The organism is Streptomyces sp. NPDC005533 (assembly GCF_042871845.1).
Lineage (GTDB): Bacteria > Actinomycetota > Actinomycetes > Streptomycetales > Streptomycetaceae > Streptomyces.
The window spans coordinates 56955-169729 of the sequence record NZ_JBIAJH010000010.1; the positions used below are offsets into that span (position 1 = coordinate 56955).

Sequence of the window (112775 nt, forward strand, 5' to 3'; positions counted from 1 at the left end):
CTACGGCGGCTCGGACGAGATCCAGCGGAACATCATCGCCGAGCGCGTGCTCGGCCTGCCTAAGGAGTCCAGGTGAGAGGCGTCGTGTTCGACGGCAAGCAGGCCCAGGTGGTCGACGACCTGGAGATCCGGGACCCGGGGCCGGGGGAGGTGCTCGTCGCGATCGGCGCGGCCGGGCTGTGCCACAGCGACCTGTCGGTCATCGACGGGACGATCCCGTTCCCGCCGCCGGTGGTGCTCGGGCACGAGGGGGCGGGCATCGTGGAGGCCGTGGGCGCGGGGGTCACCCACGTGGTGCCCGGCGATCACGTGTCGCTGTCCACCCTGGCCAACTGCGGGGCGTGCGCGGACTGCGACCGCGGCCGGCCGACGATGTGCCGCAAGGCGATCGGGATGCCCGGGCAGCCGTTCTCGCGGGGCGGGAAGCCGCTGTTCCAGTTCGCCTCCAACTCCGCCTTCGCGGAGCGCACGCTCGTCAAGGCCGTGCAGGCCGTGAAGATCCCCGCCGACATCCCGCTGACCTCGGCGGCGCTCATCGGCTGCGGGGTCCTCACGGGGGTGGGCGCGGTGCTGAACCGGGCCCGCGTCGACCGCGGCGAGTCGGTGGTCGTCATCGGCACCGGCGGCATCGGGCTGAACGTGCTCCAGGGGGCCCGGATAGCGGGGGCCACGACGATCGTCGCGGTGGACGCGAACCCGGCGAAGGAAGCGGTGGCCCGCCGGTTCGGGGCCACGCACTTCGTCGACGCGTCGGCCGTGGCCGACTCCTCGGCGGCCGTGCGGGAGATCCTGCCGACCGGCGCCGACCACGCCTTCGAGTGCGTGGGCAACGTCAAGCTGATCCGGCAGGCCGTGGACCTCCTGGACCGGCACGGTCAGGCGATCCTGCTGGGCGTGCCCGGGTTCACGGAGGAGGCGTCCTTCCTGGTCTCCTCCATGTACCTGGACAAGACGATCATGGGTTGCCGGTACGGGTCCTCGCGCCCGCAGCGCGACATCGCCCTGTACGCCGAGCTCTACCGGCAGGGCAGGCTGCTGCTGGACGAGCTGGTGACGGAGGTCTACCCGGTGGAGGACTTCGCCAAGGCCGTGGACGACGCCCACCACGGGCGGGTGGCGCGCGGGGTGCTCACCTTCTGACCTCGGCGTCCCGACCGCGGGCGCGCACGGCGGGGCGGCCGGGGATCCCCCGGCCGCCCTCCCGCGTGCCCACGTGCCGGGCGCCGCCGGCGCCGCGTGCGGGTCAGTCGCTGAAGCGGCCGAAGCGGCCCTTGTGGAAGAGGAGCGGCTCGCCCTCGCCGGCCGCGCCCATGGCGACGACCCGGCCCACGACGATGAGGTGGTCCCCGCCGGTGTGCACGGCCTGGATCCGGCAGTCGATCCAGGCGGGCACGGCGTCGAGCTGCGGTGAGCCCGTGACGGGGGCGGGGGTGTGGCCCACCCCGGCGAACTTGTCCGCGCCGCTGACGGCGAAGGACCGGCACAGCTCGCCCTGCTCGGCTCCGAGGATGTTCACGCAGAACACCCCGGCGCGGGCGATCCGCGGCCAGGTGGTCGACGTACGGGCCACCATGAAGGTGACCAGGGGCGGGTCGAGGGACAGCGAGGCGAAGGACTGGCAGGCGAAGCCGGCCGGGCCGTCCTCGTCCTCGCCGGGCGGCGCGGTGATGACGGTGACCCCGCTGGCGAAGTTCCCGAGCACGGCCCGGAACTCGGCGGGGCTGACCGGCGCGCGCTCGTCCTCGCCGACGGCGCGCAGATCCGGGCGCGGCAGGGCGTCGACGGGCTCGGGTTCCCGCTCCGCGGCGGCGGAGGTGGGGGAGCCGACTGACCTGAGGTATCGGACGACGGTGGCCGCCATCCCTGCATGTCCCATCACACCGACGATTGAAGCTGACGGTACGTCAGATAGGAAGGGGCGGGCGTGGGCCCGTTGCCGGAACGCGCTGACCTCGGAGCTTCACACCCGGCCCCATCGGCCGTCCGCGATCCGGCCAATGGCTTGAACTCCCTTGTGAGCAAGGCGACATGGGGCACTGAGAGGGGTGGGAGGGCCCCTGTGTATGGTCGTGGCCAACGACAACGACGTCGGGGGCTGGGGTGGTCATGGGCAACGGTTTTCGCTACCGCGCCGAACGGATCTCACTGGGTGCGATGGCGACCGCGGGGATCCTGGTCCTGCTCGCCGACGTCCTCGGATGGCTCGACAAGATGGCTCCCGGGGGCACGCTCCCGAAGATCACGCTGCTCATCCTGAGCACGGTCACCCTCTTCCTCCTGATGGAGTTCGACCGCCTGAAGGTGCTCGACAGCATCAACACGCAGATCTCGGGCCTCACGCTCGACGGGCTCACCGGCGAACTCAGGCGCCGGCACTACCTGGGCGTGACGAAGGTGCACCCGGACTTCCCCATCGCGGAGTTCAAACGGCTCGTGGGCGGCGCCCGGCGCGAGGTGGCCATCCTGCAGACCTGGATACCCAACCTCGAAAGCCTGGAAGAAGAGCTGGAGAAGGCCGTCACCGAGCGGAACGTCGAGGTGCGCATCCTGCTGGTGCACCCGAAGTCCGACGTGGTGTACCTGCGCGACCAGGCGTTGCGCAACACGCGGCGCACGGTGTCGGTGACCGCGAGCCTCGCCCTCCTGCACGGGATGCACGGCCGCCTTCCGGCAGAGCTCCGCAGCAGGCTCAAGGTACGGGTCTACAACTCCCTGCCGTCCATCTCCGTGTACAAGGCCGACGAGCGCTACCTGGTCAGCTCCTTCCTGCACGGGCAGCTCGCCATCGAGTCCACCCAGATCGAGATAGACGGGGGCGACTCCCTGATGGGCCTCGAGGTGCAGAAAGAGCTCAACATCCTGTGGGGCATCGGGAGCGAAGTGGATCTGCGCGACCCGATGAGATCCATCGACGTCATCCAGTGATCCGGAGAAGGGCTACGACCGTGTGGGATCTGGACAGGTTCGAGGACGAACTGATCGAGCAGTACAGGCGGCATCCGGTGCTCGCGAACATCGAGCGGCTCCCGGAGGAGGCGTTCGCCGAGATCCTGCTCCAGCGGCGCTTCCTGTCGCTCGCCTTCACCCCGGCCTACGACCTGGCGATCGACCTCTTGCAGGACGAGGCGGGGCTGCGGATCGCCCGGATGATCCTGCGCGAGGAGTACCCGGACGACGGCGGGAACACCGCCTCGCACCGCGAGGACATGACGGACGACATGCACCGCCTCGGGATCTCGCGGACGGCCCTCGTCCGTTCGCGGCCGACGGCGGCGACGAAGCGGACCATCGAGGACACCTTCGCCCTGATCGCCGAGGAGGGCGACCAGGACCACGCCGACCTCAGGCTGCTGACGGTCCTGCGCTTCTGGGGCGAGATCCTGGTGTCCGTCGAGTACGGGCGGCTGTGGGAGCGCATGGAACCCCTGATGGTGCGCGACGGCGAGAACCACTCGCGCTTCTACTACCCGCACCACCACCACGATGCCAAGAAGGCCCCGCTGGAGACCGTGGACAGACGAGCCACCAGCCACTCCGACCGGCTGGGCAACCGGCTGCGGCAGTTGATCGGTGACGGCGGGGCGACCGCCGACTGCTTCAAGGAGGCGGAGCAGCGCGCGCTGCGGCTCAAGGTGAGCTTCTACGACCAGTTCCTGCCGGCGCTGGAGCGGGTCGGCAGCTGACGCGGAGGGCCGCGGCGGGGCGCCGCCCCGCCGTGCGCCCACACGGGTGAAACCCCCTGCCCGCGCGGGTCCGCACACCGGGCCGGGGGCGGTGGCTCGGCATCGTGGCAGGGACCCCGTACCGCCGCCGTACTCCCGGGAGGACCCCCATGCTCGGCACCGACTTCCGCACCGGATCACCCAACTGGCTCGACCTCGGCAGCCCGGACACGACGGCGGCCGCCGCCTTCTACGGCGCCGTCCTCGGCTGGGACTTCGCCTCCGCCGGGCCCGAGGCGGGGGGCTACGGCTTCTTCCAGGTGAACGGGAAGACCGTCGCCGCGCTCGGACCGCTCACCGAGGAAGGGGCGACGTCCGCCTGGATGATCCACTTCATGACCCCCGACGTCGACGCCACCGCCGCGGCCGTCCGCGACGGCGGCGGCACGGTCCGGATGGAGCCGGGGGACGTCATGGGGGAGGGCCGGCTCGCGCACTTCACCGACCCGCAGGGCGCCGAGTTCGCGTGCTGGCAGCCCGGGAACACCGCCGGGTTCGACGTGGCCTCCGAGGAGAAGGCGCTGGTGTGGGTGGAGCTCCACGTGCCGGACCCGGTCGCGGCCGTCAACTTCTACGCCGGGCTGTTCGGCTGGCGGTACGCCGAGATGGATGTGCCCGGCATGACGTACCGCGTCCTCAGCACCGCCGACGGGGACCAGCAGGACGCCTCCTTCGGCGGGGTCGCACCGCTCGGCGAGGGCGCCGGCGGCGGGCAGGAGGAGGCGCGCTGGGTGCCGTACTTGCACGTGGCGGACGTCGACGACACCCTCGCGAAGGCACAGAAGAACGGCGGGTCCGTGATCATGCCGGCGGCGGACGTACCGGACGTCGGGCGGCTCGCGTGGCTGGCCGACCCCTTCGGCGCCGTGTTCGCGCTGCTCAAGCCGAACCCGCGGACGTAGCTCACCGGCCCAGGTATGTGGGCGTGCGGCGCTCCACGAAGCTCGCCACGCCCTCGTTCGCGTCGGCCGTGGTCATGTTGATCTCCTGAGCGGTGGCCTCGGCGGCCAGGGCCGTCGCCCGGTCACCGTCCAGGGAGGCGTTGACCAGCTGTTTCGTCAGGGCGAGGGCCCGGGTGGGGCCCTGCGCGAGCCGCTCCGCCCACGCGCGGGCGGTCGCCTCCAGCTCCTGGGCCGGCACCACCTTGTTGACCAGCCCCAGGCGCTCGGCGTCCGCCGCCGGGAGCGCGTCGCCGAAGAACATCAACTCCTTGGCCTTCTGCGGGCCGACGAGACGGGGCAGCAGGTACGCGCCGCCGCCGTCGGGGACCAGGCCGCGGCGGACGAACACCTCGATGAACCGGGCCGGTTCGGCGGCGATGACGAGGTCGCAGGCGAGGGCGAGGTGGGCGCCGATGCCGGCGGCCGTGCCGTTGACGGCGGCGAGGACGGGCTTCTCGCAGTCCAGGACGGCGGTGATCAGGCGCTGAGCGCCGAGCCGGATCATGCGGGCCACGTCGCCGGCGACCCGCTCGGCGGCGGAGGCGTCGCCTCGGAGGTCGGCGCCCGCGCAGAAGCCCTTGCCGGTGGCGGTGAGGACGACGGCGCGCACCGCCGGGTCGGCGGAGGCGTCGCCCAGCAGCGCGATGACGCGCTCGCGCTGGTCCCAGGTGACGGCGTTCATCGCCGCGGGGCGGTTGAGGGTGATCCAGGAGACGTTGCTCTCGGTGCGGTGGAGGACTTCGTCCTCGGGGATGCGGCTCATGGGGGACTCCCGTTCGGGGGTGGGTGCGGCGCCGTTGCGGGGGCTCCGCCCCCGAGCCCCCGCGCCTCAAACGCCGGCGGGGCTGGATTCGGGCGGCGTCAGTCTGCACGTGCCCGTGGGGCCGGAGTGCGCGGAGCGCAAGGTCAGCGCCTCCGGCATTTGAGGAGGCGGCGGGTCAGCGGCAGATGGCCAGGGCGTCCAAGGCCACCGCCCCCTGGCCGCGGGGGAGCACCATCAGGGGGTTGATGTCCAGCTCGGAGAGTTCGTCGCCGAGTTCCAGCGCCATCCGCTGGATCCGCAGGACGACCTCCACCAGCGCGTCCACGTCGGCCGGGGGTGCGCCCCGTACGCCTTCCAGCAGCGCGTGCCCGCGCAGTTCCGTGAGCATCGCGCGGGCCTGGTCCTCGCCGAACGGCGGGACGCGGACCGCCGCGTCGTGCAGGACCTCGACCAGGACGCCGCCGAGGCCCACCGTCACCGTCGGGCCGAAGAGGTCGTCCTGGGTGACGCCGACGACCATTTCCACCCCCCGCTCCACCATCTGGCAGACCAGGATCCCGTCGAGCGGCACGTTCTCGTAGCGCGCGATGTCGGTCAGCTCCCGGTACGCGTCGCGGATCTGGCTCGCCGAGGTCAGGCCGATCTTCACCAGGCCGAGTTCCGTCTTGTGGCCCAGCTGCGGGCCCGAGGCCTTCATCACCACCGGGTAGCCGACCAGGCCGGCCGCGCGGACGGCCGCCGCCGCGCTCGTCACGAGCTGCTCGCGGGGGACCCGTATCCCGTAGGCCCGCAGCAGCTGTTTCGCCGCGTGCTCGCTGAGCTGCTGGCCGGGCCGCATGAGGGCCTGCGCCTTGCGGTACGAGGGCGAGGGCGTGCGCGGTGCGTCCTCGAAGGGGGAGCGGTAGCCGGCGGTGAAGCGGTGGTGGCCGAGGTACGCGCGGACGGCGGTGATGCAGTTGCCGAAGGTGCGGAAGGTGGCCACGCGGGAGGAGCCGAGGAGGGTGGTGCGGTAGGCGTCCTCGGTGCCGACGGGGGAGCCCCAGATCACGCAGACGAGCTTGTCCGAGGCCTCGGCCGCGTCGACCAGGTCCTGGGCGAGCTTGTCGCTCATGGGCGGGAAGGGGCCGGTGATCGGACAGATCAGGACGCCGACGGACGGGTCGGCGAGGATCGCGTCGATGATCTTGCGGCCGCGCCAGTCGCCCACCGGGTGGCCGCCGTTGTCGACGGGGTTGGCGACGTTCAGGTACTCCGGGATCCACTGGTGGAGTTCGCTCTGCTTGGCCTCCGAGAGGGTGGGCAGGGTCAGGCCCGCCTCCGTCGCCAGGTCGGAGAAGTGGGCTCCGGTGCCGCCGGAGATGGAGTAGACGACGACGCCGTCGGCCTGCGGCTTGCGGGCCCGGGCGAGCAGCGCGGCGGTGTCCTGGAGCTCGTCCAGGCCGTCGACGCGGATCACGCCGAACTGGCGCATGGCGGCGTCCACGACGGTGTCGGCGCCGGTCAGCTTCCCGGTGTGGGAGGCGGCCATGCGGGCGCCGGTCTCGGTGCGGCCGACCTTGACGGCGACGACCGGGACGCCGTTGCGCGCGGCGCGGTCGGCGGCCAGGAGGAAGGACCGGCCGTCCTTGAGGCCTTCGACGTAGCAGGCGATGGCTCCGACCTCGGGCCGTTCGGCGAAGTAGGAGATGAAGTCGGCCGTTTCGAGGTCCGCTTCGTTGCCCGTGGGGGCCCAGTGGGAGAGCCGTATGCCGAGTTCCTGGAGGGTGTAGACGGGCCGGCCCTGGTGGCCGGACTGGGTGATGAGGGCGATGGCCGGCCCGTCGAGGTCGTCGCGGAACTCCTCGAAGGCGTTGAGGTTGGTGTTGGGGCCGAGCAGGCGCAGGCCCGAGCGCTGGACGGCGGCGCCGAGCCGGGCCTGGGCGGCGGCGCCCGCGTCCCCGGTCTCGGCGAAGCCGGAGGCGAAGGCGACGGCGAACTTCACCTTGGTCTCGGCCAGTTCCTCGATGACGGGGAGCGGGTCGGCGACGAGGAGGACGGCGAGGTCCACCTGTTCGGGCAGCTCGGCCACGGAGGCGTGGCAGGTCAGTCCGAACACGGTGGGGCGGGTGGGGTGCACGGGGTGGATCCGTGCGCCGACGCGTTCCGCCCAGGCGATGAGCTGGCGGGTGATGCCGGTGTTCGCTCTGCCCTCGGTGTCGGAGGCGCCGATGACGGCCACGGACTCGGGCCGGAAGAACCGGTCCAGGTCGGGCACGTCGGCGTGCAGCGGCCGGCCGCTGACGTCCACGGCGACCGCGTCGTCGGCGGAGGGGGCCGCCGACGAGTGGACGGCCGTCCTGGGGGACTCCCCGCAGGCCTCGACACGTGCGCGGAAGTCGGTGGTGAGGGTGCCGTGAGTAGATCCAAGCATCGTTCCGCCCGCTCCTGCTCGATGAACCTTGATGGAACTGGAACTCAATAACTGACGTGTAGTCAGATTACTGAACTGACGTGCCGTCAGGAACAGGGCTGCGCAGGAAAGCTGGTGGAGGTGATGTGGTGAACGGTGTCAGATCCGCGCGGGGTCGGTCCAGAGCGCGGTTCGGCCATGCGCGTCCCCGCCCGCCCGCAGGCCGACGCGGCGGCCGCCGGGCGGGGCGGAGGGGGCGGTCGCGATCCCGGCGGGGCATGCCCGGGTGTGGACGACTCGCTCTACCGGGAGCGGGAGCGGGACCGCTCCTGCCGGGCCACGGCCTTGGCGATCCTCTCCGCGTCCAGGGCCATCTCCCGGAACATCCCGCTGATGGGGTTGGTGAAGCCGGTGAAGTACAGCCCGGGCGCCCGCGCAGCGGTGCGGGCGCCGTGCGTAGAGGGCCGCCCCCGCTCGTCGAGCACCCCGAGGTCGCCGACCAGCCCCTCCAGGGCGCGGTGGTACCCGGTGGCCGCGATCACCGCGTCCGGGCCGATCCGCGAGCCGTCCGCGAGCACCACCTCGGCGCCGTCGAAGGACTCGACGGCGGCCACCGGCTCCACCCGGCCGCTGCGGACCGCGTCGATCAGGCCGACGTCCTGGACCGGGATCGACCCCTCCTTGACCCGGCTGTACAGGCCGGTCGTCGGGCGCGGGAGCCCGTACGCCGACAGGTCCGGGACCGAGGCCCTGGCGACGAGCCGGGACAGCCGGTCCACGAGCCGCACGGGCAGCCGGCGCACGAGGATCCCGCTGCGCTGGGCCGGCCAGCCCGCAGTGGAGCGGCGCATGATGTGCGGGACGGTGCGCACGGCGAGCCGCACCCGGGCCGCGCCGCCCTCGGCGAGGTCGACAGCGATCTCGGCGCCGGTGTTGCCGACGCCGACGACGAGGACGTCCCGGCCGGCGTACGCCTCGGGATTGCGGTAGTCGGCGGCGTGCAGCAGCCGGCCCTCGTACGCGTCCCGGCCCGGCCAGTCGGGGATGACCGGCGTGTGGTTGTAGCCGGTGGCGACGACGACGGCGGCGGCGGCCAGTACCCGCCCGCCGCTGGCGTGCAGGGCCCAGCCGTCCTCGCCCTCCGGGGCCGCCTCGATCCGGGTCACCTCGACGCCGGTCACGAGCTCCAGCTCGTGGAACTCGACGTACTTCTCCAGGTAGCGCACGACGTCGTCACGGGAGACCCAGCGCCCGAAGCGGCGCGGCATCGGCAGCCCGGGGAGGGCGGAGAGCCGCCGGGTGGTGTGCAGGTGCAGCCGGTCGTAGTGCCGCCGCCAGGACGCGCCGACCTCGTCGGACTTCTCGACGACCACCGCGCGGACCCCGCGGGCGCGCAGCGCGGCGGCCACGGCGAGGCCGCCGGGGCCGGCCCCGATGACGTACACGGGGCGGGGCTGGGTGGTCATGTCGGGTGCTGCGGGGACTCCAGGCATGAGGTGTGATCGTATCGCGACGCTGAGTTGATGGGTCTCGGACAAGGAGGGAATCGATTGCGGATCGGTCACGGCCGGGGCCGCGGACCGGGCGGCGCCGCGTGCGCGACCGGCCGGGGCCTTGCGGGATCGCTCCGCATCCGCTGAACTGACGTACCGTCAGATCAAGGATGAGAGGGGTGGGGGCTGCCGATGCAGACCATCTGGCTCAGTGGGGCCGAATGGCTCGCCGTGCTCCGGATAGGCCTCGGGCTGTGGTGGCTGGAGAGCTGGCGGCACAAGGACAAGAAGGGCTGGTTCGAACGCGGCACGGGCATCGCCTGGGCCGCCGACGTCGCGCACAAGCACCGCTGGACCTTCGTCAAGGGCGGCTTCGAACTCGTCGTCGCACCGCGCCCCAAGGCGATGGCCTACCTCGTCGTCTACGCGGAACTGGCGCTCGGGCTGGGTCTGGTACTCGGCTTCCTGACCCCGATCGCCCTGGTCGGCGGGCTGCTGCTGAACCTGCTCTACCTGGTGCTGATGATCCACGACTGGGCCGAACAGGGCCAGAACGCGATGATGGCGCTCATCTCGCTCGTCGCGCTCCTCGCCATGTCCTGGCAGACCTGGTCCCTCGACGCGGCGATCGGACTGTTCCTGTGACCATGCGCTACGACCTCCCCGAGGCCGACGACTTCACCCGCCCCTACTGGGACGCGGCGGCCGAGGGCCGGCTCCTGCTGCGCCGCTGCGGGGACTGCGGGCGGGCGCACCACTACCCGCGCGAGTTCTGCCCGTACTGCTGGGCCGGCGAGGACCGCGTGACGTGGGAGCCGGCGAGCGGCCGGGCGACCCTCTACACGTGGTCGGTGATCCACCGCAACGACCTCCCGCCCTTCGGCACGCGCGTCCCGTACACGGCCGCGGTGGTCCACCTCGCGGAGGGCCCGCGGATGATGACCGAGGTGGTGGCCTGCGAGGCGGCGGACCTGAGCATCGGCATGCCCCTGACGGTCACCTTCCGGGAGGCGGCGGACGGGGTGTGGGTGGCGGTCTTCCGGCCGGATCAGGGCCAGAGCAGCTCACGGACCCAGGAGCCCTCGGTGTCGGCGGTGCGGCGGTAGCGCAGGCGGGTGTGCCGGCGGGTGGGGTCGCCCTGGAAGAACTCCACCTCGTCGGCGTCGAGCACGTACCGGGTCCAGGTCGGAGCCGGTGCGTCCGGCTCGGCCCCGGCCCGCTCCCACGCCCGCTCCGAGGCCCGGAGCAGGACCTCGGCCGACTCCAGCACCTCGCTCTGGTGCCCGGTGAGCGCGGCGGCGAGCGCCCCGCGCGAGCGGACCACCAGGTCGGCGCGGCTCTCCTCGGGCCCGCAGGCGGTGACCCGGCCCCGGATCCGGACCTGCCGGGCCACGGTCGGCCAGTAGAACCCGAGCGCCGCCCACGGCTGCCCGGCCAGCTGCACGCCCTTGGTGCTGGTGGCGTGCGAGGCGAAGTGCCAGCCCCGCGCGTCGGCGTCGTGCAGCATCAGCGTCCGCACGTCGGGCCGCCCCGCGGCGTCCACCGTCGCCAGGCTCATCGTGTGCGGCTCCAGCTGCCCCGCCCGGGCGGCGTGCACGAACCACGCCCGGAACAACGGCAGCGGCTCGGCGGGCGCGGCGCCGGTGTCGAACCCGGGCAGCGGGGAGTCCCACACGCGCAGGGAGTGCAGGGTGGCGTGGAAGTCGTCACTGCCGGTCTCGTCGGTCATGCCCCTCAGACTAGGCCGTCGCGAAATTCTTCCTGCGGGACCGATGAGTTCGGTGTCCGCGCGCGGTCATCACTACGACAGGACCGGAGCGAAGGAGAGAAACCATGGCTGAGCCGGTGAAGGGCCCCGCGAGCTACTTCCCCTCGATCGAGAAGAAGTACGGGCGGCCGATCGCCGAGTGGAAGGACCTCATCAGGTCCTCGCCGCTGACCAGGCACATGGAGCTCGTCGCCTGGCTCAAGACGGAGCACGGGCTGGGCCACGGCCACGCCAACGCCCTTGTCGCACACACCTTGGCCGAACCCGCGTAGCCCCTGCGGTCGCCGCCCGACCCAAAGCCGTGGCCCCGCCCCGCACCCCGCGCCTCAATCGCCGGCGAGGCTGAGTTGGCGCGGCGCACCTGAAGGGTGCGACTCAAAGCCCGGGTCTCCGCCCCGCACCCCGCGCCTCAACCGCCGGCGGGGCTGATTTTGTGCGGCGGAGCCGGATGATGCGGCGAGCCGGAGAGTGCGGCATAAAGATCGGGGCTCCGCCCCGGACCCCGCGCCTCAATCGCCGGCGGGGCTGGGTTTGTGCGGCGGAGCCGGATGGTGCGGCGAGACTTGGTGCGGCTCAAGGATCGGGGCTCCGCCCCGGGCCCCGCGCCTCAAACGCCGGCGGGGCTGGATTTGTGCGGCGGGGCTGGATTTGGGCAGCTGGGGAGCAGGCGGGTCGGGTGGGGTGGGGGTGGGTGTGTGTCGGGGTGATCCCCGCAGGGCGTCGAACGCACTGCTGCCGAGGTGTCCGACCTCTCGTCACGTTCGGCGCCCGAGGAGACGCCCCGGCGCGCGCCCGCCCCCACCCCCAACCGGCCCAAGCGGCGCAGCCAAAGCGCGCCCGCCCCCACCCCAACCGGCCCCCCCGCCGACCCCGCCCAAGCGGCGCAGCCAAGCGCGGCGCAGCCAAGCGCGGCGCAGCCATGCGCGGCGCAGCCAACCTCACCCCCGCCCCAGCAGCACCGTGCCCGAGGAGCAGAACCAGCCGCCCGTGCCCGAGGCCAGGGCGATCTCCGGGAGGCGGCCGTCGCGTTTGGTGACCTGGCCCGGGCCCGCCTCGCCGCGGAGTTGGCGGACGGCCTCGACCAGCAGGAACAGGCCGCGCATGCCCGGGTGGCAGGCGGAGAGGCCGCCGCCGTCGGTGTTGACCGGGAGCTCCCCGTCGCGCAGCAGGCGGCCCTTCTCCACGAAGGCCCCGCCCTCGCCCTTCGCGCAGAAGCCGAGGTCCTCCAGGGTCACCAGGGTCATGTACGTGAAGGCGTCGTAGATCTCCGCGAGGTCGACGTCCGCCGGGGTGAGCCCGGCCCGCTCGAAGGCGACGCGGCCCGAGACCGCCGCCGGGGACACCGTGAAGTCCTCCCACTCGGACATCGTGGTGTGCGAGACGGAGGTCCCCGAGCCCAGGACCCAGACCGGGGCCTTCGCCGTGTCCGGTACGTACTCCTCCGCGGCCAGCAGCACCGCGCAGCCGCCGTCCGAGCGGATGCAGCAGTGGAGTTTGGTGAAGGGGTCGGCGATCATCTCGCCCGCCAGGACCTCGTCGACCGTGATCGGGTCCCGGAACATCGCGTCCGGGTTGGCCGCCGCGTTCGCCCGGGCCTGCACGGCGACCGCGGCGAGCTGCTCCAGCGTGGTCCCGTACTCGTGCATGTGCCGGCGGGCGGCCATCGCGTACTTGGAGATCAGCGTGTGCCCGTACGGGACCTCGAACTGGAGCGGTCCACGGGCCCCGAACGACAGGTTCGAGGTGCGCCGGCGGGCCTTGATGTCGGCGCGCGCGGTGGAACCGTAGACGAGCAGCACGGCGTTGGCGTGGCCGGCGGCGATGGCGTCCGCCGCGTGGGCGGCCATGACCTCCCAGGTCGAGCCGCCCACCGAGGTGGAGTCGACCCAGGTGGGGCGCAGGCCGAGGTACTCGGCCACCTCGACGGGCGCGAGGGTGCCGAGTCCGGCCGAGGCGAGGCCGTCGACGACGGAGCGGTCCAGGCCGGAGTCGGCCAGGGCGCGCCGGGCGGCCTGTGCGTGCAGGGCGTAGGGGGTGGGGCCGTCCACCCGGCCGCAGTCCGAGAGGGCGACGCCGACCACCGCGACCCTCCGGCGGGGCCGGGAGGCGGTTCCAGGTGTGAGTCCAGGCATGGGAAGGACGGTACATCTGACGTACCGTCAGATGCTAGGGGTCCGGGTGGTGGCGCGCCCGCACGCGCGGTCGCAACCCGCCCTCGCCGCCCCCTGTGCATCTGCCGCCGCCGGGCCTAACATGACGCCCCGTCAGATACGCCCCCGGCCGCCGCCGGGAGGTGCCCCCAGGAGGAGCCAGACGATGGATGCCGCCTTCACCGCGGAGCAGGCCGAGATACGCCGTACCCTGCGCGAGATCCTGGGCAAACGCTGCGGCCCCGACGAGGTCAAGGCCGCGGTCCGCACCGCCGCCGGACACGACCGCGAGCTGTGGCAGCAGCTCGCCGAGCGGCTCGGGCTGCCGGGCCTCGCCATCGCCGAGGAGTACGGCGGCGTCGGCTGCACCCCCGCCGACCTGGCCCTGGCCTGCGAGGAGACCGGGCGGGCGCTGCTGCCCTCGCCGCTGCTGGCCACCGCCGCGCTCTGCGCGCCCCTGATCACCGCCCTCGGCACCGACGCCCAGCGCGCCGCGCTGCTCCCGCCGCTCGCGGCCGGCGGGCTGACCGCCGCCCTGGCCGTACCGGGCCCGGCGCTGGCCACCGCACTCGCGCTGACCGGCGACGACAGCGCCGCGCACTGGTCCGGTGGCGGCCGCGCGGGCGGGATCCAGGCCCGCGCCGACGGCGCGGGCGCCGGCTGGCGGTTGTACGGGGAGGCCGCGCAGGTGCTCGACGGGCACAGCGCCCCGCTGCTGCTGGTCGCCGCGCACACCGGGGGCTTCGCCCGCAGCCGCACGCTGCTGTTCCTCGTACGGGAGGACGCGCCCGGGCTCGTACGGTCCCGGCAGACCGTCCTGGACGAGACCCGCCCGCAGGCCCGGATCCAACTGCGCGACGTGCCTGCCGAGTTGCTCGGCGGCGAGGAGGGTGACGTGGTCGGCGCCCTCGCCGCCACCGGGCGCACCGCCTCCGCGGTGCTCGCCGCCGAGGCCGTCGGTGCGGCCGGGCAGGCCCTCGCCCGCACCGTGGAGTACGTCCGTCAGCGCGAGCAGTTCGGCCGGGCGATCGGCTCCTTCCAGGCGGTCAAGCACCGGCTCGCCGACCTGTACGTACAGGTGCAGGCGGCCCGCTCCGCGGCCTACTACGCCGCGTGGGACCCCGACCAGGGAGGGCTCGCCCTCGCCCAGGCGCTGGAGGCCCTGCGGGTGACCGCCGGCGAGGCGATCCAGCTGCACGGCGGCATCGGCTTCACCTGGGAACACGACGCACACCTCTACTTCAAGCGCGCGGCGGCCGACGAGCTGCTCTTCGGTCCGGTCCACCGGCTGCGGGCGCACGCCGCGGACCGGGCGGGCCTGTTCGCCGCCCCGGCCGCGGCCCCGGACCCCGCCGCGCCCCCGGCGGCCGTGTCCACGGCGGCCGCGGCCGTTCCGCACGTCCCGCCCGCCCAGGAGAAGGTGGCCGTCTGATGGCTCGCGTGGCACCCGGCGTCAAGCTGATGCAGAAGGTCTCCTCGACCATGCTCTTCGCCAAGATCGCACCGCACTTCATCCCCGCCCTGGACAAGGCGGTGCACAAGCTCACCCGCGGCAAGGTCATGCTCAGCGCCCGGATGCTGCCGGGGGTGATCCTCACCGCCAAGGGCGCGCGGACGGGCGAGCCGCGTACCACCCCGCTCGCCTGCATGCCGGAGAACGGCGGCACGAGCTGGGTCCTGATCGGCTCCAACTTCGGCCGGCCCGGGCACCCGGCATGGACCGGGAACCTGCTCAAGCACCCGGACGCGGACGTGAGTTGGCAAGGCCGGGACATTCCCGTACGGGCCCGGCTGCTGGCGGGGGAGGAGCGCGCCGCGGCGTGGCAGGCGGTGCTGGGGTTCTGGCCGCCGTACGCGACGTACCAGGCGCGCATCGAGCGCGAGATCCGGTTGTTCCGCCTGGAGCGTCGCTGATCCCGGGCGGTCGTGCACGCGGCGCGGGCCACGGGCACGGGAGGTGCGGGCACAGGGCCACCGGCGGATGCGCGAGGCCGCCCGCGGGGGCGTGAGGTCGCCCAAGGCGGCGGATCCCGGAAGGGATCCGCCGTTACTTGGTCGGCTTCTTGCCCGTGATGCCGAGGTGGACGAGCAGCGCCAGGTTCGGCTTGAGCTCGGCCTGCTTGACACCCCAGGTCTGGAAGCCCTTCTGGTGCGAGGCGACCGCAGCCAGCATCGCGACCAGCGAACCGGCCATCGCGGCGGGGCTGACGTCCTTGTCGACCTTGCCCTTGGCCTGGAGCTCCTTCATCGACTCCGTCAGGGAGTTGGTGACCGAGTTCAGGATCTTCATGCGGATCTTGTAGAAGCGCTTGTCGCCCTCGGCCGCGCCGAGGTCGACGACCCGCAGGATGGCGTCGTTGCGGCGCCAGAAGTCCAGGAACCCCTCGACGAGTTCCTCGGCGGCGGTCCAACCGGCCTTGCCGACCCAGGTCCGGCCCTCGACGAGCGACGTCAACTGCGCGCCCTCGGTGGCCATTTGTTCGGCGATCTCCAGGACGGCGCCCTCGACGTCCGGGAAGTACTGGTAGAAGGTCGCGGGGGAGGTACCGGCCTTGCGGGCGACGTCGATCACTTTGACGTCGCGGTACGGCGAGGAGCTGAGCATCTCGCTGAGGCAGTCGAGCAGCTTCTGCCGCGTCGCCTGGCCGCGCCGGCCGGCGACACGCCCGTCGACGGTGCGTACTTGTCCTGTCATGCCGTCAGCTTACCGAGGGGTGATCGGCGCGCTATTCGGCCGCCTGCAAATGGGGTTACGGGGTCCCCGGCCTGGGCGGGAGGCGGTCCGGAGCCCCTCGGCGGCCGATTTCCGGACGGCCCGGCCCCGGGCGCGCCCCGACCGCGCCCCGTGGTCGCGGCCCGGGCGTGTCGCCCGGTTCCGCGAGGTTTCCCCCGAATAGTCTTATCAACAGGCTGTGGACAAGTTTTCGGACGGATCATGGCTGAGAGAGGTGAGAGGGTGCAGACCCCCGCACAACGGAAGGAACCGGGCCCATGGCCGCATTCGCGGAAGGCGAACCCTGCTGGGTGGACGCCTCGCTTCCGGACGTCGAGGCGGGCAAGCGCTTCTACGGCGAGCTCTTCGGGTGGACCTTCGCGGACGGCGCGGGCGCCGAGTACGGCCACTACACGCAGGCCTACAGCCGCGGCCGCAACGTCGCCGCCCTCGCCCCCAAACCCGACGGCCGGATGCCCACCGTCTGGGGGGTCTACCTCTACACGACCGACGCCTACGCCTGCGCCCAGCGCATCCGCGCCGCCGGCGGCCAGATGGTGATGGACCCGATGCCGGTGGGCCCGTACGGCACCGCCGCGATGGCGGCCGATCCGGGCGGGGCCGTCTTCGGCCTGTGGCAGCCCGGCACCCACCACGGCTTCGAGGCCCAGGGGGAGCCGTACACCTACTGCTGGAGCGAGGTCTACACGCGGGCCCGCGACGCCGTCGACGTCTTCTACGCCAAGGTCTTCGGCTACGTCCCGCAGGACCAGGACGACGCCGGCGTCGAATACCGCATCTGGTCCCCGCCCGGCAGGGCGCCCGGCACCGACACCGCGGTCCTGGGGCGCAGCCTGATCACCGACGCCTTCCCGGAGATCATGCCCGCGCACTTCCTCGTCTACTTCGCCGTGCCGGACTGCGACCAGTCCGCCGCGACGGTGCGGCGGCTCGGCGGCCGGATCACCGCCGACCCCTTCGACACCCCGTACGGGCGGATCGCGGTCGTCGCCGACAACCAGGGGGCCGTCTTCGGGCTGCTCTCGGAGCCCCGGACGAAGCCGGACGCCTAGGACCCGCGGCCCCCTCGCCGAGCAGATCACACCGCGTGGCCCGACGTGCCGGGGCCGGACCCGGCCCGGGCCTGACAGAATCGGGGTTGCGCGACCCGGGCGGCGCCCGGAGTGAGACGCTGCACGGGGCCCAGGGCCCCGTGTCGGTGGAAGCGGGCCCGGTGAGGGCCCGTACGGGGAGGTGTGGAGGCGAGTGGTGGAGCAGCTGACGCAGCACGACCCGAGACGGATCGGCCCCTTCGAGGTGCTGGGACGGCTCGGCGCCGGCGGCATGGGGCTGGTCTATCTCGCGCGGTCCGCGTCCGGACGGCGGGTCGCGATCAAGACGGTGCGCACCGAGCTCGCCGAGGACCAGCTGTTCCGGGTCCGCTTCACCCGCGAGGTGGAGGCGGCCCGCGCCGTGTCCGGCTTCTACACCGCGGCCGTGGTCGACGCCGACCCGCGCGCCGCCGTGCCGTGGCTGGCCACCGCGTACGTTCCGGCGCCCTCCCTGGAGGAGATCGTCAACGAGTGCGGGCCCATGCCCGCCCAGGCCGTACGGTGGCTCGCGGCCGGCATCGCCGAGGCCCTGCAGTCCATCCACGGCGCCGGCCTCGTCCACCGCGACCTGAAGCCGTCCAACGTGCTCGTCGTCGAGGACGGCCCGCGCGTGATCGACTTCGGCATCGCCAGCGGCGTCTCCAACACCCGCCTGACCATGACGAACGTCGCCGTCGGCACCCCCGCCTACATGTCGCCCGAGCAGGCGAAGGACTCGCGCAGCGTCAAGGGCGCCAGCGACGTCTTCTCGCTCGGCTCCACCCTCGTCTTCGCCGCGACCGGACACCCGCCGTACCACGGGGCGAACCCGGTGGAGACGGTCTTCATGCTGCTGCGCGAGGGACCCAACCTGGAGGGTCTCCCCGACGAGCTGCGGCCGCTGATCGACTCCTGCATGCAGATGGACGCCACGCAGCGGCCGACCCCGGCCGACCTGCAGGCGCAGCTCGCCCCGCACCTGTTCGACGGCGGTGACGACAGCGGCACCGCCTCGGCGTGGCTGCCCGGGCGGGCCGTCGCGATGATCGAGGCCCGGCGCGCGGGAAACCGTACGCCCGCCGCCGCCGTGGTGCCCGCGCCCGCTCCCGGCCGGGACGCCGGCTCCGGCGGTCCCGCCTCCGCGGGCGCCACGCACCGCCGCCCGCGCGGTGGCGCCGACCCGTGGGTGGACCCGCGGACCGGCCAGGCCGTACCGCAGCGCCCGCACCGCCCGCCGATGTCCCCGGTGCCCTCCGGCGAGCCGGTGCGCCTGGGCGGCTCGCCGGTGCCGATCGGGCCCGGGCCGCGCGCGAGCGCCGCCGCCGCGCACGTCCCCGTAGCGGACTCGGCGACCGGCTGGGTCCGCCCGCCCGGCGGGGTGGCGGCCGTCACCCCCTCCGCGGTGGCGGTACCGAACCCGGGCCCGGCTCCGGACAGCGGCCGCTGGCGCCCGTGGCGCTTCCGCATGTCCAACGAGGTGTGGGGCACCCCGACCGTCGCCGGCAACCTGCTCTACGTGACCTCCTTCGAGGTCCACGCGCTGGACGTGGCGAGCGGCCGCCGTCAGTTCAAGACCCGCGACGTGGCCTGGTCCATGGCGGTCTCCGACGGCCGGATCCACGCCTCCGACGGCCCCTCCCTCTACGCGCTCGACGCCTCCGACGGCTCCGAGCGGTGGCGGCTGTCCGCCGACGCCTGGGTGTACGCGCTGCGCGCCGACCGCGGCACGGTCGTCACCGCCACCCGCGGCGGCGGCGTACAGGGCTGGGAGGCCTCCAACGGCCAGAAGCTGTGGGAGCTGACCGGCGCGCAGAGCGACTTCGAGACCCCGGAGGCGGCCCCCGTCCTCCACGACGGCACCGTGTACGTGTGGCAGGACGCCCGGCTGCGCGCGCTCGACGCCCGCAGCGGCCGCGAGTCCTGGTCGTACCCGGTCGGCGACGCGGCCTCCTGCGGGAACGTGCCCGTGCGGGTCACCCCCGGCCCCGACGGCAACGTCTACATCGCGGCCGGCACCCGGGTGCTGTCCGTGGACCGGGCCTCGGGCCGGGTCCGCTGGCACTTCGAGGCCCCCGCGGTCTTCCTGGCCGCGCCGGCCTTCGCGCCGGGTGCGGCCGTCACCGGCGGCGGGGTCTACCTGGTGGACTACCTGGGCACCGTCTACGCCCTCGACGCGGCCACCGGCCACGACCGCTGGCGGATCGCGACCGAGTCCCGGCAGTCCTCGGATCCGGTGGTCGTCGCGAACGGCAACGTGCACCTGGGCGCGGGCAGCGCGCTCTACACGCTCGACGCGGTCACCGGCACCCCGAAGTGGCGGTTCGCGGCGGGTGGCGAGATCACCGGCCTGCCGGCGGTCGCGGACGGCCGCGTGCACTTCGGTTCGGCCGACCACTGCCTCTACACGCTGGACGCGGCGGGCGGCCAGCTGCGCTGGAAGCTGGCCACGGGCGGCGAGATCACCGGCGCCCCGGTGGCGGACGCCGGCGTGGTGTACGCGTGCAGCAAGGACCGCTGCGTGTACGCCCTGGACGCGGCGAAGGGGACGGGCACCCGGACGAGCGGTTGACCTGCGCAGAGGGCGGGGCTCCGGCCCCGCCGGGTAGCGCACGGCACCGGGAGTGACAGGATGGACCCCATGAGCAACGTTTTCTTCGACATCACCATCAACGGCGCCCCGGCCGGCCGCATCGTCTTCAACCTCTTCGACGATGTGGTCCCCGAGACCGCGCGCAACTTCCGTGAGCTGGCCACCGGCCAGAACGGCTACGGCTACGCCGGCTCCGGCTTCCACCGCATCATCCCGCAGTTCATGCTCCAGGGCGGTGACTTCACCAACCACAACGGCACCGGCGGCAAGTCCATCTACGGCGAGAAGTTCGCCGACGAGAACTTCAAGCTGAAGCACGACCGCCCGTACCTGCTGTCGATGGCGAACGCGGGCAAGAACACCAACGGCTCGCAGTTCTTCATCACCACCGTCGTCACCCCGTGGCTCGACGGCAAGCACGTCGTCTTCGGCGAGGTCGTCGAGGGCCAGCAGCTCGTGGACCAGATCGAGGGCCTGGGCTCCCAGTCCGGCGCCCCCAAGGGCAAGGTCGAGATCGCGTCCTCGGGCGTCGTCGAGGCCTGATCCCCACCCGCCAGTCCGGCCGGCCGGCCCCGCCCCCACCCGGGGGCCGGGGCCGCCGCCGTGTGGGCCTCCCGCATCCCGGCGGCGGTGCGGAGCTCCCGGACGCGGTGGTCGCGTCCGTGACGGCCGTCGCACCGGGCACGGAAGGGGCTCCGGACGGCGGCCGCCGCTCCGAGGGGACCCGTCGGCGAGCCGATTACGCCCCGGATCGGGCCGGGTCCTTCGCGCCGGGGGTCTTGATCCCGACGCTACGCCCGGCGCCTGCGGCGCGCACGTGGGGCGGTCGGCCGGGGTCCGGCTCGGCCGCGGAGGCGATCCGTTCCGGGCGGTTACCGGCGCGGCGGTGCACTGATAGCGTGGCCCGCCGTTGTCCAGGGGAGGGGTTCTGGCCATGGTGGCTGGGCGTCGCATCAGGTTCACGGCGGTGCTGGTGGCCGTCGTGTTCGCGCTGACCGGGTTCTCGTCGCACGGCGGAAGCAGCGGGAGCAGCGGCAAGAGCAAGAGCAGCAGCAGCAGCGGGGGCGGCTGCTCCAGCTCCAAGAGCAAGAACAAGAACAAGAAGAAGAGCCACGGCAGCGGGAGCAGCAGCAGCCCGACGCCCTCGGCGAGCGCGACGTCGGCGCCCGCGCGGGCCGTGCTCGTCAGCTGTGTCGGCGCGGACGCCAAGGGGGCCACCGTCCAGGTCACCTCCACCGTGGACGCCGAGCGCACCGTGCGGGTGCCGGTGACCTTCAGCGGTGCCAACGGCGCGACCCTCGACGCCGGCTCCGTGAAGGTCACCCTCAAGGCGCGCGAGAGCCGGACCGTGGTGGTGCCGATGACGGTCCCGGGCAAGGCCGCGGACGTGAAGAACTGCCTGGTGGGGGCGGTCGACAGGGCGTAGCCCCGGCCTCACCGCACTCGCGGCTGCGGCCCTCCGCGCCGCCCCGTGAACAGCTCCGCCTGCCGCTCCGGTGCGAGGTTGCCCAGCGCGATCAGCGCCGGGGCCTGGGCCAGGGCCTGCTGGAGCGCGGCCTGCTTCGCCGACCACAGGGCCCGTACGGTGCCCTGCACGGCCCCGGTCGGGAAGCCGGCCAGGGTTTCCGCCGCCCGCAGGGCCGCCGGGAGCAGCCCGTCCGGGGCGGTCAGCTCCGAGACGAGCCCGATCTCGTGGGCCCGGCGTGCCGAGAGCCGCTCGGCCGCGCCCATCAGGGACATCCGGGCGGCCTCGCCGAAGGGCATGCGCTGCGCCATGTAGACGGCCTCGTAGGCGCTGACCATGCCGTACGTCGTGTGCGGGTCGAAGAAGGTCGCCGTGTCGGAGGCGATCAGGAACTCCGCCTCGCCCAGCAGGTAGAAGGCCCCGCCGCAGGCCATGCCGTTGACGGCGGCGACGACGGGCTTCCACAGGTCGCAGGCCTTGGGGCCGATCGCGATCAGCGGGTCGTCGACCGAGTACGGGGAGCCGGGCTGCGGCACCTCCACGCCGCGGTCGACGCCGGTGCAGAAGGCGGCCGTCCCGGCGCCCGTGAGCACCACCGCCCGCACCTCCTCGGCGTACCGGAACTCCCGCCACACCGCGCTCAGTTCGTCCGCCGTCTCCAGGTCGATCGCATTGTGCCGGCGCTCCCGGTCCAGGGTGACGACCGCGACCCCGGTCGCTTTGTCCCGTTCCACCCGTACGGTCATGACTTCTCCAACAGCCAGCGCGGCACGGCCATATCGCCGATCTGGGTGAAGGCCACCTGGACGCGGGCGCCGATGCGCAGCCGGGCCGGGTCCATCGAGTCCAGCGGGGCGTCGGGCGAGGTCACCAGGTTCCCGGCGAGCCGGATGTGCGGGGCGTCGGCGAGCTCCACGAGGACCACGTTGTACGGGGCCTGCGCGGCGTAGGCGGGCAGCAGCGGCGGATGCGGCCGGACGTAGGACCAGATCCGGCCGCGGCCGCTCATCCGGCGCCACTCGCTGTCGAAGGACCTGCAGTGCGGGCAGCAGGGGCGGGGCGGGAAGCGCAGCCGGCCGCACGCGGCGCAGGCCTGGACGCGGAGCTCGCCCCGGGCGGTGTACTCCCAGAAGGGGGCGCCGTCCTCGTCGGGGACGGGCAGGAGCAGTTCGGCCGCGGCCTCGGCGGCGGCTTCGGATGCGGTGGTCATCGGTCGGTCAGCTCCTCAGCAGGATCGCGGACGTCGGGACACCCTCGCCCGCCGTCACCAGGCAGGTCGCGGCGTCCGGCACCTGGGCGGTGGAGGTGCCGCGCAGTTGTTTGACGCCCTCGTTGATCAGGTTGAAGCCGTGCACGTAGGCCTCGGACAGGCCACCGCCCCCGGTGTTGATGGGGAGCCGGCCGCCCATCTCCAGGGCCCCGCCCTCGGTGAAGGCGGCGCCCTCGCCGCGCCCGCAGAAGCCGTAGCCCTCCAGCGAGAGCGGGATCAGCGGGGTGAAGGCGTCGTAGATCTGGGCCACGTCCACGTCCTGCGGCCCGAAGTCGGCCTGCTTCCACAGGTGGCGGGCGGCGGTCCAGGCGGGCCCGGAGAGCGGGTCGTCGTTCCAGTAGTTGACCATGCCGTGGTGCTGGGAGGGCAGGCCCTGGGCGACGGAGTGCACGTAGACGGGCTTGTGCCGGCAGTCCCGGGCGCGCTCGGCGGAGACGATCACGCAGGCCAGTGCCCCGTCGGTCTCCAGGCAGTTGTCGAAGAGGCAGAGCGGCTCGCTGATCATGCGGGAGGTCATGTACATCTCGCGGGTCAGCGGGCGTTCGTACATCATCGCGGCCGGGTTGGCGTTGGCCCGGTTGCGACAGGCCATGGCCACGTTGAAGAGGTGGTCGCGGGTGGCGCCGTACTCGTGCATGTAGCGGCGGGCCAGCATGCCGATCTCGTCGGCGGGGCGCAGCAGCCCGAAGGGGCGGGTCCACTGGCCGGGGGTGGGCAGCTGGACGGCGGTGTTCTTCCAGGGGCGCGGGCCGGAGCCGCGTTTGCGGGAGCGCCAGGCGACGCCGACGGTGGCCTGGCCGGTGGCGACGGCGGAGGCGAGGTGGCCGACGGTGGCGCAGGAACCGCCGCCCCCGTAGCCGATCTTGGAGAAGAAGGTGACGTCGCCGGCGCCGATGGCCTTGGCGACCTCGACCTCGTCGGTCTCCTCCATGGTGTAGGAGGAGAAGGCGTCGACCTCGGAGGGCTCGATGCCGGCGTCGGCGAGGGCGGCCAGGATCGCCCGGCAGGCCAGTTCCTTCTCGGACTGCGGCAGTCGTTTGGCAAAGGCGGTCTGCCCGATGCCCACTATCGCCGTAGCGTCCTTGAGCGTTGCCGCCATCGCCACCTCCGGGGTGCGCCAGTACTGACAGCCGCGAAGGCTACAGCTAATCTGACGGATAGTCAGCTACTGGGTTCGCGGGAGGATGACACGCATGGGCGAGGACGCACGCGCAGACCTGCGCTGGGGCAGCATCGCAGGGCTCGTCCGGGCGGCAGCGGAACGGTACGCCGACCAGGAGGCCGTCGTCGACGGCCGCGTCCGTATCGGTTACGCGCAGCTCGGCGAGCGCGTCGAACGCGCCGCGGCCGCCTGCATGGCCGCCGGCGTCGAGCCCGGCGACCGGGTCGGCGTCTGGGCCCCCAACACCCTGGAGTGGATCGTCTCCGCGCTCGGGGCCGTCTCGGCGGGCGCGGTGCTCGTGCCCCTCAACACCCGGTTCAAGGGCGCGGAAGCGGCGTACGTCCTGCGGCGCAGTCGGGCCCGGCTGCTCTTCGTCACCGGCACCTTCCTCGGCGCCTCCTACGTCGCCTCGCTGCGCCGGGCCGCCGGCGAGGGCCCCGGCTCCGGGCCGCTGGCCGGACTGCCGCACCTGGAACAGGTCGTCGTCCTCGCCGAGGACGCCCCCGAGTCCTTCCGCACCTGGAAGGACTTCCTGGCGGGCGGGGACCGCGTACCGGCCGGAGCCGTCCGCGAACGCGCCGCGGCCATCCCCTCCGACGCCCCCTCCGACATCATCTTCACCTCCGGCACCACCGGCAGTCCCAAGGGCGCCGTCATCACGCACGCCCAGTCCCTGCGCTGCTACGACGTCTGGTGCGAGCTCGCCGGACTGCGCGAGGGCGACCGGTACCTGATCGTGAACCCCTTCTTCCACACCTTCGGCTACAAGGCCGGGATCATCGCCTGCCTGATGCGCGGGGCCACGATGGTCCCGCAGCCCGTGTTCAACGTGGACACCGTCCTCGCCAACGTCGCCGCCGAGCGGATCTCCGTGCTCCCCGGGCCGCCCACCCTCCACCAGTCCCTCCTCGACCACCCCCAGCGCCACCACCACGACCTGTCGGCCCTGCGCCTGGTCGTCACCGGCGCCGCCGTGGTCCCGCTGCGGCTCGTCGAACGGCTGCGCGGCGAGCTGCACATCGCCACCGTCCTCACCGCGTACGGGCTCTCCGAGGCCAGCGGCATCGTCACCATGTGCCGGCGGGGCGACCCCGCGGAGATCATCTCCGAGACCTCCGGACGGGCCATCCCGGACACCGAGGTGATGATCCTCGGCACGGACGGGACGGAGCGGCCGACCGGCGAGGCCGGCGAGATCGTGGTCCGCGGCTACCACGTCATGCAGGGCTACTTCGAGGACCCCGACGAGACCGCCCGGGCGATCACCGCGGACGGCTGGCTGCACACCGGCGACGTCGGGTTCAAGGACGCGCACGGCAACCTGCGCATCACCGACCGGATCAAGGACATGTTCATCGTCGGCGGCTTCAACGCCTACCCCGCCGAGATCGAGCAACTCCTCGGCCTGCACCCGGACATCGCCGACATCGCGGTGGTCGGGATCCCCGATCCGCGGCTGGGCGAGGTGGGCAAGGCGTACGCGGTCCGCCGGCCCGGCTCCACGCTCACCGCCGACGACCTGATCGCCTGGTCCCGGCGGGAGATGGCGAACTACAAGGTGCCGCGCGCGGTGGAGTTCGTCGCCGAGCTGCCGCGCAACGCGAGCGGCAAGGTGCTCAAGCGCGAGCTGCGGGCCCGCTAGCGACGCCGTCCCGGGCGGCGCCCGGCGGGCGGCTCCTGGTGTGCGGGGCTCGGCGGGCTCCGCTCAGCGGGCGTACGAGCCGAGGCCGATCAGGCAGTACACGTACTGGTTGAGGACGGTCCCGCCCCGCGTGTACCGGTAGGAGAACGCGTACTGGGTCTTGGAGTTGGAGTTGCAGCGGTCCATGTCCGAGGTGCCGGGGATGCTCTCGATCACCTTGTAGTGCGCGTCGGACGCCGAGCAGGAGACCTCGTCCACGCCGCTGACGGTCGTCGGGGTCGTCGAGTCCGGCAACTGTCCGTTGAGACAGGTACCCCGGTCGAACGGACTCGGCTCCGGAGTGGGCACCGGCGCGGGGGCCGCGCTGTACGCGGTGGGCGCCGGGTCCGGGGCGGCGGTCCGGGGCGGGTACGAGGGCGTGTACGGCGGGGTGTAGGAGGGGGTGTACGACGGAGTGGCCCACGCGCTCGACGAAGAGGTCGGGGTGGGGGAGGCGGCGTTCTTGCCGTCGCCGTCGCCCCCGCTGTTCACCGCGATGAAGACGACGACGATCACGGCGGCGACCAGCAACGCCGCCAGGCACCCGCGGCCGTTCGCCGTCGAGGCCGGGGCGGACTGCGGGGTGCTGCCCGCACCGCCGCCCGCGGTCGCGCCCAGCCTGCCGGTCGCGAACGCCGCCCCGATCCCGGCCCCCGCGCCGGCCCCTGCCCCCGCGCCGGCCCCTGCTCCCGCGCCGGCTCCTGCTCCCGCTCCCGCTCCGCCCCCGGACACGCGGATGCGCAGCAGTAACTCCTGCTCCCCGACGCGGGCCCGGACGAGATCGCCGTTCCGGCAGGCCGGGATGCGCAGCCGGGCCGGCCCGTTCGCCAGCTGAACGGGGAGGATGACCCCGTGGGCGGCCTGCTGAGGGGTGATCGTTATGGGCATTTCCTGCGACGACACCGGCTGCTCCAAGGGGTGAGGGTGGTGCGGTACGCGCTGCCTGACGAACCCTCGTCGATTGTGTCGCGTACGCCGGTGGTGACGCAGTGATTCCGCTAGGTAGGGCGACGGGCCAGCACCAGCCGCCAGCGCGGAGCGCCTCCGCTCTGCCGCCCGAAGTGCTCCAGCGGCACGGTCTCCACGGCGAAACCGGCGGCCTCCAGGTCGCGGCGGACCCCGCTGAGCGGGAAGGTCCGGTAGTACATGACGAAGGACGGCCGCCACACCGCGTTGCGCACCCGCATCGCCGCGTCGAAGCCCGCCGCCGCCCACCACACCGGGGAGCTCGCCGGGATCGGGGCGCCGATGGGGAAGGCGAAGACCCCGCCGGGGCGCAGGGCACGGTGCACGCCGGAGAAGAGGCCGGGCCGCTCCGACGGGAGGAAGTGACCGAAGGCGCCGAAGCTGACCGCCAGGTCGTACGCGTCCTCGAGCGCGGGCGGCAGGGCCCGCGCGTCGGCCCGTACGAAGTCCACGCGGTCGTCCGGGTGGGCGCGCTCGGCCTCGGCCAGCATGCCGGCGCTGAGGTCCACCCCGGTCACGCGGTCCCGGCACAGCCTCCGCAGCATGCCGATCGCGGCGCCGGTGCCGCAGCAGACGTCGAGCCCGGCGCCGAAGGACCCCTCCCGCTGGGCGAGGGCCTCCTCCACGGCGTCGAGCATCCGGTCGGGGGTGCGGAAGGGCGTGTGGTCGAACTTCGGCGCCAGCAGGTCGTAGCCGCGCTCGATCGAGGAGAGGCCCTGCACGGCGAGTTCGCGGACGCTCGGTCCGTGGGAGGAGAACACACCCCCAGCCTATGCCGGAGCCCGGCGCGGATCCGGACGCACGCGTGCGGCGGTCGCGGTGGCTCCCCCTCCGGGCCACCGCGACCGCCGTTCCCCCGTCGAATCCCCCGTACGTCGTGCGTTCTTGCGATCCCGGCCCTTGTTACGGGCGCGGGCCGGACGCGTGGTTGTCCAGCGTCTGGATCTCCTCGGCCGGCGTCGGCGGAGCGGGAACCGGAGCAGGACCGGGCGTCGGTTCGAGCGGCTTGATCTCGATGCCCGAGGCGTGGTTGTCCAGGGTCTCGACGTCGACGCCCGGGGCGTGGTTGTCGAGCGACTTGCCGTCGCCGTCGGTCGGCAGGATGTTCTCGTTCGTCGTCATCGGTTCTCCTGGTGGATGGGTGGGGCCCGCTCGGCGATTCCCCCGATGACCGCCGAGCGGGTAGTCCTCCAACCGACCCGGGTGCCCCCCGACGCGCCGGGTCGATGCACCTATCGTGCCGACCGGCGATAAACGAACGATGAACGCCTCGTTCAACCGGCGTCGCCGCAGGTCAGGCCGCGATCTCAGAGGCTAGCAGGGCCTGCACCTCGGCCAGTTCAGCGGACCCCAGCTGCCGGAACACGGCCTCCGCGTCGCGCCAGCACGCCCGCGCCCGGTCCGTCTGGCCCAGCCGCCGCAGCGCCTTGCCCAGCACGGTCAGCACGGTGGCCCGGCGCCACTCCCCGCCGATGCCGCGCAGGGCGATCGCCTGCTCGGCGTGCGAGGCGGCCAGGGTCGGCCGGCGCGCCGCCAGGTGGGCCACGGCCAGCCGGAAGTGGGTCACGCCCTCCCACAGCGGCTGCCGGTTCTCGTGGAAGAGGGACAGCGCCTCGGTGAGCTGGGCGAGGGCCTCGCCGAGCCGGCCGGCCTGGGTGAGGGCGATGCCGAGCGCGTAGCGGCCGTTGGCCAGGCGCAGGGTCAGGCCCATCCGGTCGTAGATGGCGATGCCCTGCTGGGCGAGGTCTATGGCGCTGGAGAGGCGGCCCAGTTCCACGTGGATGCGGGAGAGGTTGCACAGGGCGCTGGCCTCGCCGACGTTGTTGGCGTCGGCGCGGAAGCCGTCGATGGCCTCCAGCAGGTACCGCTCGCCGTCCGCGTGCCGGCCCTGGTAGAGGGCGATGATCCCGCGGTCGTTGGGCGCCCAGCAGCTGGGCAGCGGGTCGCCGGCCTCGCGGGCGAGCACGGTGGCTTGGCGGGCCTCGTCGTCGGCCTCGGTGAAGCGGCCCGCGACCAGGTGGACGTTGGTGAGCGTGGTGCGGGCGCGGCCCTCGGCGTACGGGTCCTTGGCGGCCTGGGCGGCGTCGCGCAGGGCGACGGCGGCCGATTCGTACTGCTTGGAGTTGGCCCCGGACTCGGCCAGGTCCTTCGCCGCCCACAGCAGGTCCACGGCCCGCCGCAGCACCGGCGTCTCGCCGCCCCGTACGGAGGCCTGCCGTACGCACGCCAGCAGCGGGTCGGCCTCGGCGTACAGCCAGTCCAGGGCGGCCCGTGACTCGGCGAAGACCAGCCCGGGGTAGTGGGTGTCGCTGAGGTGGGCGGGGAGCCGGTCGCCGGGGCGTTCCAGGGCGTACACCCCGGAGGCGGTGGCCAGGTAGAAGTCCAGCAGCCGGTCCAGGGCGGCCTCGCGCCCGCTCGGGGGCTGCTCGTCGCGTTCGGCGCAGGCACGCGCGTAGAGGCGTACGAGGTCGTGGAAGCGGTAGCGGCCGGGAGCGGCGGATTCGAGCAGGGAGCAGTCGACCAGGGCTTCCAGGAGGTCCTCGGTGTCGTACTCGGGGAGGTCGAGCACGGCGGCTGCCGCCGAGAGGGAGATGTCGGGGCCGTCGGCGAGGCCGAGGAGGCGGAAGGCGCGCTGCTGGGCGGGTTCCAGCTGGCCGTAGCCGAGCTCGAAGGTGGCCTTGACGGCGAGGTCGCCGGCCTGGAGCTCGTCGAGGCGGCGGCGCTCGTCGCCCAGCTTGGCGGCGAGGACGGAGACGGTCCAGGTGCGGCGGGCCGCGAGCCGGGAGGCCGCGATGCGGATGGCGAGCGGCAGGAAGCCGCAGGCGCCGACGACGTCGAGGGCGGCCTGGCGCTCGGCGCGCACCCGCTCCTCGCCGACGATCCGGGTGAAGAGCTGGAGGGCCTCCTCGGGGCTCATCACGTCGAGGTCGACGAGATGGGCTCCGGCGAGGCCCGCCATGCGGACCCGGCTGGTGACGAGGGCGGCGCAGCCGGCGGTGCCGGGCAGCAGCGGACGGACCTGGGCGGCGTCGCGGGCGTTGTCGAGGAGGACCAGGACGCGGCGGCCGTCGAGGGTGGAGCGGTAGAGCGCGGCCCGCTCGGCGGGGGAGTCGGGGATGGCGGTGTCGGGGGTGCCGAGGGCGCGCAGGAAGGAGCCGAGGACGGCCTCCGGTTCCGCGGGGCGGGCCTCGGTGCCCTGGAGGTCGACGTAGAGCTGGCCGTCGGGGAAGTGCGGGCGGGCGGCGTGGGCGACGTGCACGGCGAGGGTGGTCTTGCCGACGCCGCCGATGCCGGCGAGCGCGGAGACGGCCATGACCTGGTCCTGGGCGCCGCCGGACAGGATGGCGCCGAGCTCGGTGACGAAGCTGGAGCGGCCGGTGAAGTCGGGCACGGTCGCGGGCAATTGGGCGGGCCTCACGTGGACGGTCGCGGCGGCCGGGGCCGGGTCCTCCGCGCGGGCGAGATCGGCGTCGGCGTTCAGGATGCGCTGCTGGAGCGCGGCCAGCTCGGGGCGCGGGTCGACGCCGAGCTCGTCGGCGAGGAGGCGTCGGGTGTCGGCGTAGACGGCGAGGGCCTCGGCCTGCCGGCCGCTGCGGTACAGGGCGAGCATGAGCAGCTCGCGCAGGCGTTCCTGGAGCGGGTGGGCGGCGGTGAGGGCGGTGAGCTCGGAGACGGCCTCGGCGTGGTGGCCGACCTCCAGGTCGAGGTCGAGGCGGGTCTCCAGCAGCTGGAGGCGCCATTCGGCGAGCCGGGTCCGCTCCGTCTCGGCGTGCGGGCCGGGGATCCCGGCGAGGGGCTCGCCGTCCCAGAGGTCGAGGGCGCGGGCGAGGAGCGTACGGGCGAGGTTGCGGTCGCCGGCGGCGCGGGCGGCCTCGGCGTCGGCGGCGAGGCTGCGGGCGACGCCGAGGTCGAGGGTGGCGGCGGAGCGCAGCCGGATGGCGTACCCGCCGGACTCGGTGACGAGCAGCCCGGGGGCGACGACCTTGCGCAGGCGGGAGGCGTACGTGCGGATGGTGGCGAGGGCCTGCTGCGGCGGGTCCTCGCCCCAGATGGCGTCGATGAGCTCGGGTGCGGTGGCGGTGCGGCCGTCGCGCAGCAGGAGGACGGCGAGCAGGGCGCGCTGCTGGGGGGTGCCGGAGGGCAGCAGCTCGGCGCCGCGCCAGGCGCGGACGGGGCCGAGGACGGCGAAGCGGGACTCGGCGGGGGTGGCGGGGGTGGCGGGGGTGGCCGTATCGGCGGGAGCGGCGGCCGGGGCTGCCGTGGCGGCGGCGCGGGTCGGGCGCGGGGCCGGGGCCGACGCCGTGGCCGAGGTCGTGGCCGGGGGTTTGGACGTGGTGGTGGGCCGGGCTCCCTCGGGGTGCTTCCGCGGGTGCGGGATGGCCGGTACGCCGTCCATCTGTCGTCCCCCTGCCTTCCGTTCGGTGTAAGGGTCAGTCTGCCCTGTCTTGCGCGTACACGTCAGCCCGTCCATGGCCGATCACGGACCAACTAGCTGACGGTTCGTCAGATCAGCGCTACCGTATGAGCCATGGAGACCTTCCCGAAGATCATCTCGGTGGACGACCACACGGTTGAGCCCCCCCACGTCTGGCGGGACCGGCTCCCGTCCAAGTACCAGGACATCGGCCCCCGCGTCGTCCGCGCCCCCTTGAAGGAAATGACCTTCCTCGGCGGCAAGTTCGCCCCCGTCATGGGCGCCAAGGGCGACGACGGCCCGATCGGCGACTGGTGGGTGTACGAGGACCTGCACCGGCCGCTCACCCGCCTCGACACGGCCGTCGGGTACGACCGCGACGAGATCAAACTGGAAGTCATCACCTACGAGCAGATGCGCCCCGGGTCCTTCTCGGTTCCCGACCGCCTCGCCGACATGGACGTCAACCACGTCCAGTCCGCCCTGTGCTTCCCGACCTTCCCCCGCTTCTGCGGCCAGACGTTCACCGAGGCCAAGGACCGTGAGCTGGGACTGCTCGGCGTACGGGCCTACAACGACTGGATGGTCGAGGAGTGGTGCGGCCCCGAAGCCCGCGGCCGCCTCATCCCCCTCACCCTGATCCCGCTCTGGGACGCACGCCTGGCCGCCGCGGAGGTCCGCCGCAACGCGGCGCGCGGCGTGCGCGCGGTCGCCTTCTCGGAGATACCCCCGCACCTGGGCCTCCCGTCCGTCCACACGGACGACTGGGACCCCTTCCTGCAGGCGTGCGACGAGACCGGCACGGTCATCGCCATGCACATCGGCTCCTCCTCCCGCATGCCGTCCACATCCGCGGACGCCCCGCCTGCGGTCGGCTCCACCATCACCTTCGCCAACTGCTGCTTCTCGATGGTCGACTGGCTGATGAGTGGCAAGTTCGAACGCTTCCCCAACCTGAAGATCATGTACGCGGAGGGCCAGATCGGCTGGATCCCGTACATCCTCGAACGGGCGAACGTGGTCTGGGAGGAGAACCGGGGCTGGGGCGGAGTCGCGGACAAGGTGCTGCGCCCGCCGTCGGAGCTGTTCGCCGAGCACGTCTTCGGCTGCTTCTTCGACGACGCCTTCGGCCTGAAGAACCTCGACGCGATCGGCGTCGGCAACGTCCTCTACGAGACGGACTACCCCCACTCCGACTCGACCTGGCCGAAGTCCCGCGAGGTCGGCGAGGCCCAGATGGGCCACCTGGCGCCGGACGTGGTGGACCGCATCGTGCGCGGCAACGCGATCGACCTCCTGGGCCTCACCCCCGAAGGCCTATGGCCAAGCCCGCCGGCCTAACCCACCCCCGACAAGGCGAGGCCAGGCCCCCCGCCCGGCGGCACCATGGCCGCCCCGCCCCACACGGCCACGGCCGTACCGGCCTACGGCGGCCGCCCTGTCGACCTGCGGCGGTACCGGCCTGCGGCGGTACCGGGCGTGTGGTCGTACCGCCCTGTGGCCCCCGGGCCTGTGGCCCCCGGGCCTGTGGCCCCCGGGCCTGTGGCCCCCGGGCCTGTGGCCCCCGGGCCTGTGGCCCCCCGGGCCTGTGGCCCCCCGGGCCTGTGGCCCCCCGGGCCTGCGGCCGTACCGGCCTGTGGTCCCCCGGGCGTGTGGCCGTGCCGGCCTGTGGTCCCCCGGGCGTGTGGCCGTGCCGGCCTGTGGTCCCCCGGGCGTGTGGCCGTGCCGGCCTGTGGCCCCCGGGCCTGCGGCCTACGGCGAGGTGGCCTTCGGCCTGTGGCGCTGCCGGCGTTCGGCCTTCCGCCAGGGGCGCTTCCGGCCCGTGGCCCTACCGCCTGCGGCGCCTCCGGCCCGCGCGCTACGGCGGTTCGGCCTGCGGCCTACCGCTTACGGCGCTGTCGGTCCTGCGGCCGTACCGCCTGCGGCCGTACCGCCTGCGGCCGTACCGCCTGCGGCCGTACCGCCTGCGGCCGTACCGGCCTGCGGCCCCCCGGGCCTGCGGCCGTGCCGGCCTGCGGCCCCCCGGGCCTGCGGCCGTGCCGGCCTGCGGCCTACGGCGGAGCGGCGCTTCCGGCCTGCGGCCCCACCGCCTACGGCGCGGCTGCGCTATCAGGCCTGCGGCGTACGGCGCTATCGAGCCTGCGCCCCTACTGCCTGCGGCGCCTCCGGCCTAGGGCTTTACCAGCCTGCGGTCCAACCGGTCTGCGGTGCTTTGGCCGTACCGGCCTGTGGCCCTGTCGGCCTGCGGCGCTTCCGGCCTGTGGCCCTACCGCCTGCGGCGCCTCCGGCCCGCGTGCTACGGCGGTTCGGGCTGCGGCCTACCGCTTACGGCGCTGTCGGTCCTGCGGCCGTACCGCCTGCGGCACTACCGCCTACCGTCTCGGGCCTGCGGCCGTACCGGCCTGCGGCCGTACCGGCCTGCGGCGCCTCGGCCGTACCGCCTACGGCGTCACCGCGCCTCGGCCGTACCGCCTACGGCGTAACCGCGCGGCGGCGCTGCCGCCTACGGCGTAACCGCGCGGCGGCGCTGCCGCCTACGGCGTAACCGCGCGGCGGCGCTGCCGCCTACGGCGCAACCGCGCCCTCCGCGTCCGTCGGGCGCGGCTGTGGCGTCGTGTTCCGTGCGGATGCCGCGAGCAGGAGGGATACGGTCAGGGCCGCCGTCGTGAGCGTCGGCAGCAGGACCCGTACGTCCACGAGGCCCACCAGGGCGGCCCCCAGGGGCAGGGCCAGGGCGTTCGGGACGAAGAGCAGGGTGTGGGCCGTGGCGGCGGCTCGGCCGAGGACGGCGCCGGGGACCTCGCGCTGCACCGCGGTCAGCGCGGCGATCAGCACGCACGGCAGCCCCGCGCCGATCGCCACGCTGCCGGCCAGGGCCGCCGCGTCGGACGGCAGCGCCCTCGCCCCGACGCCCAGCGCGAACAGGGCCACGCCCCCGGCCGTGAACACCCGCTCCGGCAGCCGCCGCAGGAGCGGGCCCGCCGCGAGCCCGCTCAGTACGGAACCCGCGCCCTGCACGGCGTACAGCACGCCCACGTAGGTGGGCGCGTGGCCCAGCACGCCGTCGGCGACCGCGTAGACCACCGCGCCGTTCAGACCGGCCAGGAACATCACCGCGGCCCCGGTCAGCACCAGCGGACGCAGCGCGGGCGAGCCCCACAGCTGCCGCCCGCCCGCCAGCACCTGCGCGAGTCCGTGCGCCGACGCGGTCCGGTCCGGCGGCTCCTCGCGGACCCGCAGCAGGGCGAAGATGCCCGCCGCCACCGCGAAGGTCAGCGCGTCGAGCAACGCCACGGACGCCCCGCCGTACCGGACGAACAGGCCCGCGCCCACCAGCGGCGCGATCAGCTTCGCGCCCTCGTTGGCCGTCAGCCGCAGCCCGTTGAAGTCCCCGAGCAGCCGGCCGTCGACGGCCTGCGGCACCAGGGCCGCCTCCGCCGCCTCGTGGACGGTGCCGCACACCCCGTACACCAGCAGGACGGCGAACAGCAGCCACACCCGGCCCGCCGAATCGAGCAGGAGCAGTACGGGCAGCACCGCGGCCATCAGGAGGCCGGCGCCGACCAGCACCGGCCGCCGCGGCAGCCGATCGGCGAGCGCCCCCAGCGCCGGCCCGGCCAGCACGGGCGCCCACAGGGCGAAGACCGTCAGCGCCGCGAGGGCGTCCGACCCGGTCAGCGACTTCACCCAGATCCCGGCCACCAGCCACATCGCGGTCGTGCCGAACCCCGACACCACCACCCCGGCGAGGTACAACCCCGCATTGCGGTCCCGCAGGACCCGTCCCGCTCCCCAACTGCCCATCGCCCCAGCGTGCGTCTGAGGAGGCAACCCGGGGATCGGGCAACCGCCCTATTCCCCGGGCCGCTCGTCGGGGCGGTCTACTTCGGGGTGGTCCAGATCTGCCGCTTGTTCGTGTTCGCCGTGTGGAGCTGGACCACGGTGCCGTTGGCGGTCGCGCCGCCGGTCACGTCGAGGACCTTGCCGGACGCCACGTGGACGATCTGCCCCTTGGCGTTCACGGACCAGCGCTGGGCCGCCGTGCCGTTGCAGTCGTGGAGGCTGATCCTGTTGCCGTCGGTGCTCGCGTTGCGCGCGTTGTCCAGGCACTTGCCGAACGCGCGGAACGTGCCGTCCTTGCCCAGGATCCACGACTGGGCGGCGGAGCCGTTGCAGGTGTAGAGCTGGATCCGGGTGCCGTTGACGGCCTTGCCGCCCTTGACGTCCAGGCACTTGGCGCCGATCCCGGTCACCCGGCCCTGCGGGGACAGCACGGCGCCGCCGCCGGCCGCCAGCAGGCGCAGGCCCTGCACGTCGAACTGCTGGACGTACGTGCCCGCCCGCTTGTCCTGGTAGGCGTACGCGGGCGAGCACATGACGGGGAACTGGCCCGAGTCGGTGCCCTTCACGCAGTCGCTCTTGGTCAGACTGCGGTTGGCGTGGGTGAGGCCCAGCGTGTGCCCGAGCTCGTGGCTGACGTGGTTGCGCATGTACGTCTCGCCCATGGCGGCGGTCGGCTTGCCGGCGGCCGTGAAGAACTCGTCGTCGATGTAGGCGTGGCCGCTGGTCGCGGTCTCGGCCACGGAGGAGCTGGTGAAACCGCAGCTGAGGTTGGCGCTGCCCGAGCCGTCGCGGACCACCTTCCAGCCCGTGCTGCCCATGCTGCCCTCCCCGGCGGGGGGCAGGCACGGGCGGTGCAGGACGCCGACGACCACCTCGCCCTTGGGGCGGACGTAGTCCCAGCCGACCGGCCTGGTGTCGACGGTGACCGGCAGGTTCGTCACGCGGCGCAGGTCCGCGGCGGAGGCCTGGACGTACGGGGCCAGCCAGTCGGCGGACTTCTGGTCGTAGAACTTGATCGTGTAGCCGGTCGGCAGCCACTTGGTGGCGCCGCTCAGCTTCCAGCCCTCGCCCTGCGGCGGCGTGGGACCGGGCGCCGGGGCTGCCGCGGCCGACCGCCGGCCGGCCTTCGACGGCTCGGCGCCGCCGAGCGACATGACGCCGTTCTCGAAGACGGTGCCGTCCGAGCCGTGGGTGCCGGAGTCCTCCGCATGGGAGACCGGGGATTCGTGCGTCTCGGGGGACTCCGGTGCCTCGGCCGTGGGCGGTGCGCTCTCGCCGGTGTCCTCGGTCCCGAACGCGGTGGGGGAGAGCTGCAGACTTCCCACGAGGGCCACCGCGGCCGCCGCGGCGACCATGGATATCCGGTGCCTGTCTGTCAGTCGCACGTGTTCGTCGCCCTCTCTCAAGGCTCTTGTGCCATCGGAGCGACGATTAGATCAACAGGGCAAATGAGCGTGCAAGCCGCACAGTTGGCGGTCGGGTTAGCATCGGGCCATGCCTCGGCTCGAACTCCTGCGCTTCGACCACGCCCCGGCCGTACTCGCCTTCGAGCGGCAGAACCGGGCCTACTTCGCCGCCTCCGTCCCCGACCGCGGCGATGACTACTTCGCCCGCTTCGACGAGCGGCACCACGCGCTGCTGGCCGAGCAGGAGGCCGGACTGTGCCGGTTCCACGTCCTGGTGGACGGCAGTGGCGCGGTCGTGGGGCGGGTCAACCTCGTCGACCTGGCGGACGGTTCGGCCGAGCTGGGCTACCGCATCGCCGAGAAGGCCACGGGGCGGGGCGTGGCCACGGCGGCCGTGCGCGAGGCCTGCGACCTGGCGGTGACCGGGTACGGCCTGACCACGCTGCGGGCGGTCACGACGCTCGACAACCCCGGATCCCGGGCCGTCCTGGCCCGCACGGGCTTCGTGTCCACCGGCGAGATCCGCCTCGACGGCCGCCCCGGCCTGCGCTTTCTTCGCGACCTGCGCACACCCGCCTGACCGGTCCGCCCCTTGCACCCAGCCCTGCCCCCGAGGCATGCTTCGCCAGGGCAAATCGGAAGGATCATCATGCCGGTGGACAAGCGGACCGTCGTGACGGCGGTGCTGTGTGCGGTGGCGGCTCTGGGGGCTTCCGCCGCGGTGGCCGAGCTGGTGCCCCCGCCCGAGGGGGCCGCACCCGTACGGGCGAAGGCCGGGCCGGCGGCGTCGCCGACGGCCACATCGCGATCGCAAGCGTCGAAGCCTCAGCTCTCGACCCCGCCCGGAGCCGCCCTCCCGCCCGCCGTCACGCCCCCGCCCGGTGGTCCCGCGGCCTTCACCGGAGCCCTGTTCACGGACGGGCTGGACAGTGACCACTTCTGTACGGCCACCGTGGTGCACAGCCCCGGCCGCAACATGATCATCACTGCCGGGCACTGCCTGATGGAGGGCGACCAGGGCGGCGGAACGGCCGTCTTCGCACCTGCGTACGCGAACGGCATGGCCCCGTACGGCACCTGGAAGATCGAGGAGGTCTTCGAGGACGACCGCTGGGCCGAGGGTACGGACGACGACTACGACCTCGCCTTCGCCCGCCTCGCCCCCGACGCCAAGGGCCGCACCATCGAGGACGTGACCGGCGCGGCCGTGCTCGACACCAGCGGGCGCGCGGGCGAGGAGGTCACGGTCACCGGCTACCCCGCCGACCGCAAGGTCCCCCGCACCTGCACGGCGGTCGGCGTCCGGGAGAGCGCCACCCAACAGCGCTTCGACTGCGCCGACTTCCCCGGCGGAACCAGCGGCAGCGCGTGGATCGCCCGCGACGGCAAGATCATCGGCATCCTCACGGGCGGCGACACCGACGACGTGTCGACCAGCACGATCCTCGGCGAGTACGCCGCCTCCCTCTACGCCAAGGCCACGGCGAAGGCCCCGTCCGCCCGGTAGTCCCCTACCGGGGTCGGGATCGTGGCCGCCGCGGTCGGACGGTCAGGCCAGCAGGCCCAGGTGGACGGGTTCCGCCGGGGCGTTCGTCAGCAGGTCCGGCAGGCGCGGGGGCCACAGGGGTTCGCCGAGGGTGGCGAGGCGGTTCGCGGGGAGCCACTGCCAGTGGATGCCCGGGGACTCCAGGACCGGTTCGCGGTGGGGGCCGCGGGCGAAGTAGACGTGCTCGTGCTGGCGCACCGGGACGCCCTGGTAGGTGAAGTCGTGCTCCCAGGTGCACAGCAGCCGTTCCGGCTCCAGGTCGGTCCACCCGGTCTCCTCGCGGAGCTCGCGCCGCACGCAGTCCTCGGGGCTCTCGCCCGGATCGATACCGCCGCCGGGCGGCAGCCAGTGGACGCCGACCTCCGCGTTGTCCGCGCGGAAGAGGAACACGGATCCGGCCGGGGACAGGATGACAACGCGCGCCGCGTGACGTGGAGTTCGCCTCATCACCTCAGGGTACGTCGGTGATCGCCCCCGGGGGATGGGCGCGTCACCACCGTTCTGCCGCCGGGCCCCCGCCGCCCGCCGGGCCCCGCCCGGCCGGGCCGAGCCGGGCGGGGTGCTCGGGGTCGGCGTCCTACGTCGCCGTCAGGGCCAGCGTGGGGGAGAGGCGGGCTGCGCGGGTCGCCGGATAGAGGCCGGCCACGGTGCCGATCGCCAGGGTGGCGGCGAAGCCGCCGGTCACCGCCCAGAGCGGGACCACCCAGGGCAGGTCGCCGGCGCGGGCGTAGACCGCCGTGGCCGCGCCGCCGAGGACGATGCCCGCCAGGCCGCCGAGCCCGGACAGCAGCAGGGACTCCGTGACGAACTGGATCCGGATCTGCCCCTTCGTCCCGCCCAGGGACCGGCGCAGGCCGATCTCGTGTCGCCGCTCCAGCACCGAGATGATCATGGTGTTGGCGACGCCGACCCCGCCCACCAGCAGGGCGATCCCGCCCAGTCCCAGCAGCAGGGTGCTGAAGGCGCCCTCCGTGGCCGCCTTCGCCTGGAGCGCCGCCGAGGGGTCGGTGACCGAGACCGCGGACGGCGTCTGCGGGTTGGCCGTCCGGGCGATGAGCTGCCTGACCGCCGCCACCCGGTCGTCCGCCGACCGTTCGTACACCGCCGTCGGATGGCCGTCGAAGCCCAGCAGCCGCTCGGCCGCGTCCCAGCCGACGAGCGCGGAGCGCTCGATCTCCGGGGCCAGCGGGATCGGGTCCAGGATGCCGGTCACCGTGAAGTACCGGCCGCCGATGAAGACCTGCCCGCCCGGCGCGGCGATGCCGAGCCGGCGCGCGGAGACGTGCCCGAGCACCACCGAGGGGTAGCGGCCGGTGGCGTCGTTGAGCCAGGTGCCGCTCGCCGTCCCGGCGCGCAGGGTGCCCAGCAGGTCGTCCTTGGCCGCCTTGAGCACGATCCCGCCCGTCTCCTCCTTCGGGATGTTCTCCGAGCGGCGTACGGACTCGGCCACGTCACCGGTGGTTCCCACCGACTCGACGCCCTCGATCCGGGAGACCATCCCGGGGGCGTCCTTGGGCAGCTTGGTGTCCTGGCCGCTGAACATCCCCTTGCCGGGTGTCGCGACCAGCATGTTCGTGCCGAGCGCGTCGAGTTCGCGCAGCAGCCTGGCCTGGCTGGAGGAGGAGATCCCGACCACCGCGATCATCGTCGCGATGCCGATGGCGATGCCGAGCGCGGACAGGAACACCCGCATCGGGCGCGAGCGCAGGCCCGCCGACCCGACGTGCAGGACGTCCCGCGGGGACAGCCTCGGCGGGGTCGGCTTCCGTGCCCGCCTCCCCCTGCCCGCACCCGCACCCGTGCCCGCGCCTCCGCCCGTACGCGTCCTCGTACGGCCCCTCACGCGACCACCCCCGCCCGGCGGCGCACGTCCGCCACGATCCGTCCGTCGCGGATCCGCACCTGCCGCGGCAGGCTCGCCGCGATCTCTTGGTCGTGGGTGATCACGGCGATGGTGGCCCCGTCCCGGTTCAGCTCGTGCAGCAGCTCCATCACCGACTCCCCGGACGCCGTGTCCAGCGCGCCCGTCGGCTCGTCGGCCAGCAGCAGGTCCGGTGCGCCCGCCACCGCCCGGGCGATGGCGACGCGCTGCTTCTGCCCGCCGGACAGTTCGTGCGGCCGGTGCTCCATCCGGTCCCCGAGGCCGACCCGCTCCAGGGCCCGCGCGGCCCGGCGGCCGCGCTCGGCGCGGGAGAGGCCGCTGTAGAGCAGCCCTTCGGCGACGTTGGCGCGGGCGCTGACGCCCGGCACCAGGTGGAAGGACTGGAAGACGAAGCCGATGTGCCGCGAGCGCAGCGCCGACAGCGAACGGTCCGAGAGGGCCGCGATGTCGTGGCCGGCGATCCGTACGCCGCCCGCCGTCGGGCGGTCCAGGGTGCCGACGATGTGCAGCAGGGTGGACTTGCCGGAGCCCGACGGGCCGACGATGGCGAGGAGTTCGCCGGCGGTGACGGTGAGGTCCACGTCGCGCAGGGCGGTGACCCCGCCGGGGTACTCCTTGGTGACCCCGGTGAGCTCCACCACTGTCTCGATGTCCGTCACAGCTTCGGGACCCCCACCTGCATGCCCTCCTTGAGGGCGTCGCCGGTCACCTCGACCCGGCCGTTGCCGAACATGCCCGGCTCGACCTTGACCTCGCGCGCCCTGCCGTCCTCGACGACCTGGACGCCGAAGCCGCCGTCCGTGAGCGCGAGCAGTGCGTTGACCGGTACGGAGAGCACGCCCTTGCGGGTCTCGCCGGTGAGGGCGACCGTCACCGGGGACTGGTCGGGGGCGTTGACCTCGGCCGGCTTGTCGAAGGTGACGGACACCTCGACCTTGGCCTTCCGATCACCCCCGCCGCCGCCCCCGCCCGCGCCGCCGCCGTTCTTGTCGTCCGGGGCGGCCGCCGCGCCCACCGCTTCGATCCTTCCGGTGGCGCCCGCACCCCCCGGCAGCCGTACGGTCACCGGGTCCCCGGGCTTGGCCGCCGTCGCATTCGCCGCGTCGATCTGGAAGCGGACGATCCGCTCGGTGCCCGTCACCGTCAGCACCGGCTTGCCGGGCCCCGGCTCGTCACCGATCGCCGCGTCGCCCCTGCGCACCCGCTGCGGCCCCGAGGCGAAGGCGATGTCCTCCCTGCCGACCTCGCCCGTCTGCGCCGCCTCGTGCGCCTTCTGCCAGCGCTTGACCGCCGTCGCCGTGCCCGCCGTGAAGGTGCCGTCCTCCGGATCGAGCCCGGTCCCGTACCCGAGCGCCCGCAGGTTCCGCTTGAGCTGCTTGACGTCCTCGCCCCTGTCGCCGCCCTTCAGCGGCCGGTACATCGGCGTGGACCCGTACATGAGCCGCACCGCCCTGCCGTTGACCTCGTACAGCCTCCCGTCCCGCTCGACCGCCGCGCCCTCGGCCGCGACCCACGTGAGCACGCCCGGGCCGCCCGCGTTCAGCTTCCGCTCCTGTGCGTGCCCGAGGGTGCCCTCCACCTGGAGGCCCGAGCTGAGGTCGCCGCGCTGCACCGGCGCCGTGGCCGGCGGCAGGCCGCCGCCCGCGCGCTGCTCCTGCCCGCCGCCGGAGGCGCGCTGCGGCTGGGCGATCACGGCGTAGCCGCCGCCCGAGACGGCCAGGACGGCGGCCAGCGACCCCAGCAGCCACTTGGCGCGCTTCCTCATCGGGCCGCTTCGCACTTCTTCTGGGCCTCCTCGAAGGCCTTCTCCTGGCCCTTGGGGATCTCGGTGGCGCTCTTCATGCCGCCGGTGTACTCGGGGTCCTTGAGGGCGACGCCGTTCTCGCGCATGCACCGGATCCACTGGAGCTCCTGGTCCTTCTCCTCCTGCGTGGGCTCCTTGCCCGACCCCGGTCCGCCCATCCCGCACGCCTTCATGGCCTCCTGCGTCTTCTGCGGGTCGCCGCCGCCGAGGGTCATCCCGCGCGGGTCCTGGCCGGGCTCGGGGTCGGGCACGTCCACGCCGTGTTCGCGCAGGCACTGACGCATCTTCACGGCCCGGTCGGCGTCCGCGCCCGCTCCGCCGCTGCTCCCGCCGGCTCCGCTGCTGCTCCCGCCACCGCCTCCGGAGGCGTCCTTCCTCCCCGCCGAATCGTTCGCGCAGGCGGTGGCGAACAGGGTCAGCCCGGTGACGACCGCGGCCGTGCTCGTGATCAGGGATCGCTTCATGGGCCCGAGCCTGCGGTGAAAGGGCCTTTCGCTTCCCTCTCGCACCCTGCTTACGACGGCGAAACAGGGAGCTCCGGTAAAGAGGGGGCCATGCGCGTACTGGTGGTGGAGGACGAGGAATTCCTCCGGGAGATGATCGCCGAGGGGCTGCGCCGCGACGCGCTCGCCGTCGACGAGGCGAGCGACGGCCCGGAGGCCCTGCGGCGCCTGCGCCTGGGCGAGTACGACGTCATGGTCCTGGACCGCGACCTGCCCGGCCTGCACGGCGACGAGGTCTGTCGGCAGGTGGTGCGCGAGCGGCTGCTGACCCGCGTCCTGATGCTGACCGCCGCCGGGACCGTACGGGACCGGGTGGAGGGCCTCGGGCTCGGCGCCGACGACTACCTCACCAAACCCTTCGCCTACGACGAGCTCCTCGCCCGCGTGCTGGCCCTCGGCCGGCGCGCCCGCCCCGCGCTGCCGCCCGTCCTGGAGCGCGCCGGGATCGCCGTCGACACCGCCCGCCGCGGCGCCACCCGCGACGGGCACCGGCTCGCGCTGTCCCGCAAGGAGTTCGCCGTCCTGGAGGCCCTGCTGCGCGCCGAGGGCGCCGTCGTCAGCAACGACGACCTGATCGAGCAGGTGTGGGAGCAGGACACCAGCTACTCCACCAACGCCGTCCGCGTCACCCTCAGCAAGCTCCGCGCCAAACTGGGCGAGCCGCCGCTGATCGAGACCGTGCCGGGCGCGGGCTACCGGATCGCCGCGTCATGAGGCCCCGCCCGACGACCCGCCGCCCGCCCGGGGGAGGGCTGCGCACCGAGCGCGGCCGTCTCACCGCCCTCTACGGCTCGCTGCTGCACCTCGCGGGCGGCGGACTGGTGGCGCTGGTCTACGTCCTGGTCGGCCAGGGCCTCCACGCGAGCGTCAGCGGGGCCGTCCGCACGGTCAGCCCGGCCTACGTCCTCCCCTCGCCCGGTGTCACGCCCGGCGTTACGCCGGGTGCCACGCCCGGTGCCACGCCCTTCCTCCCGCCCGGTACCGCCTCGCCCGGCCCGCGGGCCGACACGGGCCGCAGCTGGGAACCGGCGCGGCGGCGGCCCTCGGGCGAGCCGCTCACCCCCGAGGAGCTCCAGGGCTACGCCTTCACGCAGCACCTCTCGGACGCCGTCACCGACGCCACCCGGCACCGGCTGCTCGTGTACTCCCTCCTCGCCCTGGCCGTCTTCGCCGTGCTGTCGATCTGGCTCGCCTGGTGGATGGCCGGCCGGGTGCTGCGACCCGTCGGGGTGATCACCGAGACCGCGCGCCGCCTGTCCGGGGAGAACCTCGACGAGCGGATCTCCCTCGACGCCCCGCCCGGGGAGCTCAAGGAGCTGGCCGACACCTTCGACGCGATGCTGGGCCGGATGGAGCACCTGGTGTCCGCCCAGCGGCGGTTCGCCGCCAACGCGGCGCACGAACTGCGCACTCCGTTGGCCGTGCAGCGGGCGGCCGCCGAGATCGGGCTGGCCGGGGACCCGTCGCCGGAGAAGGTCGCCCGGATCCGGGCGAAGCTCATCGGCGTCGCGGACTCCAGCGAACACCTCATCGAGTCCCTGCTGCTGCTCGCCGTGTCGGAACAGGGCCTGGAGGCGACCGGGCCGGTGGACCTGGCGGCGCTGGCGGCGGCCCAGCCGGCGGCCTGCCCCCAGCAGGGGCTGACCGTCGTACGGACCCTCGCGCCGGTGACCGTGACGGGAGACCGCGCGCTCCTCGGCCACCTCCTGCGCAACCTGCTGGTCAATGCGGTACGTCACAACCGGGCCGGGGGCCGGATCGCCGTGACGACCTCCGCGGAAGGGGAACTGACGGTGTCCAACACCGGTCCGGTGATCGGTCCGGCGGATGTCCCCGGGCTCCTGGAGCCCTTCCGGCGGCGCGCCGAACGGCAGCACACCGCAGGTGAGGGCGCAGGTCTGGGCCTCTCGATCGTGGCGTCGATCGCGCGGGCGCACGGGGCGGAGCTGACGGCGCGGGCCAATCCGGAACCGGAGGGCGGCCTGACGGTCCGTGTCCTGTTCCCCGTGCCGGGCGGGACGCGCACATCGCAGGCGCACCGCCTCTGAAGAGCGCCTGATGTACGGTCGGTTCAATGAGCAAGCACGCCCGAGCACGCTCCCGAGCGCCCCGCACGCCCCGCACCCCCCGCCGTGCGGCACTGGCGGTCGCCCTCGGCCTGGCGACCATCGCGGTCTCCTGGGTGTATGTCGCCCAGGATCCGGACAAGACCGCCGACGCGGCGCCGCAGGCGCGTACGGACGCCCGCCCGCAGGCGGCGGACCGGGCCGCCCGTGACGTCCGGCGCTCTGCCCTCCAGGGGCTGCCCGGCATCAGCGAGCAGACCCGCCAGCGGATCCCGGCCGACTCCCGCCAGCTCATCCTCGTCACCGGCAAGGCCGCCGACTCCTCGGAGTCCACCGCCGCGCTGTACACCCGCCCGGCCGCCGACGTCGACTGGGTGCGGGCCGAGAGCTGGCCGGCGCGCAACGGCGCCAAGGGCTGGTCGGTGGACCGCGAGTACGGCGACCTGACCTCCCCGATCGGCGTCTTCGCGCTCACCGACGCGGGCGGCCTGCTCCCGAAGCCGCCGGGCACCCGGCTCCCGTACGACAAGAACCGGGGGTTCGTCGCCTCCGGCCGGGGGGTGAACGGCGAGTCCCTGGCGGGTTCCTTCGACTACGTCGTCGCCATCGACTTCAACCGCAGGCCGGGCAAGTCCCCGCTGGACCCGGTCATGCCGGAGGGCGAGGAGAAGGGCGGCAACATCTGGCTCCACGTGGACCACGACGGGCCCTCGCAGGGCTGCGTCGGCATCCCGAAGCAGGCCATGGAGAAGGTCCTGGAAACCCTCGACCCGGCGGCGAGGCCGGTCATCGTGATGGGTCCGGAAGGCTTCTGACCCGAGGCGGGACCGGGTTCCGGTCCCCCGGCCCGCCGCCGGTCCGGTTCCGGAGCAGCAGCCCGATGTAGGCGAGGTCGAACACGCTGCACAGGATCCCCAGGCCGAGGACGAACGGGGAGTCCTCCACCACCCCGAACAGCAGGGTCGGGGCCAGCGTCCCCAGCCACTTGGCGACGGCTATGGTCAGGGACTGCCCGCGCGGGCCCTGCCGGGCGGCGTACAGGGCGATGAACAGGCCGGACATCAGCAGGTTCTGCAGGAAGGCCGCGTACCGCGTCGCGTCGTGCGTCCCGAAGTGCGCGAGGAACAGCCACTGCACGGCGAAGCCGGTGCCGAACACCACAACGGACCAGGCGGCGAAGAGCGAACGGGTCACGAAATCCGGCAGCTCGGCCCGGCCGAACCGCAGGTAGGTGGAGACGATCACCACGTCGGCCGCCGCCCACACCACGTTCACCACGCCCTGCGCGGAGACGCCGGCCGTGAACTCGTGGACGGCGTAGGTCGCCTCCCAGGCGAAGTTCAGCGCGAGCGCGGCGACGGGCATCGCGTACGTCCGGTCCCGCAGCCCGACGCGGATCGCCTCCACGTACACGACCGTCCAGGCGATCCCGCTGACCAGCGTGAGCATCAGATCCACCCGCCGCACCCTAGGGCGTCCCGTCCCGGCCCGGAAGGGCATCGGGTCCTCCCCATCGGATCCTCCCCCTTGTCTGACGGACCGTCAGCTACGACGATGGCCCGGCACCGACATGACGCATCGGCAGACGAAGGCGAGGCGGGCCCGCCATGGCGCGCGTGTTTCCGGAAGGTCGGCTGGTCTACGGGATGCAGCTCCCGATCCAGTCGCAGAGCACCATCTACGCCGAGCCCTGGGAGGCGTCGGCCACCGCCGCGGATCTCGCCGAGATCGCGCGGGCCGCCGACCGGTCCGGCTTCGGGTACGTGGCCACCTGCGACCACGTGGCCATCCCGCGGCGGCTCGCCGGCCCCATGAGCACCGTCTGGTACGACCCGGTGGCCACCCTGTCCTTCCTCGCGGGGATCACCGAGCGCGTGCGGCTGCTGAGCCACGTGGCGGTCCTCGGCCTGCGCCACCCGCTGATCAGCGCCAAGCAGTACGCCACGCTCGACCACCTCAGCGGCGGCCGGCTGATCCTCGGCGTCGGCGCGGGTCACGTCCAGGAGGAGTTCGAGGTCCTCGGGGTGGACTTCGCCCGCCGCGGGGCCCTCCTCGACGAGACCCTGGACGCGCTGCGGGCGGCGCTGGGGCCCGAGGAGTACCCGGAGTTCGAAGGCGAGCGGTTCTCCTTCAAGGACCTCGGCCAGCTGCCCCGGCCCGCGCAGGAGCGGATCCCCGTCTGGGTCGGCGGCTCCTCGCCCGCCGCCGTCCGCCGCGCCGCGGTCCGCGGGGACGGCTGGCTCCCGCAGGGCGACCCGCGCGAGCGGCTGCCGGCGCAGATCGCCCGCATCGCGGAGCTGCGCGCCGAGGCCGGGGTCGCCGGCCCCTGCGAGATCGGGGCGATCACCGAGGCGCTGTACGTGGGCGAGCCCGCCTGGGACACCGGCCGCCGGACCCTCACCGGCAAGGCGGAGGCGCTCGCGGAGTCCCTGCGGGAGTACAAGGCGCTCGGCGTGGACCAGATCCAGGTCCGCTTCCGCAGCCGCGACCGCGCCGAACTGACCGACCAGATCACCGCTTTCGGGGCCGAGGTCGGCCCCCTCCTCAACGACTAGCGTCGAGATGATCAGGAGCATGACCATGGGCAAGCTGGACGGGCGCGTCGTCATCATCACCGGCGCGGCACGCGGCCAGGGCGAGCAGGAGGCCCGGCTGTTCGCCGCCGAGGGCGCCAGGGTGCTCCTCGGTGACGTACTGGACGAGCAGGGCGCGGCGGTGGCCGAGGACATCGGCGAGGACCGGGCCCGGTACGTACGGATGGACGTGAGCCGCGAGGAGGACTGGGCGGCCGCGGTCGCCACGGCGAAGGAGGCCTTCGGCCGGATCGACGGGCTGGTCAACAACGCCGGCATCCTGCGCTTCAACGAGCTGACCGCGACCCCGCTGGAGGAGTTCCAGCAGGTGGTCCAGGTCAACCAGGTCGGCGCCTTCCTCGGCATCAAGACCGTGGCCCCCGAGATCGAGGCGGCCGGCGGCGGCACCATCGTCAACACCTCCTCGTACACCGGCCTGACGGGCATGGCGTACGTCGGCACCTACGCCGCCACCAAGGCGGCCATCCTCGGCCTCACCCGGGTGGCGGCGCTGGAGCTGGCGGCCAAGGGGATCCGGGTCAACGCGATGTGCCCGGGCGCCGTGGACACCCCGATGGCCAATCCGGGGCTGCTGGACCCGGCGAACATGACCGACGAGGCCAGGGACGCCATGGCGGAGCTCTACAAGCGGGTGGTCCCGATGGGGCGGGTGGGGCAGCCCGAGGAGATCGCCAGGCTGGCGCTCTTCCTGACCGGCGAGGACTCCTCCTACATCACCGGCCAGCCGTTCGTCATCGACGGCGGCTGGATGGCCGGCGTCAGCATCCTGTAGCGGCGCCCGCCCGGGCCGGTCTATCTGATGGAGCGTCAGGTATTGACGCTCGCGCCCCCGCGATGGAACAGTCGAGACATCGAATCTGACGCAACGTCAGAAACCAAAGGACGGTGAACCCCTTGGAATTCGGGCTCTTTGTGCAGGGATACGTGCCTGAGGCGCGGTCCAAGGTCGACCCCGAGGCAGAGCACAAGGCGCTGATCGAGGAGACCGAGTACGTCATCCAGGCGGACAAGTCCGGCTTCAAGTACGCCTGGGCCTCCGAGCACCACTTCCTGGAGGAGTACTCCCACCTGTCGGCGAACGAGGTGTTCCTCGGGTACCTCGCCCACGCCACCGAGCGCATCCACCTCGGCTCCGGCATCTTCAACCCGCTCGCCCCGGTCAACCACCCGGTCAAGGTGGCCGAGAAGGTCGCCATGCTCGACCACCTCTCCAAGGGCCGCTTCGAGTTCGGCACCGGCCGCGGCGCGGGCAGCCACGAGATCCTCGGCTTCCTGCCGGGCATCGAGGACATGAACGGCACCAAGGAGATCTGGGAGGAGACCATCGCGGAATTCCCCAAGATGTTCCTCCAGGAGGAGTACGAGGGGTTCCAGGGCAAGCACTGGTCGCTGCCGCCGCGGAAGATCTTCCCCAAGCCGTACGGGAAGGCGCACCCGGCCATGTGGTACGCCGCCGGCTCCCCGTCCTCGTACGCGATGGCGGCGAAGAAGGGCCTCGGCGTCCTCGGCTTCAGCGTCCAGAAGGTCTCGGACATGGAGTGGGTCCTCGACCAGTACAAGACGGCGATCCGGGAGGCGAAGGCGATCGGCGCGTTCGTCAACGACAACGTGATGGTCACGTCCACCGCGATCTGTGCCGAGACGCACGACAAGGCGGTGGAGATCGCGGTCAACGCGAACATGAACCGCTTCCAGTCCCTCGTCTTCCGCTACCACGACACCTTCCCGCGGCCGGAGGCGATCCCGCAGTGGCCCGAGACCCTGCCGGAGTACAACGCGGAGATCATCGAGCTCCTGATCGCGGAGGAACTGCTGATCTGCGGTGACCCGTCGGAGGTCCGCGCCCAGTGCAAGCGCTGGGAGCAGGCGGGCGCGGACCAGCTCTCCTTCGGTCTGCCGACCGGGGTCTCCTACGAGGACACGATGACCACGATCAAGCTCATCGGCGAGCACGTCATCCCGGAGATAGACACGGACCCGGTGCACCGCACGACGCGCTTCCGTCAGGCCGTCTGACTGACGGGGAACGGGGACGGCGTCTTCCCGGACCGCCGTCCCGCACCAGCCCCGGCCGGGCGGCCTCCGGCCGGGGCGCGGGGGCTTTGCCATGCGGGTGCGGCGCCGTCGCGGGGGCGCCGCCCCCGAACCCCCGCGCCTCAAACGCCGGCGGGGCTGAAATCGCGCACCGCGAACACTGGCAGAAGGGACGTCATGCTCGACCACGTCATCAAGGGCGCGACCGTCGTCGACGGCACCGGCGCCCCCGCCCGCGTCGCAGACGTCGGCATCCGCGACGGCCGCATCGTCGCCATCGGCACCGTCACCGAAGAGGCCCGCAGCAGCGAGGACGCCACCGGCCTGGTCCTCACCCCCGGCTTCGTCGACCCGCACACGCACTACGACGCCCAGCTCTTCTGGGACCCGTACGCCACGCCCTCCATGAACCACGGCGTGACCACCGTCGCCGGCGGCAACTGCGGCTTCACCCTGGCGCCGCTCAACCCGGCCCGCCCCGCAGACGCCGACTACACGCGCCGCATGATGAGCAAGGTCGAGGGCATGGCCCTCAAGGCCCTGGAGGAGGGCGTCGACTGGACCTGGTCCACCTTCGGCGAGTACCTCGACGCCCTGGAGGGCCGCATCGCCGTCAACGCCGGGTTCATGGTCGGCCACTGCGCGCTGCGCCGCCACGTCATGGGCGAGGACGCCGTCGGCGGACAGCCCACCCCCGAGCAGATGCAGCAGATGCTCGACCTCCTCCACGACGCCATGAACGCCGGCGCCTGGGGCCTGTCCACCACCCAGTCCTCCACCCACTCCGACGGCTCCGGCGCCCCCGTCGCCTCCCGGCACGCCCGGCCCGCCGAACTCCTCGCCCTCTCCAGGGCCGTCGCCGAACACGAGGGCACCCAGCTCGAAGCGATCGTCGCTGGCTGCCTGGACCAGTTCGCGGACGAGGAGATCGACCTCCTCGTCGACATGAGCGCCGCCGCCGGACGCCCCCTGAACTGGAACGTCCTCACCATCGACGCCGCCGTCCCCGAACGCGTACCGCGCCAGCTGATACCCAGCGAACGCGCCCGCAAGGCCGGCGGCCGGATCGTCGCGCTGACGATGCCGATCCTCACCCCCATGAACATGTCCCTCGGGACGTTCTGCGCGCTGAACCTCATCCCCGGCTGGGGCGAGGTCCTCGGCCTGCCCGTGCCCGAGCGGATCGAGCAGCTCCGCGACGCCGGCGTACGCGCCGAGATGCTGCGCCGCGCCGACAGCAAGGAGGCCGGGGTCTTCCGGCGCCTGGCCAACTTCGGCCGGTACGTCATCGGCGACACGTACAGCAAGGAGAACGAGGGCCTCTCCGGCCGCGTCGTGAACGACATCGCCGCCGAACGCGGCCAGGACCCCTTCCAGTGCCTGGTGGAGATCTGCGCCAACGACGACCTGCGCACGGTGCTCTGGCCGATGCCCACCGACAACGACCCGGCGAGCTGGGCGCTGCGCGCCGAGACCTGGCAGCACGAGGACGTCATGCTCGGCGGCTCCGACGCCGGCGCGCACCTGGACCGGATGTGCGGGGCCCCGTACACGACCCGCTTCCTCGGAGACTGCCTGCGCGGACGCAAGCTGGTCCCGCTGGAGCAGGCGGTACGGATGCTCACCGACGACCCCGCCCGGCTGTTCGGGCTGCGCGAGCGCGGCCGGATCGCCGAGGGCTACCACGCGGACCTGGTCCTCTTCGACCCCGAACGCATCGAGGCCGGCCCCGCGACGCTCGTCCACGACCTGCCCGGGGACAGCCCGAGGCTGGACGCCCGGGCCATCGGCATCGTCTCCGTACGGGTCAACGGCGTGGAGACCATCCGCGACGACGAGGTCACGGGGGAGGTCCCCGGGACCGTGCTCCGCTCGGGCCGCGACACGAGGACGGTGAACACCCGTTGAACACGCAACCCCTCTATGTCGGCGGCGAGTGGGTGGAACCCGCCGGCGGCCACTACGAAGTGGTCAACCCGGCGGACGAGTCGGTCGTCGGGCTCGCCCCCGAGGCCTCCCGCCCGCAGGTCGAGGACGCGACCCGCGCAGCGGCCGAGGCCTTCGAGAACTGGTCCCGCACGAAGCCCGAGGAACGGGCGGCGATCCTCGACCGGGCCGCGGACATCATGCAGCGCGAGTTCGAACCGTGGACGGAGCTGGCCCGGGCGGAGACGGGCGCACCCACCGGGATCGCGCGCGGCATGCAGGTCGGCGTCGGGGTGGCCCGCTTCCGCCGGTACGCGCGCGGGGCCCTCGAACCCGTCGAGAAGGGCCTCCCGCCGCAGGTCACGGAGGCCGGCCCGATGGGACGGGCGAGCATCCTCGGCGCGCTGGAGGTGCGACAGCCGGTGGGCGTGGTCACCTGCATCACCTCGTACAACAACCCGTGGGCGAACCCGGCGGGCAAGGTCGCCCCGGCCCTCGCCATGGGCAACACGGTGGTGGTCAAGCCCGCCCCGCAGGACCCGCTGTCGGTGTTCAGGATGGCCGAGGCCCTGCACGAGGCCGGGGTGCCGGCGGGCGTGGTGAACGTGGTGAACGGCCAGTCGGTGGAGGTCGGCGAGGCCGCCGTGGACTCCCCGTACGTGGACATGGTGTCCTTCACCGGTTCCACGGCCGTCGGGCAGCGCATCGCCGAGGTCTGCGGCCGGACGATGAAGCGGCAGCTGATGGAACTGGGCGGCAAGGGCGCGGCGATCGTCTTCGGGGACGCCGACCTGGACGCGGCGGTGATGGGCATCGGCACCACCTTCTCCTTCTACTCCGGGCAGATCTGCACCGCCCCGACCCGGGTGATCGCCCACCGCTCGGTCTACGACCGGCTGGTCGAGAAGCTCACCGGCTACCTGGCCTTCATGAAGGTGGGCGACCCGGCGGCGGCCGGCACGGTGGTGGGCCCGGTGATCTCGGCGGCGCACCGGGACCGCGTGGAGTCGTATGTCGAGCTGGGGAAGAAGGAGGGCGCGCGGATCGCCTACGGCGGTGAGCGCCCGGTGGTGGGGGAGGACGGCAAGGGCTTCTACGTGGCCCCGACCCTCCTCGTCGACTGCACGAACGACATGCGGGTGGTCCGCGAGGAGATCTTCGGCCCGGTCGTCGTGGTCGTCCCCTTCGACGGGGACGAGGACGAGGCGGTCCGGCTGGCCAACGACAGCGACTTCGGCCTGCTGAGCTACGTCTGGTCGGGGGACTCGGCGCGCGCGTTCCGCGTGGCGCGGCGGCTGCGGGCGGGCGGGGTCGGTGTGAACACCATCGGCCGCAACATGGAGGCGCCGTTCGGCGGTTTCAAGCGCAGCGGGGTCGGGCGCGACGTCGGCTCGTACGCGCTGCACGCCTACAGCGAGATCCAGTCGATCGTCTGGACGGGCTGAAACGCGCCGGCTCCGGCCGGGGGTGGGTGGCTCCCGGCCGGAGCCGGGTCATGCGGGCGGGGCGGGCGGGGCCGTGCGGTAGCCGAGGGCCTTGGCCAGCTCGTCGTTGCCGCCGCCGAAAGAGGCGAAGGTCTTCGGGTCGTCCGTCTCCAGCCGTTGCAGGGCGGCGGCCGCCCGTGCCCGGGGCGGGCCGTCTTCGTCGGGGAGCCGCCAGTCGAAGTACAGCGATCCGCCGGTGCCGGGAGGCGGCGCGGACGGCGTGTACCGGAACTGGGCCACCGTCGTGTCCGGGTCGCGCCAGTCGGTGCCGATCCAGCTCGGCGCGACGTCCCAGCGGGCCGTCAGCTCCGGCCGGTCGCGCAAGCCGGCCGCGATCAGCCGGGCAGTGCTGCGGGCGGGCCAGCACCAGGAGTGGTCCTGCTCGGCGCGCTCGACCTCGGCGTCGTACGCGGCCGCGTCGAAGCGGTACGCGGGCGGCGGCGGGCCGACCGCGCCGCGCCAGCCGTCCCAGACCACCTCGTCGCCGTCCCGGCGGATCGTCACGTACAGCGCGCCGCAGCAGCCTTCGGTGCAGTACGCCTCGCAGAGCTGCACCTCGCGCGGCTCCGCCGCGGCGCGGAGCCGGCCGCTGTCGAGCAGGTACTCGGGCGGGTGGGCCCGGCCCTTCCCGAACAGCGCGGGGACGAGCGGGATCCCGTCGGCCAGGATGCGGGTCTCGACCCCGGGGGAGTCCCCGGGATCGTGGACGACGACCAGCTCCCACCGAGGGGGGCCACCGGCCTCGGCGCGGGCGAAGGGGAGGTGCCGGTAGCGCCGGAACCAGTCCGCCTGACGGTCGCCCGGTACGGGCTCCGGCGTGACCCCCGGCAGCAGCCGGTCCAGGGCGTCGAGCAGGGCTCGGCGTCGCCCTGGCCGCCAGTTCAGCAGTACGGCGGGTCCGCTGTGCAGGTCCAGGGCGATCGACAGCAGGAGCGACCGGTGCTCCGGGGTCGGGGGCAGCCGGTCGGCATGACGGACCAGAGCCTCGTACACGGCCCGGGCGGGTGGATAGTCGAGGATGTCGGCGCGGCTGTCCAGCTGGTCGGACATCCGGTGCAGTAGCCGGCCGGTCAGCGCGAGCAGTTCGGCGTCCTGCGGCCGGGCCCGCAGCAGCCCGCGCAGATCGGCGGCTTCGGCGATGCGTCGGGCGAGCCACATGGCCTGCGACTCGTCCGGCAGGGACACCAGAGCGGACCGGGTGGCCTCCGCGTCGCCGGAGGTGATCGCCTCGGTCAGCGGGGTCAGCTGCTCGGAGCGGTCGCGGCTGCGGATGACCAGCAGGCCGGCGCCCTGCCGGTCGAGCGGGTCGAGGGCGGCGATCACGCCGTCCTGCAGCCCCCGCAGCATTCCGAGGGTCTTGAGACAGGGCACGTCCTCGGGCTCGCCGAGACGGATCAGCAGGGCTATGCCGACCCCGACGGCCGCCGCATCCGTACCGGTGCGGACCAGCTGCCGGGCGGTCTGCCGGGCGGCGTCCTCGTCGGGGAGTGCCAGCCGTGCGGCGTGGGCGCGCAGCGTGCGGTGGGGCATGGCCAGCTCGGCCACCCCCCGGTGGACGGCCTCGGCGGCACGTACCGGGTCGGGGTCGGCGAGCAGCGGCGTGAGGGCGTCGGTGACTTCGGCCTGCGCCTGTTGCCAGGTCAGGTCCTTGCGCCTGGGCTCGGGTGGCCCGTCGGGCAGCGGATAGCCGCGGCGCGGGACCCGGCCGTCCGGCTCGATGCCGTGCCGGAAGAGGGCGTAGTCGTACAGGGAGGTCGTCCGGGGGGCGAGCGGCTCGCGCTCGTCGCGGACGCTCATCGGGTGGGGTGGGACTCGATTCCGTAGGTCATGCGTGGAGCCTGCCAGGCAGGGTCAGGACGCGTCCAACGTAAATCCGGCCTCGCCCCGGACCCGGCCGTTGACCTGGAGCTGCACCAGGTGCTCGCCCGAGTGGTAGCGGCGGGTGGTGATCGGCTTGAAGGAGTGCCGCCTGGTGCCGCTGAGGGTTTCGCCGGGGGCCAGGGCGCGGGTGAGGAGTTTGAAGACCTTGGGGGTGCGGGAGCCGTTCGCCTTCGTGTGGTGCACGACGTAGTCGACGACGAGCTCGGCCGGGAGGGCGCCGGTGTTGGTGACCGCGTAGTCGAAGACGAGGTACTCGCCGACGGCGACCCGCGGGGTGGTGACCTCGGGTCCGCGCACCGTGACCGGTACGTCCGGGGAGTGCCCCAGCAGGGTCAGGGCCTCGGGCCGGCCGGCCTTGACCAGGGTGCGCAGTCCGTGGCGCACGACGCGGTCCGTCGTGTCCGTGGGCTCGCCCAGCCAGCGGGCGGCGGTCTCTACGGCGAGCAGGGGGTGGTCCCGGCTGATGTCGTTGAGGTGGTTGGAGACGGAGCGGCGGACGTACGCGGACTCGTCGCGGTGGAGGGCGTCCAGCACCGGCAGGGCCGGGCGCGGGTCGGCGACGAAGGCGGGCAGCTGCGGCGCCCACGGCAGCCGGGGCCGGGTGCCCTCGCTGGCCAGGCGCCGTACGTGTGGGTCCGGGTCGGCCGTCCACTCCCGTACGACGGCCAGGGCGCGGGCCGGGTCGGCGCGCAGGAAGGGCCGTACGGCGGACTCGGCGGTCAGCCGGGAGGTGAGGTCGTGCAGCAGCGCCAGCCCGGGCTCGAACACCTCCAGTCCGCGGACGGCGACGGCCTCGTTGACGGGGAAGGTCATCCAGCCCTCGAAGGCCGGATCGGCGAGGGCGGTGCGCACGACGGCCTCGAAGGCGGGCCAGTCCTCGGGGAGGTCGGCGAGCACGGCGTCGCGGACGGCGCCGACGCGGCCGCTGTACGTCAGCCCGTCGAGGGCGCCCGCGCGGGCGAGCAGGGCGGGCGCGGACCGGCGGCCGGCCGCCCGGGCGAGCAGCCGGGCCAGGGAGCTGACGGTTTCCGCGCTGAGGAGCTCATCGGCCGTGGGCATGGGGACAGTCTCGCGGATGCCGCACCGGCCCGGGGCCGGTGGGCCCGACGTGGCCCGGGCCCGACGTGGCCCGGGCCTGCCGGCCCCGGGCCCCGTCGGGGGACGGTCTCAGTCCACGTAGTAGTCGGTGAGGACGCAGCCCTTCACGAGGGCCGGTTCCTTGCGGTAGCCGCTCGGCGGGTTGAAGTCCGCGTGGCAGTTCAGCATCAGAAGACCGGCCTGCGGGGTCAGCAGGGCGCTCATGGCGGCGGAGCTCTCGGATCCCATGGCGAAGTCCTGCCCGACGACGATGCCGCTGTTGGGGTCGTCGCCCTGGTGCGCGGCGGCCTCCGCCTTGAAGGCGGTCTGGAAGGCCTTCGCGTCCTTGATCATGTAGATGCTGGTGCGGCCCCTGCTGCCGCAGATCCCGCGTTCGGTGACGGTGCCGGCCTGGAAGAACTTCTCGTCGGGGCCGGTGCTCGACGTGGTGCCCGGGGGGACGATCTTGACCGGGTCGCACGGGGTGAATCCGTTGACGAAGCGGGCGGCCGCGGCCATGGTCGCCGCCTTGGGGAGCTTCTGGAAGGCCGTCCCGTCCTTGGGGGCGTTGCCGTTGACGCCGCCGTTCTTGGTCGGGTTCTCCAGCGTGCCCTCGTGGGGGCCGCCGTCGCCGGTGCCGTTGGCGGCGCCGTTGGCGCCGGCCGCAACGGAATCCCCGCCGACGCCGCCGAGGGGCGGGTTGTCGCCGCCTCCGCAGCCCGTGAGGGAGAGCAGGGCCGCGGTGGCCGAGACAGTGATGATCAGTGGCTTGAAACGCATGTGCGCGGTGTCTCCCCGTGGGTGATCTTGACCGGCGGCGACTGTAGAGCGCTGGTCATGTCCGCGGCAAGCCGGGCGCCGAAAAACTCGCACGGGAAAGTTTGAAAAGCCGTAAAACGGACATGGCTGCGGTTTCCGCATGCTGAAAGCTTCTCCCGAGAGCCTGCTGAACCATGGCCGGAGGCGTAAGTGAACCTTGTATTAAGTGTTCGTAAACGGCCTCGGCCTCGGGATTCCAAGGCGCTCGGGATGGCCAGTTTCCGGAGTTCGATCCTCCAGATGTGGAAAACGCACCATCTAACGTCCTGACCCATGACTCAGCTGGACGTACGGCCTCGGGCCGGAGACACGGTAAGCGGCGTCGCCGAGGGCGACGTTCGCGGCAAGGGCCTCGGCAAGGGCTCCGTCGGCCTCGTGGGAAGCGCCGTCATCGGCATTTCCACCGTCGCCCCCGTCTACTGCCTGACCTCGACCCTCGGTTCCACCGCGGGGGAGGTCGGCATGCAGATGCCGGCCATCTTCCTCGCCGGCTTCCTCCCGATGCTGCTGGTCGCCTTCGCGTACCGCGAGCTCAACAAGGCCATGCCGGACTGCGGCACCTCCTTCACCTGGACCGTCAAGGCCTTCGGCCCGCGGATCGGCTGGATGTGCGGCTGGGGCCTGGTGATCGCCACGATCATCGTCCTCTCCAACCTCGCCGGCGTCGCCACCTCGTACTTCTGGCTGCTGGCCGGTGAGATCACCGGCAACGACTCGATCGCCGCCCTGGACGACAACAAGCTCGTCCACATCGCCACCTGCCTGACGCTGATCGCCGTCGCGACCGCCATCAGCTACCGCGGCATGACCGCCACCAAGGGCGTCCAGTACGCGCTGGTCGGCCTCCAGCTCGTCGTGCTCGCCATCTTCGTCGCGATGGCCTTCCAGAAGGCCTCCGCCGGCACCTTCGACACCGGCCTGGACTTCTCCTGGTCCTGGATGAACCCCTTCGCGGTCGAGTCCATGGCGGCCTTCACCGCCGGACTCTCGCTCTCGATCTTCATGTACTGGGGCTGGGACGCGTGCCTGGCCACCAACGAGGAGACCACCGGCTCCACGAAGACCCCCGGCCGTGCCTCGCTCATCGCCATGGTCGTCCTGGTCGGCTCCTACCTCGCCACCGGCATCGCCGCCCAGATGGCCGTCGGCGCGGGCGGCGAAGGCCTCGGCCTCGCCAACGAGGAGACCTCCGGCAACGTCTTCGCGGCCCTCGCCGGCCCCGTGATGGGCCCCGTGCTCGGCATCCTGCTCTTCGTGGCCGTCCTGGCCTCCGCCGCGGCCTCCCTGCAGACCACCTTCATCCCGGTGGCCCGCACGGTCCTCGCCATGTCGACGTACGAGGCGCTGCCGCCCTCCTACGCCAAGGTCCACCCGAAGTTCAAGACCCCGGGCCGCGCCACCGTCATGGCGGGCGTCGCCACCGGAGCGTTCTACACGGTGATGACCCTGGTCAGCGAGAACGTACTGACCGACACGATCTTCGCGCTCGGCCTGATGATCTGCTTCTACTACTCGCTGACGGCCTTCGCCTGCGCCTGGTACTTCCGCGCCGAGCTGCGCCGCTCCACCCGCGACCTGCTCTTCAAGGGCGTCTTCCCGGTCCTGGGCGGGCTGCTGCTGGCCGCGGTCTTCTTCAAGACCCTCTACGACGCCTGGGACCCGGCCTACGGCTCCGGCTCCACCATCCCGGGCCTCGGCGTCGGCAACGTCTTCGTCATCGGCGTCGGCCTGCTGGCCCTCGGCCTGGTCATCATGTTCGTCACCGAGCGCCGCAGCCCCGCCTTCTTCCGCGGCCAGGTCCTGACGAAGTCCACCCCGGCCCTGGTGGTCGAGGACTGACCACCCCCGCGCACCCGCTGAGTCATCCCCGCGGCCCCGGATCGATCCCCCGATCCGGGGCCGTGGGCGTTCCGGGCGGTCCGGGCGGTGACCCGGGGTGCGGGGGAGTCGTTGGGCCGGGCATGAACGCCATGAAGCGCACTCTCGCCGCCCTGGTCGTCACCGGTGGCGCCGCCCTCGCACTCACCCCCGTCGCCGCGCACGCCGACGAGCCCGCCGCCCAGGCGCCCCCGGTCGTCGACCGGGTCGTCGACATCGTCGACCACCCGGCCCGGACCGTCCAGGACGCGAAGACCGCGGTCGCGGTCACCTCCTCCGCCGCCGGCCACGCCACGGGGGCCACGGACGCCTCCCTCACGGCGCCGCTGCACACCCTCCCCAAGACCCCGGCGGTCAAGTGACCCCGCCCCGGCCGGTTCGGGTCACCAGGACCAGCGGGATCTCGCGGGCCGTCGCCGCGCGGTAGGCCGCGTACGAGGGCATCGCCGCCACCACCACCGGCCACAGCCGGTCGCCTCGGCCGGCGTGGCGCGGCGGGCCGTCGCCGGGAAGGGGCTTGAAGAACATCCCGCCATGCGCTCGCTCGGAAGATCTTCCACGGCAAGGCCGGGCAGCTCTACCAGTTGGCCGACCGGCCGTCTCACTGGTCGCGCCGTTGTGCGCTGGTGACGGCGAGCACGGCTGCGGTGAGCGCCCACGCCGCGTAGACGGTCCAGGCTCCGCCGGTCGTCCACGGGAAGTCGGTCTGGCGGGAGCCGACCTCCACGTGCCGCAACCACGCCTGATAGAGCGTGGCGTGCCCGGCGACCGCCGACCAGTGGCGGCCGTCGGTGAAGACGATGGGCAGCACGAGGATGACCGCCACCGCGGCGATCATGGTAGCCGCGGTGTGCCTGATGAGGGAGCCGATGGCCATGCCGACGACCGCGCACACGGGCGCAAGGAGGGCGGACGCCACTACGACACGCAGGGCGCCCGGGTAGCTGATCGATATGCCGGCGTCCCGGCCGTCGAGGATCGCCTGCGTCAGGCCGAACGAGGCCACCGCGACGATCGCGCCGAAAACGGTGGCGACCGCCGTGACGACCACCGTTTTTGCGGCCATCACCGAACGGCGGGCCGGAACGGCCGCGAACGTCGTTCGAATGGTTCCCGTGCTGTACTCGCCGATGATCGCGACGGCGCCGAGGGCACCGAGGGCGAGCATCATGACCATGGCGGCGTTCGCCGTGAACGCCTCCTGCATCGGAATTCCGGCCCGGACGTAGTCGGCCCGGTCCGCCGCGCTCCGCGCTGGCCAGTAGTTGTAGGTGTCGTAGGCGGTTCCCGCGTTGAACGCGATGACGGCCAGGGCGGTGGCCCCGTACGCGATCCAGGTCGAGCGCAGCGATCGAAGCTTGATCCACTCGGCGGCCACCAGGTCGTAAAAGCGGGCGCGGGGTTCGTCGGCGCCAAGTCCGCCAACGGGAGCGTACGTCGTGGTCACTGGGGGTCTCCTGCGAGGTATTGCACGCTGTCGGCGGTGAGCTCCATGAACGCCTCTTCCAATGAGGCGGACCGGGTGCTGAGGTGATGTAGCAGAATGCGGTGCTCCATGGCGATCTCACCGATCCGGACCGCGGTCACACCGGTCACGGCAAGCAGGTCGCCCGCCGTGTCCACGGCCGCGCCCTCGGCCGTCAGCAGATCTCTCAGGACGGCAGCGGCGGGCGTGCCCACCGTGACGCTCTGCCGGGTGCCACGAGCGGCGAACTCCGTGAGGCTTTCCGCCGCGATCAGCTCGCCGCGGCCGATGACGATCAGCTGGTCGGCGGTGTGCTCCATCTCTGACATGAGATGGCTGGAGACGAACACCGTTCGGCCCTCGGCAGCGAGACGCCTGAACAGGTCACGCACCCACTTCACGCCTTCGGGGTCGAGGCCGTTGAGCGGTTCGTCGAAGAGCAGTACCGGGGGTTCGCCGAGCAGGGCGGAAGCGATGCCGAGCCGCTGCTTCATCCCGAGCGAGAATCCGCCGATGCGGCGCCGGGCGACCTCGGCGAGGCCGACCTCCCGCAGCACCTCCTCCACCCGGCGCTGCGGGATGCGGTTTGAGCGGGCCAGGGCGGACAGCTGCGCCACCGCGCTGCGCCCGCCGTGCACATCGTGCGCGTCGAGAAGGGAGCCGACGTGACGCAGGCCGCGGGGGCGGTCGCGAAAGGAACGGCCGTCGACGGTGACGGTTCCGCTGGTGGGCTCATGCAGGCCGAGGATCATCCGCAGAGTGGTGCTCTTGCCGGCGCCGTTCGGACCGAGAAACCCGGTCACTTGGCCGGGCCGCACGGTGAAGGTCAGACCATTGACGGCCGTAGTGCCGCCGTACCGCTTCGTGAGCTCGTTGACTTCGATCATGGGGACAACGGTGCCGGTGGGCGACCCCGTCCGTAATCGGACCACCGATGACAATCGGAGAGGACGGGTGTCAACCCTGGTTGTACGGCCACGGTCGGATGTGCCGTCAGGTGCGAGTGCTTACGATCAATGCATGTCCGCCTCAACGCCGTTGCCGTTGCCGCTGCTCAAACGCATACCGCCAGGGCTGTGGACGGCACTGGCGTGGTACGCGGCAGCAGTGGAACCCATCGTCGAGTACGTGGTGATGCCGCAAGAGCCGACGTACTCGCTCAACTACCCCCAGGACGGGCTCGACTCGCTCGGAGCCCAGGCGCTTCTCGCCGTCGCCTTCGTGGTGATCCTGGCCGGCAGCGCGGTGCTGCGCCGCAGGACCTTCGCGGCGTACGGTCTGGTGATCGTCGGTACGGTCATCTCGACGGTGGCCTGGCGCCAGGATGAGATTCCGCCCATGCAGTTCCTGGCCGTGGACATCGCCCTCTGCTACCTCGCAGCCACCCGGCCTCGGCGGAGCTCGCTCACCGCGGCCGCCGCAGCGCTCGGCACACTCGCCGGCTACCTCGTCCTGCGGTTGATCACGGGCGACGATTCCAGCATCGCGCAGGAGCCGTTCGTGGCCCTGACCGTGGCCATCGCCTGGCTCATCGGTAATTCGTCGCACCAGGCCCGTGCCCACACCGCAGAGTTGCACGCCCGGGCCGCCACCGAGGCCGTCACCGCCGAACGGCTGCGCATCGCCCGCGAGATGCACGACACCGTCGCCCACAGCATCGGCATCATCGCCTTGCAGGCCGGCGCCGCGGCCCGGGTCATCGAAACCCAGCCCGCCAAAGCCCGCGAGGCGATGCTCACCGTGGAGATGGCCGGCCGCGAGACGCTGTCCGGGCTGCGAAGGATGCTCGGCGCGCTGCGCCAGGCCCACCAGGATGAGGAACGCCAAGGCCGCGCGCACGCGCCGGTGCCCCTGCGACCGGCCGCCGGCCTGGCGAACGTGGAACAGCTCGCCGCGACGACCACGGCCGCCGGCGTCCGCGTGGAGGTGCGGTGGCAGGGCAAGCGCCGCCCGCTGCCAGCCGACATCGACCTCGCGGCATTCCGGATCGTCCAGGAGTCGGTGACCAACGTCGTACGGCACTCGGGTGCCGATTCCTGCGAGGTGCGCCTCGACTACCGCGCGGACGAACTCGCCGTCGAGGTCTCGGACCGAGGGAAGGGCGGCAGCACCAGCACGGAGACCGGATACGGCCTGATCGGCATGCGCGAACGGGCCGCCCTGCTGCACGGCGATTTCACGGCCGGGCCCCGTCCCGGGGGCGGCTTCCTGGTAGCGGCCAGACTCCCGGTACCGGCAGGGACCGAGACAGAAGCGAAGGCGGGAGCCAGATGACCATCCGTGTCGTGCTCACCGACGACCAGCCCCTGGTCCGGGCCGCCCTGCAGATGGTCATCACCGACACCGCGGACATCGAGGTGGTGGGCGAGGCAGAAGACGGCGCGGAAGCGGTACGCCTGGCGGAGGAACTCGCCCCCGACGTCGTCGTGATGGACCTCCGGATGCCCGGCATGGACGGCATCGAGGCCACCCGGCTGATCACGACGGGCACCGGCTCCCCACGCGTCGTCGTCCTCACGACCTTCGACGACGACGACTACGTCTACGGGGCGCTGAACGCCGGCGCGTCCGGATTCCTCGTCAAGGACATGGCCCTGGACGACATCCTCGCCGCGATCCGGATCGTTGCCGCCGGGGACGCTCTGATCGCACCAGCCGTCACGCGCCGGCTGATCAAAGAGTTCATCACCCGACCTGCAGCGTCACCGCCGCGGCGGTCGGAGCTCGACGGCATCACCGCCCGGGAACGCGAGGTGCTGACCCTCGTCGGCAGGGGTCTGTCCAATACGGAGATCGCAGGCGAGCTCTCCATCAGCAGCGCCACCGCCAAGACCTACCTGACCCGCCTACTCGCCAAGCTCAATGCCCGCGACCGGGTGCAGCTGGTGATCCTGGCCTACGAGGCGGGCCTGGTGGCGACGTCCCAGTGAGTGGACGGACTCCCCGCACAGCGAGCACCGGCGGACGGCGCGCGATCCAAGGTCCCAAGCGCTGCCCGGTCGACGAACTGCGGGGTGCCCATCCAGTAGGGCGCGGGCTTGGCCGTATGAGAGCCGCGGTGCCCCAGCAGTTCGAGGGCTTCCCCAGTTCGTCGTCCGTGACCGAGCCGAGCGGCGGCCCTCGCCGAGTGACGGACGGGTCGGCGGACAGATTCGGGTACCGGGCCGGGTGCCGGTCCGCGCCCGCGTCGGAGGCGTCGACGCCCAGGAGGCCACCCTGGCCGCCTTCGCCGCACCGGCCGCGCCGGCGGCTCAGCCCCAGGTGCGGGAGCAGAGCACGAGCCGGTAGCCGTCGGGGTCCTCGATGGTGACACCCCACTCGTCCCAGTACGGGTTGTGGGCGGCGACCCGCGTCCCACCGTGCTCGACGAGCCGCTCGACCAGGGCCTCGTCGGGCGTCTCGCCGAGGTAGAGCACGAAGAGGTCGTCGACGGTCGGCGCGGGCAGGATCGGGTTCGAGGCGTCACGGGTGAGCTCGAAGTGCCAGCCGCCGCCCGCCGGGCCGACCATCAGCAGATCGTGCTCACCGGGCGCGCTCCCGGTGGTGCGCCACTGCACCTCCAGGCCGAGCCCGTCGACGTAGAAGCGTTCGGCGGCCTTCAGGTCGAGGGAGGGCCGGGCGACGCGGACATGTGTACGTGAATCGATCATGTGCGGCAGCGTACGAAACCCGGTGGGAGCACGGGTAGTTCAGCCACGCCGAAGTTTTGGCCAGTACTTACCCCAAGCGGGTCGAGCCCGAATTCCGCTTACGGCCCGGCATCCGGGCCCCGCCTGCCTGGCACGGTCCAGGCGTCGGTTCCCCTCGCGCCGGGCGGGCGGCGAGTATCAGCCACACGGCATCTGACCTGCGAAAATAAAGATGCCGGGCGTGATCTTGCCGCCTACGATCGAGCCCCACTCACATGGGGGATACACATCATGAACAAGAACCTTTTCCGCGCGTCCGCGGTCGCCGCGGCCGCCGTCGCCTTCTCGGGCGTCATCTCCGTCTCGCAGTCCGCCAGTGCGGCGCAGACCTGCTCGCCCGCCACCGCCAACGGCTGGGCCAACTCGATGCCCGGCATCATCCCCGAGGCGACGCTGAACGCGCCGACCTGCGTCGAGGCGCTCCCGGACAACAAGGTCCGCGGGAAGGTGACCGTCGGCTGGGAGTTCATCAACGACGGCCAGTCCGACATGACCAGCAAGCGCTACACCTCGTTCAAGGTGACGACGCGGCTGGAGAGCCGTGTGCCGGGCGGCACCGACGTCGTGGTCACCAGCAAGACCTGTGACCTCACGGCCAGCATCAACGCGTCCCCCAAGAGCTCCGTCACCTGTCTGACCCCGTCGGCCACCCTGGACCCGAAGAAGCAGTGGTCCGGCGACGCCACGGTCGTCTACGACATCGAGGGCGACAACAAGGGCCCCGTCACCTGGGAGCTGGCCGGCTCGCCGCTGATGAGCTAGTCACGTCACCGGCAGCACTGCCCCGCTAGCCCGCCGTGATCGCGCCGAGGAAGACGCCCCAGCTGGCGGGCGCCACGGCGAGCTCGGGGCCGGCCGCCACCTTGGAGTCCCGGATGTGCACCGAGTCCGCGCAGGCGGCGACCTCGACGCAACTGTCGCCATCACCGCTGCTGTAGGTGGACTTGTGCCAGGCCAGGGCGACCTCGACGCAGTCGTCGCCCTCGCTGCCGCTGTAGCTGCTCTTGAACCACCGGAGCCGGGAGCTGTTCACAAGGACCCTCGCATTCGCATCAACAGGCCCATGCTGTCCGCAGGATTGAGGGCCTGGATGCGAAGTTTGGCATACCGCTGGTGGAGGAGGCTGAGGTCTTTCGGGTCATTCAGCACGCGGCCCGACTGCTGCCCTTCGCTGTAGCCCATCCATTCGTGGTCCTGGGTTTCGAGGAGTTGGAAGGCTCCTCCCAAGCCGGCGTGTTCCGGGCTGATCAGCGGCATGATCTGAAGGTCTACATGGGGTAGCTTCCCGCACTCCAGCAGGTGGTCAACCAGCTGGCGGGTCACTTCCGGTCCCCCTGTCTGCCGCAAGATCACGGCCTCGTCGATGATGAAGCTGAAGACCGTGTATGGGGTGCGGAACAGCAGTTGCTGCCGTTCCAGCCGGGCTGCGATGCGCTCCTCCACTTCCTCAGGGCTGGGCGGCGGCAGGACGGCGTCGACAAGGGCCCGTGCGTACGCCTCGGGCTGCAATAGCCCCGGAACGGACCGGCACTCGTACGTGTTGAGGATGACCGCGCCGTCCTCCAGGTCTGCCCATCGCCGGAACCAGGACGCCAGCCCCCGCCGCCGCGACAGTTGCCGCGCCGCAATGTCGATGACCCAGAAGGTGTCCAGGGCCGACTCGGTCCTCTTGATGAACTTCTGCGACGGATGCCTCCGGCCCTGTTCCACCGAGCCGACGTACTGGACCGAGTAGCCGATCAGCTCCGCCAGTTGCTCCTGCGTCCGGCCCGCCCGCTTCCGTGACGCCTTGACCGTCTCGCCGAAGCTGCGCAGGTTTTCGTCCGGTTCGACCTCGTCGTCACCGCTGTCGTCGGCAGTCGCCATGGCGGTCACCTCCCCGCCAGGAATGTTCACGCACCGTGACTCACACTGTCCAGACCGTGGACTCGTACAGTTGGTTTGTACGAGTTCGGTTGGTGTTGAACGACCCAGGTCACGCGGCACGTTGGTGCCATGACCGCACCCTCCGGCCCCGCCCGGGCCCTCGTACGCGTGTTCACTCAGCGTTTCAGTTCCACCCGCCGCGGGGCCCGCCTCGCCCGCCAGCTGGCCCTCGTCGAGCTGCACGACTGGGGCTTCCCCGAATCCACCGGCCTGTCCGCCGACGCCGGGCTGCTCGTGGCCGAGCTCGCCGCCAACGCCGTCGTCCACGGTCGCGTGGCCGGGCGGGACTTCGAGCTCAAGCTGACGTTGCTGGAGAACGCCCTGCGCGTGGAGGTGTCCGACGCCCGGCGCGACCGGCGGCCCGCACCGCTGCCGCACGTCTACCAGGCGGAGTCCGGGTACGGCCTCCGCATCGTCGACGCCGTCGCCGCCGACTGGGGCGTCAGGGACCGCCTGATCGGCAAGACGGTCTGGGCGGAGCTGCCCCGCAGGGCGGGCCGGCGGGCGTAGGAGCGGGTCAGGGTCGCCAGCGGGGCGCGCCGTCGTCCGGGGTGTCCGGGCTGGCGAAGTGGAACGGTACGCCGAGGTGGGCGGCCAGGGCGCCGCCCGCGCGGGTGGCGGCGGCGGCCGCGGGGTGGAGGGGGCCCGTGTCGGCGCCGTCCAGGGCGCGTACGGCCGTACCCCAGTAGATCGTGGCCAGGCACTTCTCCCCGGCGGGATCGTCCGTGATCGCCAGCAGGTTCACGAACCAGTCGTGGACGGTGTCCCCGTCCCAGACGGCCTCGACGGCCACCACACGGCTCCTGATGCCGAGCGCGAGGGCGGAGAGCGAGTCCAGGTCGAGGGGCGAGTCGGGCGTACGGGCCACCCGGTCACCGAAGTGCAGGTAGCGCAGGTGGATGATCTCCTGCGCCTCCCGCAGGCCGATGTCCCGGGCGCGCCCGGCCTCCCACACCAGCCGGACCGCCTGCAGGAAGCGGTCCTGGAGGACGTACCCGTCGGCCTGCGTGCGGATGCCCGCCGGGAGTTCCGCCCACTGGTCCTCGATGCCCCGCTCCACGCCGGCCGCCCCTCGGTTCTTCATGGGTGCCATGATCGGCAGGGTGGTGGCGCGCCGTCGAGGGGTTTTCGGCGGCCTACCGCCGCGGGCGGCGGGCCCGGCCGCGCCGGCGGAGGCGTTCCTGGTCGACGGCCGCGTCCGAGCGGCGGCGCTGTCCGGCAGTGAACATCGTGCCGCCGATGAGGACGAACAGGCCGCCGGTGGTGCCCAGGCCCACCGGGTCGAGGGCGCGGCTGTCGGTGGTCTCCATCCAGGGGTCGAGGCCGCCGAGCCGGTCCTTGAAGAGGACGACGTGCCCGCCCGGCGCCACCTGCGCGTAGCAGTTGCGGATGGCGTCGAGCTCGTGGCTCTCGCCCGAGGGCTCGACGACGCGGCAGTAGAAGCGGGTGTCGCCGGCGGAGTTGGTGTACTCGCGGGACTCCGCCACCACCGCGTCCACCCGGTCGCCGAGCACTTTCAGGTACGACTCGTTCAGGTTGGACCCGGCGAAGAGGCCGAGCGCCATGGTGCCGAAGCCCACGAGGGTGGCGGCTCCCGCCCGGTTCCAGAACGAGCCGGCCACGGCCGCGCCGAGTCCGGCCGCGGCGAGGACGACGAGCACGCCGACGTACAGCAGTCCGTACGGGAACTGGGAGACGAAGCCGCCCAGCGTGCCGCCCCCGGCGACCAGCATCGCCCAGAACAGGGAGTTCCGTGTGCGCCCGGCCCGTGGCGGGCCGGTCTCCCCCACGGGCCCGGTGGTCCGGGCTGCTGCGGCCGACGTGTCCGCCGTCTCCGCCGTCTCCGCCGTGTCCATGTCGCTCTCCTCCGGCCCCCGTGTGCGGTCCGCCCGAGCCTACGCAGGGGCCGGGCGGGCGCGTTCAGAGGTACTGGGCGAACTCGTCCAGGGCGCGCAGCACCTGCGGCTTCGGCCCCGAGGGCAGCTGGAGGACGACCTCCTCGATGCCCAGGTCGGCGTAGTGGCTGAGCTTGCCGGGGCTGGGCTGGACGGCGTACGGGACCACCTGGAGGGACTTGGGGTCGCGTCCGGCGGTCTCCCAGACCTGGCGCAGCACCGGGAGCGTCTCGGTGAGGCCGCCGCCGCCGATCGGGAGCCAGCCGTCGGCGTGGTCGGCGATGGCGGCGAAGAGCTTCGGTCCGGCCGCGCCGCCGATCAGGGTGCGGGGGCCGTGCAGGGGGACGCCGGGGGCGAGTTCGCGGGGCGCCTGGACCGGCTTGGGGTGGGCGCTGCTCGCCTGGACGGAGCAGTACTGACCGACGTAGGCCGTGGGCTCGGGGGCCCACAGGGCGCGCATCAGGGCCATGCGGTCGCGGACCAGCTCGCGGCGGGTGGTCCACTCGACGCCGTGGTCGGCGGCCTCCTCGACGTTCCAGCCGTAGCCGATGCCCAGGGTGAAACGGCCGCCGGAGAGGTGGTCGAGGGTCGCGACCTGCTTCGCGAGGTCGATCGGGTCGTGCTGGGCGACGAGGGTGATGCCGGTGCCGAGGTGCAGGCGCTCGGTCACGGCGGCGGCCTGGCCGAGGGCCACGAACGGGTCGAGGGTGCGCCCGTACATCTCGGGGAGTTCGCCGCCCATGGGGGCGGGGGTGTCGCGGGCGACCGGGATGTGGGTGTGCTCCGGGAGGTAGAGGCCGGAGAAGCCGCGCTCCTCCAGGCTGCGGGCCAGGTGTACGGGGGAGATGGTGCGGTCGGTGAGGAAGATGGTCGTGGCGATCCGCATGGGTACTGGCACCTCCGAGACGTGGGACCCGCAACGGTACGGGCTGGATCCACGATTGTTGAGGGGGCGTCAGGCGCGCGGGTAGCGGGCCAGCCAGCCGGGGGAGGCCTCCGTGGGGCTGTGGAGGCTCGGGCCCTGGGTCATCTCCAGGGCGAAGTCCTCGGCCATCTCCAGCAGTGTGGCGCGGCCTTCGAGCTCGGCGAGCCAGGGGGCCGGGAGGGCCGTCTCGCCGTGGAGGGCGCCGAGCAGCGCCCCGCACAGGGCGCCGGCGGCGGTCGAGTCGCCGCCGTGGTTGACGGCGAGGCGCAGGCCGTGGGCGATGTCCTCGGCGACGAGGGCGCAGTAGACGGCGACGGCGAGTGCGTCCGCGGCGTCGGGGCCGGGGCCGGGGGTGTCGGGGCCGTCGGCGTCGGGGGTGTGGGCCGCCCGGCCCAGGGTTTCCACGGCCAGGGGCCCGGGTGAGCCCTGGGTGACGGCCGACAGGGCGCGCTGGAGGGCGTCCGTGACGGGCTGGTGGCCGGGGCGTGCGCCCAGCAGGCCCAGGGTCCGCTGGACGGCCGAGTCGAGGGAGTCGCCGCGCGTCAGGCCGTGGACGATGACGGCGAGCGCGCCGGCCGAGAGGGAGGCGGTCGGGTGGCCGTGGCTCTGCGCGGCGCACTCGACGGCGAGCTGGAGGACGAGGGCCGGCTCCCAGCCGACCAGCAGTCCGAACGGGGCCGAACGCGCGGCGGCGGCCGCGTCGCGGGCGGCGGGGTTCTTCGGCTGGTCGAGGGTGCCGAGGACGTCGTCGGCGAAGCCGGTCAGGCAGGCGCGGCCGGGGCCGCGCCGGGCGTAGAGCCACTCCTCCTGCGCGAGCCAGCCGTTGTCCTTGCGGCGCTCGTCGGGGCCCCAGTCGTTCTGGGTGGCGGCCCAGCGCAGGTACGCGCGGTGGATGTCGGTGGGCGGGTGCCAGGCGCCGGTGTCCCGGCGTACGTGGGCCCGTATCAGCCCGTCCACGGTGAAGAGGGTGAGCTGGGTGGCGGCGGTGACCCGGCCGCGGCGGCCGTGGGCGGGCGCGGGCGCGGTCAGGCCGTCGGGGCCGTGGGCCTCGCGGATGCCGTCGAGGGTGAGGCCGGCGAGGGGCGCGCCGAGGGCGTCGCCGAGCGCGGAGCCGAGGAGCGTGCCGCGGACACGGCTGCGGAAGTCCTGCTGCTCGATGCGGCCCCACAGCCCGGTGACGACGGCACGCCCGAGCGTGTGCCCTTCGCCTGCGGCGGGCTCGACCACCCCCTGCTGCGCGAGCCCGTCTCCGACCGCGGGCCCGTGCCCGGCGCCGACGCCATGCCCGGCTGCGCCAACGGGCACGGCCGTCTGCCCGGTTCCGACCGCGTGGCCGACGCCGTCGCCGATGCCGATGCCGTGCCCGGCCATGGCCGCGGGTGCGGGGCTGTGCCCGTGCCCGGCGGTGCCGTCGCCGAGGGCAGGCCCGACGCCGTGCCCGGCTCCGGCCGCGGGTGCGGGGCCGTGCCCGGTGGTGCCGGCCTCGATGCCGTGTCCGGCTGCGCCAACGGGCGCGGCCGTCTGCCCGGTTCCGGCCGCGTGGCCTACGCCGTCGCCGAGGGCGTGCCCGACGCCGTGCCCGGGTCCGGCCGCGGGGCCATGCGGGTGTCCGGCGGCGGCGAAGTCGAGCCCGTGTCCGGGGGTGCCGGGACCGGCTGGGGCGAAGCTCGGGCCGTGAGCGGCGGGTGGCGGGGGGTCGGTTCCGGGGGGACCGGCTGCGAAACGGGCTCCGTATTCGGAGGGCAGGGGGCCTGCCGCGGGTTCGGCTGCGGCGAACGGTACGGGCGCGGGCGCGGCGACGTAGGCCGCTGCCGGGCCCGGCAGCGGTACGGGCGCCGGAGCCGCCGGGGCGGCGAGGGGCGGCGGGCCGGCCGGGAACCTGGCCAGGGGGCCCGCCGCGGCCGGGCGGCCGGGCAGGGCGGGTCCGGCTTCGGGTACGGGCCCCGTTCCGCTGTTCGTACCGATCAATTCGTCCACCCCCGGCACCGCGCTCCCGCTGACCACTTCACCCGCTGCCCGGCGCCCGGCACCGCACTCGTGCCCGTCGCGCATGCGAAAGCCTCACCGTAGTGGACAGCTTCGATCGAATCCGGAAGTGGTTCGCCAAGAGGCCCGTAAGTGATCACAGAACGGCCAGATCGCGAACACTTCCAGCCGCGACCTGGCGCATGGCACGTTTTGCCACTTGCCTTCGAGCCGGTCGGTTTCGGCCACACCTCGTTCATCCGACGTTCTTCGGACCCGCTGAGCCTCGAACGCATGAAGAAGGTTCACCTCGCCACGACCGCCGTCGCCGCCGCACTCACCGCTTCCCTGGTCGCGGCCCCCGCCGCCACCGCCACCGGCCTGGACCACCTCCCGTGGGCCGGCCACCGCGACGACCGTTCCGCCATCCCCTTCACCGAGGCCACCGTCACCGCCGGCGCCGACGGTGCGTTCACCCTCCAGTGGAAGGCCCGGGGCACCAAGCGGGTCGAGATCAAGGCGAACGGCAAGGTCGTCGCCAAGGGCGGCGCCGAGGGCCGGGCCGTGGTCACGGGACTGCCCGCCGCCGACCGCCAGTGGTTCGACTTCACGCCGGAGCGCGGCGGCAGCCTCCGCCTCGCCGACCGCCGGATCACGCTCGACGGCGCCGTCAACTTCCGCGACGCCGGCGGCTACCGCACCACCACCGGCCAGTGGGTGAAGATGGGCGAGATCTACCGCTCCGACGCCCTCAACAAGCTGACCGCGAGCGACCTCGCCAAGCTGGAGCGCCTGCGCGTCAGGACCGTCTTCGACCTGCGGATGGAGGACGAGCGCACCAAGGACGCCGACAAGGTCCCGGCCGGCGCCGGCTACGTCGTCGCCGACGTCTTCGCCGGCTCCGGTTCCTTCCAGACCCTGCCGAAGACCCCCGACGAGGCCGTCAAGGCCATGGTCGACGCCGAGAAGGCGATGGTCAGCGGCGACGGCGGCAAGAAGGCGTACACCCAGGTCTTCGACGGGATGCGCAACGACCGCAGCCGCGCCGTCCTCTTCCACTGCACCGCCGGCAAGGACCGCACCGGCTGGGCGAACGCCTCCCTGCTGACCGCCCTCGGCGTGCCGAGCGAGACCGTCATGGCCGACTACCTCGCCAGCAACGACTACCGCAAGGCCGCCAACGACGCGATCCTCTCCCACCTGCCCGCCCAGCAGGCCGCCGTCTACAAGCCGCTGCTCGACGTGCGCCCCGAGTACCTCAACTCCGGCTACGACGAGGTCAAGGCCGAGTACGGCTCCTTCGACCGCTACCTGAAGGACGGCCTCGGCATCGACTCCCACGAGCTGCGCCGGCTCAAGAAGGACCTGCTCGTCGGCTGACCGCAGGCAGGAACCCCCGCGGGCCCGGCCGGCCGCCACACCGGCCGGGCCCGCGCGGCACCGTCAGCACGCCGTCAGCGCGCCGTCAGCGCACCGTCAGCGCCCCGTCAGTCCAGTACCGGCAGCAGCTCCGGCAGGTGCCCGTCCGAGGCGCGGGCCGCGTCCTGCCGCTCCCGCGGCACCTCCCCGTACAGCGTCGTACGGGCCTTCGCGGGCCGCCCGGCCGCCTCGGCGACGGCGATCAGGTCCTGCACGGACTTGTACGAGCCGTAACTCGACCCCGCCATCCGGGAGATGGTCTCCTCCATCAGGGTCCCGCCCAGGTCGTTCGCCCCGGAGCGGAGCATCTCGGCCGCGCCCTCCGTGCCCAGCTTCACCCAGCTCGTCTGGATGTTCGTGATGTGCGGGTGGAGCAGCAGGCGCGCCATCGCCGTCACCGCGCGGTTGTCGCGGACCGTCGGCCCGGGCCGGGCGATGCCCGCCAGGTACACGGGCGCGTTGGTGTGGATGAAGGGCAGCGTCACGAACTCCGTGAAACCCCCGGTCTCCTGCTGGATCCGGGCCAGGGTGCGGAAGTGGCCGAGCCAGTGCCGGGGCTGGTCCACGTGCCCGTACATCATGGTCGACGAGGAGCGGATGCCCAGCTCGTGCGCCGTCGTGACGACGTCGATCCAGTCCGCCGTCGGCAGCTTCCCCTTCGTGAGCACCCAGCGGACCTCGTCGTCGAGGATCTCCGCCGCCGTGCCCGGGATGGAGTCCAGCCCGGCCTCCTTGGCCGCCGTCAGCCAGTCCCGTACGGACATCCCCGTCCGGGTGGCCCCGTTGACGACCTCCATCGGCGAGAAGGCGTGCACGTGCATGCCGGGGACGCGCTCCTTCACCGCGCGCGCGATGTCGAAGTACGCCGTCCCGGGGAGGTCCGGATGGATGCCGCCCTGCATGCACACCTCGACCGCGCCGACGTCCCAGGCCTGGGCCGCGCGGTCCGCGACCTGGTCCAGCGACAGCGTGTACGCGTCGGCGTCCGTGCGGCGCTGCGCGAACGCGCAGAAACGGCAGCCGGTGTAGCAGACGTTGGTGAAGTTGATGTTCCGCGTGACGATGTAGGTGACCTCGTCGCCCACGACCGACTTGCGCAGGTCGTCGGCGATCCGGCACAGCGCGTCGAGGGCCGGGCCGTCCGCGTGCAGCAGCGCCAGCGCCTGCGCGTCGGTCAGCTGCGTCGGATCGTCCGCGGCCTGCGCGAGGGCGGCGCGCACGTCGGTGTCGATGCGCTCGGCCACCATCCCGGGCGCCGCCGCCTCGCGCAGCGCCTCCCAGTCGCCGTACACGTGGTCGAAGTCCTCGCGGCGGTCCCCGGTGCGGCCCTCGGAGTCGATGGTGGCGTGCAGGTCGGTGCGCCCATAGGCGACGAACCCCTCGTCGGGCTCCTGCCACGGCCGCCCCTCGACGACGGCCTTCTCGTCGGCCAGGCCCGTCTCCGGGTCGGCCAGCGCCCGCACGTGCGGCAGCAGCCGCGGGTCCAGCCACGGCTCGCCGCGCTGCAGGAACTCCGGATAGATGGTGAGGCGTTCGCGCAGCTCGAAGCCGGCCGCCCGGGTGCGCTCGGCGAGCTCCTCGATGTGCGGCCAGGGGCGCTCCGGATTCACGTGGTCGGGGGTCAGCGGCGAGACCCCGCCCCAGTCGTCGATGCCGGCGCCGATGAGCAGGGCGTACTCGGCGTCCACCAGGTTCGGCGGGGCCTGGATCCGGGCGCTCGGGCCCAGGATGTGACGGGCGACGGCGATGGCGGCGGCCAGCTCCTCCAGCTCCGCGTCCGGCATGCCGCGCATGGCGGTGTCCGGCTTGGCGCGGAAGTTCTGGACGATGACCTCCTGGACGCCGTGGTAGCTGCGCTGGATCCGGCGCAGCTCGAAGAAGGCCTCGGCCCGCTCCTCGTAGGACTCGCCGATGCCGATCAGCACGCCGGTGGTGAAGGGGACGTTCGAACGCCCCGCGTCCTCCAGCACCCGCAGCCGTACGGCCGGTTCCTTGTCGGGGGAGCCGTGGTGCGGGCCGCCCGGCTCGGACCACAGGCGGGTGGCGGTGGTCTCCAGCATCATGCCCATGCTGGGCGCGACGGGCTTCAGGCGCTGGAGGTCGGACCACGACATGACGCCGGGATTGAGGTGCGGGAGCAGCCCCGTCTCCTCCAGGACGCGGATCGCCATGGCGCGGACGTAGGCGAGGGTGTCGTCGTAGCCGTGCGCGTCGAGCCACTCGCGGGCCTCGGGCCAGCGGTCCTCGGGACGGTCGCCGAGGGTGAACAGCGCTTCCTTGCAGCCCATCGCCGCGCCCTGGCGGGCGATGTCGAGGACCTCGTCGGGGGAGAGGTACAGGCCGTGGCCGGCCTTGCGGAGCTTGCCGGGCACGGTCACGAAGGTGCAGTAGTGACACCGGTCGCGGCAGAGTCGGGTGAGCGGAATGAAGACCTTGCGCGAGTACGTGATGACACCGGGCCGCCCGGCGGCGGCGAGCCCGGAGTCCCTTACGCGTGCGGCGGACGCGGCGAGGTCCCGCAGGGACTCGCCGCGCGCCCGGAGGAGCACGGCCGCCTCGGTCGCGTCGAGCGCGACGCCGTCTCGCGCCCGCCGGAGCGCGCGGCGCATCGCGTTGTCGGTCGGAGCGTCACTCGGAGTGGTCATGAGCCGAGCATACGATCCGACGTTCCGGTGGTGGGGCGGTGGCGGAGTGGCTCATCTCATCAGCTCACCGGCGTTGACCAGCAGCGACTGGCCGGTTATCGCCCGCGCCCGGTCGGAGGCGAGGAAGACGGCGGCGTCGGCGACGTCCCCGTCGGTGGCGAGATCGGGCAGCGCCATGCGGTCGGTCAGCCGCGCGTGGACCTCGGCCTCGGGGACGCCCTCGGTGTGGGCGGTGAAGGTGACGAAGGCCTGTACGGGCGGCCCCCACATCCAGCCGGGCAGCACGGTGTTGACGCGGATCCGGTGCGGGCCGAGCTCGCGGGCCATGGAGTACATGGCGGAGGTCAGCGCCCCCTTGGAGGCGGCGTAGGCGGCCTGCTGCACCTCGTTGGGCGCGGCGACGGCGGACTGCGTCCCGATGATGACGACCGATCCGCCGCGCTCCTTGAGCGCGGGCAGGCAGGCGCGGGTCATCCGCAGGGTCCCCAGCAGGTTGACGTCGAGGATCTGCTGCCAGGTCCCGAAGTCGGCGTCCTCCAGGCCCCCGAAGTACGAGTCCCAGGCGGCCACGTGCACGACGGCGTCGATCCCGCCGAACCGCTCCCGCCCCAGCTCGGCCAGGGCCGCGCACTGCCGCTCGTCGCCGATGTCGGTCGGCAGGTAGGCGGTGTGCTGCCCCTCGGGGTCGATCTCGGCGGCGGACTTGACGAGGTTCGCCTCGGTCCGCGCCCCGAGCACGGCGTTCCCCCCGTCCCGTACGACGGCGGCGGCGACCTGATGCCCCAGCCCGGCCCCGACCCCGGACACGATGACGGTCTTCCCTCGCAACAGCATGACGGACCTCCGCGCACGGCGTATCTGACGGCGCGTCAGACTACGACGCGGGCGCGCCGCTGTGAAGGGGCGGGACCCGGTGGGGTGGCGGGGGTCGCGGGGCGGGTGGTCAATCTGAACCGGCTCACGGGTCACGGGGTCACGGGGCCCGGGGGGCGGCCTGGGCTGCCGGAGTCACGTCAATCGATCCCCTGTGAAGCCTCCAGGAATGTAGCCCTGTCGCGTTCGATGTGCGGCGAGAGGTCGGTAAGCACCCGCAGGATGTCCTGTATGTCCCTTGTCAGGGCTGGGTGTGCAGCCCATGTCTCCGCCTTCCGCGTGAGAACCGCCGACAGCAGGTCATCGTCATAGAAGGCGCCGTCGCTCTGCGCCGGTGCCGTTTCGCGGAGGATTTCAAGGGCGAGCGGGAGCGTCCACGGAAGCCCGACATCCTGCCCGACGAGGCGCCCGAGCTCGTACGCGGTCAGCTCGCCGACAGGCCGCCGTCTCAACCTGTGAACGGCTTTGACCAGACGGGTCGACTCGGCCGGCGGTTCGGGCCAGACGTCTCCTTCGAGGTCTTCGAGAGTGCGGGTGCGTTCACGGTCCTTGCTCATTCATGTCCTTCGCGGCGGGATGTCATGGGCTCGCTCAGAGTGGTCGTGCCGCGCTGCGGAATTCGTCCAGGGCTGCCGTGTAATCGTCTCGGACGCCATCAGGGGCGGGCAGTGCTTCCAGCGTGCTGTCGGCCAGCTCCTCTGCGGCGCGGAGCACGGCGGCTGCCAGCACGGTGCGGCTGAGCAGGGCCAACCTTCCCGATGCGGATGTCACGCCGACTCCCGCCTTCGTTGCCCTGAAGGTCAACTGGAAGGAGCTGCCCGCGCCCACGAAGGACGCGGTAGTGGTTCGCCCCTGCACGAGCTTGCGCAGGCAATCGAGGAGCAGGACGACGGAGAGATGGATCATCATCCCCTGATCGGGTACGTGCCCCACCGAGGTCGCTTTGCCCAGCTCTCCGCTCCAGCGCATGTCTCCGAGCTCGAAGCCGCTGGGATCCCCCTGGTCGGGTCGGAGTGTGAACTTCACGATCACGACTCGCGGCTCCCCTCCCGGGAGGGACCTGTCGGGGAGGCGCGGTCGCGCAGTACGCGGGCGATGTCGGCATCCGCCGTGAGTGCGCTCAGCCGGGGAGGGGTCCGCGAGTCGTCCAGTACGACGGCGTGGAGGCGGTCTCCGACCTGCGGAGGAGGTACCTCCGACGACCACCAGGACGGATGCTTGACCTGGTCGACGAACCCCGCGATGCCCCCGGCATCGACCTGCGACCCGAACGGGGCGACGGCTGTGACGACGACGTCGATCTCCTGGTGATTCACCAGTGTCATTCGTGGCTCCCCCAGGGTGGACCAGGTGTGCTGGAAGCTGGGCATGCAATCGACGTACGCCCCGCTCGGTGCCGCCCGCATGGCATCGGTCGGAGCAGCGTTCGGAGGGTGGTCCGCGTGAGGTTCCCGGAGGCCGAGGGCCACATCTCCGGGATTCACGGCCGTCGCAGGGATAAAAACCCATGCAGAGGTGAGTAGGGTCGGTCATACGCTGCCCCGCTAGGCGATAGCCGCCGAAGCTTCAGTCGGAGCTCTCCCAGAACGGTCGGCCCACCCGGACCCTCAGCTGCTGATCGCGATCGACCTGTTCCGCCACAACACCTGCGACGACCTCACCGATCTCTGGAAGGCCGCCGCCCTTTGTGTCGCCGTCAGGGTTGTATGAAAGGAGATCCACGAAGACCCGCGCCTCGGGAGTGCCGTCGATTTCCAGATAGACGCCATGTTGGAATTTTGCCTTCACCCTCCCTGTGACGCCAGCCCCAAGGGGGTATCGGGCTTTGATTTCTCCCCAAGTCTTATCGGCCATAATCGTGCCTCACTCTCGGATATTTATTCAGCTGTTCAATGGCGGTATTAGGTATTTCCAGCTCCTTATGGGGGCCTCCCTCGTATGGCTTTTCGTACTGCTCGAAGAGTTTGCGGTAGTCGTCCATCGGGATGCGGATTTCGATGATCCCCTCTCGGTAGCTCGGTGCATACTTTGCGGCGATTTCCCATTCCTTTGCGAAGTAGGCTATTCCATTCGAGTAGAAATCCTCCGGAGATCCGGGGAAGTCTTCTGCCCGATACCCCAGCCTCTCCTGGATATCCCCTTGGCCGCGTTGTGGCGCCTTGTACAGCGGCTGCTCGTCAGGGCATCCGTCAGGAGCCAGCCCCAAAGGGTCCGACCAAGTGTGGGGGTTCGATACGTACGTGGCCGGGTTGGGGGCCGGGGCCAGGCCCAGGGGGTCCGGGGTGAGGTAGCGGGCTGTTTCGGGGTCGTACGTGCGGAAGTAGTTGTGGTGGAGGCCCGACTCGGGGTCGAAGTACTGGCCCGGGAAGCGGAGCGGGGTGTACGCGGCGGCGTCGCGGGTCCAGGTGGTCGAGCCCCAGAGGGTCGAGCGGGCGCGCCAGGCGATCTCGCCCGACTCGTCGACCAGTTCGCGCGGGGTGCCGATGAGGTCCGTGACGATGGCGAAGAACCGGTCGTCCGTGCTGCCGAGGACACGCTCCGCCTGGGTGAGCGGGTGCAGGCCGTGGTGGGTCCACGTGAGGGTGACCGGGCCGGCCGTCTGTTCGCAGAGGGTGGTGCCGTCCCACGTGAAGAGGGTTTCCTCCGCCACCTCACCGGTGGGCGCGAGGCGCTGCTTGGCCGTGCGGCGGGACAGGGCGTCGTAGCGGTAGCGCCAGCGCGTCCCGTCCGGGGTGGTGACCCCGGTCAGGCGGTCCTCCGCGTCCCACTCGTAGTGCCAGGTGTCCGGCTTGCGGGAGAGGCGGGTCTTCTGGCGGAGGGTGACCCGGCCGAGGGCGTCGTGCTCGTAGCGGATCGACCCGGCACGGGTGATGCGGGTGCCCTCGTAATCACGCGTGCCCTGGGCCTCCGCGCCCGGGTGGCGGGACGGCCAGGAGGCGGCGGTCTGGTTGCCGCCGTCGTCGTAGGCGTAGCGCTCGGTCCAGTCGGTCGCGTCGACCGCCGTGACCCGGGCCGCCGGGTCCAGCGTGAAGCTGCGGGGGCCGGCGAGCGCGTCGTCGATCGCCGTGAGGGCGCCGTCCGCGCGGTAGCCGTAGCCGCGGCGCTGGAGGGTGCGGCCGTCCCGGCCGACGAGGTGCTGGTCGGTGAGGCGCCCGACCGGGTCGTAGGCGTGGGCCAGGGTCAGGTCCGGGCCGATGGCGCGGGTCAGCTCCCGGCCCGCGGCGTCCCGCTCGAAGGTCAGGGTGCGGCCCGAGGCGCTGAGGGCGCTGCGGCGGCCGGCCGCGTCGTACGTCCACTCGGAGAAGGCCCCGGCGGGCGTGGTGCGGCCGGCCCGGCGGCCCGCGACGTCGTAGGTGTGGGTGAGGGTGCGTCCGTCGACCGTCTCCGAGACGACGCGGCCGTACTGGTCCCGGCGCAGGGTCAGCGTGGTGCCGTCCGGTGAGACGGCCCGGGCCAGCTCGTCGAAGGCGTCGTACGTGTAGGACGTGACGCCGTCCGCCGTCTCTTTGCGCAGGAGGAGGGAGAGGGTGTCGTGCGCGTACGTGGTCGTGGCGCCGAGTGCGTTCGTACGGGAGACCAGGCGACCCGCGGCGTCGTACCCGTAGGTGAGGGTGCGGTCGTCGAAGTCCGTCTCGGAGGCGAGACGGCCGACCGAGTCGTAGGCGTAGCTCCAGCTCAGGCCCTGGGGGTTGGTGACCGAGGTCAGGCGCAGCTCGGTGTCGTGGGTGAAGGAGTAGCGGACGCCGTCCGGGCCCGTCCATGCGGTGAGGAGGTCGAAGTCGCCGTACTCGGAGCGCGTCACCCCGCCCACCGGGTCGGTGTGGGAAGTGCAGTTGCCCTCACCGTCGTAGGTCCAGGACTCCGTGCCGCCGTCGGCGGTCTCCCGCTGGAGCAGGCGGCCCTCCGCGCTCCAGGTGAGACGGGTGGTGTGGCCGAGCGGGTCGGTGACGGCGATCGGGCGGCCGAAGGCGTCGCGTGTGTACGTGGTTGTCGCGCCCAGCGGATCCGTGATCTCCAGCGGCAGGCCGGCGGGGTCGCAGCGGACCGTGGTGACCGCGCCCAGGGGGTCCGTCACCGAGGCCAGGTGGCCGCGGGCGTCGTAGGTGAAGCGGCTCGTCGCCCCGTGCGGGGCGGTGGCGGAGGTGCGGTTGCCGTGGCCGTCGTACGTCGCGCGGGTCACCCGGCCGTCCGGCTGGAGCACCGCGACGGGCAGGCCCAGCGGGTCGTACTCGGCCCGTACCTCGCGGCCGTCGGGGCGGACCACCGTCGTGAGCCGGCCCTGCTCGTCGTAGACGTACCGGGTCGTGTGGCGCAGCGGATCGGTGCGGGTCAGGAGGCGGTCGTACGCGTCGTGCGTGAACCGGGTCACCGCGCCCGTCGGGTCGATTTCCGCGGTGATCCGGGCGCGGTCGTCGACCAGGTACCGGGTCTCGTGGCCGTGGGAGTCGGTGTAGGTGGTGGAGCCGTCCCCGTATGCGAAGCGGACGTCGAGATGGCCGTTGGTGCCGGACTGGGCGACGCAACGGTGCTGCTCGTCGTAGACGTAGCCGAAGTGGCGGTCGTTGGTGTCGGTCCAGGAGGTGATCCGGCCGAGTGCGTCGTAGCCGAACCGGAGGGGGCGGCCAAAGGAGTTGGTGACGTGGGTGAGGTGGCCGTCCGTGTAGGCGTAGCGGAGCACCTCGGTTCCGTCGGCGAGGGCCAGGCCGGTTATGCGGCCCTCCGATGAGCTGAGGCGCAGCTCGTAACCGCCGCTGTGGGACAGGGCGGTGGGCGCGCCCGTCTCGTCGTAGGCGAAGGCGATCCAGGCGCCGTTCCGGTCGTCGAGCTGGCTGAGGAGGCCCTCGTCCGTGAAGTGGCGCACGAGTCCGGACTCGGGGTCGGTGACCGTGTATCCGCCGTCCGCGCCGAGGACGAGCGGCCAGCGCTGACCGTGGCCGGGAAGTACGGGAGTTCCGGGCTGCGGACGCGGGTAGGCGAGCAGGCTGCCGTCCTCCCGCACGAGGATCACGCCCTCCTCGTCGATCTCCAGGCGCTGGTCGGCCGTCGACGCCCACGACGGGCCGAACCAGCGGCCCGCGCGGTACGAGGACTCGAAGGTGCGGGTGAACACGAGCGGCAGCGAGCCGGGCAGGACCAGATCGGTCTGCGGCAGGACCATCCGGCCCGTCGCGACGTCGACCGGGTCGCCCTTGCACTTCAGGTCCGCCTTGCGGCGGGCCACGGCCTCGGCCTCGGCTTTCGTGGCCGCCCGCGCGGCGCTCGCGCTCGCCGCCTCCTCGGCGAAGCGGGCGCCGGCCCGGAGGGTGGGCAGGCCCTTCGCGCCGATGAGGTCGGGAAGGAGACGGCCCTTGAACTCGCTGGGGTCCGCCATGTAGCTGTCGATCATCGGGCCGGGGATGCGTTCGGGGTGGGACGCGGTGGAGACGAGGCCGGCCAGCGTCATGGTGAAGTTCTGCTGGAAATCGGCCGGGTGCGTCAGGTTGTACGGGTCGAACGGGTTCAGGCCGCGGGCGAAGTTCAGCGTTCCCGCCGCACCCTTGGCCACGCCGCCCGCGAGGTGGGTGAGCTCGACCGCCTCCGAGCCCGCGTAGTCGACCAGCCCGGCCCGGAGCCGGTCCTTCGCCGGGGGCTCGGCCGGGGCGTGCTCCATGGCGGCCTTCAGGGCGCGCTCGGCCGTCGCGGCGGCCTCGTCGCGCTGCCTGCGGGCCTCGTCGAGGATCTCCTTGGCCCGCTTGCGGGTGGCCTCACCCGGGTCGGCGCCCTCCACCGGCACCGGGCCCGGATCGCGGCCGGCCTTCGACGCCGCCTTGAAGGCGTCCTCCTTGGCGACATGTGCGTCGTGGGCGTCCTTCGTCGCCTTCACCGCCGCCTTGTGGAGCGCGATCGCCTCGCCCGCCTGCTTCTGCGCCCACTCCACCGTCTCCGCGTACCGGGTGAGCGCGCCGCTCGCCGACTCGCACGCGTCGGAGGCGCGCAGCCAGTCGGTGGGGTGCATCGCGAACTTCTCGCGGAACGCGTCGGCGGCCTGCCCCTTCCACCGGTCCGAGTCCAGGGCCCTCATGCCCTGCCCGACCCGTTCGAATGCCGCCTGGAAGTCCGTGAAGTGCTTGGCGGTCGCCCGGATCGCCGACGACTTGCCGTGGACCAGCTCGTCGGCCTGCTCGCTCTGGCCGAGCTCCTGCTCCGGTACCGAGGCCCCGAGACGGGAGGCGACGCCGTCGCCGAAGTCCTCGACCTTGTCGGCCCAGTCGTGCGCGCCGACCTTGTCGAGTGCGCCGCCGACCTCGTCGGTGGCCCGGTCCACCCCGTGACCGATGACCTTCTTCGCCGAGTCGACCCCGTCCCCGATCTTGTCGAGTCCCTTGTCGACCAGGCCGCCCCAGTCCGTCATCAGCCCTCACCACCCGGCTGAGGCTCGGGTGCGGGGCCGACCAGGCCGTCCACCACGCCGTCCATGTCGTCGCGCAGGCCGACGGCGTCGAGGATCTGGTTGGACAGGAGGAAGTCTGAGCTGTTGACGTCCCGGACGGTCGTCTTCCAGGCCTCGTTGCCGTTCCTTGTGGCCTCGTCGAAGGACTGGGGGCTGTAGTCGGCGTCCCGTATTTGGGTGATGGGGTTGTCGGAGAGGACCTCGCCCCAGTCCTTGTCGATGATTTCCTTCTCGGAGGCGTACGGATTGCCGAGCGCCGCGTTCGTCACGACCTTGAAGCTTCCCTGGATGTACTGCTCCTGCTCGTGCACCAGGCCCGCCGACAGCCCCACGCCCTTGGCGAACGCGTTCCCCTGCTGCACCAGCGAGCGGACGCCCCAGCCCCAGCGCTCGCAGAACGTGTTCAGCGTGGACGTCAGACCCGCGTGCCCGGTCTCCAGCCCGCTGAGCCCCAGTTCGGTGAAGCCGCCGCCCATGCTCGCCGTGCCCACCGAACCGAGCTCCTTCAACTCGGCCAGGCTGTCCGTGATCCCCTTGGCGATCTGACCCAACGCCTGCTTCGAGACGTCGAGGTCCGCCCCCTCCCCGCTCACGCGGCCGCCTCCCCGTCGAGGGCCGCCGTGTCCGGGACGATCCCCCGCACCGGCGGGAGCAGCATGCCGTCCGGCCCCGCCGCGTTCCACGCGACCCCGCACGGGAAGTCCAGCGCCGGCACGATCCCGTCGAGCAGTCGCGCGCCGAACACGCGCCGGTACGTCCACTCGCGATTGCCCTCGCCCCGGGCTTCGGCGAACCGACCCAACGCCTCCTCGTCGCAGAAGACGCAGATCCAGTCCAGCCCGCCGAACTCGGCCGTCCACAGTCCGCCCTGGGCGTCCAACGGCACCAGGAGCAGCCGGCTGCGGAAGTCCGCCAGCCGCTCCAGCACGGCCTCCCGGGCCTCCGCCACCGGATCGGGCCCCGTCACCGGATCGGCCTCCACCGCACCGACGGCGGTCACGCCCGCCGACCGTGAAGGCCTCGAACTCGCGCGCCGCTGGAGGGCATCAGCCCGCAGCCGACCCCATTCCTCGTCGAACCCCACCTGGACCCCCGCCCCATGCGTCCTGATCGAACGAACCTTCGCCTACTGCGGCGAAGGGAGTCAATTTCACTGTTCGGTAATGCACAGAACGAGACAGGCATGCGGGTGCTCGGTTGTCGCTGCTGTGGGGTGACTGCGCTCAGATCGGCGAGTGGGCGGGTTTTCGACCTCCGTGCTTGCGTGGCGAGATTTCGTTGCAGAAGCAACAGCGTCCCCCCGCCCGGGTGGAGGAGGCTTGGGGTCCCCCCGGACCTCATCGGGGTCAGCCCCCGCCGCTGAAGACGACGGAGCGGATCGGACCGGGTCAGTGGGAGACGTGTGGCGGTGGGGGGAGTGGCGGTTCGGCTCGTGGTCAAAGACCAAAGAACCCGGGGAAAGAACCAGACCAAACCCCTCCAGCCTCCCCGTTCGACCGCAATCGCTCGGTCGGGTGAATCTGTCCAACTGGACTGGATATGCGTGGGGTTGGCTGGCATATGCTCGCCGCGACAACTCCAGACATGAGACGACCCCCGGCGGGACGGCAATCCCGGCCGAGGGTCTGATCCAACGAGGAAGCGATACACCTTCCCGATGGCCTTTCAGAAGCCTAGCGCGGGCCTGCCCGCATCGCCCCGTGCTCCGCGCGGAACCGCCCGATCCGGTGGCGTTTCCGGCGTCCGGCACGCCAATGTCCCTCTCGCGGCCCACTTCACCGTCGTGAGCAACCGGCTCGTCCAGCACGGGGAGTTGTCGCTCCTCGCGATCGGCACCGCCGTCCACATCCAGTCGCTGCCCGAGGGCGCCCAGGTCAGCATCAGGGCTCTCGCCGAGCGCTTCCCCGAGACCGAGTACCGCATCGGGCGGGCGCTGCGGGAGCTGGAGGCGGCGGGCTACCTGCGCCGCACGCGTGTGCGGACGGCCGACGGCAAGGTGGTCACCCGCACCGTGTCGTACAACTTCCCGCTGGCGGACACCCCGCCGGAGCGCGACCCGGACCCCGAGCCCGAGCCGCCGGACCCGGACCCGGCCCCGGAGCCCGAGCCGCCGGACCCGGACCCGGCCCCGGAGCCCGAGCCGCCGGACCCAGACCCGCAGCCGGAGCCCGAGTCGTTGAGCCCCGACCGCGAACCGCTCGCCCCCGAGTTGTCGGGTGACCCCGTACGGGGTTCACGGCCCGCCCCGGCCGTCCTGCGCGTGGCCGGGGAGCTGCTGGCCGGCCTGCGGATCCGCGAACCGCGCCTGCTGCTCGCCGAGCGGGACGTCGAGCGGCTCGCACCCGCCGTCGTGGAGTGGCTCGACCGCGGGGCCGCGCCCGAGGCCGTGCGGCGCGCCCTCACCGCGGACGTGCCGTACGACCTGCGCAATCCGGCCGGGCTCGTCGCCTACCGGCTGCGCGCCGCCCTCCCGCCCCCGCTGCCCGCACTCGACTGGGGGCCCGCCACCGCGCCGCGCCCCGACGGGCCCCGCCACCCCTTCCAGACCTGCGACACCTGCGAACGCGCCTTCCGCGCACCGACCCCCGGCCACTGCCGCGACTGCCGGGCGTCCTGTCGCACGAAGGCGGCCTGAGACGCCGCGCTGCTCCGGCTACCGAGCGGGGTCGTAGGCCGCCACCGCGTCCGCCAGGCGGGTCAGGCCCTCCGCGATCTCGGTCGGGGTGTGCGTCGTGAACGACAGGCGCAGGGTGCGGGGGTCCGGGGTGGTCGGGTGGAAGGGGGCGCCCGGGACGAAGGCGACGCCGTGGGTGACCGCCGTCTTGAGGAGGGCCGTCGCGTCGTGGCCCTCGGGGAGGCGGGCCCAGACGAACATGCCGCCCTCGGGGCGGTTCCATTCCGAGCCCGCCGGAAGGGCCGCGCCCAGACCTGCCAGCAGGGCGTCGCGCCGTTCGCGGTACGCGGTACGGACCGTGGCTATGTGCGCGGTCAGATCCGTCGTCGCCAGGTAGTGGGCCGCCGCGAGCTGGTCCACCGTCGAGGTGTGGAGGTCCGCGACCTGCTTCGCGACCACCGCGGCCCGCCGCAGGGCCGCCGGGGCCCGGAGCCAGCCCAGGCGCAGCCCCGGCGCCATGATCTTCGAGAAGCTGCCGATCAGGGCCGTACGGTCCGCCGCCCCCGGGTGCGCCGCGAGCCACGGGACGTCCGAACCCTCGTAGCGGAGGTCCCCGTACGGGTCGTCCTCCACCAGCCACAGTCCGAGGCGCGCCGCGATCCGCGCCACCGCGGCCCGCCGGGCGGCCGGCAGGGTGCGTCCCGTCGGGTTCTGGAAGGTGGGGACGGTGTAGAGCAGCTTCGGGCGTTCGCGGGCCACGAGGTCCGCCAAGGCCTCGGGGATGATGCCGTCCCCGTCGCAGGGCACGGCGACCACCCGCGCTCCCGCCAGCCGGAAGCACTGGATCGCCGCGAGGTAGGTGGGGTCCTCGGCCAGCACCACGTCCCCGGGTTCGATCAGGGCGGCGGTGACGAGGGCGAGGGCCTGCTGCGAGCCCGAGGTGACGATGACGTCGTCCGCGTCGGTCGGCAGGCCGCGCGCCGTGGCGCGGGCGGCCACGGCCGCGCGCAGTTCCGGCGCGCCCTCGGTGGTCGAGTACTGGAGCGCGCGCCGCGCCGACCCCGCGAAGGCGGCGTCGTACGCCGCCCGAAGGCCCTCGGTGTCGAAGAGCTCGGGCGCGGGGAGGCCGCCGGCGAAGGAGATGATCCCGGGGCGTTCGGTGAGCGCGAGGATCTCGCGTACGGGAGAACCCTCGACCGAGGTCGCGCGGGCGGCGAACGCGGGTGGCGGCGTCACGAGCGGCGGCGTCACGACGGGCGGCGTCCCGAGCGGCGGCGTCACGAGCGGTGGCGACGTGTGCGCATCGGCGCTGGCAGGCACGGCAGTAGCAGACATGGGCGCTCCTCCGGGGACGGGTGCGCGCATCGTAGTCAGGTGCAGTTGTAGACGCCACGTATTTATCGGGGAGGCGGACGGCGGGCGGACCCCTCCCCATCTGACGCCACATCAGCTAGACCGTTCCCCATGACGACAGGAGAGCAGGAACCCCGACCGCACCCCCGCCAGGAACCCCCACAGGACCCCCGGCCGGACACCCGCGTCGACGACTACGCCGCGCTCGCGTCCGTCGGCCCCTACGGCGTCCGCCCCGGCCACGCGCTGATCACCATGGTGGAACCGCACCCGGGCCACGAGTACGCGTACAACCGCTGGTACGAGGACGACCACTACTACGCCGGCGCCATGGCCATGCCCTGGATGTACGCGGGCCGCCGCTGGGTCGCCACCCGCGAGCTCCAGGAGCTGCGCTACCCGGAGAAGTCGGCCGTCGCCCAACCGGTCACCGCCGGCTGCTACATATCGACGTACTGGGTCACCGAGGGCCGCTACGACGAGCACATGAAGTGGACCGTCGGCATCAACAAGCGCCTGAACCGCGACGGCCGCGTCCACCAGGACCGCACCCACGTCTTCACGGCCTTCCAGGACCACGCGGCCACCGTCTACCGCGACGGCGCCGCCGGCCCGCGGGACTTCCACGCCCTCGACCACCCGTACGCCGGCCTCGTGGTCCAGGTCGTCGACGCCGACGGGCCGCATCAGCGGGCCGAGTTGCTGGAGTGGCTGCGCTCGCGCGCCCTGCCGGAGCGGCTGCACGGCTCCCCGGCCGCGATGGTGACGGTCTTCCGGCCGACCCCGCTGCCCGGCGACCGGATGACGTACGTGAAGCAGGTCGAGGGGGTCGACACCCGGCTCACGCTGCTGTGGTTCCTGGAGGCCGATCCGCGCGCGTGCTGGGACCGCTTCCAGGGGCTGGACGCCGAGGTGGCGCAGGCGGGGCTGGGGCGGGTGGAGCTGGTGGCGCCGTTCATCCCCACGGTGCCGGGGACGGACCGGTACGTCGACCAGCTGCGCTGACCGTACGCGGACATGGCCGAGCCCCCTCGGCCAAGACGGCGGACCGGTCGAGAGGGCTCACGTAGGAGGGACGGTGGGGGCATGACGTGATCTTCAGGCGAGGCGTCCCAGCCGGCCCTCGGTGACGTCGGCGACGAAGGAGGTCCAGGAGCCGGGCGCGAAGGTGAGGGACGGACCGTCCTGCACCTTCGAGTCACGGACGGCGATGGCCTCCATGACGGGGGACTTGACCTCGACGCAGGCGCCGTTGGCGGAGTAGGAGGACTTGATCCAGTTGTCCGTGGCGCCCTGACGAATAGCCATGTTTCTCTCCGGTGAGCGAGTAGTTCCGGTGTCTTGTCAGCCATTTCCGGCTGACCTGATCGACGCTACCCGCAGCTCCTGATAGGTGAAGGAACCGTTCACCCGACCGAGTGGCATATTCCATTCAGGCCTTATGTGGCCGGGGAGTGACGGTGTACCGTACCGACCCCTTCGCCGCTCGCCCGGCGCGTCGCGGCGCCGTTCGACCCGTTCACCCCGTTCGACCTGTTAGCCCTTGTTGGCGTATTCGTCGATGATGTCGGAGATGAACTGCCGGGTCTGGTCGACGTTGAGGGCCTGCGCGCGCAGGTGTTCGTACATCACGCTGTACTTCTGCACGTCGTTGGCCTTCTCCAGGTACAGGTCGCTCGTCACGCCCTCGATGTAGACGACCGTCGAGTCGGACGCGTCCGGGAATTCCAGGATCGCGTACTGACCGTTGACGCCGGGGTGGGCGCCCAGCGAGAAGGGCATCACCTGCACGGTCACGTGCGGCTGTTCCGACTGCTCTATCAAGTACTCCAGCTGCCGCGTCATCAGCTGCGCGTCGCCCACCCGCCGGCGCAGCGCGGCCTCGTCGATGACCGCCCACAGGCGCAGCGGGCCGAGCTCCGGATTGTTGTTGTCGGTCTCGGAGAGCCGCTTCTGGCGGTGCATCCGGACCTGGACCCGTTTGTCCACGTCGGCCGGGGCGGTCTCCGGCCACGCACCGCGGACGAGGGACTGGGCGTACTCCGTGGTCTGGAGCAGACCCGGGATCACCAGGGGCTCGTACGTGCGCAGGCTGGCGGCGTCCGTCTCCAGGCCGATGTAGACGCTGTACGGGATGTCGCCGAAGGCGTGCCACCAGCCCTGCTGGCGGGAGTCCTTGGCCATCTGCATGAGCGAGTCGATGAGCCGGCGGTCCTCGACCTCGTACACGTCGCACAGGTCGCGGACGTCCCGCTGGCTGATGGACCGGCGGCCGTTCTCCAGCCGGCTGATCTTCGACTGGGAGACGAGGAGGCGCTCGGCGACCTGTTCGGCCGTCATGCCCTTGTCCTCGCGGAGCTTGCGCAACTCCATGCCCAGTCGGCGGCGTCGGACGGTGGGATTGACATTGGACGCCACGGGAACGGCACCTCCGCCTTCTTCTGTCGTGCAGCGATCTCTCTGCGTGTCTGATGTCGAGCAGACTGCCACCGAAGCGGGCGCCCCCGCTGGGGAACGGCAGGGAAAACACAGACGCGCGGGGCGGCGGGGTCGGCGAACCGGCCCCGCCACCCCGCGCGCTGGCGGATCCCGAACCGGGTCTTTGCGGACGTCGGTCACGGCGATGGCGTTGCGATGGAACGGGTGGAACCTGTGGATCAGTGCGCGGCCGCGCGGGCCATCGCACCCGTCCGGCGCGGCTGCAGCGGGACGCTGCTCGCCGTGGCCCGGGCCGGTGGTGCCGGTGCGCGGTCACGGCGCGGCTGTGCGGCCACACCGTTCTGGACGTCCATCACGGCATGCGCCACGAGTCCGCCCATCGGGTCGTGCCGGATCAGGTCCCGCAGCCGGGACCTGGACGACCGCCCCTCGTTGCCGGGGTACAGGTGCTTGCCGAGTCCGACCGCGTGGGCCAGTGCGGCAAGCGCCGCGGTCCGCGGGTCCGGCGGTACGCCGGTGCGGATCGCACTGTCGAGCCGGGCTCGGATCTCCCGGCTGATCTCCGTGTCCGTCGCCTGGTAGCGAGTTGTCGGCAACACACCGCACATCTGTCCCGCGACGGCATGGACCATGCCGCAGCGCTCCAGATGAGCGAGGTAAATCTGGCGGAGCCCCAGGCGGGGTCCGCCGATCCAGTGGACGGCCCGTACCGGGCTGCCGCGCCTGCGCAGCAGTTCCAGTGCGGAGTCCAGAGTCGGATCTCCTGTCGGCCGTGGCATCACCACGGCGATACGATCCCCATCAGGGGCTATCCGTCCTGCCAGAGCCAGCTCCACTAGCTGTGCCCCGGCCAGGCCGAGGTCGAGCGACTGCGGCTGCGCCGTGGTACCCGTGGCCGGGTCCAAGGCGAGCAGCAGAAGCTCCTCCGGAATTGTTCTGCGGCTCCTGCCCATCCATGCCTCCCCGCGTGGATGAGTGACAGGGTGACGCCTCTCACATTCATCTGTCGAGAGCGCGTGGCCGCTTTGTGGGGGAACCCGCAGCTATGTCGTTCTCGTCTAGCACGGGGGCGATGCCCCCGAGACGGGACACTGTTAGACATTCGGACAGCCGGACGTGGCGGCGATGGAGGAGGAACGGTGGCGGGCGAGTCCCCCGACAAGTCGGTAGATGCAGGAGCGCCGGGGGCGGCGGAGTCGTCCGCGGAGCGTGATCCGAGGCTGTCGGTGTTCCGGCCGAGGGATCCCGAGGAGCGGGACGTTCGCGCCGGCGAGGCGGAGAGGGCGACGAAGCCGAAGCAGGAGACCGAGACGGGGTCGGGGGCGGGGTCGGAGACCGAGTCGGAGTCGGAGACGGTGGACGGGGCCGACGCGGTTCCCGAGGCCGCGGCCGAGTCCACGGCTGGGTCTACGGCTGGGTCCTTGACGGAGTCCGAGTCCGAGTCCCCGGCTGAGTCCGTGGCCGAAACCGACGGCGCGCGGGATCCGCTGCGCGAGGCGGTGGCGGCGTGGGTCGCCAAGGCCGACGGAGCGGCGGAGACCGCCGAACGGGTGGATTCCGACGCGGATGCGGAAACCGGCACCGATGCCGATGCCGATGCCGAGGCGGATGCGGATGCCGAGGTGCGGGCGGAAGAGCCCGACGGCCCCGAGGCCGCGCCGGCTGGCGCGCCGCAGCGTGAGGCCGCCCCGGACACCCGTGCCGCGGAGCCGGTTCAGGCCTCCCCTTCGGGTTCCGATTCTGGTTCCGCTTCTGCTTCCGGTTCCCGTTCTGGTTCGGCTGCCGAAGCGAAGTCCGCGGACAGTGAGCGGACTGCCGTCTTCCGTGCGGTGAAGTCGGATGCCGCTTCCGCTTCGGCTCCGGCCGCGGAGGACGCGAAGCCCGCATCTGCTGCGGAGGAGCCAGCGGACAGTGAGCGCACGGCCGTGTTCCGGGCCGTGAAGCTTGATTCCGCTTCGACCCCCGCCCCGGCACGGTCGAAGCCCGCGCCTGCGGTCGAGGAGCCCGCGGACAGCGAGCGCACGGCCGTGTTCCGCGCGGTGAAGCCCCCCTCCGCTTCGGCTTCCGCATCGGCTTCCGCTTCGACTCCGGCTCCGGCCGAGGAGGCGAAGGCCGAGGCCGACAAGGCCGCCGACAAGCCCGCCGACAGTGAGCGCACCGCCGTCTTCCGGGTCCCGAAGGTGGATGCCGTCAAGGCGGAGACCCCCAAGCCCGCCGCCCTGAAGCCGGGCGCGCTGAAGCCGGGCGTCGCGAAGCCCGCCGGCCCGAAGCCGGAAGCGCCGAAGCCGGAAGCCGCGAAGCCGGCGGCGCCCGAGGGCAGCACCTTCGTTCCGCTGCGTCCGGAGAGCGCCGCTCCGGCGCCCGAGGTCCGGCAGCGGCCGAAGCTGCCCTCCGCCGTGGACGCCTCCGAGCGGACCACCCAGCAGCCTCTGCCGCCCAAGCCGCCGCTCGACATGCTGGCGGACCTCACGAACAACCCGCCCCCGCCGCCGAGCCCGATGCGCACGGCGGTCCGGCGGGTCAAGATCTACGCCCCGCTGCTCGCGCTCCTGGCGCTCATCCTGGCCGTCGTACAGCTGGTGCGCCCGCTGCCCGAGCCGACGCTCGTGATGACCGCGAAGTCCTCGTACACCTTCGAGGGCGCGAAGCCGCAGCTGCCGTGGCCCACCGAGGGGCAGGCGTACATGGCGGCCGCCGGTCTGGGCACGCTCGGCCAGTCCGGCGAGCAGAAGCCGGTGCCGATCGCGAGCGTCACCAAGTCGATGACGGCGTACATCATCCTGCGCGACCACCCCATAAAGAAGGGTGAACAGGGCGAGATGATCGACGTCGACAAGACGGCCGAGACCGAGGGCAAGAAGAACTCGACCGACAACGAGTCCACCCTCGACACGGTCAAGGAGGGCGACAAGCTCTCGGAGTACGACGCGATCGCCGCCCTCATGGTCCCGTCGGCCAACAACATCGCGCGGCTGCTCGCGCGCTGGGACTCCGGTTCCCAGGAGGCGTTCGTCAAGAAGATGAACGACACCGCCAAGGAACTCGGCATGACCAACACGACGTACACGGACCCCTCGGGTCTGGACGCGACCACGGTCAGCACCGCCGAGGACCAGGTCAAGCTGGGGCTGAAGCTGGTCGAGATCGAGACGCTGCTCGACATCACCAAGAAGCCGAACTGGACCGACCCGTCCGGCAAGTCCTGGCGGAACTGGAACGGCCTGACCGGCCCCACCGGCGCCCTCGGCATCAAGACCGGTACGACGACCAAGGCGGGCGGGAACCTGCTGTTCGCCGCGCAGAAGAAGGTCGGCAACACCAACCAGCTGATCGTCGGAGCCGTCCTCGGCCAGCACAAGCCGTCGATCATCGACACCGTGCTCGCCGCGAGCAAGCAGCTGATGGTCGCCACGCAGAAGGCCCTCGACGGTGCGACCGTCGTGAAGAAGGGCGAGGTCGTGGGCTACGTCGACGACGGTCTCGGCGGCCGGACGTCCGTCGTGGCCACCGCCGACGTGCAGGCGGTCGGCTGGGCCTCGCTGACCGTCGACGTCAAGCTGGCGGACGGCGGCGCGAAGATGCCGCAGACGGCGAAGGCCGGGACCGAGGTCGGCGTGCTGACCGTCGGCGAGGGCGCCAGCCAGGTGAAGGTGCCGGTGGCGCTGCAGAGCGACCTCGCCGCGCCGGGCATCGGCAGCAAGCTGACGCGCGTCGGCTGACATCCGGTGAGAGCGTGGATCCGGCGCCCCGGGCAACCCCGGGGCGCCGGGGCGCGTCTTGGCACCCGGGACGTGTGCGGGTGTGGACTCATGTGTTGGGGAGAGCGGCAGTGACCACTGCTGAGCAGCAGGGCCGGCGGCAGGAAGCCATCCCGCCGACCGACGGCGGGAATGCCGAACGGGGCTCCGGGGTACCCGAGCCGTCCGCCGTGCTCGGCGCCGCACCCGATGCGGCTCCCGGCGCCGTGCTCGGCGCCGCACCCGATGCGGCTCCCGGCGCCGTGCTCGACGCCGCACCCGATGCCGCCGCCGGCGCCGTACTCGACGCCGCACCCGCCGCCGTACTCGACGCCGCTGCCGGCGCCGCTCCCGCCGCCGCTCCCGCCGTCCCCGGCGCCCTACGGCTCACGGGCCCGGTCCGTTCCGGGCAGGCCGACGGTGTCGGCCCGTTCCGCGCCGCCCTCGGCTGGGCCCGGCGCCACCCGGTGGCCGTCGCCACCGCCCTCGCCGCCGTACTCCACGTGGTCTGGTTCTTCAGCTTCGCCAACAGCGGCGGCGACCTGGCCGCGCAGGACGCCTGGGCCGAGTTCGTCGGCCGGCATCCCGACTCCGCGTACAACCTCGCCTGGTACGGCGGCATGCACCCCGTCTCGTACAGCGTGGTCTCGCCGTACCTCATGCACATGCTCGGCGTCCGCACCACGATGATGATCGCGGGCACCGTCTCGGCCGGCCTGCTCGCCCTGATCCTCACCCGCTGCCGCGGCGCCGTGCGCGAGCCGCTGTGGCCCGCCCTGGCCGGGGTGTACGGGCTGCTCTGCAACGCCCTGTCGGGCCGCGTCACCTTCGGCCTCGGCGCGATGTTCGCGCTCGCCGCGGTCGCCACGGTCTTCTGCTGGCCCCGCAAGTGGGCGCGCCGCCGCTGGGCCAAGGCCGCGGTGGCGGCTCCGCTGGCCGGGCTCGCGACCGCCGCCAGCCCCGTCGCCGGCCTGTTCCTCGGGGTGATCGCCGCCGCGCTGTTCCTGAGCCGGCGGCGCCCGGGTGCGTACGCGCTGGGGCTGGCCCCGGTGGCCGTGGTCGGACTGTCGGCCTGGCTCTTCCCGTTCTCCGGGACGCAGCCGATGAAGATCGGTTCGGCCGGGCTGCCGTTCGTGTTCGGGCTGCTGATCGTGTCCCTCGTGCCGAAGCGGTGGAAAACGGTCCGGATCGCCGCCGCCGTCTACGCCCTCGGGGTCTTCCTGACCTGGGTGATCGACTCCCAGGTCGGCTCGAACGTCACCCGGATGGTGATGCTGTTCGGCGGGGCCGTGCTGCTCGCGGCCCTCGCGCACGAGCTCCCGCGCTCGCGCCGCTGGTACGGGGTGCTGCTCGCCTTCGTCGGGCTGAACGCCTGGATCACCGCCAACAGCATCACGGACATCATCCGCACCACCCCGGTGGCCGCCTGGAACCGTGAGCTGGCCCCGCTCGTCGACCAGCTGCAGAAGGCGGGCGCCGACCGCGGCCGGGTCGAGGTGGTCCCCGCCAGCAGCCACCGCGAGTCCTCCGCCTTCCCCTCGTACGTGAACCTCGCGCGCGGCTGGAACCGGCAGGCGGACCTGGAGCGCAACCCGCTCTTCTACGACGACACCCTCACCGCCGAGAGCTACCGGGCCTGGCTGGAGCGCTGGGCCGTGCACTACGTCGTGCTGCCGGCCGACACACCCGACTCGGGCGGCGAGGACGAGGCGACGCTGGTGCGCGAGGGGCTCCCGTACCTCCAGCAGGTGTGGGGCGACGCGAACTGGCAGCTGTTCAAGGTCGACGAGCCGACGGACCTGGTGGCCGGACCGGCGACCGTGGTGCGGGCGAGCGCCGACCGCCTGGTCATCGACGTGAGGAAGCCCGGGCGGGTGCTGGTGCGGATCCCGCACTCCCCGTGGCTGGGGCTGGTGGACGGGGCGGGCAAGCCCGTACCGCCGCCGCAGGAGACCTTCGCGTCGAAGGCGCGCGGCGGGAACGGGGAGGGCGGGGCGCTCCGCAAGGAGTACGCGAACACGGCCGGATGCCTCTTCAAGGCGGCCCCGGACGACAGTGGCGACGTGTGGACGGAGCTGCTGGCTCCGGCGCCGGGGGAGTACCGGGTGGCGGCGAAGTACCAGCTGCCGCGGGGGACGCCCTGCCCGGAGGACCTGGTCCACCAGACGCTGGGGCAGCCGAAGCTGCCGGCTCCGCCGCGCCGCTGATCGGGGCCGGTGGTGCGCACAGGTACCCGGATTCTTGATCGGAATTCTTTACATACCGGTCCGGGTGCGTTGGTCCGTATATATGCATACGATCCCAGTAGTCCGATTGGGTGTCTCCCGAAGGAGTTGACGACGGGATGAACAAAGAGCAGAAGCGCGACGTCCGGACGGCCCTCGCGAAGGCGCAGGAGCAGGCGCAGCCGCCGCGTGTGCAGGGTCACGGCTTCGACGGTCCGGTACGGAGCAAGGTCAAGGGCGGGCTGCACACGAAGGCCGCGCTCAAGCGGGCCGGCACTCCGCAGGGGGACCGCATCGGCGAACGCACCAGTGGCCTGAGCTAGCCGACCGGCCGAGCAGTCACTGGACGTAGCCCTTCCGGTTTCGGCCGGAGGGGCTTTTCCGCGTCCCGGCCGGTCCCGCCCGCCCGCATGACCGCACGGAGCCCGTGCGCCGTGACCAGCGCCCCCGCCCGGTCCGCCCGATCCCGCCGACCACACGGGGAGACGGGCGCACTACCGTGAGCTGACCGGGGAACCGCGCACGGGGGACGCGGAACAGGGGACGGGGAACGGGGAACGGGGACCATGAACGACCACGAGGGCGGCACCACCGGCATGGGCTCCGGCAGCGCCACCGGCAGCACAACCGGCAGCACCACGGCCCTGGGCACGGGCACCCCGGTGGAGCCCCGCCGATGAGGGTGCGGCCGCCGCGCCCGCGGCTGCCCGCCTGGACCTCCACCCTGATCTGGAAGGCCGCGGTCTTCATCACCCTCATGTGCTGCGGACTCGCGGCGCTGCTCGGCGTCCTCGTGCACCGCGCCATGACCCACCAGACCGTCGGTGCCGCCCGCGAGAAGGCGCTGACCAAGCTGGAGCGGACCATCAAGGCCTACGAGACGGGCGCGCGCCTGCCCCGCGGCGAGGGCATCGACCCGGCCGGCCTGCCCTCCGAACTGCGCGCCCTGGCCCTCGGCGGCAAACGCGGCACCGCGCTCGGCGAGCAGCGCGGCCGCGCCGCCATGTGGGCGGCCGCGCCCGCCGAGGAGGGCACCGCGATAGCCGTCTCCGTGGACTTCCGCGCCGGCGAGCAGACCATCGCCGATCTGGACCGGGCCATCCTCGGCTCCTCGGGGCTCGCCATCGGCGTCACGCTCCTGATGGGCGCGTTCGGCGTCACCCGGATCACCCGGCGGCTGCACCAGACCGCGCAGGTGGCCCGCCGGATCACCGCGGGCGACCTGGACGCCCGGGTCGACGACAAGGCGCGGAACAAGGACGAGGTGGCGGCCGTCTCCCGGGCCCTCGACACCATGGCCGCTTCGCTCCAGGGCAAGCTCGAAGCGGAACAGCGCTTCACGGCGGACGTCGCCCACGAACTCCGCACCCCTCTCACCGGCCTGAACGCCGCCGCCGAGCTGCTGCCGCCGGGCCGCCCGGCCGAGCTCGTACGGGACCGGGTCCAGGCGATGCGCGCACTGACCGAGGACCTGCTGGAGATCTCCCGGCTGGACACGCGCAGCGAGCTCGTCGAGCTGGACTCGCACGACCTGGCCCACCTGGCGGCGCGCACCATCCGGGCCTCCGGCACCGACACGGTCCTGGAGGTGCGCTCCTCGCCGCGGGTGGAGACGGACCGGCGCCGCCTGGAGCGCATCCTGGGCAACCTCGTGGCGAACGCGCACAGCCACGGCGCGGCCCCGGTCACGGTCACCGTGGACGGCCGGATCCTGACCGTGACCGACGAGGGTCCCGGCTATCCGGAGTACCTGCTGGCCAGCGGCCCGCAGCGGTTCCGTACGGAAGGCACCAACAAGGGCCACGGGCTGGGCCTGACGATCGCCGTGGGCCAGGCCAGGGCCCTCGGCGCCACCCTCGCCTTCCGCAACCGGGAGACGGGCGGCGCCGAGGCCCGGGTCACGCTCCCAGGGCCCGCAGCACCGGGAGCAACTGCTCCTCCTCGGCGTCGAGATGAGCCTCCAGCTCGCGACTGAGCCGCTCCACGCGCTCACCGAACCCCGCACCGTCCGGCGCGTCCAGTGCCTGCACCAGCTCGTGCTGGAGCCGCGCGATGACCCGGTGCTCGGCGTCGAGCCTGCGGAAGAACTCCCGCATGTGCGAGTGCTGTTGCTCCAGGTACGGGAAGAGCCCGGCGTCCTCGCTCTTGTGGTGGAACTCCAGCGAGTGGCAGAACGCGAGGCAGTGCTGGCGCAGTTGCAGCCCGAGCGGCAGCGGCCCGCCGCCGCCCGGCTCCTCGCGCACGAGATCCCGTACGAGGGCCAGTTGCGCCCGCAGCCACCCGTGCACGTCGAGCAGCTTCCCGGCGATCCCGCCCTCGCCCTCGCCGGAGGCCGTCCGGTGCGTCCGCTGGAGCGCCACGACGGGGAGCACCCGCCGGGTGCGCGCCTGGTACTCCCCGTACCCGGGCGCCTCGCGCACCACGCGCGCGAACAGCTCGTCCCGCCGCGCCCCTTGGGCGGGCACGGCGACGGCCGCGTACTCCTCGGCCCCCGTCTCGACCTGTACGAGGGGACGCGCGAGCAGGTTGTGGTACCAGGCGGGATGCCGGTCCGCCCCGGCGGCGGATCCGACGACGAGCAGATCCCCGCCGTCCCCGCCGTCGCGCAGGAACCCGAGCGGGACGGTGTGCGGCTTCCCGGACCTGGCTCCGGTGGTGGTGAGCAGGATCAGCTCGGACCCTTCGAAGGGCCCGCCGACGCGGCCGGCACGGGCCCTGAACCCGTCAATGACCATCTGATGAAACGAAAATGACACGGAGTATGGACGTCCTCACGGTGTGTGCATGCAGGGCAGCGGCAGAAACCGAGGGAGATCACCCGTAGCCGGTGGCGTGAATGCCCATGGGCCCGGTCCTTCGTGAACAGGTGCCTGCCCAACCACCGCCCGGCCCACATCTCAGTAGGCGGCGTCACGCGACACGCGCCCCATGTAACCACAGAGCGACGAAGGACCCCCAACCGTTCCCGGCTGGAGGTCCTCGGAGTGTGCCCTCGGCAGGATTCGAACCTGCGACACCGGCTTTAGGAGAGCCGTGCTCTATCCCCTGAGCTACGAAGGCAGGGTGCGGAGACCTGGTTGTGAGGCCGGGCCACCGCGGTCAGTGTAGCGGGTGGTGCTTGATCCGCATCTGTGATCCATCCCGCTCGGCGTTCCGGGCGTCGCGGTCAGGTGATGACCGGCGAGATGGGCGTGGCCTGGTGGTAGTACATCCGCCACGGGGTGCTCGGGTCCTGCCTGCGCCAGAGGGAGCTGCGGCGCGCGCGGGACCCGGCGATCGTGGTCTCGTACGTGAGGTGCACCAGCCCGGGGGCCAGCAGGACGCCGGTGATGTCCGAGGGTTCGTAGCGCGGGCCGTGCGCCGTCGATCCCTCCAGTTCGGGCAGCGCGGCGAGGATCTCCTCGTACGTCCACCGGCGGCCGGAGGCGCCGACTTCCACGAACTGCGGGTCGAGGAGGGGGCGCGTCAGCGCCTGCGACGTGCGCACGGCCGGGTCCATCAGGCGCAGCTCGCCCGCGATCGCTTCGCTCACCGGGTCGGTCTCTTGGCTCATGTACGCATCTTCGCGCAGGCCGCCGTGACCGGCGCGCGGCGCGGGCCGCGGGCGTGGCGCCCCTCTGCGGGGAGGGGCACCACGGGACCGGGGCGGTCAGTAGCGGTCGTGCGAGGCGTTCTCGTTGTGCAGGGTGGAGCTCAGGTTCTCCGCCGGCCAGTAGTCGCCGCAGTTCGGGGCGAAGCTCTGGCTCGGGCCGCTGTAGCCCGAGTTGAAGTAGACGCGGTAGTCGGCCACGCACTCGCCGTTCGACGCCGAGGCCGCGTTGTTCTTCACCGCCTGGCCGCTGCCCTCGTTCGTCATCGTGCAGGCGGACACGGTTCCGGAGATCAGGCCGGGCCGGAAGACGTACCGGACGAGGGTCGCCCCGTTGGGGGAGTAGCCGAAGTAGTCCGGGATGTCACCGTCCGAGACGAAGCACGGGCTGGAGGAGTACCAGGTCTGCTCGCCGCGGCTGTTGTAGTGGATGGCGAAGCAGTAGCGGTTGCCCGTCGAGGTGCACGCATCCCCCTCGTAGACGGTGGCCGCCGAAGCCGGCGTCACCGAGAGGGACAGCGTGCTCAGGGCGCCGACTGCCGCGACGGTGGCGATTCTCTTGATGATGTTCATCGGGCCCCTGCCACTGAGTACGCCTGCACGGCCTTCGCCGCGTCCTTGTCCTTCGCGGCCCGCTCCTCCGTGAGCTTCGGCGCGTTCTGCTCGATCGCCTTCCGCTGCTTCTCGGTCTCCTTGCCGTTCCAGACCTTGATCAGGTCGGTCTGCTGCTTGCACTCGACGTCGGCGACCGCGTGCGCGATCTCTTCCTTGCCGGCGGTCGGGGCGGAGAGGGGGATGCCGAGGGAGCGGAGGTCTTCGAGGGGGTTGCTCTGCTGGTAGCCCTTCCCCTTCATGCAGGCGGACCACTGGGCGAACGCCTTGACGACGTCCGGGTCGCTCTTGGTCTCGTCGAAGACCCTGACGCCGACCGTCTCGGCCTCCGGGGTGCGGGGCACCGGGAACATCCGGCGGGTCTCGCCGCGGCAGCCGTCCTGCGGGACTTCCTTGCCCGCGTAGGTGTTGCCCTTGAGCTCGGGCCCCTTGCCGGTGAACACCGCGGTCTCGGCACCGGGAGCGGGCTCCCAGCGCGCGGGTTCCTGGACGTCGGTCGGGAGGTGGTGCCCGTACTTCTTCGCCACCTCGAGATCGGAGACGCCGTAGCGCCGCCCCATGGTGGCGTCCGCCTGGGCGCGCGCCGCCTGGTCGGAAGCCCGGGGCGGGCCGAAGTCCTTGAATCCGTAGCGTGCCATGCAGGAACGCCACTGGTCCTGTACGGCGACCTTCCAGGCATAGCCGTCGGCGGGCTTGGCGGTGAATTCGTCCAGCGGGAGCGTGAGCCCCACCGCGAGCCCCTTGGTGGGAGCCGACGGAATCTGGTCGAGCGCCATCCGCGCGGGTGCGGCATTCGCCGGCGCACCCGGGTCCTGAGGCGGGTTGCCACCTTGTTGCGTTCCGCATGCGGCGAGTAGTGCCACGAGAGTGGCGGTACCCGCTATGGCTCTGATCGGTCTCAACGTGAAGGGCCTTTCGCGTGATCGGTCTGTTGCCGAACTTCGGCGGCGGGGGGCTTCCAGCATTTCGGGCCGCGCTCACGGTACCCCTCGCGACGAGTTCCGATTGTGAAGACTTTCGCGCTTTCGGGGTGAGTGATTCCGCATCGGATTTCGTCGAGCCAGGAGCGGCGAACAAGCCATTCCGGTTTGAGGTCGTCGGTCGGCGGGGCCGGACGGCGGGGCGGGCCGCAGATGGTCTTCGCAGGTCAGTGGCCGGTACGTGGGTGGCGGTGTGGTCCGCTCGGTGTCAGGTCCTGATGCTTTTCGGCCACCAGAGGAAGGTTCCCGGAGAATATTCCAACGGGTTTGCGATGCCCCGGGGTTAAGGTGCCGGTGGCCGCTTGGATCAAGGGGCGCAGTCACAAATGGGGGATGAAATGAAGCTGAAGCGTGTGGCCGCGACGGCCGCGGCCCTTTCCGCGTTCGCGGGCGCGGGTCTCGCCTTGGCGGCGCCGGCGAGCGCCAGTTCCACGTTGGGCAGTACCTGCTCCGACCTGCGTTCCAGCGGGCAGTGTCTCCAACTGTTCTACAACAGCGGTTTCGGTGGTTCCTACTCGTACTACGAAGGCACCACCAGCGTGCCCGTCATGGCCTCCAGCGACAAATTCCTGACCGGCGGGGCAGGCCAGGGGCAGGAAATCAAGAACAATGCCGCCTCGGCCAGGAACTTCACCTCCCAGGGCTTCTGGGTGAGCATTTACTACAACAGCTGGGGCGACGGCCCGTGTGACGCCATCGCGCCGAACAAGTCCGCCTCGAAGCTCGTGAACACGTACAACGAGAACGCGTCCGCCTACAGCGGCAAGGGCGACGGCTGCTACGTCTTCAACTGACCGGCCCTCGAAGCATCCCCGGAGGCATAGGCGTACGCAGTGAACTCATGCGCAAGGAGAAGGGGGCGGCCCGGCCGGGTCGCCCTCGGGGCGTTGTGCCTCGGTCTGGTCCTCGCCGTCGCCGGCTGCGGGAGCGGCGCGAGCGGAGGAAGTGACGGGAGCGGCGCAAGCGGCCGCGGGCCGCAGTCCCGGCCCGCCGGCGCCGACGCGCCCTCCGCGGCTCCCGCCGCGAAGGCCCCGGGGCCGAGTGCGCGGCTGCCGATCGCGCGCTACAGCCTCACCACCGAGGAGTCGGCCCTGCTCTCAAAGGCCGAGCGACGCGCCATGGCCGCGTGCATGAGCCGCTACGACCTCCCCTACGACACGGTCGCCGAAAGCCCGGCGGGCTCGTCCGACCGCAGGTACGGAATCCTGGACAGGACCGAGGCGCAGACGCGCGGCTACCACCCCGCGAAGCCGGCCGACCTCGGGCTGAAGCGGCCTTCCGACGAGGCCTGGCAGGTCCTCACGGGCGACGTCGGCACGTACAAGGGGCGTGAGGTTCCGCGGGGTGGCTGCGTGGCGGAGGCGGGCAGGGCCCTGCGCGGCGACGCCGAGCCGCCCGCCGCGGCGAAGACGGCCCAGGAGATCTCGGTGAGCGCGTTCGAGGAATCGCGCTCCGTACCCGAGGTGAAGAACGTCGTCGCCGACTGGTCCGCGTGCATGAGGGCCAGGGGATTCACCTACGCGTCCCCCCTGGACCCGGCGGACGACTTCACGGGTCGGCCGGACGCGAGCCCGCAGGAGGTCTCCACGGCCGTGGCCGACGTGGCCTGCAAGGAGGAGACGAAGCTGGTCGACACGTGGCTGAGCGTGGAGGCCGGGATCCAGCAGACCAAGCTGGCGGCCCACGGCGACGCGCTGGCGGTGCTGGAAGAGCGGCACAGGCAGCAGGTCGACGCCGCCCGCACGATCCTCGCCCGGGCGGGAGAGTAGCGCGGCCGAGGGGATGTGACGGGGGATCGGCACCGGGTGGCCGGGTGGCTGGGTGGTCGAGCGGCACCCGGTGCCGGGGCCTCAGTGGGTGACGTCGACCACGATCCGGTTCGGCGCGGTGAGCTTGGTGATCCGGTACGAGGAGTGGTCGCCGAGGGCGAGTCCGATGTTGAACTCGCGGGCCTCGGGATCGGTGGTGCCGGCGAGGCCCTGCCCCTTGAGGCTCGGGAAGGCGTAGCTCTGGTACTTCGGGCTCGTGTACACCGATGTGAGGGTGGTGAAGTCGAGCCCGGTCGCCCGGGAGAGCTTGATCTTCAGGTACTGCTTGCCGGTGATCGGGAGCACGCGCTCGCCCCCCTCGTCGCCGCAGCAGGTCAGCGGCGTGGTCTGGGTGCTCGTGGTCCACTGCGGAATCGGCCCCTCGCCCAGGTCGATCACGAAGCGGTCGAAGTCCGGGTGGGTGGCGGCGCGGACGCCGAGGACGCAGGTCCCCTGGCAGTCGGGGGCAGCGGCGGCGGAGGCCGTTCCCGCGACGGTGGCCGACGCCGGGAGCGCGGACGCCTGGGCCTGGGGCACGGAGATGCACAGCGCGCTCGCCGCGACCGCGACGGTGGATGCCAGGAGGCGAATTACCTTTTTGGAATGCACGAGAATACTTCCCCTCATCATGCTCATCGTGCTCGTCGTGATCTTCATGCGCGAATTGGTGTCATGGCGAGGATTCGGCGATCCGGAAGCCCGGTCCGCACACACCCGTACCTCCCCCGTATTCGGTGTGGACGACGTGAATGTCGTCGAGCGGGGGGATGGTGTGCGTCGACTGCGCGGCGAGAGCGACCGCTCTGCCGACCGGGCGGAACGGCGCGCGCAAGGTGGCCGTTCCCGCGCTCGCGAGCCGCGACGTGCGGAACGGGCTGCGCACCGCTCGGCGGAGGTTTCCCCCCGTCCCGCCGAGCAGGTGCGTCAACGCGCCAACCGCTCGCGGTGGTCGTGCGGGCCGGCGGTGTCGCCGATCTCGCACAGGACCACCGAAGGCGGGTGTCTGCCCGGACCATACCCGTAAGTAGCCCCAGGCCGGCGGGGTTTTCCGGGCCGCCGGGGGTGGAACGGCGGCCGCGGCCGTCCACGGGGCGGGGGCTCGGCCGCCGCCCCCGGGGGGTGCCCAACCGCTCCCGGGCCCTTGGGACATGGGCGGGGATCGGCCGTGCGGGCGGTCGCCGGCGCGTCCGGATACTGCTGCGAGATGTCCGGTTCCGGGCTGTTCCGCCGGTCGCCCGGGGTGCGTTTCACGCCGTTCGAATTCGGCTTGAAACATACGGTGTGCTGGCGAGAAAAAGCCCGTCGAGCAGGTCCGGAAAGTGGAGCTGATCCATCCGGAAATGGGTGTGAGATATGGCTCATCCCCTCACCTCAAGAGTTCCTCAGATAAGAGTTGGGCGGCTTGACTCGATCTGGATACGCAATGAAGATCTGTGGGTGCGGAGGGGGACTGCGCGATGCGGATCGGCCGTGTGTGTCCCCTTCGTGGCGAAGAGATCTACCAGGGGGAAATACCGTGAAGTTCCAAGTGCTCGGACCGGTGGAGATAGAGACAGACGACGGGGCCCAGGTATCGCCGAGAGCGCTCAAGCTCCGCTCCCTGCTGGCCTATCTCTGCGCCCATCACGGTGAGGCCGTGTCCTCCGGCAGGCTCATCGAGGCCCTCTGGTCCGGAACCCCTCCCCAGACCGCCTCCACCGCACTGCACGTCTACGTGTCCAAGCTGCGCAAGCACCTCCAGGCGCTCGACCTCGACGCCGCCGCGCTCATCACCACCCAGCCGCCCGGATACCGGCTGCGGCTCGTCGGGTGCGACCTGGACGTCTACGAGTTCGACCGGCTGCTGGCAGCGGCCCGGGAGCTCCGTCGGGCCGGTGACCGGGAAAGGGCTTCGAAGACCCTGGACCAGGCCATCTCGCTCTGGCGCGGACAGGCCCTCGAGGACCTGCGCGCCATACCCGCCTTCGAATCCCTCGGCCGGCGGCTGGACGAGCGCCGCTCCTTCGCCCACGAGCAGCGGTTCGAGCTCGAACTCGAACTCGGCAACCACAAGGCCCTCGTGGGTGAGATCTACGCCCTGCTCGACGACCGCTCGACGTGGGAGAACCTGTATGCCTACCTGATGGTGGCCCTCTACCGCAGCGGACGCACCGCCGAGGCCCTGGCCACCTACAGCAAGGTCCGGCGCAACCTGGTCGAGGACCACGGCATCGAGCCCGCGCCGCGCCTCCAGCGACTGCAGCACGCGATCCTGACGCACGCCCCCGCCCTCGACGACTGTGGCGCGGAACATCTGGTCGGCGTCACCGCCGCGTGAAGGTACCCGGACCGCTGCACAGTCCCCCCGCGGGGCGACCCGGGACGACCCCTAGCCGTCGGGGTCGAGGACACGAGGAACGAGGAGAACCACTGATGACCGGGTCGCGTGCCGCTGCGGATGCCCCCGCCGTCCCCTGGTGGCCGCTGCTGCGGCCGCACGGCGACGTCGAGCCCCGCGTACGGCTCCTGGTGTTCCCGCACTCCGGGTCCGGCCCCGGCACGCTCTACCCCGTCGTCGAGGCGCTGCCCGCGCACGTGGAAGTGCTCGGGCTGTCGCTCCCCGGGCGGGAGCGCCGCTTCGGCGAGCCGCCGGGCTGCCGGCTCGACCAGGTCCTGGACTCCGTCCGCGACGAGGTGCTCGGCCGTGACCCGCTGCCCACGGTGGTCTTCGGGCACAGCCTGGGCGCGCTCCTCGCGACCCGCGCGGCCCTCCTCCTCGGCGGGCAGTGCCGGGCGGCCGTCGTCAGCGGTCAGGTACCCGGTGGGACCCCGCGCCCGGCCCATGCGACGGCCACTCAGGAGGACGCCGTACGGCTGCTGCGCGAGGGCGGGGGCACACCGGAGTGGGTGCTCCAGGACCCGGACATGCTGGCGCACGTCACGGGGGTGCTGCGGGCCGACATCGCGCTCAGCCGGGAGGCCGCCGTGGGATTCGGGGACGTACGCCTCGACGTGCCGCTGCACGTGCTGGGCGGCACGGCGGACCCGTTGGTCCCGCACGAGCCGCTCGACGGCTGGGCCGCGCACACGACCGGGCCGTGCCGGGTACGCCGTTTCCCCGGCGACCATTTCTTCCTGCTGGCCCACGAGAACAAGGGGGAGGTCGCGGACGTCCTGCGCCGGGCCCTCGACGCGGAATTCTGAGATCCGGAGAACCCGGAGAACCCGGAGAACCGGAGAACGAGATCCCGGAAAACCGGAAACCGGCGAACCCGGCCCGTCGGCGCCGCCGTTCCGTATCGGCCGTTCAGCCGTCCTGCGGCCCGGCGGCGGAGGCGGCGGCGCGGCTCTTCACGGTCGCCGCATAGGTGTCCACGTATTCCTGGCCGGACAGCGCGGAGATCTCCCGGGTGATCCGGTTCGTGACCGCGCGCCGCGTCCGGCGGTCGGACTCGCACCCGGAATGCTCCGGGAAAGTCATCGGGGCGCCGAAATGCGCCTCGAAGCGCGCTACGTACAGTCGTTTCGCGCCGGCCGGGTGCACCCGCTCGGTGCCGACGAGGCCGCACGGGATCACCGGCGCCCCGCTGCGCAGCGCAATCCACGCCGTGCCGGTGTTCCCCTTGTAGAGGCGGCCGTCGGGCGAGCGCGTGCCCTCGATGTGGACGCCCACCCCGTGCCCCTCGCGCATGATGCGCAGGGAGGTCTCCAGGCCCGCCATGGTCGCCGAACCGTTCGTGTTGTCGACGGTGATCATCCCGACGGAGCGGAAGAACAGGCCCTGCAGGCGGCCCTTGAGGCCGGGCATGTCGAGCCACCCCTGCTTGCCGATGAAGTAGAGGGGCCGCGGGGTGAGCAGGGCGATGAATATGGAGTCGAAGAACGACAGGTGGTTGGCGGCGATGACGAAGGGGCCGGATTCCGGCACGTTCTCGACGCCGGTGACCCGGGGCCGCAGGACGAGCGTGAGCGGAATGAGGAGAAGCCGCCTCAGCAGCATCCGGAGCATGTTCGGGTCTCCTTCTCTGAACGTCTCGACCGAGCGTCCAACGGGAACATACGGGAAGGGGGAAGTGGGTCGAAAGGGCGGACCAGGGCGGTTTAGTCGAGCGGTCAGACGGGCGAAAGCAGCGCTTTAGCGTGAGCCATCGCGCCTGTTGTTAGGCTGCTCGGGCGTTTCACCGATCAGGATTCAGAGACGAGGATGTCGTGCTCCAGCCCGCCGATCTTGCTTCCGTCCGTGCCTTCGTCGAGCGCGAACTCGTCGACTTCGGGGCGGAGCCCGACGCGGTCACGGACGAGGCCCGGCTGGAGGATCTGGAGATCGACTCCCTCGGTGTCGTCGAACTCACCGCGTCCATCAAGCGCGAGTTCGCGGTCGACGTCCCCCTCGAAGCACTGACCAAGGACGTCACGGTCGCCGGGGTCGTCGCCCTGATCCGTGGCGGCGCGGGCGCGGCCTGACCCCGTACCGCCGCTGCCGCCCACGGGGCGCGGGGCCGGTCCCGGACCACAAGTCCGGGACCGGCCCTTCCCCTTACCCGGCCGGGTCCGTGAACACCGGTGCGTAGCGCCGTCGTTCCCACGGGTACGCGGGCAGGTCGAGGACCCGGCGGGGCAGGTCCGCGAACGCGGGCCGCGCGTCCGCCGCGACCTCCTCGGCCTCCGGCGGCGCGAGGCCCTCGGCGACCGCCGTCAGTACGGCCGCCGCCCGGTGCCGGTCCGCCGCCGTGACGCGGAGGCGGGTGGCCAGCGGCGTACGGCCGTGTGTGACGGTGTACGCGAAGGCCGGGTACTCCTCGTCCTTGAGCTCGGCCAGCCGCCCCGCCAGCCGCGCCGCGTAGGCCCGCAGCGCCGCCGGGGTCCGCGCGGACACCTCGAAGCCGCGGACCGCGACCGCGCCGCCCCCGGGGCCGGGGCCGGGGTCGGAACCGGGTCGGGCAGGGAGCGGCTCCTCGGCCACGCCGAGCACGACGTGCGCGTTGGTGCCGCTCATGCCGAAGGAGCTGACGCCCGCGTACGCCCCCGCGTCCGCCGGCCACGGCTCCAGCTCCGTGGGGATGCGCAGGCCCGTGCCCGACAGGTCGATGCGCGGGTTGAGCGTGGTGAAGTGCGGTACCGGCGGGACCGCCCGGTGCCGCAGGCTGAGCACCGCCTTGATCAGGCCCAGCACGCCCGCGGCGGCCTCGGTGTGACCCAGGTTGGCCTTGGCGGAGCCGAGCAGGACGGCACCCCCGGAACCGGTCCGGCCCAGGGCCGCCGCAAGGGCCTCGACCTCGATCGGGTCGCCCAACGAGGTGCCGGTGCCGTGGGCCTCCACGTGGCCGATGTCGGCCGGGCCGAGACCGGCGTCCGCCAGCGCCCGCTCGACGAGCCGGGTCTGGGCCCGCACGTTGGGGGCGGTGAACCCGGAGGCGCGGCCGTCGTGGTTGACCGCCGAGCCGTGGATCACCGCGTGCACCCGGTCGCCGTCGCGCACGGCGTCCGCCAGCCGCTTGAGGACGACGACGCCGCACCCCTCCGAGCGGGTGAAGCCGTTGGCCCGCGCGTCGAAGGGGCGGCACACCCCGTCCGGGGACAGGGCGCCCGTACGCGCGGCGAGGTCCGTCCCGTGGGGCGACAGCACCAGGTTCACCCCGCCGGCCACGGCGACGTCGCACTCGCCGCCGCGCAGGGCCTGCCGCGCCAGGTGGACCGCGACCAGCGAGGAGGAGCAGGCGGTGTCCACGGCCATGGCCGGACCGGTGAACCCCAGGGTGTGCGCGAGCCGGCCGGCCGAGAAGCAGTGCCCGTTGCCGGTGGCCCAGTACGAGTCGGGGCCCTCGCGCATCCACTCCCGGTAGTCCTGGCCGGTGATGCCCACGTACAGGCCGGTCCCGGCGGCGGCCGCCCGGGCGGCCGGGATGCCGGCGTCGTCCAGGGCCTCCCAGGCCACTTCGAGCAGCATCCGGTGCTGCGGGTCGAGGGAGCGGCCCTCGCGGGGCGCGACGCCGAAGAACGGGCCGTCGAAATCCAGGACCTCGTCCAGGAATCCGCCCCGGTGCGGTACGTCGTCCCAGGCGTCCCCGAACGGAGCGCGCCGGGACGGCGGGATCGGGCGCACCGCGTCCGCTCCCGAGGCCAGCGCCCGCCAGTAGCCGTCGAGGTCCTCGATCCCGCCGGGAGCCCGCAGGCCGATGCCGACGACGGCGATCGGCTGGGCGCCCCGCAGCGCCGCGAGCTCCTCGCGCAGGGCGCGGATCGTCTCCATGGCCCGGCTGACCGGAGTGGCCCGGGCGGCCGGGGCGGCGGGAGCCGCCGGGGCGGCCGGGGCGGCGGGAGCCGCCGGGGCCGTACCCTCCCGCTCGGTGGTGTCGTGTCGTCCCACTGTCATGCCTCCTGTTCGGCGAGCCGCTCCACCAGCGCCCCGGCCAGCGGCCGCAGGGCGCCGTACGTCCACAGCAGCGTCGGCGAGAGCCGCAGCCCGAAGTCCGCCTCCAGCCGGTTGCGCAGCTCCAGGCTCATCAGCGAGTCCAGTCCGAGGGACTTCAGCGGGGTCTCCCGGTCGATGGACTCCGCCGGCAGCCGCAGCACCCGGCCGGCGAGCCGGCGTACGCGGTCCTCGACCACCGTGAGCCGTTCCTCGGGAGCGCAACCGTCCAGCAGCTGCCGGAAGTCGCCGCCCGAGCCGGCCGCCGGGTCCCCGGTGGCGCGCAGCAGGCTCCAGCTGGGCCGCCCGGCCGCCGCCGGATACGTCTCGAACCAGCGGCGCGGGTCCAGGGCGACGTACCCCACGACGCTCTCGCCGTCCCCGAGGAACGACTCCAGCGCCTGCCAGGCCTCCGCGGGCTCGAAGCCGTCCATGCCGCGGTCGGCGAGCCGGTCGCCGCGGTCGGCGGCGCGGGCCGCGAGGCCGATGCCGTCGAAGGTGCCCCACTGGACGCTGAGCGCGGGCCGTCCCGCGGCGCGGCGGGCCGTGGCCAGCGCGTCCATGTACGTGTTCGCCGCGGCGTACGCGGACTGCCCGACGTTGCCGACGAGCCCGGCCGCCGAGGAGAACAGCACGAACAGGTCCAGCGGGTCGTTCGCCGTCAGCCGGTCCAGCTCGGCCGCTCCGTCGGCCTTGGGCGCCAGCACCCGGGCCACCCCCGCCGCGTCGAGGTTGCGGACGACGGCGTCGGAGAGGACGCCCGCCGCGTGGAAGACCCCGCGCAGGGCCGGGAGTTCGCCCCGGACCCGGGCGAGGGCCAGGCCCAGGGACGTCGCGTCGGCGACGTCCGCGTGCAGCACCGACACGCGGGCGCCGGCCGCGCGGAGCGCCGCGACGCGCCCCGCGGCCTCCTCGGTCGGCGCCGAACGCCCCAGCAGGGCCAGGGCCGTCGCGCCCCGCGCCACCAGGTGCTCGGCGAGCGAGAGGCCGAGGTCGCCGAGACCGCCGGTGACGAGGTAGGTGCCGTCGGGGCGGAACCGGCCGTGCGGCAGCGGATCGGCCACCACGCGGTCCACGGTGTGCGGCCCGAACAGCACGAACTTGCCGATGTGGTCGCCGTGCGACATGGCGCGCAGCGCCTCCGGCGCGTCGGCGAAGGTGTAGTGGGTGACGGGCAGCGCCGTGAGCAGGCCTGCCTCCACCGCGTCCCAGACCGCGCGGAAGAGCCGTGCGAACCGCTCGGGGCGCCGCATCACGAGCCCTTCGAGGTCCACGGCCGCGAAGCTGACGGCCTTGCGGAAGGGCGCGAGGCCCATCGTGCGCTCCCCGTGGATGTCCTTCTTGCCGACCTCGACGAAGCGGCCGTCCTCGGCGAGGACCTCCAGTCCGCGCGCGAGGGCGGCGCCGGTCAGCGAGTTGAGGACGACGTCGACCCCCCGGCCTCCGGTACGGGCGCGCACGGCGTCCGCCCAGGACGGGTCACGCGAGTCGAAGACGTGCTCGACGCCGAGTTCCCGCAGGTAGGAGCGCTTGGCCGCGCTGCCCGCCGTCGCGATGACCTCGGCGCCCAGCAGCCGGGCCACCTGCACCGCGGCCAGGCCCAGACCGCCGGCCGCGGAGTGGACCAGGACGGTCTCGCCCGGCTCCACCCGGGCCAGGTCGTGCAGCGCGTACCAGGCGGTGGCCAGGACGAGCGGCAGCGCGGCGGCGTCCTCCTGGGTCATCGCCGCGGGCACCGGCCGCGCGTGGTCGGCGCGTACGGTCACGTGCGAGACGATCGCCCCGAAGACGCAGGCCACCACCCGGTCGCCGACGCGGAACCCGCTCGCGCCGGGACCCACCGACACGACCCGGCCGGAGCAGTCGCCGCCGAGCAGCTCCTTGCCGCCCGCCTCGTCGGGGTACGTGCCCACCGCCTTCATGACGTCGATGAAGTTGAGGGAGGCCGCGTCCACCTCGATCTCGATCTCGCCCGGTCCCGGTGCGCGGCGGGTCAGCGGCAGGTAGCGCAGCGACTCCCACAGGCCCGGCCGGGGGCCCGGATGCAGCCGGAACGGCTGGCGGACCGTGTACGGCAGCGGAGCGTCGGCCACCTCCGGCCGGGGCCCGCCGCGCTCCAGGCGGCCGGCCAGCCGGAGGCCGTCGCCGCGTTGCAGGACCTGGTCCTCCCGCTCGGCGTCCACCAGTTCGCGTACGACACCGGCCACCCACGGGCCGTCGCCCGCGGTGTCCACGAGCCGCACCGCGAGATCCGGATGCTCGCCCTGCAGCACCCGGCCGAAGCCCCAGTACAGGGCCGCGCCGGGATCGGGCGCCTCGGCGGCCGAGGCCGCCTGCGCCCGCGTGGTCAGCACGGTCAGGCGGGGCGCCACCGGCCGGTCCGAGCAGGCGACGGCGAGCGCGCCGAGGACCGTCAGGCCGGCCCGCTGTTCCGCCTCGCCCGCCGTCCGGTCCGGGGCGACGAAGACCACCTCGCCGCCGTCCACGGCCCGCAGCGCCTCCGCCCAGGCCGCGGCGTCGGCGGCCGCGGCCGGGGGCGGGGTCACGGCGTCGGCGCCCAGCGCGCCCGCCAGTTCCCGGGCCGGGCCCGCGGCCGACTCCGGGCCGCACACCAGCCAGGGGCCCTGCTCCCGGCCGGGCCCGGCGAACTCCCGCTCGTGGAAGCCGAATCGGTGCACGCGGCCGGCGGCCGGCGCGGACCGCCCGCCCGAGCGCAGCCGGCGCAGCTCCAGCCCGGTGACGCGGGCCACGGGCTGGCGGTCGGATCCGTACAGGGCCAGGTCGAAGAGCCCGTCGGCCCGGCGCAGGGCGTGCACCCACAGCTCGGTCAGGTCCGAGGGCCGCCCCGGCAGCAGCGCGAGCCGTTCGATGGCGACGGGCACCACGGTGTCCCCGTGCCCGCACAGGGCCAGGGAGAGCTGGAACGCCCCGTCCCACAGGGCGGGGTGCAGGACGAACCGGCGGGCGCCGGGCCGGCACTGCTCGGCGAGGACCACCCGGCCCAGCGCCTCCTCGCCGCGCACGCGCAGCTCGCGTACGCCCTGGAAGGCGGGGCCGTACCGGAGGCCGCGCTCGGTGCAGGTCCGGTAGAACGCGGCGCCGTCGACGGCGGCCTCCCGCAGCAGGGCGGCCGGGAACCGCGGTACGCAGACCTGCTCGTTGCGGTACGAGGCGTGCGCCGTCATGTGCCGGGTCCAGCCGTCGGCGCCGTCGGCCAGCGACAGCACCTCCAGGCCGGCGCCCTCGGCGGAGTCCTCCCGCCACACGCCGCCCAGGTGCAGCCCGCCGTCGGCGAGCGTCATGTCGCTCAGGAAGGACAGGCCGCGCAGCGACTGCGGGACGCCGCCGGTACGGGCGGCCGCGGTGCCCAGGCACAGCTCGACGGTGGCCGCCGCGGGCACGACCACGGCGTCGTGCACCCGGTGGTCGGCGAGCCAGGGGTGGGATCCGAGGCCGATGTCGGCGGTGCCGTGCCAGGTCCCGGCCTCGGTCGGCAGCGGGACCAGCGGGAAGGCGAAGGCGGCCGAACGGCCCGCACCGCGCTGCGGCGCACCGACCCAGTGGCTCTCGCGCTGCCACGGGTACGCGGGCACTCCCGCGTCCCGCGAGCGGGGGCGCGGGCCGTACGGCGTCAGACCCGCCACGTGCGCCTCCGCGAAGCTCTCCGCGAGGTCCTCGGGTGCGCCCCGGTCCCGGTGCAGGGTCCCCAGCACGGCCGGCGGCTCCTTGCGCAGCGCGCCGATCTGCTCCAGGGCGGGCACCAGGACCGGGTGGGCGCTGACCTCCACGACGTGGGTGACGCCCTCGTCCAGGAGCGCGTCGACGGTGTCCGCGAACATCACGGGGCGGCACAGGTTCTCCACCCAGTACGCGCCGTCCATCTCCGGGCCGTCCAGCACCGCGGTGCGCACCGTGGACATGAGCGGGATCCGGGCGGCGGCGGGCCGCACCGGGGCGAGCACCTCGTGCAGTTCGTCGGTGAGTTCGCGCATGAGCGGGCTGTGGGAGGCGTAGTCCACGTTGACGAGCCGGCAGTACGTGCCGTCCGCCTCCAGGAGCTCCTTCAGCAGCAGCACCGAGTCGCCGTCGCCGGAGAGCACGCAGGAGTGGGGCCCGTTGTGCACGGCCAGCGCCACGCAGTCCTCGAAGCCCTCCAGGGCCGCGACGGCCGACACCGCGTCGAGGTCCACGGCGAGCATCCGGCCGGTGCCCGCGGCCGTGCGCAGCAGGACGGCGCTGCGCCGGGCCACGACCAGGGCGGCGTCCTCCAGGGAGAGGATCCCGGCCACGGTGGCAGCGGCGATCTCGCCCTGGCTGTGGCCGACGACGACGTCCGGCTCCACACCCGCCGCGCGCCATGCGGCGGCCAGGGCCACGGAGACCGCCCACAGCACCGGCTGGACGATGTCGACGCGGCCCGTCCAGGCGTCGCCGTCCCGGCCGGTGAGCACATCGGTCAGGGACCACGCGGTGTGCGGGGCCAAGGCGGCCGCGCACTGGTCGATCACGTCCGCGAAGGCGGGGTCCTCGGCGTACAGGCGGGCGCCCATGGCGGCCCACTGCGAGCCCTGGCCGGGGAAGACGAAGGCGGTACGGCCGTGCTCGCGGGCCCGGCCGCTGACGGTGCCGGACGAGGTGGCGTCCGGCTCGGCCGCGTACGCGTCGAGTGCGGCGCGCAGCCCGTCACCGTCGGTGGCGACCAGCCCGGTCCGGAAGGGGAACTGGTCGCGCTGCCAGCCGAGCGTCGCGGCGATCTCCCGCGGATCGGCGCCGGGCCGGTCGAGGGCGGCGCGCACGTCGCGGGCGCGCTGCAGCAGCGCGGCCCGGCTGTGGGCGCTCAGCGGCAGCAGGAAAGGCGCGTCGGGTCGGCGCCGCGCCGACCCGTCCGCGCCGTCGGCTCCGGCGGCGGAGGCGGTGTCTCCGGTGTCGGCCGGCGGGGCGGTGGTGATCACGGCGTGGGCGTTGGTGCCGCCCCAGCCGAAGGAGCTGACGCCCAGGTAGACCGGGCCGTCCTCGGGCAGCGGCAGCGGTTCCCGCACGACTTCCAGGCCCAGTTCGTCGAAGGGGATGTCGGGGTTCAGCTCCGCGGAGTGCAGGCTGGGCGGCACCACGCCGTTCTTCAGCGACAGCACCGCCTTGAAGAGGCCGGCGAGCGCGGCCACGGGTTCCAGGTGCCCGATGTTCGTCTTGACCGACCCGATGCCGAGCGGCCGGCCGGCCCGCTCGGGGGCCTGGCCCAGCACCCGGCCGAGGGCCGTCGCCTCGACGGGATCGCCCGCCCGGGTGCCGGTGCCGTGCGCCTCCACGTACGCGACCCGGTCGAGGGGGATGCCGCTGTCCTGGTAGACGCGGCGCAGCAGGTCCTCCTGTCCGGCCTGACTGGGGGTCACCAGGCTGGTGCCGCCGCCGTCGTTGTTCGCGGCGGTCCGCACGATCACGGCGTGCACCCGGTCCCCGTCCCGGCGGGCCAGCGCCAGCGGCTTGAGGTAGACCGCGGCCACGCCCTCGCCGCGGACGAACCCGTCGGCGCCCGCGCCGAATGCGCTGCACCGGCCCTTCGGGGAGAGCCCGCCGAAGTGGGTGAGCCCGATCGTCACGTCCGGGGTCAGCATCAGGTTGGCCGCGCCGACCAGCGCCCCGTCGACGTCGCCGGAGCGGATGGCCTGACAGGCCAGGTGCAGGGCGACCAGGGAGGAGGAGCAGCCCGTCTCCAGCGTCAGGCTCGGGCCGGTCAGGCCGAGGAAGTACGAGATGCGCGCGGACAGCATGTCGAGCGCGTTGCCGGAGATGGAGTGCTGGGTGGGTCGGGCGCCGCGGTCCTCGCGCAGCCGCTCGTAGTCCTGCCACAGACCGCCGAAGTAGACGCCGGTACGGGTGCCGGCGAGGCTCGCGGTGGGCACCCCGGCGTCCTCCAGCGCCAGCCAGCTGGTCTCCAGCATCAGCCGCTGCTGCGGGTCGAGCACCTCGGCCTCGCGCGGCGAGACCCCGAAGAACGCGGCGTCGAACGCGTCGACGCCCTCCAGGAACCCGCCGTGGCCCTGGATCTCCTTCTCCGGGTCCAGGGGCTGGTCGGTGTTCCAACGGGCCGCCGGGATCGGGCGGATCGCGTCGCCGCGGTCCATCAGCAGGTCCCAGAACCGGTCCGTGTCGGGGGCGTCGGGGAACCGTCCCGCCATCCCCACGATGGCGATCGGCTCAGCCGGGTCGTGATGCACTTCCTACCTCCGTACGGCAGGGGTCCGGACGTCCGGTTCTCCCTGGTGGGTTCATGGGTTCGTCTCCCGCGGGCCCGCCCCGCGGGGCGGGCCGGGGCGGCCCGGGCGGGACCGGGGGCTCAGCGCAGGACCAGGGCCGCGGCCTGCCCGTCGTCGTCGGTCGTCAGGACCAGGGCGGGGCCGCCCGCCCGCTCGCGCGGGACGTCCGATGCCGCCACGGCGGGCAGGCCGGGGTCCCGAACGGCCAGGCCCGCCGTGGGCG

General features: G+C 72.8%; 101 protein-coding genes and 1 tRNA gene (2 of these 102 cut by a window edge). 44 read left to right on the plus strand and 58 right to left on the minus strand.

All coding sequences use genetic code 11. The features are described from left to right. A protein-coding gene (locus tag ACFYP3_RS12575; RefSeq protein ID WP_388830867.1) for an acyl-CoA dehydrogenase family protein crosses the window boundary here: on the plus strand, positions 1-76 show its final stretch. The gene continues 1184 nt to the left of window position 1, outside the view; only the last 76 of its 1260 coding nucleotides appear in the window; its start codon lies beyond the left edge, outside the window; it ends in the stop codon at positions 74-76. Continuing rightward, entirely contained in the window at positions 73-1140 is a 1068-nt protein-coding gene (locus tag ACFYP3_RS12580) for a Zn-dependent alcohol dehydrogenase (RefSeq protein ID WP_388830869.1), read from the plus strand. Before ACFYP3_RS12575 ends, ACFYP3_RS12580 begins: the two co-directional genes overlap by 4 nt. A 103-nt stretch (positions 1141-1243) precedes the next feature. Here ACFYP3_RS12580 and ACFYP3_RS12585 read toward each other — a convergent pair whose 3' ends face one another. Beyond that, positions 1244-1861 (minus strand): flavin reductase family protein, encoded by a 618-nt coding sequence (locus ACFYP3_RS12585; protein ID WP_376618130.1) that lies wholly within the window; start codon positions 1859-1861, stop codon positions 1244-1246. Between the two features lie 245 nt (positions 1862-2106). Here ACFYP3_RS12585 and ACFYP3_RS12590 point away from each other — a divergent pair, with 245 nt between their 5' ends. The 3 genes from ACFYP3_RS12590 to ACFYP3_RS12600 all read left to right on the plus strand — a co-directional run bounded on the left by ACFYP3_RS12590 (position 2107) and on the right by ACFYP3_RS12600 (position 4624). Continuing rightward, a complete protein-coding gene (locus tag ACFYP3_RS12590) occupies positions 2107-2925 on the plus strand; it encodes a hypothetical protein (protein WP_388830871.1) in 819 nt (272 codons plus the stop codon). A 20-nt stretch (positions 2926-2945) separates the two neighbouring features. Further along, positions 2946-3683, plus strand: a complete 738-nt coding sequence (locus tag ACFYP3_RS12595) for a hypothetical protein (protein ID WP_388830873.1) — start codon at positions 2946-2948, stop codon at positions 3681-3683. A 149-nt stretch (positions 3684-3832) separates the two neighbouring features. Beyond that, positions 3833-4624 carry a VOC family protein gene (locus ACFYP3_RS12600; protein ID WP_388830875.1) on the plus strand — a complete coding sequence of 264 codons (792 nt, stop codon included), beginning with the start codon at positions 3833-3835 and terminating at the stop codon, positions 4622-4624. Between the two features lies 1 nt (position 4625). On the opposite strand, the gene ACFYP3_RS12605 is transcribed toward ACFYP3_RS12600, so the two are convergent. From ACFYP3_RS12605 to ACFYP3_RS12615, 3 genes are all read right to left on the minus strand, one after another. Then, a complete protein-coding gene (locus ACFYP3_RS12605) occupies positions 4626-5426 on the minus strand; it encodes an enoyl-CoA hydratase/isomerase family protein (protein WP_388830877.1) in 801 nt (266 codons plus the stop codon). Positions 5427-5601: 175 nt separating this feature from the next. Continuing rightward, positions 5602-7836 (minus strand): acetate--CoA ligase family protein, encoded by a 2235-nt coding sequence (locus tag ACFYP3_RS12610; protein WP_388830879.1) that lies wholly within the window; start codon positions 7834-7836, stop codon positions 5602-5604. Between the two features lie 281 nt (positions 7837-8117). Beyond that, positions 8118-9308, minus strand: coding sequence for a flavin-containing monooxygenase (locus ACFYP3_RS12615; RefSeq protein ID WP_388830881.1), 1191 nt, complete (start codon positions 9306-9308; stop codon positions 8118-8120). A gap of 192 nt (positions 9309-9500) precedes the next feature. Here ACFYP3_RS12615 and ACFYP3_RS12620 point away from each other — a divergent pair, with 192 nt between their 5' ends. Both ACFYP3_RS12620 and ACFYP3_RS12625 read left to right on the plus strand, forming a co-directional pair. Then, a complete protein-coding gene (locus ACFYP3_RS12620) occupies positions 9501-9953 on the plus strand; it encodes a DoxX family protein (RefSeq protein ID WP_388830883.1) in 453 nt (150 codons plus the stop codon). Between the two features lie 2 nt (positions 9954-9955). Further along, positions 9956-10414 carry a Zn-ribbon domain-containing OB-fold protein gene (locus ACFYP3_RS12625; RefSeq protein WP_388830885.1) on the plus strand — a complete coding sequence of 153 codons (459 nt, stop codon included), beginning with the start codon at positions 9956-9958 and terminating at the stop codon, positions 10412-10414. Here the strand turns inward: ACFYP3_RS12625 and ACFYP3_RS12630 are convergent. Continuing rightward, a complete protein-coding gene (locus tag ACFYP3_RS12630) occupies positions 10357-11037 on the minus strand; it encodes a pyridoxal 5'-phosphate synthase (RefSeq protein ID WP_388830887.1) in 681 nt (226 codons plus the stop codon). The two genes, ACFYP3_RS12625 and ACFYP3_RS12630, sit on opposite strands and share 58 nt — an antisense overlap. A 104-nt stretch (positions 11038-11141) precedes the next feature. Here ACFYP3_RS12630 and ACFYP3_RS12635 point away from each other — a divergent pair, with 104 nt between their 5' ends. Next, a complete protein-coding gene (locus ACFYP3_RS12635; RefSeq protein ID WP_388830889.1) occupies positions 11142-11348 on the plus strand; it encodes a DUF4287 domain-containing protein in 207 nt (68 codons plus the stop codon). Positions 11349-12014: 666 nt separating this feature from the next. On the opposite strand, the gene ACFYP3_RS12640 is transcribed toward ACFYP3_RS12635, so the two are convergent. Next, the gene (locus ACFYP3_RS12640) at positions 12015-13208 is read right to left on the minus strand and encodes an acetyl-CoA acetyltransferase (RefSeq protein WP_388830891.1); all 1194 of its coding nucleotides are present in this window, start codon (positions 13206-13208) and stop codon (positions 12015-12017) included. A gap of 184 nt (positions 13209-13392) precedes the next feature. Here ACFYP3_RS12640 and ACFYP3_RS12645 point away from each other — a divergent pair, with 184 nt between their 5' ends. Together ACFYP3_RS12645 and ACFYP3_RS12650 are read left to right on the plus strand one after the other, a co-directional pair. Continuing rightward, a complete protein-coding gene (locus ACFYP3_RS12645) occupies positions 13393-14658 on the plus strand; it encodes an acyl-CoA dehydrogenase family protein (RefSeq protein ID WP_388830893.1) in 1266 nt (421 codons plus the stop codon). Further along, positions 14658-15140, plus strand: a complete 483-nt coding sequence (locus tag ACFYP3_RS12650) for a nitroreductase family deazaflavin-dependent oxidoreductase (protein WP_388830895.1) — start codon at positions 14658-14660, stop codon at positions 15138-15140. Before ACFYP3_RS12645 ends, ACFYP3_RS12650 begins: the two co-directional genes overlap by 1 nt. A 133-nt stretch (positions 15141-15273) precedes the next feature. On the opposite strand, the gene ACFYP3_RS12655 is transcribed toward ACFYP3_RS12650, so the two are convergent. Next, entirely contained in the window at positions 15274-15921 is a 648-nt protein-coding gene (locus ACFYP3_RS12655; RefSeq protein WP_388830897.1) for a TetR family transcriptional regulator, read from the minus strand. Between the two features lie 296 nt (positions 15922-16217). Between ACFYP3_RS12655 and ACFYP3_RS12660 the strand changes: the two genes are divergently transcribed. The 4 genes from ACFYP3_RS12660 (at position 16218) to ACFYP3_RS12675 (ending at position 21046) form a co-directional block, all read left to right on the plus strand. After that, positions 16218-17012 carry a VOC family protein gene (locus ACFYP3_RS12660; RefSeq protein ID WP_388830899.1) on the plus strand — a complete coding sequence of 265 codons (795 nt, stop codon included), beginning with the start codon at positions 16218-16220 and terminating at the stop codon, positions 17010-17012. Between the two features lie 193 nt (positions 17013-17205). Continuing rightward, a complete protein-coding gene (locus ACFYP3_RS12665) occupies positions 17206-19599 on the plus strand; it encodes a PQQ-binding-like beta-propeller repeat protein (protein ID WP_388830901.1) in 2394 nt (797 codons plus the stop codon). Positions 19600-19668: 69 nt separating this feature from the next. After that, positions 19669-20163, plus strand: a complete 495-nt coding sequence (locus ACFYP3_RS12670) for a peptidylprolyl isomerase (RefSeq protein ID WP_388830903.1) — start codon at positions 19669-19671, stop codon at positions 20161-20163. Positions 20164-20554: 391 nt separating this feature from the next. Continuing rightward, entirely contained in the window at positions 20555-21046 is a 492-nt protein-coding gene (locus ACFYP3_RS12675; protein ID WP_388830905.1) for a hypothetical protein, read from the plus strand. A gap of 8 nt (positions 21047-21054) precedes the next feature. Here the strand turns inward: ACFYP3_RS12675 and ACFYP3_RS12680 are convergent, their stop codons facing one another. The 3 genes from ACFYP3_RS12680 to ACFYP3_RS12690 are packed head-to-tail and all read right to left on the minus strand — an operon-like array spanning position 21055 to position 23454. Next, positions 21055-21831 (minus strand): enoyl-CoA hydratase/isomerase family protein, encoded by a 777-nt coding sequence (locus ACFYP3_RS12680; RefSeq protein WP_388830907.1) that lies wholly within the window; start codon positions 21829-21831, stop codon positions 21055-21057. Further along, on the minus strand, positions 21828-22295 hold the full coding sequence (locus tag ACFYP3_RS12685) for a Zn-ribbon domain-containing OB-fold protein (RefSeq protein ID WP_388830909.1): 468 nt from the start codon (positions 22293-22295) through the stop codon (positions 21828-21830). The genes ACFYP3_RS12680 and ACFYP3_RS12685 overlap by 4 nt, the downstream gene beginning before the upstream one ends. Positions 22296-22302: 7 nt before the next feature. Further along, a complete protein-coding gene (locus ACFYP3_RS12690) occupies positions 22303-23454 on the minus strand; it encodes a lipid-transfer protein (protein ID WP_388830911.1) in 1152 nt (383 codons plus the stop codon). A 94-nt stretch (positions 23455-23548) separates the two neighbouring features. Between ACFYP3_RS12690 and ACFYP3_RS12695 the strand changes: the two genes are divergently transcribed. Further along, positions 23549-25159 carry a FadD3 family acyl-CoA ligase gene (locus ACFYP3_RS12695; RefSeq protein ID WP_388830913.1) on the plus strand — a complete coding sequence of 537 codons (1611 nt, stop codon included), beginning with the start codon at positions 23549-23551 and terminating at the stop codon, positions 25157-25159. Positions 25160-25222: 63 nt separating this feature from the next. Here ACFYP3_RS12695 and ACFYP3_RS12700 read toward each other — a convergent pair whose 3' ends face one another. The 4 genes from ACFYP3_RS12700 to ACFYP3_RS12715 form a co-directional block, all read right to left on the minus strand. Beyond that, positions 25223-26101, minus strand: coding sequence for a hypothetical protein (locus ACFYP3_RS12700; protein ID WP_388830915.1), 879 nt, complete (start codon positions 26099-26101; stop codon positions 25223-25225). 95 nt (positions 26102-26196) lie between these two features. Then, the gene (locus ACFYP3_RS12705) at positions 26197-26925 is read right to left on the minus strand and encodes a methyltransferase domain-containing protein (protein WP_388830917.1); all 729 of its coding nucleotides are present in this window, start codon (positions 26923-26925) and stop codon (positions 26197-26199) included. Between the two features lie 142 nt (positions 26926-27067). Beyond that, positions 27068-27286: a hypothetical protein gene (locus ACFYP3_RS12710; RefSeq protein ID WP_388830919.1), complete on the minus strand. Its 219-nt coding sequence runs from the start codon at positions 27284-27286 to the stop codon at positions 27068-27070. A 172-nt stretch (positions 27287-27458) separates the two neighbouring features. Then, the gene (locus tag ACFYP3_RS12715) at positions 27459-30560 is read right to left on the minus strand and encodes a BTAD domain-containing putative transcriptional regulator (RefSeq protein ID WP_388830921.1); all 3102 of its coding nucleotides are present in this window, start codon (positions 30558-30560) and stop codon (positions 27459-27461) included. Between the two features lie 132 nt (positions 30561-30692). Here ACFYP3_RS12715 and ACFYP3_RS12720 point away from each other — a divergent pair, with 132 nt between their 5' ends. Continuing rightward, entirely contained in the window at positions 30693-31919 is a 1227-nt protein-coding gene (locus tag ACFYP3_RS12720) for an amidohydrolase family protein (protein WP_388830923.1), read from the plus strand. 1224 nt (positions 31920-33143) lie between these two features. On the opposite strand, the gene ACFYP3_RS12725 is transcribed toward ACFYP3_RS12720, so the two are convergent. Together ACFYP3_RS12725 and ACFYP3_RS12730 are read right to left on the minus strand one after the other, a co-directional pair. Next, positions 33144-34382: an MFS transporter gene (locus tag ACFYP3_RS12725; RefSeq protein WP_388830925.1), complete on the minus strand. Its 1239-nt coding sequence runs from the start codon at positions 34380-34382 to the stop codon at positions 33144-33146. 77 nt (positions 34383-34459) lie between these two features. After that, a complete protein-coding gene (locus ACFYP3_RS12730; RefSeq protein ID WP_388830927.1) occupies positions 34460-35806 on the minus strand; it encodes a ricin-type beta-trefoil lectin domain protein in 1347 nt (448 codons plus the stop codon). A 109-nt stretch (positions 35807-35915) separates the two neighbouring features. On the opposite strand from ACFYP3_RS12730, the gene ACFYP3_RS12735 reads away from it, so the two are divergent. Together ACFYP3_RS12735 and ACFYP3_RS12740 are read left to right on the plus strand one after the other, a co-directional pair. Further along, the gene (locus ACFYP3_RS12735; RefSeq protein WP_388830929.1) at positions 35916-36407 is read left to right on the plus strand and encodes a GNAT family N-acetyltransferase; all 492 of its coding nucleotides are present in this window, start codon (positions 35916-35918) and stop codon (positions 36405-36407) included. A gap of 69 nt (positions 36408-36476) precedes the next feature. After that, on the plus strand, positions 36477-37334 hold the full coding sequence (locus ACFYP3_RS12740; protein WP_388830931.1) for a trypsin-like serine protease: 858 nt from the start codon (positions 36477-36479) through the stop codon (positions 37332-37334). A gap of 42 nt (positions 37335-37376) precedes the next feature. On the opposite strand, the gene ACFYP3_RS12745 is transcribed toward ACFYP3_RS12740, so the two are convergent. The 5 genes from ACFYP3_RS12745 to ACFYP3_RS12765 all read right to left on the minus strand — a co-directional run bounded on the left by ACFYP3_RS12745 (position 37377) and on the right by ACFYP3_RS12765 (position 41523). Continuing rightward, positions 37377-37820: an NUDIX hydrolase gene (locus ACFYP3_RS12745; RefSeq protein ID WP_388830933.1), complete on the minus strand. Its 444-nt coding sequence runs from the start codon at positions 37818-37820 to the stop codon at positions 37377-37379. Between the two features lie 130 nt (positions 37821-37950). After that, positions 37951-39066 (minus strand): ABC transporter permease, encoded by a 1116-nt coding sequence (locus tag ACFYP3_RS12750; protein ID WP_388830935.1) that lies wholly within the window; start codon positions 39064-39066, stop codon positions 37951-37953. A gap of 146 nt (positions 39067-39212) precedes the next feature. Beyond that, positions 39213-39896, minus strand: a complete 684-nt coding sequence (locus ACFYP3_RS12755) for an ABC transporter ATP-binding protein (RefSeq protein WP_388831131.1) — start codon at positions 39894-39896, stop codon at positions 39213-39215. 14 nt (positions 39897-39910) lie between these two features. Then, a complete protein-coding gene (locus tag ACFYP3_RS12760) occupies positions 39911-41020 on the minus strand; it encodes a peptidoglycan-binding protein (RefSeq protein ID WP_388830937.1) in 1110 nt (369 codons plus the stop codon). Further along, on the minus strand, positions 41017-41523 hold the full coding sequence (locus ACFYP3_RS12765; RefSeq protein ID WP_388830939.1) for a hypothetical protein: 507 nt from the start codon (positions 41521-41523) through the stop codon (positions 41017-41019). The genes ACFYP3_RS12760 and ACFYP3_RS12765 overlap by 4 nt, the downstream gene beginning before the upstream one ends. 90 nt (positions 41524-41613) lie before the next feature. Here ACFYP3_RS12765 and ACFYP3_RS12770 point away from each other — a divergent pair, with 90 nt between their 5' ends. Genes ACFYP3_RS12770 through ACFYP3_RS12780 form a run of 3 tightly spaced genes read left to right on the plus strand, consistent with a single transcriptional unit; the run spans position 41614 to position 44443 of the window. Continuing rightward, positions 41614-42276 (plus strand): response regulator transcription factor, encoded by a 663-nt coding sequence (locus ACFYP3_RS12770; protein WP_388830941.1) that lies wholly within the window; start codon positions 41614-41616, stop codon positions 42274-42276. Beyond that, positions 42273-43610 (plus strand): ATP-binding protein, encoded by a 1338-nt coding sequence (locus ACFYP3_RS12775; protein WP_388830943.1) that lies wholly within the window; start codon positions 42273-42275, stop codon positions 43608-43610. Before ACFYP3_RS12770 ends, ACFYP3_RS12775 begins: the two co-directional genes overlap by 4 nt. A gap of 26 nt (positions 43611-43636) precedes the next feature. Next, complete coding sequence (locus ACFYP3_RS12780) at positions 43637-44443, plus strand: hypothetical protein (protein WP_388830945.1); 807 nt, start codon at positions 43637-43639, stop codon at positions 44441-44443. On the opposite strand, the gene ACFYP3_RS12785 is transcribed toward ACFYP3_RS12780, so the two are convergent. Further along, complete coding sequence (locus tag ACFYP3_RS12785; protein ID WP_388831133.1) at positions 44415-45077, minus strand: hypothetical protein; 663 nt, start codon at positions 45075-45077, stop codon at positions 44415-44417. The genes ACFYP3_RS12780 and ACFYP3_RS12785 overlap by 29 nt on opposite strands. A 158-nt stretch (positions 45078-45235) precedes the next feature. On the opposite strand from ACFYP3_RS12785, the gene ACFYP3_RS12790 reads away from it, so the two are divergent. The 5 genes from ACFYP3_RS12790 (at position 45236) to ACFYP3_RS12810 (ending at position 51627) form a co-directional block, all read left to right on the plus strand. After that, a complete protein-coding gene (locus ACFYP3_RS12790) occupies positions 45236-46183 on the plus strand; it encodes an LLM class F420-dependent oxidoreductase (protein ID WP_388830947.1) in 948 nt (315 codons plus the stop codon). 25 nt (positions 46184-46208) lie between these two features. Continuing rightward, positions 46209-46994: an SDR family NAD(P)-dependent oxidoreductase gene (locus ACFYP3_RS12795; RefSeq protein WP_388831135.1), complete on the plus strand. Its 786-nt coding sequence runs from the start codon at positions 46209-46211 to the stop codon at positions 46992-46994. A 122-nt stretch (positions 46995-47116) separates the two neighbouring features. Further along, positions 47117-48238: an LLM class flavin-dependent oxidoreductase gene (locus ACFYP3_RS12800; RefSeq protein ID WP_030706821.1), complete on the plus strand. Its 1122-nt coding sequence runs from the start codon at positions 47117-47119 to the stop codon at positions 48236-48238. A gap of 156 nt (positions 48239-48394) precedes the next feature. After that, on the plus strand, positions 48395-50164 hold the full coding sequence (locus ACFYP3_RS12805; RefSeq protein ID WP_388831137.1) for an amidohydrolase family protein: 1770 nt from the start codon (positions 48395-48397) through the stop codon (positions 50162-50164). Continuing rightward, complete coding sequence (locus tag ACFYP3_RS12810) at positions 50161-51627, plus strand: aldehyde dehydrogenase family protein (protein WP_388830949.1); 1467 nt, start codon at positions 50161-50163, stop codon at positions 51625-51627. The genes ACFYP3_RS12805 and ACFYP3_RS12810 overlap by 4 nt, the downstream gene beginning before the upstream one ends. A gap of 48 nt (positions 51628-51675) precedes the next feature. Here the strand turns inward: ACFYP3_RS12810 and ACFYP3_RS12815 are convergent, their stop codons facing one another. From ACFYP3_RS12815 to ACFYP3_RS12825, 3 genes are all read right to left on the minus strand, one after another. Then, on the minus strand, positions 51676-53463 hold the full coding sequence (locus tag ACFYP3_RS12815) for a hypothetical protein (protein WP_388830951.1): 1788 nt from the start codon (positions 53461-53463) through the stop codon (positions 51676-51678). A 54-nt stretch (positions 53464-53517) separates the two neighbouring features. Next, positions 53518-54606: a DNA alkylation repair protein gene (locus ACFYP3_RS12820; protein ID WP_388830953.1), complete on the minus strand. Its 1089-nt coding sequence runs from the start codon at positions 54604-54606 to the stop codon at positions 53518-53520. Positions 54607-54714: 108 nt separating this feature from the next. Continuing rightward, positions 54715-55404, minus strand: coding sequence for a hypothetical protein (locus ACFYP3_RS12825; protein WP_388830955.1), 690 nt, complete (start codon positions 55402-55404; stop codon positions 54715-54717). Between the two features lie 312 nt (positions 55405-55716). On the opposite strand from ACFYP3_RS12825, the gene ACFYP3_RS12830 reads away from it, so the two are divergent. Beyond that, positions 55717-57282 (plus strand): APC family permease, encoded by a 1566-nt coding sequence (locus ACFYP3_RS12830; protein ID WP_388830957.1) that lies wholly within the window; start codon positions 55717-55719, stop codon positions 57280-57282. 122 nt (positions 57283-57404) lie between these two features. Continuing rightward, entirely contained in the window at positions 57405-57683 is a 279-nt protein-coding gene (locus tag ACFYP3_RS12835) for a hypothetical protein (RefSeq protein ID WP_388830959.1), read from the plus strand. Here the strand turns inward: ACFYP3_RS12835 and ACFYP3_RS12840 are convergent. The 3 genes from ACFYP3_RS12840 to ACFYP3_RS12850 form a co-directional block, all read right to left on the minus strand. Then, on the minus strand, positions 57676-57849 hold the full coding sequence (locus tag ACFYP3_RS12840) for a hypothetical protein (protein ID WP_388830961.1): 174 nt from the start codon (positions 57847-57849) through the stop codon (positions 57676-57678). The genes ACFYP3_RS12835 and ACFYP3_RS12840 overlap by 8 nt on opposite strands. A gap of 73 nt (positions 57850-57922) precedes the next feature. Then, on the minus strand, positions 57923-58768 hold the full coding sequence (locus ACFYP3_RS12845) for an ABC transporter permease subunit (protein ID WP_388830962.1): 846 nt from the start codon (positions 58766-58768) through the stop codon (positions 57923-57925). Further along, on the minus strand, positions 58765-59673 hold the full coding sequence (locus ACFYP3_RS12850; RefSeq protein ID WP_388831139.1) for an ABC transporter ATP-binding protein: 909 nt from the start codon (positions 59671-59673) through the stop codon (positions 58765-58767). Before ACFYP3_RS12850 ends, ACFYP3_RS12845 begins: the two co-directional genes overlap by 4 nt. A 133-nt stretch (positions 59674-59806) precedes the next feature. Here ACFYP3_RS12850 and ACFYP3_RS12855 point away from each other — a divergent pair, with 133 nt between their 5' ends. Further along, a complete protein-coding gene (locus ACFYP3_RS12855; RefSeq protein WP_388830964.1) occupies positions 59807-61060 on the plus strand; it encodes a sensor histidine kinase in 1254 nt (417 codons plus the stop codon). Continuing rightward, positions 61057-61716 (plus strand): response regulator, encoded by a 660-nt coding sequence (locus tag ACFYP3_RS12860; RefSeq protein WP_388830966.1) that lies wholly within the window; start codon positions 61057-61059, stop codon positions 61714-61716. The genes ACFYP3_RS12855 and ACFYP3_RS12860 overlap by 4 nt, the downstream gene beginning before the upstream one ends. 321 nt (positions 61717-62037) lie before the next feature. Here the strand turns inward: ACFYP3_RS12860 and ACFYP3_RS12865 are convergent, their stop codons facing one another. Continuing rightward, a complete protein-coding gene (locus tag ACFYP3_RS12865) occupies positions 62038-62436 on the minus strand; it encodes a VOC family protein (RefSeq protein ID WP_388830968.1) in 399 nt (132 codons plus the stop codon). 270 nt (positions 62437-62706) lie between these two features. On the opposite strand from ACFYP3_RS12865, the gene ACFYP3_RS12870 reads away from it, so the two are divergent. Continuing rightward, positions 62707-63237: a hypothetical protein gene (locus ACFYP3_RS12870; protein WP_388830970.1), complete on the plus strand. Its 531-nt coding sequence runs from the start codon at positions 62707-62709 to the stop codon at positions 63235-63237. Between the two features lie 25 nt (positions 63238-63262). Here the strand turns inward: ACFYP3_RS12870 and ACFYP3_RS12875 are convergent, their stop codons facing one another. Next, on the minus strand, positions 63263-63508 hold the full coding sequence (locus ACFYP3_RS12875) for a DUF397 domain-containing protein (protein ID WP_388830972.1): 246 nt from the start codon (positions 63506-63508) through the stop codon (positions 63263-63265). Beyond that, a complete protein-coding gene (locus tag ACFYP3_RS12880) occupies positions 63505-64341 on the minus strand; it encodes a Scr1 family TA system antitoxin-like transcriptional regulator (protein ID WP_388830974.1) in 837 nt (278 codons plus the stop codon). The genes ACFYP3_RS12875 and ACFYP3_RS12880 overlap by 4 nt, the downstream gene beginning before the upstream one ends. Positions 64342-64470: 129 nt before the next feature. Here ACFYP3_RS12880 and ACFYP3_RS12885 point away from each other — a divergent pair, with 129 nt between their 5' ends. Continuing rightward, positions 64471-64911: an ATP-binding protein gene (locus ACFYP3_RS12885; RefSeq protein WP_388830976.1), complete on the plus strand. Its 441-nt coding sequence runs from the start codon at positions 64471-64473 to the stop codon at positions 64909-64911. 7 nt (positions 64912-64918) lie between these two features. Here ACFYP3_RS12885 and ACFYP3_RS12890 read toward each other — a convergent pair whose 3' ends face one another. The 4 genes from ACFYP3_RS12890 to ACFYP3_RS12905 form a co-directional block, all read right to left on the minus strand. Beyond that, positions 64919-65485: a hypothetical protein gene (locus tag ACFYP3_RS12890; protein ID WP_388830978.1), complete on the minus strand. Its 567-nt coding sequence runs from the start codon at positions 65483-65485 to the stop codon at positions 64919-64921. 52 nt (positions 65486-65537) lie between these two features. Continuing rightward, entirely contained in the window at positions 65538-66257 is a 720-nt protein-coding gene (locus ACFYP3_RS12895) for a hypothetical protein (protein ID WP_388830980.1), read from the minus strand. Positions 66258-66321: 64 nt separating this feature from the next. After that, positions 66322-67182, minus strand: coding sequence for an LLM class F420-dependent oxidoreductase (locus ACFYP3_RS12900; protein ID WP_388830982.1), 861 nt, complete (start codon positions 67180-67182; stop codon positions 66322-66324). Between the two features lie 69 nt (positions 67183-67251). Next, on the minus strand, positions 67252-68391 hold the full coding sequence (locus ACFYP3_RS12905; RefSeq protein ID WP_388831141.1) for an ADP-ribosylglycohydrolase family protein: 1140 nt from the start codon (positions 68389-68391) through the stop codon (positions 67252-67254). A gap of 1089 nt (positions 68392-69480) precedes the next feature. On the opposite strand from ACFYP3_RS12905, the gene ACFYP3_RS12910 reads away from it, so the two are divergent. Then, entirely contained in the window at positions 69481-70566 is a 1086-nt protein-coding gene (locus ACFYP3_RS12910) for a tyrosine-protein phosphatase (RefSeq protein ID WP_388830984.1), read from the plus strand. Positions 70567-70673: 107 nt separating this feature from the next. Here the strand turns inward: ACFYP3_RS12910 and ACFYP3_RS12915 are convergent, their stop codons facing one another. From ACFYP3_RS12915 to ACFYP3_RS12955, 9 genes are all read right to left on the minus strand, one after another. Next, entirely contained in the window at positions 70674-73250 is a 2577-nt protein-coding gene (locus tag ACFYP3_RS12915; RefSeq protein ID WP_388830986.1) for a bifunctional FO biosynthesis protein CofGH, read from the minus strand. 51 nt (positions 73251-73301) lie between these two features. Then, complete coding sequence (locus tag ACFYP3_RS12920) at positions 73302-74084, minus strand: SDR family oxidoreductase (RefSeq protein ID WP_388830988.1); 783 nt, start codon at positions 74082-74084, stop codon at positions 73302-73304. Positions 74085-74263: 179 nt separating this feature from the next. Continuing rightward, positions 74264-74680: a contact-dependent growth inhibition system immunity protein gene (locus ACFYP3_RS12925; RefSeq protein ID WP_388830990.1), complete on the minus strand. Its 417-nt coding sequence runs from the start codon at positions 74678-74680 to the stop codon at positions 74264-74266. 34 nt (positions 74681-74714) lie between these two features. Beyond that, positions 74715-75155 (minus strand): hypothetical protein, encoded by a 441-nt coding sequence (locus ACFYP3_RS12930; protein ID WP_388830992.1) that lies wholly within the window; start codon positions 75153-75155, stop codon positions 74715-74717. Further along, on the minus strand, positions 75152-75448 hold the full coding sequence (locus ACFYP3_RS12935; protein WP_388830994.1) for a hypothetical protein: 297 nt from the start codon (positions 75446-75448) through the stop codon (positions 75152-75154). The genes ACFYP3_RS12930 and ACFYP3_RS12935 overlap by 4 nt, the downstream gene beginning before the upstream one ends. Positions 75449-75689: 241 nt before the next feature. Next, positions 75690-75977: a hypothetical protein gene (locus ACFYP3_RS12940; RefSeq protein WP_388830996.1), complete on the minus strand. Its 288-nt coding sequence runs from the start codon at positions 75975-75977 to the stop codon at positions 75690-75692. Next, a complete protein-coding gene (locus ACFYP3_RS12945) occupies positions 75967-80514 on the minus strand; it encodes a putative T7SS-secreted protein (protein ID WP_388830998.1) in 4548 nt (1515 codons plus the stop codon). Before ACFYP3_RS12945 ends, ACFYP3_RS12940 begins: the two co-directional genes overlap by 11 nt. Then, positions 80514-81146 carry a hypothetical protein gene (locus tag ACFYP3_RS12950; protein WP_388831000.1) on the minus strand — a complete coding sequence of 211 codons (633 nt, stop codon included), beginning with the start codon at positions 81144-81146 and terminating at the stop codon, positions 80514-80516. Before ACFYP3_RS12950 ends, ACFYP3_RS12945 begins: the two co-directional genes overlap by 1 nt. Further along, positions 81143-81553 (minus strand): SseB family protein, encoded by a 411-nt coding sequence (locus tag ACFYP3_RS12955; protein ID WP_388831002.1) that lies wholly within the window; start codon positions 81551-81553, stop codon positions 81143-81145. Before ACFYP3_RS12955 ends, ACFYP3_RS12950 begins: the two co-directional genes overlap by 4 nt. Before the next feature lie 783 nt (positions 81554-82336). Here ACFYP3_RS12955 and ACFYP3_RS12960 point away from each other — a divergent pair. Next, complete coding sequence (locus ACFYP3_RS12960; RefSeq protein WP_388831004.1) at positions 82337-83188, plus strand: helix-turn-helix domain-containing protein; 852 nt, start codon at positions 82337-82339, stop codon at positions 83186-83188. An 18-nt stretch (positions 83189-83206) separates the two neighbouring features. Here ACFYP3_RS12960 and ACFYP3_RS12965 read toward each other — a convergent pair whose 3' ends face one another. Beyond that, complete coding sequence (locus ACFYP3_RS12965; RefSeq protein ID WP_388831006.1) at positions 83207-84502, minus strand: PLP-dependent aminotransferase family protein; 1296 nt, start codon at positions 84500-84502, stop codon at positions 83207-83209. A gap of 129 nt (positions 84503-84631) precedes the next feature. On the opposite strand from ACFYP3_RS12965, the gene ACFYP3_RS12970 reads away from it, so the two are divergent. Next, the gene (locus ACFYP3_RS12970) at positions 84632-85525 is read left to right on the plus strand and encodes a hypothetical protein (RefSeq protein WP_388831008.1); all 894 of its coding nucleotides are present in this window, start codon (positions 84632-84634) and stop codon (positions 85523-85525) included. Positions 85526-85618: 93 nt separating this feature from the next. Here the strand turns inward: ACFYP3_RS12970 and ACFYP3_RS12975 are convergent, their stop codons facing one another. From ACFYP3_RS12975 to ACFYP3_RS12985, 3 genes are all read right to left on the minus strand, one after another. Further along, positions 85619-85828: a DUF397 domain-containing protein gene (locus tag ACFYP3_RS12975; protein ID WP_030706854.1), complete on the minus strand. Its 210-nt coding sequence runs from the start codon at positions 85826-85828 to the stop codon at positions 85619-85621. Between the two features lie 228 nt (positions 85829-86056). Beyond that, positions 86057-86938 carry a helix-turn-helix domain-containing protein gene (locus ACFYP3_RS12980; RefSeq protein WP_388831010.1) on the minus strand — a complete coding sequence of 294 codons (882 nt, stop codon included), beginning with the start codon at positions 86936-86938 and terminating at the stop codon, positions 86057-86059. Between the two features lie 239 nt (positions 86939-87177). Next, on the minus strand, positions 87178-87912 hold the full coding sequence (locus ACFYP3_RS12985) for a GPP34 family phosphoprotein (protein WP_030390041.1): 735 nt from the start codon (positions 87910-87912) through the stop codon (positions 87178-87180). Positions 87913-88380: 468 nt separating this feature from the next. On the opposite strand from ACFYP3_RS12985, the gene ACFYP3_RS12990 reads away from it, so the two are divergent. The 4 genes from ACFYP3_RS12990 to ACFYP3_RS13005 all read left to right on the plus strand — a co-directional run bounded on the left by ACFYP3_RS12990 (position 88381) and on the right by ACFYP3_RS13005 (position 94896). Then, positions 88381-90678: a D-alanyl-D-alanine carboxypeptidase gene (locus tag ACFYP3_RS12990; RefSeq protein WP_388831012.1), complete on the plus strand. Its 2298-nt coding sequence runs from the start codon at positions 88381-88383 to the stop codon at positions 90676-90678. A 281-nt stretch (positions 90679-90959) separates the two neighbouring features. Next, positions 90960-92903, plus strand: coding sequence for an MFS transporter (locus ACFYP3_RS12995; protein ID WP_388831143.1), 1944 nt, complete (start codon positions 90960-90962; stop codon positions 92901-92903). A gap of 137 nt (positions 92904-93040) precedes the next feature. Further along, positions 93041-93244: a hypothetical protein gene (locus tag ACFYP3_RS13000; protein ID WP_388831014.1), complete on the plus strand. Its 204-nt coding sequence runs from the start codon at positions 93041-93043 to the stop codon at positions 93242-93244. 353 nt (positions 93245-93597) lie between these two features. Then, positions 93598-94896, plus strand: a complete 1299-nt coding sequence (locus tag ACFYP3_RS13005; RefSeq protein WP_388831016.1) for an ATP-binding protein — start codon at positions 93598-93600, stop codon at positions 94894-94896. Here ACFYP3_RS13005 and ACFYP3_RS13010 read toward each other — a convergent pair. The 5 genes from ACFYP3_RS13010 to ACFYP3_RS13030 all read right to left on the minus strand — a co-directional run bounded on the left by ACFYP3_RS13010 (position 94820) and on the right by ACFYP3_RS13030 (position 97898). Next, complete coding sequence (locus ACFYP3_RS13010) at positions 94820-95656, minus strand: nitroreductase/quinone reductase family protein (RefSeq protein ID WP_388831018.1); 837 nt, start codon at positions 95654-95656, stop codon at positions 94820-94822. The genes ACFYP3_RS13005 and ACFYP3_RS13010 overlap by 77 nt on opposite strands. A gap of 252 nt (positions 95657-95908) precedes the next feature. Then, positions 95909-95981: transfer RNA gene (locus tag ACFYP3_RS13015), tRNA-Arg, on the minus strand. 106 nt (positions 95982-96087) lie between these two features. After that, positions 96088-96474, minus strand: a complete 387-nt coding sequence (locus tag ACFYP3_RS13020) for a DUF4440 domain-containing protein (RefSeq protein ID WP_388831020.1) — start codon at positions 96472-96474, stop codon at positions 96088-96090. A 96-nt stretch (positions 96475-96570) separates the two neighbouring features. Beyond that, complete coding sequence (locus tag ACFYP3_RS13025) at positions 96571-97083, minus strand: hypothetical protein (protein ID WP_388831022.1); 513 nt, start codon at positions 97081-97083, stop codon at positions 96571-96573. Then, complete coding sequence (locus tag ACFYP3_RS13030; RefSeq protein ID WP_388831024.1) at positions 97080-97898, minus strand: hypothetical protein; 819 nt, start codon at positions 97896-97898, stop codon at positions 97080-97082. Before ACFYP3_RS13030 ends, ACFYP3_RS13025 begins: the two co-directional genes overlap by 4 nt. A 542-nt stretch (positions 97899-98440) precedes the next feature. On the opposite strand from ACFYP3_RS13030, the gene ACFYP3_RS13035 reads away from it, so the two are divergent. Together ACFYP3_RS13035 and ACFYP3_RS13040 are read left to right on the plus strand one after the other, a co-directional pair. Further along, on the plus strand, positions 98441-98896 hold the full coding sequence (locus ACFYP3_RS13035) for a hypothetical protein (RefSeq protein WP_388831026.1): 456 nt from the start codon (positions 98441-98443) through the stop codon (positions 98894-98896). Between the two features lie 39 nt (positions 98897-98935). Continuing rightward, positions 98936-99871 (plus strand): hypothetical protein, encoded by a 936-nt coding sequence (locus tag ACFYP3_RS13040; RefSeq protein WP_388831028.1) that lies wholly within the window; start codon positions 98936-98938, stop codon positions 99869-99871. Between the two features lie 81 nt (positions 99872-99952). On the opposite strand, the gene ACFYP3_RS13045 is transcribed toward ACFYP3_RS13040, so the two are convergent. Beyond that, entirely contained in the window at positions 99953-100519 is a 567-nt protein-coding gene (locus tag ACFYP3_RS13045; RefSeq protein WP_388831030.1) for a hypothetical protein, read from the minus strand. A gap of 907 nt (positions 100520-101426) precedes the next feature. Here ACFYP3_RS13045 and ACFYP3_RS13050 point away from each other — a divergent pair. Beyond that, positions 101427-102227: a BTAD domain-containing putative transcriptional regulator gene (locus ACFYP3_RS13050; protein WP_388831032.1), complete on the plus strand. Its 801-nt coding sequence runs from the start codon at positions 101427-101429 to the stop codon at positions 102225-102227. Between the two features lie 95 nt (positions 102228-102322). After that, positions 102323-103093, plus strand: a complete 771-nt coding sequence (locus ACFYP3_RS13055; protein ID WP_388831034.1) for a thioesterase II family protein — start codon at positions 102323-102325, stop codon at positions 103091-103093. A gap of 103 nt (positions 103094-103196) precedes the next feature. Here the strand turns inward: ACFYP3_RS13055 and ACFYP3_RS13060 are convergent, their stop codons facing one another. Next, entirely contained in the window at positions 103197-103898 is a 702-nt protein-coding gene (locus ACFYP3_RS13060) for a lysophospholipid acyltransferase family protein (protein ID WP_388831036.1), read from the minus strand. Positions 103899-104098: 200 nt separating this feature from the next. On the opposite strand from ACFYP3_RS13060, the gene ACFYP3_RS13065 reads away from it, so the two are divergent. Then, complete coding sequence (locus ACFYP3_RS13065; RefSeq protein WP_388831038.1) at positions 104099-104353, plus strand: acyl carrier protein; 255 nt, start codon at positions 104099-104101, stop codon at positions 104351-104353. A gap of 73 nt (positions 104354-104426) precedes the next feature. On the opposite strand, the gene ACFYP3_RS13070 is transcribed toward ACFYP3_RS13065, so the two are convergent. From ACFYP3_RS13070 to ACFYP3_RS13080, 3 genes are all read right to left on the minus strand, one after another. After that, a complete protein-coding gene (locus ACFYP3_RS13070) occupies positions 104427-106262 on the minus strand; it encodes a polyketide synthase (protein WP_388831040.1) in 1836 nt (611 codons plus the stop codon). After that, entirely contained in the window at positions 106259-112513 is a 6255-nt protein-coding gene (locus ACFYP3_RS13075) for an SDR family NAD(P)-dependent oxidoreductase (RefSeq protein ID WP_388831042.1), read from the minus strand. Before ACFYP3_RS13075 ends, ACFYP3_RS13070 begins: the two co-directional genes overlap by 4 nt. 119 nt (positions 112514-112632) lie before the next feature. Further along, on the minus strand, positions 112633-112775 hold the final stretch of the coding sequence (locus tag ACFYP3_RS13080; RefSeq protein WP_388831044.1) for a beta-ketoacyl synthase N-terminal-like domain-containing protein. 1042 nt of this gene lie beyond the right edge of the window; 143 of the gene's 1185 nt are visible here — the last part of the coding sequence; its start codon lies beyond the right edge, outside the window; the stop codon is at positions 112633-112635.

Excerpts from the sequence above, each read along its gene's own strand:
- ACFYP3_RS12825 (WP_388830955.1), bottom strand. The coding sequence starts at position 55,404 with ATGCGTTTCAAGCCACTGATCATCACTGTCTCGGCCACCGCGGCCCTG.
- ACFYP3_RS12605 (WP_388830877.1), bottom strand. The coding sequence starts at position 5,426 with ATGAGCCGCATCCCCGAGGACGAAGTCCTCCACCGCACCGAGAGCAAC.
- ACFYP3_RS12645 (WP_388830893.1), top strand. The coding sequence starts at position 13,393 with ATGGATGCCGCCTTCACCGCGGAGCAGGCCGAGATACGCCGTACCCTG.
- ACFYP3_RS12880 (WP_388830974.1), bottom strand. The coding sequence starts at position 64,341 with ATGGCGACTGCCGACGACAGCGGTGACGACGAGGTCGAACCGGACGAA.
- ACFYP3_RS12670 (WP_388830903.1), top strand. The coding sequence starts at position 19,669 with ATGAGCAACGTTTTCTTCGACATCACCATCAACGGCGCCCCGGCCGGC.
- ACFYP3_RS12690 (WP_388830911.1), bottom strand. The coding sequence starts at position 23,454 with ATGGCGGCAACGCTCAAGGACGCTACGGCGATAGTGGGCATCGGGCAG.
- ACFYP3_RS13070 (WP_388831040.1), bottom strand. The coding sequence starts at position 106,262 with ATGACAGTGGGACGACACGACACCACCGAGCGGGAGGGTACGGCCCCG.
- ACFYP3_RS13055 (WP_388831034.1), top strand. The coding sequence starts at position 102,323 with ATGACCGGGTCGCGTGCCGCTGCGGATGCCCCCGCCGTCCCCTGGTGG.
- ACFYP3_RS12785 (WP_388831133.1), bottom strand. The coding sequence starts at position 45,077 with ATGCTCACGCTGGTCAGCGGGATCGCCTGGACGGTCGTGTACGTGGAG.
- ACFYP3_RS12795 (WP_388831135.1), top strand. The coding sequence starts at position 46,209 with ATGGGCAAGCTGGACGGGCGCGTCGTCATCATCACCGGCGCGGCACGC.
- ACFYP3_RS12750 (WP_388830935.1), bottom strand. The coding sequence starts at position 39,066 with ATGCGGGTGTTCCTGTCCGCGCTCGGCATCGCCATCGGCATCGCGACG.
- ACFYP3_RS12735 (WP_388830929.1), top strand. The coding sequence starts at position 35,916 with ATGCCTCGGCTCGAACTCCTGCGCTTCGACCACGCCCCGGCCGTACTC.
- ACFYP3_RS12925 (WP_388830990.1), bottom strand. The coding sequence starts at position 74,680 with ATGAGCAAGGACCGTGAACGCACCCGCACTCTCGAAGACCTCGAAGGA.
- ACFYP3_RS12975 (WP_030706854.1), bottom strand. The coding sequence starts at position 85,828 with ATGGCTATTCGTCAGGGCGCCACGGACAACTGGATCAAGTCCTCCTAC.
- ACFYP3_RS12770 (WP_388830941.1), top strand. The coding sequence starts at position 41,614 with ATGCGCGTACTGGTGGTGGAGGACGAGGAATTCCTCCGGGAGATGATC.
- ACFYP3_RS12860 (WP_388830966.1), top strand. The coding sequence starts at position 61,057 with ATGACCATCCGTGTCGTGCTCACCGACGACCAGCCCCTGGTCCGGGCC.
- ACFYP3_RS12935 (WP_388830994.1), bottom strand. The coding sequence starts at position 75,448 with ATGACACTGGTGAATCACCAGGAGATCGACGTCGTCGTCACAGCCGTC.
- ACFYP3_RS12600 (WP_388830875.1), top strand. The coding sequence starts at position 3,833 with ATGCTCGGCACCGACTTCCGCACCGGATCACCCAACTGGCTCGACCTC.
- ACFYP3_RS12965 (WP_388831006.1), bottom strand. The coding sequence starts at position 84,502 with ATGTCTGCTACTGCCGTGCCTGCCAGCGCCGATGCGCACACGTCGCCA.
- ACFYP3_RS12915 (WP_388830986.1), bottom strand. The coding sequence starts at position 73,250 with ATGACCACTCCGAGTGACGCTCCGACCGACAACGCGATGCGCCGCGCG.
- ACFYP3_RS12630 (WP_388830887.1), bottom strand. The coding sequence starts at position 11,037 with ATGACCGACGAGACCGGCAGTGACGACTTCCACGCCACCCTGCACTCC.
- ACFYP3_RS12650 (WP_388830895.1), top strand. The coding sequence starts at position 14,658 with ATGGCTCGCGTGGCACCCGGCGTCAAGCTGATGCAGAAGGTCTCCTCG.
- ACFYP3_RS12985 (WP_030390041.1), bottom strand. The coding sequence starts at position 87,912 with ATGGGCAGGAGCCGCAGAACAATTCCGGAGGAGCTTCTGCTGCTCGCC.
- ACFYP3_RS12685 (WP_388830909.1), bottom strand. The coding sequence starts at position 22,295 with ATGACCACCGCATCCGAAGCCGCCGCCGAGGCCGCGGCCGAACTGCTC.
- ACFYP3_RS12895 (WP_388830980.1), bottom strand. The coding sequence starts at position 66,257 with ATGGACACGGCGGAGACGGCGGAGACGGCGGACACGTCGGCCGCAGCA.
- ACFYP3_RS13030 (WP_388831024.1), bottom strand. The coding sequence starts at position 97,898 with ATGGCGCTCGACCAGATTCCGTCGGCTCCCACCAAGGGGCTCGCGGTG.
- ACFYP3_RS13020 (WP_388831020.1), bottom strand. The coding sequence starts at position 96,474 with ATGAGCCAAGAGACCGACCCGGTGAGCGAAGCGATCGCGGGCGAGCTG.
- ACFYP3_RS12945 (WP_388830998.1), bottom strand. The coding sequence starts at position 80,514 with ATGACGGACTGGGGCGGCCTGGTCGACAAGGGACTCGACAAGATCGGG.
- ACFYP3_RS12725 (WP_388830925.1), bottom strand. The coding sequence starts at position 34,382 with ATGGGCAGTTGGGGAGCGGGACGGGTCCTGCGGGACCGCAATGCGGGG.
- ACFYP3_RS12920 (WP_388830988.1), bottom strand. The coding sequence starts at position 74,084 with ATGCTGTTGCGAGGGAAGACCGTCATCGTGTCCGGGGTCGGGGCCGGG.
- ACFYP3_RS12850 (WP_388831139.1), bottom strand. The coding sequence starts at position 59,673 with ATGATCGAAGTCAACGAGCTCACGAAGCGGTACGGCGGCACTACGGCC.
- ACFYP3_RS12635 (WP_388830889.1), top strand. The coding sequence starts at position 11,142 with ATGGCTGAGCCGGTGAAGGGCCCCGCGAGCTACTTCCCCTCGATCGAG.
- ACFYP3_RS12740 (WP_388830931.1), top strand. The coding sequence starts at position 36,477 with ATGCCGGTGGACAAGCGGACCGTCGTGACGGCGGTGCTGTGTGCGGTG.
- ACFYP3_RS12815 (WP_388830951.1), bottom strand. The coding sequence starts at position 53,463 with ATGAGCGTCCGCGACGAGCGCGAGCCGCTCGCCCCCCGGACGACCTCC.
- ACFYP3_RS13025 (WP_388831022.1), bottom strand. The coding sequence starts at position 97,083 with ATGAACATCATCAAGAGAATCGCCACCGTCGCGGCAGTCGGCGCCCTG.
- ACFYP3_RS12870 (WP_388830970.1), top strand. The coding sequence starts at position 62,707 with ATGAACAAGAACCTTTTCCGCGCGTCCGCGGTCGCCGCGGCCGCCGTC.
- ACFYP3_RS12680 (WP_388830907.1), bottom strand. The coding sequence starts at position 21,831 with ATGACCGTACGGGTGGAACGGGACAAAGCGACCGGGGTCGCGGTCGTC.
- ACFYP3_RS12710 (WP_388830919.1), bottom strand. The coding sequence starts at position 27,286 with ATGACGACGAACGAGAACATCCTGCCGACCGACGGCGACGGCAAGTCG.
- ACFYP3_RS12590 (WP_388830871.1), top strand. The coding sequence starts at position 2,107 with ATGGGCAACGGTTTTCGCTACCGCGCCGAACGGATCTCACTGGGTGCG.
- ACFYP3_RS13060 (WP_388831036.1), bottom strand. The coding sequence starts at position 103,898 with ATGCTCCGGATGCTGCTGAGGCGGCTTCTCCTCATTCCGCTCACGCTC.
- ACFYP3_RS12695 (WP_388830913.1), top strand. The coding sequence starts at position 23,549 with ATGGGCGAGGACGCACGCGCAGACCTGCGCTGGGGCAGCATCGCAGGG.
- ACFYP3_RS12655 (WP_388830897.1), bottom strand. The coding sequence starts at position 15,921 with ATGACAGGACAAGTACGCACCGTCGACGGGCGTGTCGCCGGCCGGCGC.
- ACFYP3_RS12715 (WP_388830921.1), bottom strand. The coding sequence starts at position 30,560 with ATGGACGGCGTACCGGCCATCCCGCACCCGCGGAAGCACCCCGAGGGA.
- ACFYP3_RS12720 (WP_388830923.1), top strand. The coding sequence starts at position 30,693 with ATGGAGACCTTCCCGAAGATCATCTCGGTGGACGACCACACGGTTGAG.
- ACFYP3_RS12885 (WP_388830976.1), top strand. The coding sequence starts at position 64,471 with ATGACCGCACCCTCCGGCCCCGCCCGGGCCCTCGTACGCGTGTTCACT.
- ACFYP3_RS12890 (WP_388830978.1), bottom strand. The coding sequence starts at position 65,485 with ATGAAGAACCGAGGGGCGGCCGGCGTGGAGCGGGGCATCGAGGACCAG.
- ACFYP3_RS12865 (WP_388830968.1), bottom strand. The coding sequence starts at position 62,436 with ATGATCGATTCACGTACACATGTCCGCGTCGCCCGGCCCTCCCTCGAC.
- ACFYP3_RS12790 (WP_388830947.1), top strand. The coding sequence starts at position 45,236 with ATGGCGCGCGTGTTTCCGGAAGGTCGGCTGGTCTACGGGATGCAGCTC.
- ACFYP3_RS12620 (WP_388830883.1), top strand. The coding sequence starts at position 9,501 with ATGCAGACCATCTGGCTCAGTGGGGCCGAATGGCTCGCCGTGCTCCGG.
- ACFYP3_RS12745 (WP_388830933.1), bottom strand. The coding sequence starts at position 37,820 with ATGAGGCGAACTCCACGTCACGCGGCGCGCGTTGTCATCCTGTCCCCG.
- ACFYP3_RS12585 (WP_376618130.1), bottom strand. The coding sequence starts at position 1,861 with ATGGCGGCCACCGTCGTCCGATACCTCAGGTCAGTCGGCTCCCCCACC.
- ACFYP3_RS12900 (WP_388830982.1), bottom strand. The coding sequence starts at position 67,182 with ATGCGGATCGCCACGACCATCTTCCTCACCGACCGCACCATCTCCCCC.
- ACFYP3_RS13010 (WP_388831018.1), bottom strand. The coding sequence starts at position 95,656 with ATGGTCATTGACGGGTTCAGGGCCCGTGCCGGCCGCGTCGGCGGGCCC.
- ACFYP3_RS12780 (WP_388830945.1), top strand. The coding sequence starts at position 43,637 with ATGAGCAAGCACGCCCGAGCACGCTCCCGAGCGCCCCGCACGCCCCGC.
- ACFYP3_RS12640 (WP_388830891.1), bottom strand. The coding sequence starts at position 13,208 with ATGCCTGGACTCACACCTGGAACCGCCTCCCGGCCCCGCCGGAGGGTC.
- ACFYP3_RS12765 (WP_388830939.1), bottom strand. The coding sequence starts at position 41,523 with ATGAAGCGATCCCTGATCACGAGCACGGCCGCGGTCGTCACCGGGCTG.
- ACFYP3_RS12835 (WP_388830959.1), top strand. The coding sequence starts at position 57,405 with ATGAACGCCATGAAGCGCACTCTCGCCGCCCTGGTCGTCACCGGTGGC.
- ACFYP3_RS13035 (WP_388831026.1), top strand. The coding sequence starts at position 98,441 with ATGAAGCTGAAGCGTGTGGCCGCGACGGCCGCGGCCCTTTCCGCGTTC.
- ACFYP3_RS13005 (WP_388831016.1), top strand. The coding sequence starts at position 93,598 with ATGAGGGTGCGGCCGCCGCGCCCGCGGCTGCCCGCCTGGACCTCCACC.
- ACFYP3_RS12830 (WP_388830957.1), top strand. The coding sequence starts at position 55,717 with ATGACTCAGCTGGACGTACGGCCTCGGGCCGGAGACACGGTAAGCGGC.
- ACFYP3_RS12775 (WP_388830943.1), top strand. The coding sequence starts at position 42,273 with ATGAGGCCCCGCCCGACGACCCGCCGCCCGCCCGGGGGAGGGCTGCGC.
- ACFYP3_RS12840 (WP_388830961.1), bottom strand. The coding sequence starts at position 57,849 with ATGTTCTTCAAGCCCCTTCCCGGCGACGGCCCGCCGCGCCACGCCGGC.
- ACFYP3_RS12625 (WP_388830885.1), top strand. The coding sequence starts at position 9,956 with ATGCGCTACGACCTCCCCGAGGCCGACGACTTCACCCGCCCCTACTGG.
- ACFYP3_RS12970 (WP_388831008.1), top strand. The coding sequence starts at position 84,632 with ATGACGACAGGAGAGCAGGAACCCCGACCGCACCCCCGCCAGGAACCC.
- ACFYP3_RS12855 (WP_388830964.1), top strand. The coding sequence starts at position 59,807 with ATGTCCGCCTCAACGCCGTTGCCGTTGCCGCTGCTCAAACGCATACCG.
- ACFYP3_RS12820 (WP_388830953.1), bottom strand. The coding sequence starts at position 54,606 with ATGCCCACGGCCGATGAGCTCCTCAGCGCGGAAACCGTCAGCTCCCTG.
- ACFYP3_RS12940 (WP_388830996.1), bottom strand. The coding sequence starts at position 75,977 with ATGGCCGATAAGACTTGGGGAGAAATCAAAGCCCGATACCCCCTTGGG.
- ACFYP3_RS13000 (WP_388831014.1), top strand. The coding sequence starts at position 93,041 with ATGAACAAAGAGCAGAAGCGCGACGTCCGGACGGCCCTCGCGAAGGCG.
- ACFYP3_RS12615 (WP_388830881.1), bottom strand. The coding sequence starts at position 9,308 with ATGCCTGGAGTCCCCGCAGCACCCGACATGACCACCCAGCCCCGCCCC.
- ACFYP3_RS12610 (WP_388830879.1), bottom strand. The coding sequence starts at position 7,836 with ATGCTTGGATCTACTCACGGCACCCTCACCACCGACTTCCGCGCACGT.
- ACFYP3_RS12660 (WP_388830899.1), top strand. The coding sequence starts at position 16,218 with ATGGCCGCATTCGCGGAAGGCGAACCCTGCTGGGTGGACGCCTCGCTT.
- ACFYP3_RS12760 (WP_388830937.1), bottom strand. The coding sequence starts at position 41,020 with ATGAGGAAGCGCGCCAAGTGGCTGCTGGGGTCGCTGGCCGCCGTCCTG.
- ACFYP3_RS12910 (WP_388830984.1), top strand. The coding sequence starts at position 69,481 with ATGAAGAAGGTTCACCTCGCCACGACCGCCGTCGCCGCCGCACTCACC.
- ACFYP3_RS12675 (WP_388830905.1), top strand. The coding sequence starts at position 20,555 with ATGGTGGCTGGGCGTCGCATCAGGTTCACGGCGGTGCTGGTGGCCGTC.